The organism is Corynebacterium jeikeium (assembly GCF_028609885.1).
Classification (GTDB): domain Bacteria; phylum Actinomycetota; class Actinomycetes; order Mycobacteriales; family Mycobacteriaceae; genus Corynebacterium; species Corynebacterium jeikeium.
Genome location: NZ_CP063195.1, coordinates 1206875 through 1322217 on the forward strand (window position 1 = coordinate 1206875; position 115343 = coordinate 1322217).

Annotated in this window: 104 protein-coding genes and 7 tRNA genes (2 of these 111 running past the window's edge); 33 read left to right on the top strand and 78 right to left on the bottom strand. The window is 60.7% G+C overall.

The genetic code is table 11. From position 1 onward, the window contains the following. The 17 genes from CJEIK_RS05315 to aspS all read right to left on the bottom strand — a co-directional run. Positions 1-171, bottom strand: the beginning of a protein-coding gene (locus tag CJEIK_RS05315) for an aspartate carbamoyltransferase catalytic subunit (protein WP_005294884.1). The gene continues 765 nt to the left of window position 1, outside the view; the window shows 171 of its 936 coding nt (coding positions 1-171); its start codon is at positions 169-171; the stop codon falls past the left edge of the window. A 4-nt stretch (positions 172-175) separates the two neighbouring features. After that, positions 176-763, bottom strand: a complete 588-nt coding sequence (pyrR, locus tag CJEIK_RS05320) for a bifunctional pyr operon transcriptional regulator/uracil phosphoribosyltransferase PyrR (RefSeq protein WP_005294887.1) — start codon at positions 761-763, stop codon at positions 176-178. Between the two features lie 70 nt (positions 764-833). Further along, positions 834-1451 carry a transcription antitermination factor NusB gene (nusB, locus tag CJEIK_RS05325; protein ID WP_005294889.1) on the bottom strand — a complete coding sequence of 206 codons (618 nt, stop codon included), beginning with the start codon at positions 1449-1451 and terminating at the stop codon, positions 834-836. Between the two features lie 21 nt (positions 1452-1472). Beyond that, the gene (efp, locus tag CJEIK_RS05330) at positions 1473-2036 is read right to left on the bottom strand and encodes an elongation factor P (protein WP_005294892.1); all 564 of its coding nucleotides are present in this window, start codon (positions 2034-2036) and stop codon (positions 1473-1475) included. Between the two features lie 88 nt (positions 2037-2124). Next, the gene (locus CJEIK_RS05335; RefSeq protein ID WP_005294894.1) at positions 2125-3201 is read right to left on the bottom strand and encodes a M24 family metallopeptidase; all 1077 of its coding nucleotides are present in this window, start codon (positions 3199-3201) and stop codon (positions 2125-2127) included. Positions 3202-3222: 21 nt separating this feature from the next. Then, positions 3223-3675 (bottom strand): type II 3-dehydroquinate dehydratase, encoded by a 453-nt coding sequence (gene aroQ / locus CJEIK_RS05340; RefSeq protein ID WP_005294895.1) that lies wholly within the window; start codon positions 3673-3675, stop codon positions 3223-3225. Between the two features lie 59 nt (positions 3676-3734). After that, positions 3735-4841, bottom strand: a complete 1107-nt coding sequence (gene aroB, locus CJEIK_RS05345; protein WP_005294897.1) for a 3-dehydroquinate synthase — start codon at positions 4839-4841, stop codon at positions 3735-3737. A 42-nt stretch (positions 4842-4883) separates the two neighbouring features. Beyond that, positions 4884-5441 carry a shikimate kinase gene (locus tag CJEIK_RS05350; RefSeq protein WP_005294899.1) on the bottom strand — a complete coding sequence of 186 codons (558 nt, stop codon included), beginning with the start codon at positions 5439-5441 and terminating at the stop codon, positions 4884-4886. Then, positions 5438-6697, bottom strand: a complete 1260-nt coding sequence (gene aroC / locus CJEIK_RS05355) for a chorismate synthase (protein WP_034965062.1) — start codon at positions 6695-6697, stop codon at positions 5438-5440. The genes CJEIK_RS05350 and aroC overlap by 4 nt, the downstream gene beginning before the upstream one ends. A 54-nt stretch (positions 6698-6751) precedes the next feature. Next, positions 6752-7207: a prepilin peptidase gene (locus CJEIK_RS05360; protein ID WP_005294903.1), complete on the bottom strand. Its 456-nt coding sequence runs from the start codon at positions 7205-7207 to the stop codon at positions 6752-6754. A gap of 101 nt (positions 7208-7308) precedes the next feature. Next, entirely contained in the window at positions 7309-8193 is an 885-nt protein-coding gene (locus CJEIK_RS05365; protein ID WP_005294906.1) for a shikimate dehydrogenase, read from the bottom strand. A gap of 57 nt (positions 8194-8250) precedes the next feature. Continuing rightward, on the bottom strand, positions 8251-9387 hold the full coding sequence (mltG, locus tag CJEIK_RS05370) for an endolytic transglycosylase MltG (RefSeq protein WP_005294909.1): 1137 nt from the start codon (positions 9385-9387) through the stop codon (positions 8251-8253). Positions 9388-9523: 136 nt separating this feature from the next. After that, a complete protein-coding gene (ruvX, locus tag CJEIK_RS05375) occupies positions 9524-9991 on the bottom strand; it encodes a Holliday junction resolvase RuvX (protein WP_005294912.1) in 468 nt (155 codons plus the stop codon). A 21-nt stretch (positions 9992-10012) separates the two neighbouring features. Continuing rightward, entirely contained in the window at positions 10013-12676 is a 2664-nt protein-coding gene (gene alaS, locus CJEIK_RS05380; RefSeq protein WP_005294914.1) for an alanine--tRNA ligase, read from the bottom strand. Positions 12677-12729: 53 nt separating this feature from the next. Next, complete coding sequence (locus tag CJEIK_RS05385; RefSeq protein WP_005294916.1) at positions 12730-14124, bottom strand: replication-associated recombination protein A; 1395 nt, start codon at positions 14122-14124, stop codon at positions 12730-12732. 18 nt (positions 14125-14142) lie between these two features. Continuing rightward, positions 14143-15426, bottom strand: coding sequence for a phosphotransferase (locus CJEIK_RS05390; protein WP_005294919.1), 1284 nt, complete (start codon positions 15424-15426; stop codon positions 14143-14145). 10 nt (positions 15427-15436) lie between these two features. After that, entirely contained in the window at positions 15437-17239 is a 1803-nt protein-coding gene (gene aspS, locus CJEIK_RS05395; RefSeq protein ID WP_005294922.1) for an aspartate--tRNA ligase, read from the bottom strand. 100 nt (positions 17240-17339) lie between these two features. Here aspS and ypfJ point away from each other — a divergent pair, with 100 nt between their 5' ends. After that, on the top strand, positions 17340-18299 hold the full coding sequence (gene ypfJ, locus CJEIK_RS05400; protein ID WP_080545267.1) for a KPN_02809 family neutral zinc metallopeptidase: 960 nt from the start codon (positions 17340-17342) through the stop codon (positions 18297-18299). Between the two features lie 42 nt (positions 18300-18341). On the opposite strand, the gene CJEIK_RS05405 is transcribed toward ypfJ, so the two are convergent. The 4 genes from CJEIK_RS05405 to CJEIK_RS05420 form a co-directional block, all read right to left on the bottom strand. After that, on the bottom strand, positions 18342-21128 hold the full coding sequence (locus CJEIK_RS05405; RefSeq protein ID WP_005294925.1) for an ExeM/NucH family extracellular endonuclease: 2787 nt from the start codon (positions 21126-21128) through the stop codon (positions 18342-18344). An 84-nt stretch (positions 21129-21212) separates the two neighbouring features. Beyond that, positions 21213-23351: a bifunctional metallophosphatase/5'-nucleotidase gene (locus CJEIK_RS05410; RefSeq protein WP_050760831.1), complete on the bottom strand. Its 2139-nt coding sequence runs from the start codon at positions 23349-23351 to the stop codon at positions 21213-21215. Between the two features lie 250 nt (positions 23352-23601). Then, positions 23602-24933 (bottom strand): histidine--tRNA ligase, encoded by a 1332-nt coding sequence (hisS, locus tag CJEIK_RS05415; protein WP_005294929.1) that lies wholly within the window; start codon positions 24931-24933, stop codon positions 23602-23604. Between the two features lie 22 nt (positions 24934-24955). After that, entirely contained in the window at positions 24956-25630 is a 675-nt protein-coding gene (locus CJEIK_RS05420) for an MBL fold metallo-hydrolase (RefSeq protein ID WP_005294931.1), read from the bottom strand. Positions 25631-25742: 112 nt separating this feature from the next. Here CJEIK_RS05420 and CJEIK_RS05425 point away from each other — a divergent pair, with 112 nt between their 5' ends. After that, positions 25743-26606: a peptidylprolyl isomerase gene (locus tag CJEIK_RS05425; RefSeq protein ID WP_005294933.1), complete on the top strand. Its 864-nt coding sequence runs from the start codon at positions 25743-25745 to the stop codon at positions 26604-26606. Between the two features lie 22 nt (positions 26607-26628). Here CJEIK_RS05425 and CJEIK_RS05430 read toward each other — a convergent pair whose 3' ends face one another. From CJEIK_RS05430 to CJEIK_RS05540, 23 genes are all read right to left on the bottom strand, one after another. Next, positions 26629-28896, bottom strand: coding sequence for a RelA/SpoT family protein (locus tag CJEIK_RS05430; RefSeq protein WP_005294935.1), 2268 nt, complete (start codon positions 28894-28896; stop codon positions 26629-26631). Between the two features lie 74 nt (positions 28897-28970). Beyond that, on the bottom strand, positions 28971-29543 hold the full coding sequence (locus tag CJEIK_RS05435) for an adenine phosphoribosyltransferase (protein WP_005294937.1): 573 nt from the start codon (positions 29541-29543) through the stop codon (positions 28971-28973). A gap of 23 nt (positions 29544-29566) precedes the next feature. Continuing rightward, positions 29567-31249: an ABC transporter substrate-binding protein gene (locus tag CJEIK_RS05440; protein ID WP_034964942.1), complete on the bottom strand. Its 1683-nt coding sequence runs from the start codon at positions 31247-31249 to the stop codon at positions 29567-29569. Between the two features lie 57 nt (positions 31250-31306). After that, positions 31307-32638, bottom strand: a complete 1332-nt coding sequence (gene secF / locus CJEIK_RS05445; RefSeq protein WP_005294941.1) for a protein translocase subunit SecF — start codon at positions 32636-32638, stop codon at positions 31307-31309. After that, positions 32639-34522 carry a protein translocase subunit SecD gene (secD, locus tag CJEIK_RS05450; RefSeq protein ID WP_005294943.1) on the bottom strand — a complete coding sequence of 628 codons (1884 nt, stop codon included), beginning with the start codon at positions 34520-34522 and terminating at the stop codon, positions 32639-32641. A 114-nt stretch (positions 34523-34636) separates the two neighbouring features. Then, positions 34637-34951 (bottom strand): preprotein translocase subunit YajC, encoded by a 315-nt coding sequence (gene yajC / locus CJEIK_RS05455; protein ID WP_005294947.1) that lies wholly within the window; start codon positions 34949-34951, stop codon positions 34637-34639. A gap of 45 nt (positions 34952-34996) precedes the next feature. Beyond that, the gene (ruvB, locus tag CJEIK_RS05460) at positions 34997-36061 is read right to left on the bottom strand and encodes a Holliday junction branch migration DNA helicase RuvB (RefSeq protein ID WP_005294952.1); all 1065 of its coding nucleotides are present in this window, start codon (positions 36059-36061) and stop codon (positions 34997-34999) included. A 40-nt stretch (positions 36062-36101) separates the two neighbouring features. Beyond that, on the bottom strand, positions 36102-36737 hold the full coding sequence (ruvA, locus tag CJEIK_RS05465; protein WP_005294954.1) for a Holliday junction branch migration protein RuvA: 636 nt from the start codon (positions 36735-36737) through the stop codon (positions 36102-36104). Beyond that, positions 36734-37297, bottom strand: a complete 564-nt coding sequence (ruvC, locus tag CJEIK_RS05470; protein ID WP_011273619.1) for a crossover junction endodeoxyribonuclease RuvC — start codon at positions 37295-37297, stop codon at positions 36734-36736. Before ruvC ends, ruvA begins: the two co-directional genes overlap by 4 nt. A gap of 31 nt (positions 37298-37328) precedes the next feature. Further along, on the bottom strand, positions 37329-38084 hold the full coding sequence (locus tag CJEIK_RS05475) for a YebC/PmpR family DNA-binding transcriptional regulator (RefSeq protein ID WP_005294958.1): 756 nt from the start codon (positions 38082-38084) through the stop codon (positions 37329-37331). A 129-nt stretch (positions 38085-38213) separates the two neighbouring features. Next, complete coding sequence (gene pdxT / locus CJEIK_RS05480) at positions 38214-38801, bottom strand: pyridoxal 5'-phosphate synthase glutaminase subunit PdxT (protein ID WP_005294960.1); 588 nt, start codon at positions 38799-38801, stop codon at positions 38214-38216. A 4-nt stretch (positions 38802-38805) separates the two neighbouring features. Then, positions 38806-39678, bottom strand: coding sequence for an acyl-CoA thioesterase (locus tag CJEIK_RS05485; RefSeq protein WP_005294961.1), 873 nt, complete (start codon positions 39676-39678; stop codon positions 38806-38808). Next, the gene (gene pdxS, locus CJEIK_RS05490; protein ID WP_011273622.1) at positions 39678-40580 is read right to left on the bottom strand and encodes a pyridoxal 5'-phosphate synthase lyase subunit PdxS; all 903 of its coding nucleotides are present in this window, start codon (positions 40578-40580) and stop codon (positions 39678-39680) included. The genes CJEIK_RS05485 and pdxS overlap by 1 nt, the downstream gene beginning before the upstream one ends. A gap of 90 nt (positions 40581-40670) precedes the next feature. Further along, complete coding sequence (locus CJEIK_RS05495) at positions 40671-41189, bottom strand: LemA family protein (protein WP_005294964.1); 519 nt, start codon at positions 41187-41189, stop codon at positions 40671-40673. Beyond that, the gene (locus CJEIK_RS05500) at positions 41186-42361 is read right to left on the bottom strand and encodes a glycosyltransferase family 4 protein (protein ID WP_005294965.1); all 1176 of its coding nucleotides are present in this window, start codon (positions 42359-42361) and stop codon (positions 41186-41188) included. The genes CJEIK_RS05495 and CJEIK_RS05500 overlap by 4 nt, the downstream gene beginning before the upstream one ends. Further along, positions 42361-43326 carry a phosphatidylinositol mannoside acyltransferase gene (locus CJEIK_RS05505; RefSeq protein ID WP_005294966.1) on the bottom strand — a complete coding sequence of 322 codons (966 nt, stop codon included), beginning with the start codon at positions 43324-43326 and terminating at the stop codon, positions 42361-42363. The genes CJEIK_RS05500 and CJEIK_RS05505 overlap by 1 nt, the downstream gene beginning before the upstream one ends. Next, positions 43326-43991, bottom strand: a complete 666-nt coding sequence (gene pgsA / locus CJEIK_RS05510; protein WP_005294977.1) for a phosphatidylinositol phosphate synthase — start codon at positions 43989-43991, stop codon at positions 43326-43328. Before pgsA (CJEIK_RS05510) ends, CJEIK_RS05505 begins: the two co-directional genes overlap by 1 nt. 33 nt (positions 43992-44024) lie before the next feature. Then, complete coding sequence (locus CJEIK_RS05515; RefSeq protein ID WP_005294980.1) at positions 44025-44597, bottom strand: HIT family protein; 573 nt, start codon at positions 44595-44597, stop codon at positions 44025-44027. Positions 44598-44604: 7 nt separating this feature from the next. After that, entirely contained in the window at positions 44605-46608 is a 2004-nt protein-coding gene (gene thrS, locus CJEIK_RS05520; protein WP_005294983.1) for a threonine--tRNA ligase, read from the bottom strand. 145 nt (positions 46609-46753) lie between these two features. Next, the gene (locus CJEIK_RS05525; RefSeq protein WP_172544879.1) at positions 46754-48007 is read right to left on the bottom strand and encodes a Dyp-type peroxidase; all 1254 of its coding nucleotides are present in this window, start codon (positions 48005-48007) and stop codon (positions 46754-46756) included. Positions 48008-48012: 5 nt separating this feature from the next. Beyond that, positions 48013-48678, bottom strand: coding sequence for a copper chaperone PCu(A)C (locus tag CJEIK_RS05530; protein WP_011273628.1), 666 nt, complete (start codon positions 48676-48678; stop codon positions 48013-48015). Between the two features lie 100 nt (positions 48679-48778). After that, positions 48779-49099 carry a hypothetical protein gene (locus tag CJEIK_RS05535; protein WP_005294995.1) on the bottom strand — a complete coding sequence of 107 codons (321 nt, stop codon included), beginning with the start codon at positions 49097-49099 and terminating at the stop codon, positions 48779-48781. 69 nt (positions 49100-49168) lie between these two features. Continuing rightward, the gene (locus tag CJEIK_RS05540) at positions 49169-49753 is read right to left on the bottom strand and encodes a copper resistance CopC family protein (protein WP_011273629.1); all 585 of its coding nucleotides are present in this window, start codon (positions 49751-49753) and stop codon (positions 49169-49171) included. 330 nt (positions 49754-50083) lie between these two features. Here CJEIK_RS05540 and CJEIK_RS05545 point away from each other — a divergent pair, with 330 nt between their 5' ends. Beyond that, positions 50084-51268 (top strand): IS256-like element IS3509 family transposase, encoded by a 1185-nt coding sequence (locus CJEIK_RS05545; protein ID WP_011273851.1) that lies wholly within the window; start codon positions 50084-50086, stop codon positions 51266-51268. 82 nt (positions 51269-51350) lie between these two features. Here the strand turns inward: CJEIK_RS05545 and CJEIK_RS05550 are convergent. Further along, positions 51351-51425 (bottom strand) — tRNA-Val (locus CJEIK_RS05550). 233 nt (positions 51426-51658) lie between these two features. On the opposite strand from CJEIK_RS05550, the gene CJEIK_RS05555 reads away from it, so the two are divergent. The 8 genes from CJEIK_RS05555 (at position 51659) to msrB (ending at position 54097) form a co-directional block, all read left to right on the top strand. Beyond that, positions 51659-51734: transfer RNA gene (locus tag CJEIK_RS05555), tRNA-Gly, on the top strand. Between the two features lie 48 nt (positions 51735-51782). Next, a tRNA-Val gene (locus tag CJEIK_RS05560) sits at positions 51783-51854 on the top strand. A 47-nt stretch (positions 51855-51901) separates the two neighbouring features. Beyond that, positions 51902-51977 (top strand) — tRNA-Gly (locus CJEIK_RS05565). Between the two features lie 41 nt (positions 51978-52018). Continuing rightward, positions 52019-52093, top strand: a tRNA-Cys gene (locus CJEIK_RS05570). Between the two features lie 27 nt (positions 52094-52120). Continuing rightward, positions 52121-52192 (top strand) — tRNA-Val (locus tag CJEIK_RS05575). Between the two features lie 47 nt (positions 52193-52239). Then, positions 52240-52315 (top strand) — tRNA-Gly (locus CJEIK_RS05580). Positions 52316-52407: 92 nt separating this feature from the next. Continuing rightward, the gene (locus CJEIK_RS05585; RefSeq protein WP_005294998.1) at positions 52408-53673 is read left to right on the top strand and encodes a glycosyltransferase family 87 protein; all 1266 of its coding nucleotides are present in this window, start codon (positions 52408-52410) and stop codon (positions 53671-53673) included. Beyond that, complete coding sequence (gene msrB / locus CJEIK_RS05590) at positions 53666-54097, top strand: peptide-methionine (R)-S-oxide reductase MsrB (protein ID WP_005294999.1); 432 nt, start codon at positions 53666-53668, stop codon at positions 54095-54097. The genes CJEIK_RS05585 and msrB overlap by 8 nt, the downstream gene beginning before the upstream one ends. Here msrB and hemQ read toward each other — a convergent pair. From hemQ to hemE, 3 genes are all read right to left on the bottom strand, one after another. Beyond that, the gene (gene hemQ / locus CJEIK_RS05595) at positions 54072-54788 is read right to left on the bottom strand and encodes a hydrogen peroxide-dependent heme synthase (protein WP_005295011.1); all 717 of its coding nucleotides are present in this window, start codon (positions 54786-54788) and stop codon (positions 54072-54074) included. The genes msrB and hemQ overlap by 26 nt on opposite strands. 121 nt (positions 54789-54909) lie before the next feature. Beyond that, positions 54910-56355 (bottom strand): protoporphyrinogen oxidase, encoded by a 1446-nt coding sequence (gene hemG, locus CJEIK_RS05600; protein WP_005295013.1) that lies wholly within the window; start codon positions 56353-56355, stop codon positions 54910-54912. Continuing rightward, positions 56352-57509, bottom strand: coding sequence for a uroporphyrinogen decarboxylase (hemE, locus tag CJEIK_RS05605; protein WP_034964949.1), 1158 nt, complete (start codon positions 57507-57509; stop codon positions 56352-56354). The genes hemG and hemE overlap by 4 nt, the downstream gene beginning before the upstream one ends. A 63-nt stretch (positions 57510-57572) precedes the next feature. Between hemE and CJEIK_RS05610 the strand changes: the two genes are divergently transcribed. Continuing rightward, positions 57573-58196, top strand: a complete 624-nt coding sequence (locus tag CJEIK_RS05610) for a DUF3000 domain-containing protein (RefSeq protein ID WP_005295018.1) — start codon at positions 57573-57575, stop codon at positions 58194-58196. A gap of 87 nt (positions 58197-58283) precedes the next feature. Beyond that, entirely contained in the window at positions 58284-59555 is a 1272-nt protein-coding gene (locus CJEIK_RS05615; protein WP_005295021.1) for a ribonuclease D, read from the top strand. Here the strand turns inward: CJEIK_RS05615 and dxs are convergent. From dxs to dut, 5 genes are all read right to left on the bottom strand, one after another. After that, entirely contained in the window at positions 59552-61444 is a 1893-nt protein-coding gene (gene dxs / locus CJEIK_RS05620; RefSeq protein WP_005295023.1) for a 1-deoxy-D-xylulose-5-phosphate synthase, read from the bottom strand. The genes CJEIK_RS05615 and dxs overlap by 4 nt on opposite strands. A 98-nt stretch (positions 61445-61542) precedes the next feature. Next, positions 61543-62997, bottom strand: a complete 1455-nt coding sequence (locus CJEIK_RS05625; protein WP_232501643.1) for a class I SAM-dependent RNA methyltransferase — start codon at positions 62995-62997, stop codon at positions 61543-61545. Beyond that, entirely contained in the window at positions 62897-63661 is a 765-nt protein-coding gene (locus CJEIK_RS05630) for a DUF3159 domain-containing protein (RefSeq protein WP_005295028.1), read from the bottom strand. Before CJEIK_RS05630 ends, CJEIK_RS05625 begins: the two co-directional genes overlap by 101 nt. Continuing rightward, on the bottom strand, positions 63661-64362 hold the full coding sequence (locus tag CJEIK_RS05635) for a DUF3710 domain-containing protein (protein WP_005295030.1): 702 nt from the start codon (positions 64360-64362) through the stop codon (positions 63661-63663). The genes CJEIK_RS05630 and CJEIK_RS05635 overlap by 1 nt, the downstream gene beginning before the upstream one ends. Before the next feature lie 61 nt (positions 64363-64423). Continuing rightward, positions 64424-64891: a dUTP diphosphatase gene (gene dut / locus CJEIK_RS05640; RefSeq protein WP_034965068.1), complete on the bottom strand. Its 468-nt coding sequence runs from the start codon at positions 64889-64891 to the stop codon at positions 64424-64426. A gap of 107 nt (positions 64892-64998) precedes the next feature. Between dut and CJEIK_RS05645 the strand changes: the two genes are divergently transcribed. After that, positions 64999-65484 (top strand): DUF3093 domain-containing protein, encoded by a 486-nt coding sequence (locus CJEIK_RS05645; protein ID WP_005295033.1) that lies wholly within the window; start codon positions 64999-65001, stop codon positions 65482-65484. A gap of 10 nt (positions 65485-65494) precedes the next feature. Here the strand turns inward: CJEIK_RS05645 and CJEIK_RS05650 are convergent, their stop codons facing one another. Next, the gene (locus CJEIK_RS05650; protein ID WP_005295036.1) at positions 65495-65794 is read right to left on the bottom strand and encodes a DUF4193 domain-containing protein; all 300 of its coding nucleotides are present in this window, start codon (positions 65792-65794) and stop codon (positions 65495-65497) included. A 179-nt stretch (positions 65795-65973) separates the two neighbouring features. Next, positions 65974-67050, bottom strand: a complete 1077-nt coding sequence (locus CJEIK_RS05655) for an inositol monophosphatase family protein (RefSeq protein WP_005295037.1) — start codon at positions 67048-67050, stop codon at positions 65974-65976. A 72-nt stretch (positions 67051-67122) separates the two neighbouring features. Here CJEIK_RS05655 and ppgK point away from each other — a divergent pair, with 72 nt between their 5' ends. Then, positions 67123-67902, top strand: coding sequence for a polyphosphate--glucose phosphotransferase (gene ppgK, locus CJEIK_RS05660; RefSeq protein ID WP_005295038.1), 780 nt, complete (start codon positions 67123-67125; stop codon positions 67900-67902). 245 nt (positions 67903-68147) lie between these two features. Continuing rightward, positions 68148-69806, top strand: coding sequence for an RNA polymerase sigma factor (locus CJEIK_RS05665; RefSeq protein ID WP_005295039.1), 1659 nt, complete (start codon positions 68148-68150; stop codon positions 69804-69806). An 18-nt stretch (positions 69807-69824) separates the two neighbouring features. Here the strand turns inward: CJEIK_RS05665 and CJEIK_RS05670 are convergent, their stop codons facing one another. The 3 genes from CJEIK_RS05670 to CJEIK_RS05680 form a co-directional block, all read right to left on the bottom strand. Further along, positions 69825-70199, bottom strand: coding sequence for a DUF308 domain-containing protein (locus CJEIK_RS05670; protein ID WP_005295040.1), 375 nt, complete (start codon positions 70197-70199; stop codon positions 69825-69827). 114 nt (positions 70200-70313) lie between these two features. Next, complete coding sequence (locus CJEIK_RS05675) at positions 70314-72032, bottom strand: DEAD/DEAH box helicase (RefSeq protein WP_005295043.1); 1719 nt, start codon at positions 72030-72032, stop codon at positions 70314-70316. Then, entirely contained in the window at positions 72029-72271 is a 243-nt protein-coding gene (locus CJEIK_RS05680; protein WP_005295046.1) for a DUF3039 domain-containing protein, read from the bottom strand. The genes CJEIK_RS05675 and CJEIK_RS05680 overlap by 4 nt, the downstream gene beginning before the upstream one ends. Before the next feature lie 119 nt (positions 72272-72390). On the opposite strand from CJEIK_RS05680, the gene CJEIK_RS05685 reads away from it, so the two are divergent. The 6 genes from CJEIK_RS05685 (at position 72391) to galE (ending at position 78194) form a co-directional block, all read left to right on the top strand. After that, positions 72391-72789: a DUF3099 domain-containing protein gene (locus tag CJEIK_RS05685; protein ID WP_248623857.1), complete on the top strand. Its 399-nt coding sequence runs from the start codon at positions 72391-72393 to the stop codon at positions 72787-72789. Positions 72790-72836: 47 nt separating this feature from the next. Continuing rightward, entirely contained in the window at positions 72837-74516 is a 1680-nt protein-coding gene (locus CJEIK_RS05690; protein WP_077536313.1) for a DUF7782 domain-containing protein, read from the top strand. Positions 74517-74587: 71 nt separating this feature from the next. Next, positions 74588-75058: a D-aminoacyl-tRNA deacylase gene (gene dtd, locus CJEIK_RS05695; protein ID WP_005295058.1), complete on the top strand. Its 471-nt coding sequence runs from the start codon at positions 74588-74590 to the stop codon at positions 75056-75058. Positions 75059-75289: 231 nt separating this feature from the next. Beyond that, the gene (locus tag CJEIK_RS05700) at positions 75290-76321 is read left to right on the top strand and encodes a sigma-70 family RNA polymerase sigma factor (RefSeq protein ID WP_005295062.1); all 1032 of its coding nucleotides are present in this window, start codon (positions 75290-75292) and stop codon (positions 76319-76321) included. 102 nt (positions 76322-76423) lie between these two features. Beyond that, complete coding sequence (locus tag CJEIK_RS05705) at positions 76424-77146, top strand: metal-dependent transcriptional regulator (protein WP_005295065.1); 723 nt, start codon at positions 76424-76426, stop codon at positions 77144-77146. Between the two features lie 13 nt (positions 77147-77159). After that, a complete protein-coding gene (gene galE, locus CJEIK_RS05710) occupies positions 77160-78194 on the top strand; it encodes a UDP-glucose 4-epimerase GalE (RefSeq protein ID WP_172544878.1) in 1035 nt (344 codons plus the stop codon). Here the strand turns inward: galE and CJEIK_RS05715 are convergent. Next, the gene (locus CJEIK_RS05715) at positions 78151-79653 is read right to left on the bottom strand and encodes a DUF4192 family protein (protein ID WP_248623859.1); all 1503 of its coding nucleotides are present in this window, start codon (positions 79651-79653) and stop codon (positions 78151-78153) included. The genes galE and CJEIK_RS05715 overlap by 44 nt on opposite strands. 217 nt (positions 79654-79870) lie before the next feature. Here CJEIK_RS05715 and CJEIK_RS05720 point away from each other — a divergent pair, with 217 nt between their 5' ends. Next, entirely contained in the window at positions 79871-80950 is a 1080-nt protein-coding gene (locus CJEIK_RS05720; protein WP_005295073.1) for a PAC2 family protein, read from the top strand. Between the two features lie 6 nt (positions 80951-80956). Next, entirely contained in the window at positions 80957-83515 is a 2559-nt protein-coding gene (locus CJEIK_RS05725; protein ID WP_005295075.1) for a DEAD/DEAH box helicase, read from the top strand. 18 nt (positions 83516-83533) lie between these two features. On the opposite strand, the gene CJEIK_RS05730 is transcribed toward CJEIK_RS05725, so the two are convergent. Together CJEIK_RS05730 and CJEIK_RS05735 are read right to left on the bottom strand one after the other, a co-directional pair. Beyond that, on the bottom strand, positions 83534-84496 hold the full coding sequence (locus CJEIK_RS05730; RefSeq protein WP_011273652.1) for a hydrogen peroxide-inducible genes activator: 963 nt from the start codon (positions 84494-84496) through the stop codon (positions 83534-83536). A gap of 71 nt (positions 84497-84567) precedes the next feature. Next, a complete protein-coding gene (locus tag CJEIK_RS05735; RefSeq protein WP_034964955.1) occupies positions 84568-86646 on the bottom strand; it encodes a neutral/alkaline non-lysosomal ceramidase N-terminal domain-containing protein in 2079 nt (692 codons plus the stop codon). 248 nt (positions 86647-86894) lie between these two features. Here CJEIK_RS05735 and hrpA point away from each other — a divergent pair, with 248 nt between their 5' ends. Next, positions 86895-90872 (top strand): ATP-dependent RNA helicase HrpA, encoded by a 3978-nt coding sequence (hrpA, locus tag CJEIK_RS05740; protein WP_005295083.1) that lies wholly within the window; start codon positions 86895-86897, stop codon positions 90870-90872. A gap of 12 nt (positions 90873-90884) precedes the next feature. On the opposite strand, the gene nrdR is transcribed toward hrpA, so the two are convergent. After that, positions 90885-91376 (bottom strand): transcriptional regulator NrdR, encoded by a 492-nt coding sequence (nrdR, locus tag CJEIK_RS05745; protein ID WP_011273655.1) that lies wholly within the window; start codon positions 91374-91376, stop codon positions 90885-90887. 727 nt (positions 91377-92103) lie between these two features. On the opposite strand from nrdR, the gene lexA reads away from it, so the two are divergent. The 3 genes from lexA (at position 92104) to CJEIK_RS05760 (ending at position 95460) form a co-directional block, all read left to right on the top strand. Continuing rightward, entirely contained in the window at positions 92104-92907 is an 804-nt protein-coding gene (gene lexA, locus CJEIK_RS05750) for a transcriptional repressor LexA (RefSeq protein WP_005295088.1), read from the top strand. Between the two features lie 333 nt (positions 92908-93240). Beyond that, on the top strand, positions 93241-94449 hold the full coding sequence (locus tag CJEIK_RS05755; RefSeq protein WP_005297392.1) for an IS110 family RNA-guided transposase: 1209 nt from the start codon (positions 93241-93243) through the stop codon (positions 94447-94449). 198 nt (positions 94450-94647) lie between these two features. Then, a complete protein-coding gene (locus CJEIK_RS05760; protein WP_034965074.1) occupies positions 94648-95460 on the top strand; it encodes a DeoR/GlpR family DNA-binding transcription regulator in 813 nt (270 codons plus the stop codon). Here CJEIK_RS05760 and hflX read toward each other — a convergent pair whose 3' ends face one another. Then, positions 95461-96915 carry a GTPase HflX gene (gene hflX / locus CJEIK_RS05765; RefSeq protein ID WP_005295093.1) on the bottom strand — a complete coding sequence of 485 codons (1455 nt, stop codon included), beginning with the start codon at positions 96913-96915 and terminating at the stop codon, positions 95461-95463. A gap of 68 nt (positions 96916-96983) precedes the next feature. Here hflX and CJEIK_RS05770 point away from each other — a divergent pair, with 68 nt between their 5' ends. Beyond that, positions 96984-97763: a hypothetical protein gene (locus tag CJEIK_RS05770; RefSeq protein WP_005295095.1), complete on the top strand. Its 780-nt coding sequence runs from the start codon at positions 96984-96986 to the stop codon at positions 97761-97763. Here CJEIK_RS05770 and dapF read toward each other — a convergent pair. Together dapF and miaA are read right to left on the bottom strand one after the other, a co-directional pair. Beyond that, entirely contained in the window at positions 97760-98626 is an 867-nt protein-coding gene (gene dapF, locus CJEIK_RS05775; protein WP_005295098.1) for a diaminopimelate epimerase, read from the bottom strand. The two genes, CJEIK_RS05770 and dapF, sit on opposite strands and share 4 nt — an antisense overlap. 33 nt (positions 98627-98659) lie before the next feature. Further along, a complete protein-coding gene (gene miaA, locus CJEIK_RS05780) occupies positions 98660-99592 on the bottom strand; it encodes a tRNA (adenosine(37)-N6)-dimethylallyltransferase MiaA (protein ID WP_005295100.1) in 933 nt (310 codons plus the stop codon). A gap of 105 nt (positions 99593-99697) precedes the next feature. Between miaA and CJEIK_RS05785 the strand changes: the two genes are divergently transcribed. Beyond that, positions 99698-101029, top strand: a complete 1332-nt coding sequence (locus tag CJEIK_RS05785; RefSeq protein ID WP_034964958.1) for a DUF349 domain-containing protein — start codon at positions 99698-99700, stop codon at positions 101027-101029. Positions 101030-101036: 7 nt separating this feature from the next. Here CJEIK_RS05785 and CJEIK_RS05790 read toward each other — a convergent pair whose 3' ends face one another. From CJEIK_RS05790 to CJEIK_RS05810, 5 genes are all read right to left on the bottom strand, one after another. Then, positions 101037-101768 (bottom strand): Rv2732c family membrane protein, encoded by a 732-nt coding sequence (locus CJEIK_RS05790; RefSeq protein WP_005295104.1) that lies wholly within the window; start codon positions 101766-101768, stop codon positions 101037-101039. Further along, the gene (gene miaB, locus CJEIK_RS05795) at positions 101761-103299 is read right to left on the bottom strand and encodes a tRNA (N6-isopentenyl adenosine(37)-C2)-methylthiotransferase MiaB (RefSeq protein WP_005295107.1); all 1539 of its coding nucleotides are present in this window, start codon (positions 103297-103299) and stop codon (positions 101761-101763) included. The genes CJEIK_RS05790 and miaB overlap by 8 nt, the downstream gene beginning before the upstream one ends. An 85-nt stretch (positions 103300-103384) precedes the next feature. Further along, positions 103385-103981: a recombination regulator RecX gene (recX, locus tag CJEIK_RS05800; RefSeq protein ID WP_005295110.1), complete on the bottom strand. Its 597-nt coding sequence runs from the start codon at positions 103979-103981 to the stop codon at positions 103385-103387. Positions 103982-103983: 2 nt separating this feature from the next. Beyond that, positions 103984-105111: a recombinase RecA gene (gene recA / locus CJEIK_RS05805; protein ID WP_005295112.1), complete on the bottom strand. Its 1128-nt coding sequence runs from the start codon at positions 105109-105111 to the stop codon at positions 103984-103986. A gap of 229 nt (positions 105112-105340) precedes the next feature. Continuing rightward, positions 105341-105547 (bottom strand): DUF3046 domain-containing protein, encoded by a 207-nt coding sequence (locus CJEIK_RS05810; protein ID WP_005295114.1) that lies wholly within the window; start codon positions 105545-105547, stop codon positions 105341-105343. 76 nt (positions 105548-105623) lie between these two features. Here CJEIK_RS05810 and CJEIK_RS05815 point away from each other — a divergent pair, with 76 nt between their 5' ends. The 3 genes from CJEIK_RS05815 to CJEIK_RS05825 are packed head-to-tail and all read left to right on the top strand — an operon-like array spanning position 105624 to position 107547. Continuing rightward, complete coding sequence (locus CJEIK_RS05815) at positions 105624-106214, top strand: biotin transporter BioY (protein WP_005295117.1); 591 nt, start codon at positions 105624-105626, stop codon at positions 106212-106214. Positions 106215-106217: 3 nt separating this feature from the next. After that, positions 106218-106913, top strand: coding sequence for an energy-coupling factor ABC transporter ATP-binding protein (locus tag CJEIK_RS05820; protein ID WP_005295121.1), 696 nt, complete (start codon positions 106218-106220; stop codon positions 106911-106913). A 7-nt stretch (positions 106914-106920) separates the two neighbouring features. Beyond that, entirely contained in the window at positions 106921-107547 is a 627-nt protein-coding gene (locus tag CJEIK_RS05825) for a CbiQ family ECF transporter T component (RefSeq protein WP_005295123.1), read from the top strand. Between the two features lie 9 nt (positions 107548-107556). On the opposite strand, the gene CJEIK_RS05830 is transcribed toward CJEIK_RS05825, so the two are convergent. The 8 genes from CJEIK_RS05830 to CJEIK_RS05865 form a co-directional block, all read right to left on the bottom strand. Continuing rightward, the gene (locus CJEIK_RS05830) at positions 107557-108399 is read right to left on the bottom strand and encodes a PspA/IM30 family protein (RefSeq protein WP_005295125.1); all 843 of its coding nucleotides are present in this window, start codon (positions 108397-108399) and stop codon (positions 107557-107559) included. Positions 108400-108510: 111 nt separating this feature from the next. Next, on the bottom strand, positions 108511-108867 hold the full coding sequence (locus CJEIK_RS05835; protein WP_011273665.1) for a helix-turn-helix domain-containing protein: 357 nt from the start codon (positions 108865-108867) through the stop codon (positions 108511-108513). A 43-nt stretch (positions 108868-108910) separates the two neighbouring features. Continuing rightward, on the bottom strand, positions 108911-109426 hold the full coding sequence (locus CJEIK_RS05840; protein WP_005295132.1) for a CinA family protein: 516 nt from the start codon (positions 109424-109426) through the stop codon (positions 108911-108913). Then, complete coding sequence (gene pgsA / locus CJEIK_RS05845) at positions 109427-110029, bottom strand: CDP-diacylglycerol--glycerol-3-phosphate 3-phosphatidyltransferase (protein WP_034964962.1); 603 nt, start codon at positions 110027-110029, stop codon at positions 109427-109429. A gap of 6 nt (positions 110030-110035) precedes the next feature. Beyond that, positions 110036-111055 carry a TerC family protein gene (locus CJEIK_RS05850; protein ID WP_034964964.1) on the bottom strand — a complete coding sequence of 340 codons (1020 nt, stop codon included), beginning with the start codon at positions 111053-111055 and terminating at the stop codon, positions 110036-110038. A 224-nt stretch (positions 111056-111279) separates the two neighbouring features. Continuing rightward, positions 111280-114441 (bottom strand): FtsK/SpoIIIE family DNA translocase, encoded by a 3162-nt coding sequence (locus tag CJEIK_RS05855; RefSeq protein ID WP_035012302.1) that lies wholly within the window; start codon positions 114439-114441, stop codon positions 111280-111282. A 92-nt stretch (positions 114442-114533) separates the two neighbouring features. Continuing rightward, the gene (locus tag CJEIK_RS05860; protein WP_005295142.1) at positions 114534-115178 is read right to left on the bottom strand and encodes a TIGR03085 family metal-binding protein; all 645 of its coding nucleotides are present in this window, start codon (positions 115176-115178) and stop codon (positions 114534-114536) included. 27 nt (positions 115179-115205) lie between these two features. Continuing rightward, a protein-coding gene (locus CJEIK_RS05865) for a ribonuclease J (protein WP_034964967.1) crosses the window boundary here: on the bottom strand, positions 115206-115343 show its final stretch. It continues 1959 nt past the right edge of the window; only the last 138 of its 2097 coding nucleotides appear in the window; the start codon falls outside the window, past its right edge; its stop codon occupies positions 115206-115208.

The following is a 115343-nucleotide window of genomic DNA, read 5'->3' on the forward strand; positions in this document are numbered from 1 at the left end:
GCGCGTGCGGGTGGAGTTCTCATAGAAAAGGGTGAAGATCGTGCGGCCTCGCAGTGTAGGCAGCTTCTTCATCTCGCGGCCATCGAGGGCTTCGGCGAAGCGATCGGCCTCATCCATCAGGCCTAAGATCTCGGACTTGTTCAGATCGGAAATGCTAATCAGGTGCTTCATGGCTTTAGTTGCTCCCTTCCCCAGCTGCTGGCCTGCGGGTCAGCACCACGTTGTCTACGCCGTCCAGCTCCGCGAGGTTCACGGCTACATCCTCGTCCGCAGCGGTCGGAATATTCTTACCCACGTAGTCCGCACGGATTGGCAGTTTGCGGTGTCCGCGGTCGATCAGCACCGCGACCTGCACGGCGTACGGACGGCCGATATCCGTAAGTGCGTCGAGTGCTGCGCGGATTGAACGGCCGCTGTAGAGCACGTCGTCGACCAAAACCACGACGGCGCCATCGATCCCCTCCGCGGGTACCTTGGTGGGCTTGAGCGCTCGGTGGGCGGTGTTTCGCAAATCGTCGCGATACAGGGTGATGTCCAGGGAACCCTGGAATACTTCAACCCCCGTGAAATGCTGAATTTTTTCGGCCAGGCGGGCCGCAAGCGGCACTCCCCCCGATGGAATGCCGAGTAAAACTACGCGCCGGGAGTCTTCACCATCCAGCGCCGTTTTTTCAATAATCTGGTGCGCGATGCGCGCGACAGTACGGGAAACTTGATCTGCGTCGAGTAGGGTGACGTCAGCTTCTCCAGCCGTCGAGTTCATCGTGACCTCCTTTCCCGCCTCTCTGTGCGGTCCGTTAAAGGATGTCTACTTTTTGACGACTAGAAGTCTATCACGCTTCGTCGGACTCTTGAACGACTCCGTCGAGCAGTCCGTCCAACTCGTCGGACTCAGCTTGCCCGGGCTGCTCAGCTTGCTCGGCTTGCTCAGCCCGCTTAGCGGCAGACGCGTCGGCGATCTTCAAATCTGCCTGCAGCTGCAGGTCCTTATTGATGCCATCCAGCACCGCGTGGATATAGCTAGGTGCCTTGTCGTGGGAGTATTCGCTGGCCAGCTCTACCCCCTCGACCACGGCCACTTGCGGCGGCACGTCATCGTTGAACTTCAGCTCCCACGCCGCCACGCGCAGCACCGCGCGGTCGACTGCGGGTAGACGATCCAGCTGCCAATCGCTGGACAGGTGCAGCGCAATGGCCTCGTCGAGCGCATCCAGGTTGGTAGCCACGCCGGGCACGATCTGTTGGGTGTACTCCGGCACGGGCTTGACCTGGTTTGCCGAGTCCTTAGCCAGGGAAATGCGCTCCTCGACGATCTCCACCGGGTCGATATCGCGGAACTCTGCCTCGAACAAGATGTCCACGGCGCGACGACGCGCCTTGTAGCGCGAGCCGTGGCGCTTGAAGGAAGCGGCCTTAGCTGCTTTGTTATCAGCTGTGCGTTCTTCAGTCATGGGTGAAAAACAGTCGCTGCCTTAGTTGTTTACACGGGACAGGTATTCGCCGGTGCGGGTGTCCACCTTAACGACGTTGCCGGTCTCGAGGAACAGCGGCACCTGAATCTCCGCGCCGGTCTCCAGGGTGGCCGGCTTGGAGCCGCCGGTGGAACGGTCGCCCTGCAGGCCCGGGTCGGTGTGCTCGATCTTCAGCTCCACGGATACCGGCAGCTCGGCGAACAGTGGCTCGCCCTCGTGGAAGGAAACCTGGACGCTGGTGTTCTCCAGCAGGAACTTAGCACCGTCGCCCATCAGGTGCGGGGCCAGCTCGATCTGGTCGTAGGTCTTCTCATCCATCAGAACGAAGCTGGTGCCATCGTTGTACAGGTAGGTCATGTCGCGACGGTCAACGGTAGCGGTCTCCACCTTGACGCCTGCGTTCCAGGTCTTGTCGATGGTCTTGCCGGAGACGACATCCTTGAGCTTCGTGCGCACGAATGCGGGGCCCTTGCCCGGCTTGACGTGCTGGAATTCGACGATCTGCTGCAGCTTGCCATCAACCTTGAGCACAAGGCCGTTCTTGAAGTCAGCGGTGGTTGCCACGAATGGTCTCCTTATTGAGATTGCGATTGAGATTGCAATTGCGAGTATAAAAAATTTTTGGCTGCTACAGTCTAGCAGCCGGCCAAATCTAAACGACGATCAGTTCCGTCGGCGAGGCGTTGAAGCTACGCGCTCCGTCGGCGGTAATGACGTAGGTGTTTTCGATGCGCAGACCCGTCTTACCAGGGATGTAGATGCCCGGCTCGACCGTCACGGTCATGCCTTCTACTAGCTCTTTTTCAGGATTGACGCCCGCCGCTGCCCGCGGGGCCTCATGCACGTCGAGGCCTACGCCATGCCCCGTGGAGTGCACGAAAAACTCACCATAGCCAGCCTCGGTGATCACGTCGCGGCAGGCGGCATCCACGTTGCAGAGCGCCACTCCCGGGGCCAAGATCGCCTCGCCGGCTTTCTGAGCGCGGTAGACCACGTCATAGAGTTCGCGGGAAAGCTCGTCGGGCTCCCCCACGCACACAGTGCGGGTCTGGTCGGACGCGTATCCGTCCAGGTATACGCCGAAGTCCACGGTCACGAGTCCGGGGACAATCGTTTCGCGGGAAACACCCGCGTGCGGTTTGGTGGCATTTAAACCGCTGGCCAGAATCGTCTCGAAGCTCAGCCCATCGGCTCCCGCGGTGCGCAGCTGGAACTCCAGCTCCGCTGCCGCCTGGATCTCTGTAATACCCTCGCGGATACCGTTGTCCTCGATGAATGAGCGCCACACGCTATCGGCTAGTTCACCTGCGGCGGCCAAGGCCTCGATCTCCAGCTCGTCTTTAACCAAGCGTAGATCCTCCACCACCGAGTCCAGTACTGGCGGGTTGCCCAGCGTTCGGGCCTGGCCATATTCCAAGCCGGGTTCCACGGCGAAGTCCTTCCCCGCAAACTCGGCTGCGCGGTCGAACAGCTTTCCGCCGATCTCGATTGTGATGTCTTCCGGCTCGCCGGTCTCCAGGCGGATCTGGGTATCGTAGCGACCGTCGGTCAGCAGGAGGTGCTGGCCGTCTTCGCGAACCACCATAAGCGCGTTGGAACCAGAGAAACCGGTCAGATAGCGGACGTTCTTCAGGTCACTGATCAACAAGGCTGCGTGTGCCGAGGCCTGGATCTTTGCTGTCGCCTTGTTACGGCGGGTGCGGTAGGCGTCAAAAAACTTTTCAGACATGTACTCTCCTTACGGCAGTTTCTACTGTGCGAAGAACCGCAGGGCGGCGACGTAACCGTAGATCCCCAGTCCGGCAATCACGCCGCTGGCCAGAGGGCTTAGGAAACTGTGATGGCGGAATTCCTCGCGGGCGTGCACGTTCGAGATATGTACCTCTACAAAACCCGCACCGTCGGCAATCTCGGCCAACGCGTCGCGCAGTGCGACGGATGTGTGGGTAAAACCACCCGGGTTGATGATTACTGCAGCCCCGTCGTCGGCGGCACGGTGCACACGCTCCAGCAACTCCCCTTCGTGATTGGACTGGAAGAAGTCGATTTCGATGCCCAAGGAGGCCGCCTCGCGGGCCAGGAGATCCTCCACGTCGGCCAGCGTCGTGGTGCCGTAGACCTCCGGCTGGCGCTTACCCAGGCGGTTGAGGTTCGGGCCGTTAATCACGCACACCTTCGGCGCCTCGTGCTGTGCTGCATTCATCGCTGTCTCCTCCTAGTTAGGTATCGCAGGTTAGATATCGCAGGTTAGGCGTCGCCCCGTTAAGCTTCCACGCTAGCGGCGTACGCCGCGCGCAGCAGCTCCTCGCTAGGCCCTTCCAGACGGGTGGGCTTGCCGATCTGCTCAAGCACCACGAAGCGGATCTTCCCGCCCTTGTTTTTCTTGTCGCGGCCCATCGCCGCCAGCAGCTCGTCCAACTCAGCGCCGTCGTAGCTGGTCGCCAAGCCTACAGAATTAAGGATATCGCGGTGACGCCGAACGTCCGCCTCGCTCAAAAGCCCAGCTGCCTTGGCCAGTTCCGCCTCGAAAATCATGCCCACAGCCACCGCCTGGCCATGGCGCCAGCGGTAGTTCTCGTAATGCTCAACCGCGTGGCCGTAAGTGTGACCGTAGTTAAGGATCTCGCGCAGGCTGGATTCCTTCAGATCTACCGCCACCACATCAGCCTTCACCTGAATTGCGCGGGCGATCAATTCCGGCAGGCTGCCGTGCGGGTCCAGTGCCGCCTGAGGATCTGCTTCGTAGATGTCCAAGATCTCGGTATCGGCAATGAAGCCGGCTTTAACAATCTCCGCCGAACCGGCGATCATCTCGGCTTCCGGCAGCGTCTCCAAAACCTCCAGGTCAACAATGACCGCGCTAGGCTCGTGGAAAGACCCGACCAGGTTCTTGCCAGCGGGCGTGTTGATGCCGGTCTTGCCACCGACCGCAGCGTCCACCATGGCCAGCAAGGTGGTGGGATAATGTACTACCTTAATGCCGCGCATCCAGGTGGCAGCGATGAAGCCAGCGAGGTCGGTAGCGGCGCCGCCGCCCAAACCGATGATCGTATCGGCGCGGGTCAGGCCAACTTGTGCACAGACATCCCAGCACTCGGCGGCGGACTGGGCAGTTTTCGCCGATTCGGCGTCATCGATCTGGTGGGTGTGTGCGGCATAGCCGGCCGCGGAAAGGCGCTTGGACAGCTCGGCAGCACGGTCTGCTAGGGCGGGCTGGTGAATGATCAGGTAGTTGGCGGTAGCACCTGCGGCCTTCAGGATCTCTTCAGTAGCAAAGTCAATGCCCCGGTCAATGACCACCTCGTAGGGCGACTGGGAGGCAACCCTAATGCGTTGCTGCTTGAAGTCTGCGGAATGTGAGTTGGTCATGGTGAGAGAATCCTTAGTTGAGTTCTGACTGTTAGCGCGGGACTACTGGGGCCGGATCTGGTGGGATGCGTCGCGCTCGGTGAGGCGTTCCAGGCGCACCTCTTCGATGAAAGACAGTATGTCGGTAACCACACGGCGGGGCTCCTTGCCGTCGCAGCGCACCATGAAGTTGGAAACTTCCTCGTAGAACGCAGAGCGCTGCGCGAAAAGCTGCGCGTACTTGCCACGCGGGTCAGCTACGTTCAGCAGCGGGCGGGTGTTCGATCCGGACGTGCGCCGTACGCCCTCATCGATGGAAACGTTGAGGTACACCACCGTGTGCTCAGCGAGTAATTCCCGAGTGCTTTCGGTCACCACTGCCCCGCCGCCGAGGGAGACGATCCCGTCAGTCTGCAGTGCTTCTGCCACTACGATGGCCTCCTGCTCGCGGAAAGCTGGCTCCCCGAGCTCGCCCATGATTTGGTTGCAGGTTTTACCGAGCTTTTTCTCGAGCATGTGGTCGGTATCCACGAGCTGCAGGTTCAGCGCATTGGCCAAACGCTTACCGATGGTTGTCTTCCCGGAGCCAGGGAGCCCCACCAGCACGGCGCGAGGGCTCATCGGATTTCTCCGTCCGCCACTTCCCCGTCGGCCACGTCGTTGGCCTCAGCGGACCAGTCGAGGCGGGTATCTACGTACTCCAGGTAGGACTGCACGTTGCGCTTGGTTTCCTCCACGGAGTCGCCACCGAACTTCTTCAACACGGCACGGGCCAGTACCAGGGCGACCATGGTTTCGGCCACCACGCCGGCAGCCGGCACGGCGCACACGTCGGAACGTTGGTGAATGCCCGTAGCGGCCTCACCGGTAGCCATGTCCACGGTCTTCAGTGCGCGCGGGACTGTGCTGATCGGCTTCATGGCGGCGCGGACGCGCAGCTCCTCGCCGTTGGTCATGCCGCCTTCCAGTCCACCTGCGCGGTTGCTCAGGCGGTGTACGCCACCGTCGGCAGCCGCCTCCATCTCGTCATGAGCCTCGGAGCCGCGGCGGCGAGCTTCCTCGAAGCCATCGCCGATCTCCACGCCCTTGATCGCCTGAATGCCCATGAGGGCGGCGGCCAGTTGGGCATCCAGGCGCTCGTCGCCGGAGACGTGGGAGCCCAGGCCGATCGGCAGGCCCTTAACTACGACCTCGACGATGCCGCCGAGGGTATCGCCGGACTTCTTCGCGGCCTTGATTTCGTCGATCATGGACTCTTCCGCTGCGGAATCGAAGGCGCGCACCGGCGAGGCGTCGATGCCTTCCAGATCGCTAAATTCCGGGCTCGGTCCCTCATAGGGCTCCGAGCGGCCGATACTGATGACGTGCGAGAGCACCTCCACACCCAGCACCTCGCGCAGCAGGGCGCGAGCAAAAGTTCCGGCGGCCACGCGGGCGGCGGTCTCGCGGGCAGAGGAACGCTCCAGAATCGGGCGTGCCTCATCGTGGTCGTACTTCACCATGCCAGAGAAATCGGCGTGGCCGGGTCGCGGACGGGTCAGCTTCGCACCGCGGCCGCTGGCCATCTCTTTGGCAACCTCCGGATCCGACTCGTCGATCGGGTCGGCGGACATGATCGTGGTCCACTTCGGCCACTCGGTGTTGCCGATCATCACAGCCACCGGGCTGCCGAGGGTCTTGCCGTGGCGCACGCCGCCGACGAAGGTCACTTCGTCGGCCTCGAACTTCATACGCGCCCCGCGACCATAGCCCAGACGGCGGCGAGCCAGCTGATAAGAAACGTCTTCCCGAGTTACCGACAAACCGGCCGGGAGGTTCTCGATCATCGAAATGAGGGCCTGGCCGTGCGATTCACCTGCAGTAGTCCAACGAAGCATAAAGAGCATGATACAGGCCAAATGCAGCCTGAGCTTCAATGACGTCCCGGATTATTAACGGAAGATTAATGACGCCGCCACCACTGCCCCCGTCGCCACCAACATCGCCGGGCCGTGGGGGCTGGCCCTGTCGGCGTCTGCTCTTTGCCCTCCGCGAAGGAAACAGTGCATCACACCGCTCAAACCCAGCGCAGCAACGGTGCCGAACGGAGCGACAATTGCGGCCAGTGTTCCCGTCGTGAGCGCGAGCTTCGCATCCCCGCCACCCGCTATCAGCCGGGGGTGCAGCAGCGGAAGCCCAAAGGCCACCGCCCACCAGGCCACCCCGCCGAGCAGAGCCCAGTGGTTTGCGCCCGGCATAGCTAAGGGCACGAGCCCAGCAGCGGGTATGGCGGGAAGGGTCAGATAGTTCGGCAAGCGGGAGGTGCGGGCGTCAATAAGAAAAAGGGCGATAGCCCACGGCAGGAAAGGTAACAGCGGCCACCAGGAAAGAAACGGGGTTGCATTCACGCTTCGGAAGGTTAGCCAGGCGCGCGGACAGACCCCCGTGCACGAGGCTTCGAGAAAGTCCGGACTGTGGAGAGCGGAAAGTTATCCACAGGGGCGAGGATCTAGGCTTGCCCCTTGGCACGCAGCACGGTATCGAGCATCAGACCCTTTGGGGCTGAATGGCCGGTGAACAGGCGGAACTGTTCCTCAGCCTGGCCTGCCAACATGCGCAGGCCGTCAGCGTGCGGAATCGATTTCGCTGTGGCTGAGGAAAGCAGGGGCGTTGGATATGGATCGTAGATAACGTCCACGATGCCTGATGCGGAACACAGTCCCTCAGCCAGTTCCTCGGCGGCATGGGCTGGAATTGTAGAAATCACGGCGGCTGCGCCGGTGCACGTCCCGGCAATGTCGGCTTCTTCAAAACGAGCCCAGGAGAACTCCATGCCCATCGTCTCCACCACGGCTTGTAGGTTCAGGGCGCGCTCCGATCGAGCAAGTACAGTCACTTCGGTGACCCCGGCGGCAGCCAGCGCCGCCACTGCCGGGCGAGCAGTTCCACCGTTACCAACGATTACCGCGCGGGCGCCTTCGAGCGCAGACGTGTCCCCGCCGTATAGGTGCTCCAAGCAACGAGCCACACCATCCACGTCGGTATTGTCGGCCAACCACTTGCCGTCGCCCTGCGGCACCAGAGTGTTCGCGGAGCCGATCTCCTGAGCCCGGTTGGTCGCCAAATCTGCCAATTCCAAGGCAGCCTGCTTGCCGGGCATAGTCACGGAGAAGCCGCGGACCTGATCGCCAGACTCGCTTAGCAGTCGGCGGATGTCACGAGACTCTCCCGCTTCCACACGGTAGTAATCCATGTCTAGCCCCAGCGCTCGATAACCAGCGCTGTGCAGCTGTGGGGACAGTGAGTGCTCGATCGGGTTGCCCAGCACCGCGCAGCGCATGCCGGGCATCTCCAAGAACTCATCTACCGACAGCACGTGGCCTGCGGCGGACATACAAATTCACCCTTTGCTTATGAAGATTGCTCTTGAGTCTCGGCTAGTTCTGGCTAGCTAGCGGTTCGAATCCAACACACCGTTGCGGCGGGATTCCTCAATAGCCCGTTCGTGGGCATCGAAATCGCGGTTGAAGACCGTTCGACCGTCCTTGTCCACCGTAACGAAGTACAGCCAGTCGCCCTCGGCCGGGTTCTCGATTGCGTGCAGAGCCTGTAGGCCAGGCGAGGAAATCGGAGTTTCCGGCAGGCCCTCCTTGGCGTAGGTATTCCACGGGGTCGACCGCCTACGATCCTCGTCGGTGGTGGCGACCTCAACTTCGCTCAGGTCGTAGTTGACCGTCGAGTCGAACTCCAACTTCTGGTTCTCGTGCAGGCGGTTCAGGATCACGCGGGCGACCTTGTCGAAGTCGCCTTCCGGAGCCTCGCGCTCCACCAGAGATGCCGCCACCAGCATGTCGTAGGGGCTTAAGCCAACCTTTTCTGCGGAAGACAACAAGCCGGTGTTTTCGTACTGCTCCTTGGAGGTCTTCAGCAGAGTCTTGAGAATTTCTTCCGGGCTGCTGGTCGGGTCGAAGAGGTGCACGCCGGGGGAAATCAAGCCCTCGATGCGCTTCGGATCATCGCCGCGCGCGTTCACCTTATCCAAAGCCCAGTCAGCGATCTCTAGCTGCTCCGGCGGGGTCTGCGCCGCCGCTTTCTGCAGGTCCTCGACGGACACACAGTTTTGTTCGTCCTGGCAGGTCTGCTCGGAGACCAACGTGAAGATACCCTTGCGGTTATCTCCATCTACCACCTGGACGTCATGGAGAGTCAGGCCATTCGGAATGTCAACCACGCCCCGGCGGCGTTCATCGCTAGACAGCCACTCCAGGGCCTTGTCGGCGGACATCTGCTCTTGCAGTGGGTAGTAGCCTGCCTGCAGCTCCGGTTCCTTGCGCTCCGCAGCGGACATCAGCGCTCGGCGGGAACCCACGACGTCCTTTTCCACCAGCTGCTCCGACAAGCTATCCACAGAGTCACCGGGGCTTACGCGAACCATGACGACGTTGCCATTGCCCTCACCCTCATAGTCACGCACAGCCACAACGTCGCGCTGGTACCAGACGTAGGCACATGTACCGATCAGGAGGACGACCAGAGCGAGAGCCAGCGCGGCGGCAAGCTGACGGCGCCGTCTAAACTTCGGCTGCATATTGCGGGTCGGTCCCATAGGTCAGTGTGGCCTTTCGTACAGGGTTAAACTCTTGGGTTTGCTCTTTAACGTCAAATACAAGCTGAGCCCAACAACGTTAAGCGTCGCCCGTCATTTTCTCACGAATTGGTAAATTTTAGGAAAGCGCGCGCCGCCGCGTGTCTAACCACCCCTGCAGAATATGTACTGCTGCGGCCTGGTCGATCTTCTTTCTGCCTTTTTTACTATTGACGCCGGAGGCGTGAAAAGCCTGCGTAGCGGCCATCGTAGACATTCTTTCGTCCACCATGCGCAGTGGAATATCCGGCAATTCCTCTTTAACCAGCCGCGCAAATTCCTCTGCATTCAGGGTGCTTTGTGTATGGTTTCCGCGCAGTGCAACCGGTAGGCCCACCACAATCTCCACCACGAAATTCTCCCGGCAGATCTCCGCCACACGCTGTACATCCGCGTCGTCCGCGGTGGCCTGAACGGTCTCCACGGGTGTGGCGAGGATGCAGTCCGGGTCCGAGATCGCCACTCCAATGCGCACGGTGCCTACGTCGAGGCCGAGCCTCCGCCCGCGGCCGGGGTCGGTGGCTGGATCTGGCTTCTCGGTCTGCATCAGCGAAAACTCCCCGCGCGACTATCCGCGCAGTGCGCTCTTGACGGCTTCGATGCCGGCGGGGATGCCGGCGGCGTCCGAACCAGAGCCCTGCGCCATGGCCGGCTTACCGCCACCGCGACCAGAAACCTTCTCCCCGAAGGCCTTGACGAGCTCGCCGGCCTTAATGCCCTTGTCCACAGCAGCGTCGTTTGCAGCGGCGACGAAAGGTACCTTCTCGCCGTCTACGGAAGCAAAGACCACGACGGCGGGTTCGGAGCCCAGGCGGTTCTTCGCATCCATGGCCAGGGTGCGCAGGTCACCGGCGGCCACACCTTCGGGCAGCCGCTCGGCCAGAACCTTGACCTCGCCGATAGTTTCGGCCTTCTCCACCAGCTGGCCGACCTGCCCCTGCAGCTGCTGCGCACGCAGCTGCTGGATCTGCTTCTCGGCGGCCTTCAGTTTGGCGGTGAGCGCGTCGATGCGCTCCGGTAGTTCCTCGCTCGGGGTCTTCAGGCTGGTTGCCAGGCCAGCCACCAGAGACTTCTCGGTACTCAGGAAGCGGAAGGAATCCATGCCCGTGTAGGCCTCGATGCGGCGCACGCCGGAGCCGACGGAGGACTCGCCGAGCACTGAGATCGGGCCGACCTGGGAAGAGTGCTCCACGTGGATACCGCCGCACAGCTCCATGGAGAACGGGCCGCCGATCTCCACGACGCGCACCTCGGAACCGTAATTCTCGCCGAACAGGGCCATAGCGCCCATCGCCTTGGCCTCCTCCAGGGAGGTCTCGATGGTATTCACCTGGTAGTCGCTATCCACCGCGCCGTTGGCGATCTCCTCGATCTGGTTCAGCTGGTTTTCGGTCAGCTGCTCGCCGTAGTTGAAGTCGAAGCGCAGGTAGCCCGGCTTGTTCATGGAGCCGGCCTGCACGGCTGTTGGCCCCAGCACCTCGCGCAGGGCGGCGTGAATCAGGTGCGTGCCGGAGTGCGCCTGGCGAGCCTGGTGGCGCCACGCCTTGTCCACCGTTGCCTGTACCTTTTGGCCCACGGCCAGCTCGCCGCCGCTCACGGTCACGTGGTGTACCCAGACCTTCTTGCCGACCTTCTGCACGTCCTCCACACGGGCGGAGCCCGAGGTGGTGGTCATCTCGCCGCGATCGGCCATCTGGCCACCGGCCTCTGCATAGAACGGGGTGCGGTCCAGAATCACCTGGACGGCCGCGCCCTCGCTAGCAGTTTCCACCAGCGCACCGTCGCGGATGATGCCCAGCACGGAGCCCTCGTCGGCCAGGTTCTCGTAGCCGGTGAACACGGTCGGCTGGTTGTCCACGAACGGGCGGTAGATCGTCTGATCCACGTGGCCCAGCTTCTTGGCGTTGTTATCGGCCTTGGCGCGGGCCTTCTGCTCCGCCATCAGGTCGTGGAAGCCGTCGATTTCCACCTTCAGGCCGGCCTCGGCGGCCATCTCCTGGGTCAAATCGATCGGGAAGCCATGGGTGTCGTGCAGGGAGAAAGCAACGTCGCCCGGGACGGTATCCTCGCCGCGCTCCTTGGCACCGTGGGCCCAGTTGTCGAACATCTGGGATCCGGATTCCAGGGTCTTCAGGAAGGACTTCTCCTCTGCCAGAGCTACGGCGCGAATGCGCTCGTAGTTCTCGGCGATTTCCGGGTAGGAGGGCGTCATGGTCTCGCGCACGGTGTCCATGAACTTCTCCAGGGTCTCCCCCGTTGCACCCAGCAGGCGGGCGGAGCGGATGATACGGCGCAGCAGGCGGCGCAGGATGTAGCCGCGCCCCTCGTTGCCGGGGGTCACGCCGTCCAGCATCAGCATCAGACCGGTGCGGGAGTGGTCGGCGATCACGCGGAAGCGTACGTCGTTTGCCTGGTCGGCGCCGTACTTGGCGCCGGTGACCTCCTGGGCCACGTCGATGACGGGGCGCAGCAGGTCGGTCTCGTACACGTTGTCCACGTCTTGCAGGATGCAGGCGACGCGCTCGATGCCCAGGCCGGTATCGATGTTCTTCTTCGGCAGCTTGCCGACGATCTCGAAGTTGCCTTTGCCCAGCCCCTCGCCGCGCTCGTTCTCCATGAAAACGAGGTTCCAGATCTCGATGTAGCGGGTGTCATCGACGATCGGGCCGCCCTCCTGGCCGTGCTCCGGGCCGCGGTCGTAGTAGATCTCCGAGCAGGGACCACACGGGCCGGGAATGCCCATGGACCAGTAGTTATCCTCCATGCCGAGGCGTTGGATCTTGTGCTCGGGCACGCCGATCTTCTTGTTCCAGATCTCCGCCGCTTCGTCGTCGTCGGTAAAAACTGTAACCCACAGGCGCTCCGGGTCCAGGCCCAGTCCGCCTTCTTCCACCGGATCGGTCAGCAGCGTCCAGGCGTGCGTGATCGCACCTTCCTTGAAGTAAGCGCCGAAGGAGAAGTTTCCCGCCATCTGAAAGAAAGTGTTGTGGCGGGTGGTGATGCCGACCTCGTCAATGTCCAGGGTGCGCACGCACTTCTGGATGGAGGTCGCCGTGCCGTTTTCAAACGGTGGGTTCTGCTGGCCCAGGAAGTAGGGCTTGAACGGAACCATGCCGGCGTTCACGAACAGAAGGTTCGGGTCGTCCAGGATCAGCGATGCGCTGGGTACCTCGGTGTGCCCGGCCTTGGTGAAGTGCTCGATGAAGCGCTGGCGGATCTCATGCGTTTGCACGGTGGCTTTACCTCGTAGAGTTCTATGTCGACTGTAAATGGAATGCGTACATTCTACCCCCGGGTTAAGAAGGAGCGAACGATAGCCCTAAGGCTACTCAAGCGCGCAGCAATGGTCTTTTCGTGGCCGTGGGTTGTCGGCTGGTAGTACACCGCGTCCTTCAGATCGTCCGGCAGGTACTGCTGCGGCACCACGCCCTTGGGGTCGTCGTGCGGATAGACGTATCCCACCGCGTTGCCGAGTGCCTTCGCCCCCTGGTAGTGGCCGTCGCGCAAGTGAGCCGGTACTGTCCCGCCCTTGCCTGCCTGCACGTCCCCGATGGCAGAGTTGATGGCTGCGATCACCCCGTTGGACTTCGGCGCGGTCGCCAGGTGGATCGTGGCCTGCGCCAGGTTGAGCCGTGCCTCCGGCATGCCGATGAAGCTCACCGCGTGATATGCCGCCACCGCCACCTGCAGCGCCTGCGGGTCGGCCATGCCGATGTCCTCGCTGGCATGGATAACCAGTCTGCGGGCGATGAAGCGCGGATCTTCGCCGCCTTCCAGCATGCGGGCTAGGTAGTGCAGCGCGGCGTCCGGATCCGAACCACGGATGGATTTAATGAAGGCACTGGTGATGTCGTAGTGCTGGTCGCCGTCGCGGTCGTACCGCGCCACTGCCTTGTTGAGGGACTTTTTTACTTGTGACGCCACCAGCTCCGCCACGCCGTTCTCCCCATCCGGCTCGACTCCCTCGGCCGCGGCCTCCAGATACGTCAGACTACGGCGGGCATCCCCGGCCGCCATGGCGACGAGCTGATCCATCGCCTCGGAGGTCACCCGCAGACGGCCAGCGTAGCCGCGCTCGTCGTCGAGGGCGCGCTGCAGTACGGTGCGGATGTCGGCGTCACTAAGAGAGGACAGTTGGACAAGCAACGACCGCGACAATAGTGGCGACACCACAGAGAACGAAGGATTCTCGGTGGTGGCGGCGACCAATAGGACGGTGCGGTTTTCGACTGCGGAGAGGAGTGCGTCCTGCTGGGTCTTTGAAAAACGGTGCACCTCGTCGATGAATAAGACGGTGTGTTCGCCCAAGACCAGGCGCTTGCGGGCTTGTTCGATGATCGCACGGACTTCTTTTACGCCAGAGTTCAGGGCGCTTAAGGCCTCGAAACGGCGACCGGAAGCCTGGGAGATCAGGCTCGCGATGGTGGTCTTGCCGGTGCCAGGTGGACCGTAGAGGATGACGGAGGTATCTCCGTGGCCATCGATCAGACGGCGCAGTGGCGAGCCGGGGCCGAGAACCTTGTCCTGGCCCACTACCTCATCGAGGCTGCGGGGGCGCATACGGACGGCCAGCGGCGCGTGGGAGCCGGGGTGAAAGTACGCCTCAGCGGCGTCTCCGTCGGTTCCATTTGCCGCAGCGGCGCCACTGCCCTGCTGACCTTGGGAAAACAGATCGTCCATAGGCTTAATCAGCAGGCGCTACTCTACGCGCTCGTGCGGAAAGGCTCCCAGCTGCGACAACACCTTCAACAAAACCCGGGCGAAACCACCGATGGCCGCGAAGTCCTGGGAGTCGCGACGGCGGGAGTAGCGCTCGATGGCTTCCACCGTCGTAGCCAAATCTTCAAGCTGCTCCTCCGACATGTGGCGGATCGAGCGGGTTACCTCCTGGTTATCCGACACTTCGCCGAAGACGAACGAAGAGTGCTTGGTTACGGAAAGCCGACCGTAGTACATCATGATCAGCGACAAGAAAGCCCAGCCGATCAGGGCGGACATGACCCAATCGTGGAAGACTTCGTCGTCGGCGATCGCCGGCCAGATTTGCTGTGCCTCCGCCCGCCATGCGGCAAGGAACTCCGTGGTCTCCGGCTCATCCAAACCCGGGGTGGAATTATCCTGCGGGAAGCCCGCCACAACGCAAGCGACGTCAAAAGCAGCGTCGCGGAAGCCCGCCCACTCGTAGTCCAGCAGCACGACGCTATCGGTGAGCATTACGTTGTCGGGCGCTAGGTCGAAGGGAGTGAAGACCAGATACTCGGACTTGCTCTGGCGCTCCGCGGCGTTGGTAGCGTAGCGCTGAACCACCGGGTCGATGGTCAGCCCGTTGGAAATCATGAGGTCCACGCCGGATTGGATGAGCTCACCGACGTTGATGTCTGATTCTTCAATAGCGCCGGGGCTGATCTGGTGGCGCTGGCACTGACGGCGCATCAAGGTGGAGTATGACTGCGCACCCCCGAACGTAGCGGCGTGCATCTTACCCAGCGAACGGCCTAGCTTGCGCAGGGCTCCGATCCGAGACTTGGAGTCCTGCAGGGTCAGCACGTCGGTAAAGCTCGTGCCATCACCCGCATCCGACAGGATCAGCAGACGCTGGTCGATGTCATAAGCCAGCAGTACCGGGCCGGGTCGCACGGTCTCCGCCAGTGTGTTGGTGTACTGGTAAGCCACAACCTCGCGGAGCATGCCCAAAGCATCGGGACCGAACTCCGTAGGGGCGGTGGAGCCCTCGGTGGAGCCATCGCCGGATCCGCCGTTGCCGGAGTTGGCGGCGGCCGCATTCCCTTCGCTTTCCGGCGGCAATTGCTTGATTACCACCGTGCGTTCCTGCAGGAACGGGTCGGCGGAAATCCGACAGCGGAGTACGGTCGAGGAGCCACTCCCACCCAGGTCCTGGGGATCGCTGAGTTCGGGTGAGCCTCCGAAGCGGGCCGCCAAAACTTGGGTTGCCGCCTCGACGGTGGACTCGACTGATTGCACTACTACTCGCCTACTTTTCCTTCTGACCCTGTGGGCCCTTCTTCGGCTTAAAATCGATGCCAGATTCCTTACGCTGCGCTGCCGAGATCTCGCCCGGAGCGTCGGTCAGCGGATCCACGCCGCCGCCGGACTTCGGGAAGGCGATGACGTCGCGGATGGAGTCGAAGCCACCCAGCAGGGAGACGATGCGGTCCCAGCCGAAGGCGATGCCGCCGTGCGGCGGGGCGCCGAAGGCAAACGCATCCAGCAGGAATCCAAACTTCTCACGGGCTTCCTCCTCGGTAATGCCCATGACCTTGAACACGCGCTCCTGCACGTCTGGCTGGTGGATACGAATGGAACCGCCGCCGATTTCGTTGCCGTTACAAACGATGTCATAGGCGTAGGCCAGTGCCTCGCCCGGGTTCTCGTCGAAGTTATCGAGGTACTCCGGCTTCGGGGAGGTGAAGGCGTGGTGCACAGCGGTCCAGGCGGAGTGGCCCAGGGCCACGTCGCCCGATGCGGTGGCATCCGCAGCCGGCTCGAACAGCGGGGCGTCTACGACCCAGGTGAAAGCCCAATCGCCTTCCTTGATCAGACCCAGCTTGTTAGCGATCTCGCCGCGGGCTGCACCCAGCAGAGCGCGGGAAGGCTTGGTCTCGCCAGCGGCAAAGAAGATGCAGTCGCCCGGCTTGGCACCGACGTGCTCGGCAATGCCCGCACGCTCTTCGTCAGTAATGTTCTTGGCAACCGGTCCGGACAGCTCGCCGTCCTCGCCCACCAGAATGTAGGCCAGGCCCTTCGCGCCGCGCTGCTTGGCCCACTCCTGCCAGGCATCCAGCTGGCGGCGGGGCTGGTCTGCGCCGCCTTCCATGACCACTGCGCCGACGTATTCGTTCTGGAACACGCGGAAGGTGGTGTTCTTGAAGAAGTCGGTGCACTCAGTGATCTGAATGTCGAAGCGCAGGTCCGGCTTGTCGGAGCCGTAGTACTTCATAGCATCGGCGTAGGTCATGCGCGGGATCGGGGTGGAGATCTCGTAGCCGATCTCCTTCCAGATGGCTACCAGGATCTCCTCTGCCAGAGAGATCACGTCTTCCTGGTCCACGAAGGACATCTCGACGTCCAGCTGGGTGAACTCCGGCTGGCGGTCGGCGCGGAAGTCCTCATCGCGGTAGCAACGCGCGATCTGGTAGTAGCGTTCCATGCCAGCCACCATCAGCAGCTGCTTAAACAGTTGCGGAGACTGCGGCAGGGCGTAAAACGTGCCGGGGCGCAGGCGTGCAGGCACCAGGAAGTCACGGGCGCCCTCTGGGGTAGAGCGGGTAAGCGTCGGGGTTTCAATCTCCGTGAAGTCGTGCTCGGCCAGAACCCCGCGGGCAGCCTGGTTAACACGGGAGCGGAGGCGCAGCGCATCGCCCTGGGTCTTGCGGCGCAGATCCAGGTAGCGGTACTTCAGGCGGGTTTCCTCGCCCACCTCGCCGGAGGAGGACGGATCGTCGATCTGGAACGGCAGCGCGGCCGCCTCGTTCAGAACCTCCAGGGCGGACACGTTGACCTCGATGCCGCCAGAGGCCAGGTTCGGGTTCTCGGATCCCTCCGGGCGAGCCTCGACCACGCCGGTTACCTTCAGGCAGTACTCGCTGCGCAGGTCGTGCGCACGCTCCGCCACCTCGGACTCGCGGAAGACGACTTGTGCCACGCCGCTGCGGTCGCGCAGGTCGATGAAAATGACGCCACCGTGGTCGCGTCGACGACCAACCCAGCCGGTCAGAGTCACTTCATCACCGATATTGTCTGGGCGTAGTTCGCCCGCAAGGTGTGTGCGCAGCACGTTCCTATAGTCCTTCCTCGATTTTTAGTCTTTTCGGCCTTACAGCTTACCTTGTCCGCAATGGGGTGTATACGTCGCCCGGGTATGGCACGATTCACTTGTGACTTTTAACAACAATCTGAACAACTATTCCGATCGTGGGCAGCGCGGAGGCACGGGATCCGGCGGGGGCGGATTCGGCTTCGGCGGTGGGGGTGGCAATCAGGGTGGAGGCGGCGGCTTGTTCACCGGCCTGCTTTTTGGCGCCCTCGCCCGCCGCTTCGGCATTCCCGGAATCATCGTTGCCGCTGTTCTCGTGTTCCTCTTCAACGGTGGATTGGGAATGCTGAGCGGGAACAACAGCGCGGATCAACGTGCGGGCGTCAGCAACAGTCGCACGGGCGAAGGCTTCGAGCACTGCAAGACTGCCGAGGACGCCAACAACAATGACGATTGCCGTGTATTGGCCACGGCGAAGTCGGTCGACCAGTTCTGGAGCTCGGCTCTGCCCGAGGAGGCTGGCAAGAAGTACAGCGAGCCGGGCCTGGTGCTCGCCGAGGGGCAGACCAGCACCCGCTGTGGCTCTGCGAACCTCGCTAGCACCGGCCCGTTCTATTGCCCCGGCGACGAGACGGTCTACATGTCCGTCCCATTCTTCGACGAGCTGAAGCAAATGGGTGGATCCAACGGCCCATTCGCGCAGATGTATGTCACCGCCCACGAGTTCGGCCACCACATTCAGAACCTGGAGGGCACCCTGGGTTTGAGCGATTACGATAGCCCTGGCGAGGATTCCAACGCGGTGAAAATGGAGGTCCAGGCCGACTGCTACGCCGGAGTGTGGGCCCAAAACGCCGACAAGGGCGAGGACGCTCTGTTGGAGCCCCTCACCCAGGAGCAGGTCGAGCAGGCCATCACTACTGCTCGTTCTATTGGCGATGACGCCATCCAGTCCAGCGCCGGACAAGAAGTAAATCCTGACAAGTGGACCCACGGGTCTTCCGAAATGCGCGTGGACTGGTTCATGCGCGGCTACCAAGGCGGCACCATGAAGTCCTGCCACCAGGACTTCCAGCGCTAAGCCCCGCGCACGTAGCCCCGCGGCGCCCCGCCTGCAGCGCTCTTAACGCTGCGGTGGCAGGTACGGGCGCAGCCAGTTCGGCACTGCGCCGGCCGGGATCAGGTGGTTCACCCATCCCCACAGGCCCGCACCGGCGGCGCCCAGGCCGATGATGCCCAGAATGATCGTGGTGATGATGCCTGCCTTAGCGGAGCCGCTGAGCTCCGTCTTGGAACCACCCAAGGACCCGGTGGAACCAGTGGAACCTGAGGAGCCGCCCGGCTTGTCCGGGTTGGTCGAGTCGTCAGGGTCCGGCCCCGGCTGCGGACCCGCGCCCGGGGCGTTGAAGCCCACCTTGATCGGGTCGTGGTCCGAGGCACGGAACACGTTCGGCTCGTAGAAGTCCACCACGTTGTAGTTGCGGCGAGAGTACTCGAAGGCAACTGACTCGTCGGCGTTGATGTCCCACACGTCCGCGCCGGTGGCCATCTCAGTGGCCTTCTCGTTGGCTAGGACGTGGTCCAGGGAGCCCACTCGGCCACCGAATTGGTAGGAATGACCGGCGTCGAACTTGGTCTCGAGGTTGGTGTAGCCGGCCTCCTCAATGATGCGGATGGCATCTTCCTTCGCATAGGCGTTGAAGTCGCCCAGGATGAACTGCGGCTTGTCCTTGAAGTCCGCGTCTTCGCTCAGCCACTTCACGAGCTGGCTGGACATTTCTGCGCGCAGCTTTGCGTTGTTGCCCTGGCCGTCGCCCGTATCCGCGTCGCCGCGAGCCACGCTGCCCTTGGACTTGTAGTGGTTCACGACGGCGACGAAAGCCTGCTCGTCCTTCGCACCCTTGTTCTTGAACTGCTGCGCCAGCGGCTGGCGAGCGATCTGGTCGAAAGCCTCTACGTCGAGGATCTTGGACTCCCCGACCGGCTCGACCTTGTCCGGCTGGTAGATGAAGGCCGTGCGGATGACATCCTCGTTCTTGGCGACTGTGGCCGGGCTCTTAACGTACTCCCACTTGCCACCGGCCGCGTTGAGCTCGTCGACCAGGTGCTTCAGCGCTGCGTCGCGGTCCTTGCCGAACTTGGCTGAGTTCTGGATCTCCTCCAGGCCCAGGACCGAAACATCCAGGGTGTTGATCGCCTTGACGATCTTGGCCTGCTGATCCTTGAACGCCTGCTCGGAGTAGGCACCGCGAACGTCGCACTTGTCGGCGGTAACAGGGTTCCCCTCGCGATCCTTGTAGGAGCCGCAGTTGCCTTGATCCTGACCCAGATCGGTGAAGTAGTTCAGAACGTTGAAGCTGGCGATGGAGTGGCTGCCGCCGACCTCTTCGGGGCCGTTCTCCTCGGCCGGACGGGAGTCCTCCCAGCTGATCGGCAGATCCGCCTGCGCGGTATCGCCCGTGATCTGGGAGGTGGGCTGCAGGGACCACTTGTTGAAGCCATAGGACAGCACCGTGGGCTGGGAGAAGCTCACCTGGTCGCCGGTGCGCAGAGACTTGATGCCCTCGGCGGTCTTCAGGTAGGGCTGCGGGGTGTTCTGCGCATCCTTGTTGCGGAAGAAGTTCAACGTAGCGCCATCGTCGAGGGTGACGACGCGCTTGGCGTTCCCGGCCTCATAGTCCTGGGCTTCCTTCCCCGGTGCCACCTTGGAGGTCGCCTGGTACAGCGGCTCGTTTCCCTCCACGAGATCTACGGAACCGTACTGGTTCAGCTCGTAGTTGTTGGTGACGGTGTAGGTAGCGGAAGGCTGGAACATCATGTGCTCGTTAGCCTCACGGGTCTCCTCATCCAAAGGAACGGCTTCCGTGATCGGCTCCGGCTTTTCCCCGCAGTCCGCTGACGGGTTGCCGGACTCGGTGTACTTGGCAGATCCGAGCTGGGTGGACCCGTAGTGCTCCCCCACCGTGCCGGTGACTACGACGCACTTGCCGAGGTCCGCCGGGGTGCCGCCCTTGCCGGTGTAGACGAACACTGCCTGGGATGCTTCGCCGGCCTTACGCAACTGTGTCGCGCCGCCCTCCTGGATCACGAAGCCATTCAGACCACCGGAGGGGTAGCTTGCGGTGACCCAGCCAGCGGTTTTGACCTGCTTGTCCACCAGCGGGGACTTCTCCCCCGTTCCCTGAATATCGGAGATCTTGTGTTCCTCGGCGTCTCCCGGCTGCTCCGGTTCGCCAGGTTGCTTCGGATTCTCCGGCTGCTCTGGGTTTTCTGGGGTCTCCGTGTTCGGATCCAGCGCGTCGCCGCCGCTGTAGCGCGGCTTCGGATCGCCGACGGTGAAGTCAGCGCTGTTGTCGTCGGTGTCCTTCCCCTCATCATTACGGGCGGCAGCCGTGGTGTTAGAAAGAGCCGCGGTACCAGCGGTCTCGTTCACCTGGGCATTGCCATAGCCCACGATGTCGATCGCGGGGTTTCCGGCGGCCCACTCCTCGGACGAGTCACTCAGGACGACGGTGCCGTTCGTCCCGCCCATGGTCAAATCGTCCCCGTTGGCGTCAGCAACAAAATCCTGGGTACCGCCCTTACCCTCAGCGCCCTTGATCAGATAAAAGCCCTTCGGCTGGATGGTGCCGGATAGCGCGATCGGCTTGCCAATGTTATTACCGCTGGCGGAGAGATACTGGACGGTCCAGCCATCGAGGTTAATCGGCTTGTCGGTGGGGTTGAACAGCTCAACGTAGTCGTTCTTCAGCGTGGCGCCCTTGTTTCCGCCGCCACCATAGACGGCGCTGATGACGACGTTATCGCCGAGCGGGCTAGCTAGGGCAGTCGGGACGGTGAGGACATTGGTACCCAGGGCCAGCGCGCTGAAGGTGGCCACGGAGGTGATGGTCTTGAAACGAGCCTTCATGGATCTAGATCCTGCTTTCTGGTGAAGATAGCTCCCGCTGGTGAGGCGGGAGCTAGAGGTGATTGGGGTATTGATTACGGCGAATTAGATCTTCAGCAGGTCGCGGGCCCACTTCGGCAGGATATGGGTCGGAACACCACCGTTGTTCTGTACCCATGCGATGGCCGTAGCACCACCGATGATCAAGGCTAGGATGCCCAGGATGGCGCCGATGATGCCGCCGGTGGAGGAACCAGATAGGGAGCCTTCTGCACCCGTGTTCTCGTCCGACGTTGCACCGCAGCCACGATCGACGTCAAGCTTGCCTTCGACGGAGATTGGGTAGTTCAGCTCGGAGCCAGCGTCGGTGGTGATCTGCAGGAACGCGGCTTCTTCCGGAACAGTCAGATTGACGGTGGCCTTACCGGTTTCGTCAAGACCATCGGTGACCGTATTGTCCATCTCCGCGGAAGCTTCGCCGACGGTGACGGCCTTCTTGCCCTCGCAGCGCAGGAACTTCGCAGTCGCCGTGGTCGGCTTTTCTTCCTTGCCGGTGTAGCTCAGGGAGCTGAGGTTGACGGTGACGTCCTTCTTCGGAGCCAGCACGCTGCTGTTCAGAGCCTTGTCGGTCGCCTTTGCCTCCTCCACGGCCGCGCCGGACAGCTTTACGCCGACGGAGGTCTGGTTCGGGCGAACGGCGATGTCCTTATTGTCCTTCAGGTAGCGGTTGAACACATCGATGTCCATCTGGCCCGCGTCCTGGAACTTGCCGCCCTTGAATGCATCAAAACTGTCACCACCGTTCAGCAGGAAGCTGGACCCGGCCACGCGGTACTTTTTGCTCGGGTCAAGAGGCTTGCCATTGACGGAAACGTAGGTGATGCGCTTGCCCTGCTCGGCATCCGGGTCGTATGCGTACTGCACGTTCTTGGACAAGCCCAACGCCAGCATTGCGCGCTCCCCGCCCGGCTTCCACTGCTGTTCGAGGGCCTGCTTCAGCTGCTCACCGGTGATCTCCACAACACCAAGGGAATTGCCAAAAGGCTGAACTGCGAAAGCCTCTGCGTAGGTCACGTCACCCGAGGCCAGGTCAGCGCGGACGCCACCAGCGTTCATCACGCCCAGGTCGGCCTTCAAGTCGGTCAGCTTGTTAACGCCGTACAGGGTGGCGTCCGCAATCATGGAGTTCAGGGAGGACTCGGTACCGCGGTTACCGCCGGATTCGCCGTCGGAGTTTGCGCCGCGGTAAAAGTCGTTCTTCAGGGTGGTAACGACCTTTTCGCCCTCGGTTTTCGCCGATTCCTTTGCCGCGGAAACGATCTTCGCCACGTCCTCATCCGGGGTGTCGCCACAAACGTCCCTCATGTCCTTTGCCGTACGGTTCTCGGCGGTGACGGACACAACCTTCTTGGCCGCCTTGTCGTAAACGATGTCGATGTCGGCCAGATCCATGCCGTAGTTGGCCGGCTGCACCAGCACTGGCTTACCGTCGAGCTTGCGTAGCACATGGGTGTGGCCGGCAATAACTGCGTCCACGTCCTGGGAGAATTTAGTGTTGTCCATCCCCTCATGCACCAGGCCGATGACTACGTCCGCCTCACCAGATTCCTTCAGTCGCTTGGCTTCTGCGTTAGTCGCAGCCACCGGTTCGGAGAAGCTGAGGCCTTGGATGCCGTCCGGAGAAACCAGGTTCGGGGTGTCCGCAGTAATGGTGCCGACGTATCCGATCTTCACACCGCCTTTTTCGATAACCGTGGACGGCGCCATGTCGCTTCCCTTGACGTTGGCACCCAGGTAGGGGAACTTCGCATCCTTGTCGCCGTTAACACCTACGCGATCCTTCAGGTCTGACCACCCCTTATCGAACTCGTGGTTACCCACGGCGGAAGCCTCTAGTCCCATGGCGTTCAACGCATCGAGGGTCGGCTTGTCCTTCAGAATGGAGGACTCGAAGGGAGAACCACCGATGTTGTCACCTGCGGATACGAAGCTGGTGTTCGGGTTGCCTTCGCGTTCCTTGTTCACGTAGCAGGCCATCACGGCCGCGCCGGGCTCGATGATTTCTCCCTTGCGATCCTTAGCCTGGGATAGGTGGCCGTGGAAGTCGGTGACGCCGATGATGTTAAGACTAACCTGGTCAGCCTCGGCGGCGTACGCGGGAACATTCAGCCCCGCGAGGGCCAGGGTCGGCGCCATGGCCAGGGTCATGACGGCACGGGAACTGCGGCGAGACAGCTTGAACACTTTGGGTTTCTCCTCGTTGAAACGAATCACTAAAGGTTGCGCAGCAAAGGCGTGCTGCAACGAAGGAGAGCTAACCACCGTTACTTGTTCTTGTCCGCGCAATCCATTGCGCAAATCACGCTGCGACCAGGAACTTCATGCAAAGTAATGGAAGTATTAAACTTTAATTCACCAAAAATACCCCCGCGTAGTGTTACGCGAGGGTACAGATGTGACCGGTGTTACTTCGGTCTTAAGCTCAGCCGTTCTACTAGGCGTGGGCAGCCCTATCTGCCGTCTTCTCCGCCAGCAGCTCTACGACGGCAGCCAGGTCCACCTCGTGCTGCTCGTGTGCGCCGAGGTCCTTCACCGTCACCGTCCCCTCAGCCAGCTCCTTATCGCCCAGTACCAGGGCATACAGCGCACCCGCACGGTCGGCCCCCTTCATGGCTCCCTTCAGCCCGCGGTCACCGTAGGACATATCGGCGGACACGCCGCGCTCACGCAGGTCATCCACGATGCCCACCATGCGCCGCTTGGCCTCTGCGCCCAGTGCCACGCCGTAGACATCAACCCTTCTTCCTGTTGACGCCCTCTTCTCCTCCGCCTCGAGAGCCAGCAGCGCCCTATCGACTCCCAGCCCGAAGCCGATGCCAGACAGGTCCTGCCCGCCCAGTTGAGCCATCAGGCCGTCATAACGTCCACCGCCACCAATGCCAGACTGCGCACCCAGGCCATCGTGGACAAATTCGAAACAGGTCTTCGTGTAGTAATCCAAGCCGCGCACCATCCGCGGGTTGATGGTGTAGCCCACGCCCAAGTCATCCAGCAGCCCGGTCACGGTTTCGAAGTGCTCGCGGGACGAATCACTGAGGTGGTCCAGCATCAAGGGAGCCTCGGCCAGCATCTCCTGCATCTCAGGGCGCTTATCATCCAGTACACGCAGCGGGTTCAGCTGCGCACGGCGCTGCGTCTCCTCATCCAACGGCAGCGTGGCCAAGAAGTCCTGCAGCTTCTGCCGGTAGGCGGGGCGGTCGTCCCAGTCACCGAGGCTGGTCAGCTCGAGGCGGAAGCCGTTCAGACCAATGGAGCTAAAGCAGCGGTGCGCCAACGCGATAACCTCGGCGTCCAGCGCCGGATCGTCCACGCCGATGGCCTCCACGCCCACCTGCTGCAGTTGGCGGTAGCGGCCGGCCTGCGGACGCTCGTAGCGGAAGAAGGGGCCATTGTAGACCAACTTGACGGGTAGCTGCCCGCGATCCAGGTTGTGCTCGATGACGGCACGCATGACGCCCGCCGTGCCCTCCGGCCGCAGGGTCACCGAACGGCCGCCCCGGTCGGCGAAGGTGTACATTTCCTTCGACACAACGTCGGTAGATTCGCCAACGCCACGGGCAAACAGAGAGGTCTCCTCGAAGATCGGCAGCTCCACGTGCTCGTAGCCTGCGGCGTGCGCGGCGGAGGTGAACGCATCCTTGACCGCCTTAAACTCCGCCGATGTCGGCGGCACGTAGTCCGGCACGCCCTTCGGCGCGCTGAGCGCCTTAAACTTCTCGGCCTTGGCCTTTTGGGGCTTCTGTTGCTTCTTCTCGCTCTCAGTCACAAGTAGACAGTCTACTAAACGGCTATTGCACTGCCGCCAGGAAGCTATTGGTGCGCTTTTCTTCCCCGATGGTCGTGTGCGGGCCGTGCCCCGGCAGCACAATGTCCTCGTCATCGAAGTCGGTGGTTAGCTTCTTGAGGCTCAGCATCATGTCCTCGGGCGAGCAACCCGGAAGATCGGTGCGCCCCACTCCTCCACGGAACAGCACATCGCCGCCGAAGATGAGCCCATTCACGCGGAACATGACATGCCCCGGTGAGTGGCCTGGCATGTGGTGGATCTCGAACTCCGCACCGCCAATGCTGATGGAATCCTCCAGGTGACGAATGTTCTCAATCGCCGGCATGTTCGCAACGTCGAAGGGCTGCGCCAGCGGGCTGGCCGCCTGATCCATTTCCAACATGAAGCGGTCCAGCTCGTGGACGTACACCGGCACCCCAAATGCTCCCGCGTCGCGAATGTGGTCGATATGTCCGTGGGTCAGCACGACCTTTTCCACGAAAAACTTGTGCTCCTCGGCGAGCCTTTGGATGTTCTCGAACGCACCCAATCCCGGGTCTATAACGACCGCCGGGGAGCTCTCCCCGCTATTGGCGTCAGAACCATCAATCACCACATAGCAATTGGTTTCGAAAGGGCCAGCAGGAAAAGAAAGGACCTGCGTCGTATCCGGCAAGGGGGTTGCGTCTGTGCTCATGCCACAAACCCTAGCGAAAACACCAACGAGCCCGTGCCCCTTCACCCGAATCGGCCAGTATATAGGGCATAATGGATCACCGTATCTAGCACAAGAAAGGTCCTAGAAAAACGTGTCAGACAACAACTACCCGAACGAGGCCCAGCGCGACCAGGCACTGTCGGAGCTAGAGAAAGCTCTGAAGTCCCGCGAGCGCAAGGCCAAGATCGCACCGCTGGGCGTGGTAGCCGCAACACTCGCCGTGCTGGTGCTCATCGTGGGCGGCATCTGGTTCGCCGCCACCTACACCTCCAACGAGGATGAAGATCAAGTCGCTGAGAGCGAGCAGCAGACTGAAGAGCCGGACGTAAAGCCCGCGGCGCTACCGGCAGGCCCTAAGGAGCCTTACGGCGAGACCGTGAAGTGCGAGTACAAGAAGGACCCGCAGGGCAAGCTCAGCGAGGCCGGGCTGCCTGACGGCAACAACGTAACCGCCAAGGGAACCGAAAAGGTCACCTTGACCATGAACGGCCAAAAGGTTGGCTTGGAGCTGGCCAACGACAAGTCCCCGTGCTCCACCAATTCCTTCAAGCACCTGGTGGAGAAGAAGTTCTACGACTCCACCAAGTGCCACCGCTCTGTGAAGTCCGATTCCATGACCATCCTGCAGTGCGGCGACCCTGAGGGTACTGGCGCAGGCGGCCCGGGCTACTCCTTCGCAGATGAGTACCCGTCCAACGGCGTGGACAAGGACAAGGCCGACTCCCCGGTCACTTACAAGCGCGGCACACTAGCCATGGCCAACAGCGGACCGGATACCAACGGCAGCCAGTTCTTCCTGGTCACCGGTGATACCACCCTGCCGCCGAGCTACAACATCTTCGGCACCATCGACGAGGCCGGCCTGAAGGCACTGGACAAGCTGATGGAAAAGGCACCTGAAGGTGATGCGGCCCCGAATGAGGACATCAACATCGAATCCGCAGTACTGGGTTAGACAACTCGGCTAGCCTTCAGGGCTAGCCGCCCGTCGTGACACGGTAGACGTCGTAGACACCTTCGACGTTACGCAGCTGGTTCATCATGTAGCCCAGCTGCTTTGTGTCCGACACCTCGAAGGTAAAGCGGATCGTCGCCACCCGGTCGCCCGCGGTGTGCGAATTAGTGGCGATGATCGGCACCTTCTGATCCGAGATCACGCGCGTGACCTCAGAGAGCAAACCGTTGCGATCCAGACCCTCGATCTGGATCGTGACCATAAACACTGCATTGTGGAAGCTGCTGGCCCACGAGACTTCAATAATCCGCTGCGGCTCTTGGTGCAGCTTCTCGGCGTTGGTGCAGTCCGTACGGTGCACGCTTACGCCCCCGCCCTTGGTGATAAACCCAAAGATCTTATCGCCCGGCACCGGGGTACAGCACTTTGCCAACTTCGCGGAGAAATCGGCCTCGCCCTGCACCAGAATGCCGGAACCATCGCCACGGCCTTCCTGCGGAGTATTCGCGATCTTAGAAGTCGCAGAACCAGACTGTAGAACGTCATCGGCCTCCGACTCTGGCTCCAGCCCCTCTACAAAGCGATTGCAGACGTGCCCGGCCGTAACCTCTCCCCGGCCAATAGCAGTGTAAAGCGCCTCGACATCCTGGTAGTTCATGTCGCTGGCCAGCAGGCGCAGGGATTCGTGGGTAAAGAGACGATGCACCGCCAGGCCACCCCGCTGTGCTTCCGCGGCCAGCAGATCGCGGCCCTTCTCCGCTGCTTCCTCGCGCCGCTCCTTGGCGAACCACTGCCGGATCTTCGCCTTCGCTCGCGGCGAGACGACAATACTCATCCAGTCCTTCGATGGCCCGGAGTTTTGATCCTTGGAGGTAAAGACCTCCACCTTATCGCCGGTGTTCAGCTTGGATTCGAGCGCCACCAGCTTGCCGTTGACCTTCGCGCCAATACAGCGATGGCCGATTTCCGTGTGCACAGCGTAGGCAAAATCAATCGGCGTGGATCCGTTCGGCAGGGTGATGGCATCGCCCTTTGGCGTGAACACGAAGATCTGGTTGGTGGACAGGTCGTAACGCAGTGAGTCCAGGAACTCGTTTGGATCCGCTGCCTCCTTCTGCCAGTCCAGCAGCTGGCGCATCCACGCCATTTGGTCCACTTCTGCAGACTCGCTGTTGTTGTTGCCGCGGGTTTCCTTGTACCGCCAGTGCGCCGCAATGCCGTATTCGGCGTTGTGGTGCATCTCGTGGGTGCGAATCTGCACTTCCAGGGGCTTGGTGTCCGGGCCTATCACGGTGGTGTGCAGCGACTGGTACACGCCGAAGCGTGGGGAAGAAATATAGTCCTTAAAACGCCCCGGCATCGGCTGATAGAGGGTGTGAATGGCACCGACTGCCGCGTAGCAATCCTGCACACTATCCACCAGAATGCGCACACCCACCAGATCGAAAATCTCGTCAAAGTCGCGTCCGCGCACGATCATCTTCTGGTAAATCGACCAATAGTGCTTCGGGCGGCCCTCCACCGTGGCGTGCAGCGAACTGCGCGACATTGCCAGCTCGATCTCCTGCTTCACCTTCGCCAGGTACTGGTCGCGCTTCGGGGCACGGTCGGCAACCAGGCGCACGATCTCGTCGTACTTCTTCGGGTAGAGGATGGCGAAGGCAAGGTCCTCCAGCTCCCACTTGACGGTCGCCATGCCCAGGCGGTGGGCCAGCGGGGCAATCACCTCAAGAGTTTCGCGTGCCTTCTTCGCCTGCTTTTCCGGTGGCAGGAAACGCATAGTGCGCATGTTGTGAAGGCGGTCGGAGACCTTGATCACCAGCACGCGCGGATCCTCGGCCATAGCGACGATCATCTTACGGATGGTTTCTGCCTCCGCCGCAGACCCCAACACAACTTTGTCTAGCTTCGTCACGCCGTCCACGAGGCGGGCGACCTCACTGCCAAAGTCGCGGGAAAGATCCTCCAGGGAGTAATCCGTATCTTCCACCGTGTCGTGTAGCAGCGCTGCCACCACGGTGGTTGTGTCCATGCCAATCTCCGCGGCGATGGTCGCCACCGCCAGCGGGTGCGTAATGTACGGCTCGCCGGACTTGCGCTTCACGCCCTCGTGCAGCTTCTCGGCGGTAGCGTAGGCGCGGTTCAACAGGGCGAGGTCAGCGCGTGGATGAAAGCGCCGGTGCACGGAAATGAGCGGCCCCAGTACAGGGTTGATCTTTGGCTTTCCGGTGCCGGTGAGGCTTCGCGCAATGCGAGCCGCCATCCACAGCGAACCCTTCTCGTTGCTCATAGCCGCTTAAAGTCCTGCCTGTTTCTTCTCTTCTTTTTATTGACGCCACCTGCGCCTATAACCCGTTGGGGCTATCAGCCGGCCTGATCGACCACGTAGAGCGGAAGATCCTTCAGGCGGTCGCGACCGTCCAACGCAGATACCTCTAACACCACGCCGAGTCCGCACACATTAGCCCCGGCGTTTTCCAGCAATTCGCGCGAAGCGCTCAGCGTGCCGCCGGTAGCCAAAACATCATCGATGAGGAAGACGTTCTTGCCCTGCAGCGGGATTGCGTTGTCAGCCGGAATCTCAAGTGAGGCCGTGCCGTACTCCAAAGAGTAGTCCACGTGGTGGACGGGAGGAGGCAGTTTGCCGCCTTTTCGAACTGCGAGGATGCCCACGCCCAGTTCGTAGGCGACTGCACTTCCGAGTAGGAAGCCACGAGCATCCAATCCGCCGATCAGGTCGATGTCGAAGTTGCGGCAGTGGTTGGCCAGGTCTTGCACCAAAAGCTTGAAAGAGTGGGGATCTGCCAGAACGGGGGTTAGGTCTTCGAAGACAATGCCGCGCGAGGGGAAGTCCGGAACAACCCGGATGCGTTGGCGCAGCGCGCTGGCCGCTGTTTCTGCGCGCTGGGGGCTGTTGTCATGGTCGGCGGAAGTCAAAACTCTTAGGTCTCTTTCTCTCTTTAGGGCTGGGAGGGATCTGTGGGAGCTACGGGCGACTCACTAGCCTCTGTTCCCTCTGCCCCATCGTTACCTTCGTCAGAGGCACGGCCTGTCGCCACGGGTTCGTCGGACTCCACCCAGCGATCCATGTTCCAGCTCACCCCGGTGTCCGAGGAGCTATCCAATACATTAGCTGCGTGAACCTCAGCCAGGATGGTACGCGCTTCCGTGACCAGAGGCAGGGTCATAGCGTCGTCTGCCAAAGCTGTCTCGGCCGCCCGAATCTCCTTAAGGTCGGAGCTCGGGGTGGAATTCACCGCGGAGTTCCGCCCATTGGCCGACCGGGTGTCGAGGGCCACGTCGTAGTCAACGCCCAACATCCCGTAGTTATCGGCCTTGCGGGGCACGGGTTCGATGTTTACCCCGGCCTTCGCGCACTGAGACTTCAGGGTGTCCACAATCTTCTTATAGCGAGGCATGGACTCCAAGAAACCAATGCGGATAGTCATCCCGTTGAGCTGCGAACGGGTGTCTTCGACATTGACCCTGGTATTGCGCCCATTGATGTCGTCCAGGTAGCTACGCAGCGGATGCTCGGAGCCGACCACCCGCAGTCCGACTGGCTGCACTGCGGCGCCAGTTTCCTCCTCGACGGCTTTCGCGAGACCCTGGCGATCGATGCAGGCGTTTAGAGCCTTGCGAGACACAGGATCCTGCAGCGGGCCTAGGTCGGAAATCCGCAAGGTATCCACACGTTCCGAGTTGCTCTCCACCACGCGGAAGTCGTCTGCGTTCAAGCCGAGTTCCTTGGCTACCTTGCCCGGAGACTCCCCGGCGCCGCGGTTGGTATCCACCACGGAAAGCTGGTTGTGCTCCCCCAGCTTCTTGACGTCCGCCCCTTGCGGCCAGAGGTATATCGGAGATTGGGCGGGCTCTACGCCGTTCCATTCCGGGTTCTTCTCCAGCTTCAGTGAGCCGTCATCCTGTCGTTCAGCGATCTTGTACGGCCCTGAAGTCGGTACTTGGGAAGGATCCGTCTTCGCAAAGGTGAACACGTCTTGCCAGGCCTTGCCCAGATCCGTCAGAGCTTGTTCGTCCATGCCATCAATGGCCGAGACGACGTCGTCGACCCCAGCCTTCTCAGCCACGGTGTGAGAGGGCAACACGGTGCCGGGGCCGAAAAGCTCGCGGTAGCGTTCACCACGCTTATCAGCGAAGTGCACGGTAAACGTCTTGGAACCAGCCGCACAATCGATCTTTTCCACCTGACCGAACAGGGGCAGGTCAGAGCCGAAAAGATCCGGTCGGGAGCTCGCCTGGAAACTCAACAGAAAGTCGTCGCACACTACCGGCTTTGAATCCGAGTAGGTTGCATCTTCGTTAATGGTGTAATCCACCTGTCGGGGATTTGCGGGAGCCGGCTTAGCCGTCACCAGGTCGCCGTTCGGCAGGTTCTGGCCGCGCGGGCCAGCGATGAAGGCTCCTGGGTAGAGGCGGGCGGAAATCTTTGCAGCATCCGTCGCCACTCCCACCGCAGTGCCGGCGTTGGAAGTCACCAGGTCGCTGGTGAGTACGTATCCGAACTGCTCTGGCGTGCTGCTCAGTGGGGAGTCCTCCGAACAACCGGCCAAGCCCACTGCTGCCAGAACTGTGGATAGCGTCAAGGCTGCTGTAGACCGTACTGCATGGCGCTTGCGGTTCACGGGTCGCCGTCCTTCCTCCAACACATGTACACGAATCAATCCTGCAGGTAACACCAGCTACATGCCAGGGCGCCAGGACCTTCCAGCGTCTTCGTTGTGAGTTTCACGCTTGAAGTCCTCAGTGGAATCCGCGGCCACATGAGCATTCGGACTGGAGACATTACGCTTGGCGCGGCCGGTGTTCTCTTCCTCATCACCATTGTCAGCGGGAACGGTCACCTTTTCGCTGTCTCCATCAGAGGTTTCCACTGCGGCGTCATTGCTAGAAGTACCCTCCTGCGACGCCGCGAGGGAACGGGCGCGCTCCACGCGAGCCTCGTGCTGCTTGTACTTTTGCTGTCGCATCTTGAACGTCACCAACAGTGGCGCGGCGAAGAAAATGGAGCTAAACGTGCCGGCGATAACACCGATGAACTGCACTAGAGCCAGATCCTTCAGCGTGCCCACGCCCATGATGCCCACTGCCACGACCAGCAGCGACGCGATCGGAACCAGGGAGAAGATGGAGGTGTTGATCGAGCGCATGATCGTCTGGTTGATGGCGAGGTTCGTTTCCTCGGCGTAGGTGGCGCGCGTCGAGCCAAACAGACCAGCCGTGTTCTCGTGCACCTTGTCGAACACCACAACCGTGTCATAGAGCGAGTAGGCAAGAATAGTCAGCAGGCCGATCACCGTAGCCGGGGAAACCTCGAAGCCGACCAGCGCGTAGATGCCGGAGACGACGGTGAGGTCAATCAGCAGACAGATGATGGCTGCAGCAGCCATGTCGCGCTCCATACGGAAGGCGATGTACAAGAATACCGTCAGCAGGAATACGCCCAGGGCGATAAGCATCTTCTTGGTGATGCTACTTCCCCACGACTCGGAGACGGTGGAATCACTAATCGCGTCCTGAGTAACCTCGCCGACATTGTTCTTAGGGTGGTACTCGTTGAACAGAGCCGAACGGGCCTCGCGGATTTGTTCCTCACTCAGGCGCTCGGAGGTGATCTCGATGGACTCGGCATCGCCGCTGCCGACAGTCTGGGTGGACTGCGGCGCGATGCCAGTGGCGTTCTCGAAGATCTCCGAGACGCTAGATTCCGTGGCTCCGCCTGCCGGCGGCATGGTCATGCGCGTGCCGCCCTCGAAGTCGATGCCAAGGGTAAAGCCACGCACCAGGATCGAAAGCAGGCAGGCCACGACGACCGCTACGAGGATGCCATAAAGGCGACCGCGGTTCTGCACGATGCGGAAACCGCCGTTGCCGTTGTAGAGCTTCTCGAAGAAGCCTTGCGCCTCACTATCTGGAGCGTCGACCGGATTGGCCTCGGCCGCCGAAAGCTCCGTGGATTCCACAGCCTCCACAGCCTCGGTCTCCTTCGCGCTAAGAGTTTCGGGGTTACTCATTTACTTCCCCTCCTTGTTTTCAGTGGCCGAGGTATCTGCCTTTTCAGCCTCATCGGCCTCTTCAGTATTATCAGGCTTCTCGGCTTTGCCCGCCTTCTTAGCTGACTTCGCGCGCACTGCGTGCTCGTGGGGTTTGCGCCCGTACTTGCGTTCGGCAACGCGGTAGGCAGCACCCAGGCCGTTGAGCTTCGGCGAGGCGAAGCTCGGTCGACGAGACATCAGGATCATCAGCGGTGCAGTCAGCAGGAACGCAACCACTAGGTCGAATACCGTGGTCAGCCCCAGGGTGAAGGCAAAGCCCTTGACGTCGCCAACAGCCAGGAAGTAAAGGATCACAGCAGCAATCAGGGAAACGATGTTACCGGTGACGATAGTGCTGCGGGCACGCTGCCAAGCGCGTGGCACCGCGGAGCGGAACGTGGAGCCGTTCTTGATATCGTCCTTGATCCTCTCGAAGTAAATCACGAAGGAGTCTGCTGTGGTGCCAAGGCCGATGATCAGGCCAGCGATACCCGACAGGTCCAGGCTGTAACCGATCCAGCGTCCCAGCAGAACGATAAAGCCATAAACCAACGAGAACGCCGCGATGAGCGAGATGATCGCCACAACACCCAGGCCGCGGTAGTAAGCCAGGGCGTACAGACCAACCAGGACCAAGCCCACCAGACCGGCGATGACGCCGGCCTTCAGGGAAGCTGCACCCAACGATGGGGAGATCGTGGTGGTGGTACCACCCGGCTCGCCGTTTTCACCGACGAAGCTCAGCGGCAGCGCACCATAGCGCAGGTTGTTGGCCAGATCCTGGGCCTCCTTCTCGGAGAAGCTACCGGTGATCTGGGAAACTTCGCCTGGAGGAGTCGGCGACTGGATTTCCGGCGCGGAGATGACCTTGGAGTCCAGGGTGATGGCAACGCGCTTGCCCATCATCTGCTGGCCGAGTGCGTACCAGGTTTCGCCACCCGGGGTCTGTTCGCCGGTCTTGAACTTGAAGGTAATGGCCATCTGAGCCGAGTTCGGCTGCAGGCCACCGGTGATCTGCGAGTTCGTGTCGATCATCTCGCCGGTCAGGCGCTCGCCGTTCTTCTCGTCGGTCTCGCCCTTCAGCAGCGGGGCAGGCCCCAGAACCATCGGCCCCTGGTCGCTACAAGTCACCAATGGCTTGTCCGCATCATCGGAGCCTGCCATCGGGTCGTTCTTCTCACAATCCAGCAACGCACCGGCTGCCTGCTGCTTGTTTCCGTCCGTGCTCTGGCGATCTGCCTTCAATACCTCGACCTGCTTGTCGCGGCGCTCCTGCTCCTCGACCGAATCCTTTGGTTCCGCCGGTGGCTTGGCGGTTACCTTCAATTCCTTCGGCGCATCCTTCAGGCCCAGTTGCGGGAAGGCTTTAACCATTCGGCTCAGGCGTTCATTAGCAAACTCTGGGGTGATAATGCCGTTCTCAACCCAGCGGTTAGCCATCTTCTTCACGGCTTCCGGGAAGTCCTTGGTGGGCTGCCCGGGTTGTGCTTCGGGGCGGAACAGCAGCTGCGAGGTCTTACCCAACGAGCGTGCCTCACCAGCGTCCGAACCTGGCACGGTAATGACCAGGTTGTTGCCATCCGTCACCACGGAAGCGCCAGAAACGCCCATACCGTTCACGCGGTTTTCCAGAATCGTACGCGCCTGGCTTAGCTGATCCGGCGTAGGTGTGTCTCCCTGTGGAACCAACGTCACTCGGGTACCGCCCTGTAGGTCGATGCCAAGCTTTGGCCCGAAGGACTTGTTTCCCGTAAACATGATCAAGCCCAGCACGATGAGGACGACCACCACGAATGCGGCGAGCGCCCGCTTCGGCCACGCGAAGCCACCCTGCGCAGCAGTTCTTTTCTTTTTCTTTGCCACCGCTTTAAGTCTCCTGCAATCCAGCCACGAACATGCGTGGCCGGTGTTCTAAAAAAATCTAACCCCGTGATACTAACGCCTGGGTTCGGACAAACGGAATACCGAACCAGCTAGTTAGTCTTCTTTTTCTTCCGTCAGCTGCGTTTCTTGCTGCGAACCCGGTTCCACAGCGTCGACGGTCTCTAGGATGGAAGCCTTCTCCCACGTGGTCACAACACCCTGCGCGATTTCCAGGTCGATGGTCGTATCCCCCACGTGGACCACGCGACCGTGGATGCCGGAGGTCGTCTTCACGACCATGCCTGGACCCAGCTGATCCTGAAATTGCCGGATCTCCTGAACCCGCTTGTTTTGCTTGCGGATCTGGATCAGCGGTAAGCCGACGAACACAAGTAGGACAAGGACGATGAGAATAATGTCAATTGGCATAGTGACAATCTTGCCATATGGCCTTCCCACATCCCCTTTGCCCCGTTAAAGCCCGATTGTTCCCTCCGGCGGTTCCAAGCCGATGTGTCGCCAGGCAGCCGCAGTCGCCACGCGACCACGCGGGGTACGGCTCACCATTCCTGCCCGGACGAGGTAAGGCTCGCAGACTTCCTCGACCGTGGAAGGTTCTTCGCCTACCGCCAGCGCAAGGGTGTTGACGCCCACTGGTCCACCGCCATGGCCCTTTACCAGGGCTTCGATGACTGCCCGGTCGAGCCTATCTAAACCAGATTCGTCCACGTCGAAAACAAGCAGTGCGGCACGAGCCACCTCGACGGTGATCTTTCCGTCGGCATTCACATCCGCGAAGTCGCGCACCCGGCGCAGCAATCGGTTGGCGATACGCGGGGTTCCGCGGGAACGGGAAGCGATCTCCGCTGCGGCGTCACCAGTAATATCGACGCCCAAGATTCCCGCAGCGCGCGTGACCACCCGGGTCAAGTCGGCTGTGTCGTAGAACTCCATCTGAGCCGTGAAGCCGAAGCGGTCTCGCAGCGGCCCGGTGAGCATTCCCGCGCGCGTAGTGGCGCCTACCAGTGTGAACGGGGCGATCTCGATGGGGATGGAGGTGGCGCCCGGCCCCTTGCCTACGATGACGTCAATGCGGAAGTCCTCCATGGCCATATACAGCATCTCTTCGGCAGGACGGGCCATGCGGTGGATCTCGTCAATAAACAGCACATCGCCCTCCATCAGGTTGGAAAGCATGGCGGCCAGATCGCCCGCGCGCTCCAGGGCCGGACCAGAGGTCATGCGCAGGGAGCTGCCGAGCTCTTGAGCGATGATCATGGCCATCGTGGTCTTACCCAAACCGGGCGGGCCGGCTAGCAGAACATGGTCGGGGGCTACTCCGCGAGATCGCGCACCGCCCAGCACGAGGTCCAGCTGCGTGCGTACCTTCGGCTGGCCGATGAACTCATCTAGCGATTTCGGACGCAGCGAAGTGTCGATGTCCGAATCCCCGGCGGTTTGTTGCGGATTCAAATCCTCATTCTGGGAATGGCCCACTCCGGGTGGAAGTTCAAACTCTGTGCGCTCGAAGTCGCTCATGGTCTCCAGTCTCCCCTACTTTCCTGCCGCTTGCTTGTGCCTATTTAATAGCCGCCAACGATGCGCGCAGCAGCCCGGAAGCGTCCGGGGCTTGCGGGGCAGACCATTGAGACAGGACTGCTTCGATGGTGGTGCCGGCCTTAGACTCCGTAAAGCCGAGCCCGACGAGCGCCTCGAGAACTTGCTCGCGCACATCCGGAGCCACGGCCTGACCATCGCCGCCATCGCCGACTGCACCGGCCGCTCCCACAGCGCCGGTATCAGCGATCTCCCCCAGATCCGCCACCTTGCCCTTTAGATCTACGGCCATGCGTTCGGCCAGGCGCTTGCCCACGCCTGGTGCTTTCTGCAGGGTCTTATGGTCGCCGTTAGATACTGCTCGGGCAAGTTCCTGAGGGGTGATCACCGACAGAATCGCTAATGCCAGCCGGGCGCCCACTCCGCTGACAGATTGCAGGGTAGCGAAAGCGCGCTTCTCGTCTGCGTCCTTGAAAACGTACAGAGTCTGTGAGTCCTCACGCACAACCAACGCGGTTGTCACGAAGACTTCCTCGCCTCGCGGCAGTTCCGCGATGGTGGTGGCCGTACCGGAGCACTGGTAGCCCACTCCCGCGCATTCAATGGTCACGTAGTCCAGGCCTTTATCAATTACGGTTCCACGCAACGATGCGATCATAGTTTCCCCTTTACGAGATGGTTCAGCGGTGCCCGCCAGCAATGGCACACGGCCAGCGCCAGCGCGTCGGCAGCATCCGGCGGCTTGGGCGCTTCACTCAGCCCCAAGATGCGGGTAATCATGCGGGTCATCTGGGCTTTGTCCGCCCGACCATTGCCGCTGATGGATTTCTTCACCTCACTGGGCGTGTACATGTGCACATCCACCCCGCGCCTGGCCGCAGCCAACATCAACACGCCTGAGGCATGAGCGGTGTTCATCACGGTAGAGACGTTCGAGCGCTCGAAGACGCGCTCCAGAGCTACGACGTGCGGCTGGTAGTCGTCAAACCACTGCTCCACCGCGTCGAAGAGCTTATTTAGCCGCTGCTCTACTGGCATGTCTGACGGTGTACGCACTACCCCCACGGCTACGGGGTACACGGCCCGCCCCTTCCCCGCTTGCACCACGGACAAGCCGCAGCGCGTCAGCCCGGGGTCAATCCCCATCACGCGCAGCCCGGCCAGCGAGGTCGGACCGCCGGTGGGGCTGCCCCAAGCGGAATGTTGTGGAGTGTTCATCGTGTAGCCAAGAATAGCACACGTGTTTTAATTATTCGCTGTCGAGCTCTGCCAACACGTCTTCCGACACATTCATGTTGGTAAACACGTTCTGCACGTCGTCGGAGTCTTCCAGCGCATCGATCAGGTTAAACACCTTCTTCGCGGTGGTGGCGTCCGCCGGAACCTCCATGGACGCGCGGAAGTCCAGCTCGATGGAGTCGTAGTCGATCTCGGCTTCCTTCAGCGCGTCTCGGACCGCGTTGATGTCAGAAGACTCGCACACGACCTCGAACTTCTCGCCGAGGTCGTTGACCTCTTCCGCGCCGGCATCCAACACGGCCAGCAGGATGTCGTCCTCGGCGTTCTCGCCCTTGTCCAGCACTGCCACGCCCTTGCGGGTGAACAGGTAGGAGACGGAGCCTGCGTCCGCCATATTGCCGCCGTTCTTGTTCATCGCGGTGCGCACGTCGGTCGTAGCACGGTTACGGTTATCGGTCAGGCACTCGATGAGCATAGCCACACCGTTCGGACCGTAGCCTTCGTACATGATCGTTTCCCAGTTTGCGCCGCCGGCCTCTTCGCCAGAGCCGCGCTTGCGGGCGCGCTCGATATTGTCGTTGGGCACCGAGGACTTCTTGGCTTTGGTGATCGCATCCTGCAGCGTCGGGTTCGCGCTGGGGTCACCGCCACCGGTACGGGCTGCCACTTCGATGTTCTTGATCAGCTTGGCGAATTCCTTGCCACGCTTCGCGTCGTTGGCAGCCTTCTTGTGCTTGGTAGTTGCCCATTTGGAGTGGCCGGCCATGATCCTCTTTCGGTAGTCGGGTTCGTTCGTATCGTTTCCATACTAGACCCCTACCGTGCAGCTGCCGTCACGCACGTCACCTTTTTTATTGACGCCCCCTCGTCGCCAATCGCCAAAGCTATGCGGCAGCTATTCCACGCCGCGCTGCTTAACCATCCGCAGAAAGTACTCGTGCACGCGGTCATCCTCGGAAAGCTCCGGGTGAAAGCTACATCCCAGTACGTTTCCCTGCCTCACTCCGACGACGGTGCCGTCCGGCAAGGTCGATACAACCTCGACACCATCGCCCACTTCTTCCACCTTCGGAGCGCGAATAAACACGGCCTCGACGGGCGTGTCGATATCCCCGAACGGCAGCTGGGTCTCGAAGGAATCCACCTGCCGACCGAAAGCGTTTCGCCGAACCGTAATGTCCATGGCGTGCAAACTATGGGCGTCACTACGAGTATCCAGAACCCGATCGGCCAATAGGATCAACCCAGCGCACGTTCCGAACACCGGCAGACCGTCGGCCACCAACTGACGCAAGGGTTCCAGCATTCCGCCCAGTTCCAGCAGCTTCGACATAGTGGTGGACTCGCCGCCGGGCATGATCAGCCCGTCGAGACCTTCAAGGTGCTCGGCGCGGCGAACGGCGCGGGCCTCGTGCCCCAGCCGCTCGATGCTGCGCATGTGCTCTACAAATCCGCCTTGCACACTCAAAACGCCAATGATCATCGGCCTACTGCTCCTCTTGCTCCTTCAGCGGCACCGACTGAGCGCCGTCGCGCAGGGTGCGGGTCAGTCCCTCTTGGGTGACCACAGCCACCAGGTCACCCTGCTGGTTAAAGATCCGCCCGTGGGTCAGTGCCCGACCGCCGTGGGCAGACGGGGAAACCTGGTCGTAAAGCAGCCACTCGTCGGCGCGGAAGGGTCGCAGGAACCACATGGCGTGGTCCAGCGAGGCCTCCTGGAACTCCGCCGGGCGGTGCGGCACCAGCGCGGACGACAGCAGAGTCATGTCCGACATGTAGGCCAGGGTGCAGACATGCAAGGTGTCGATGTCCGGCAGCCTAGACTTCGTGCGAAACCACACCACCTGCTGGGAGGCCGTGTACTTATTGTGCTCGTAGTCCTCCGGAGGAACGATGCGCACGTCCCAGTCTGCCCACTCGTCGCGGAACAGGCGCTGGACGCTAGTTAGCGACTCGGTATCCACCGCGATCGACTCAGGGGCCGGCACCGCGCGCATCTCATCGGAATGCTGCGGTCCGTGGTCGTCGCGGATGTGAAAGCTGGCCTGCATGCTGAAAATCGCCTTGCCGTCTTGCACCACTTTCACAGAACGGGAGACGAAGGATCGACCGTCGCGCACGCGGTCGACCAAAAACACCGTCGAAGCATCGGGATTGCCCGGACCGACGAAGTAACCGTGCAGGGAATGCACGGAAAAATCCTCACTAACGGTACGGGTGGCCGCTACTAGCGCCTGCGCCGCGACCTGACCTCCGTATGTACGCGCCAGCTTCGACGGCAGCGGGCTGCCGCGGAAGATGTCGCGGTCAATGCGCTCTAGATCCAGAACATCCAGGATCTTCGGACGGTGCGGAGCCATTACCAGCCGCGCTCTGCCAGTCGGTGCGGCTGCGGAATCTCGTCGACGTTGATGCCGACCATGGCCTCGCCCAGGCCGCGGGAAACCTTGGCGATGGTCGCCGGGTCATCGTAGTTTTGGGTAGCCTGCACGATGGCGCGGGCGCGCTGCTCCGGGTTGCCAGACTTGAAGATGCCGGAACCAACGAAGACACCCTCAGCGCCGAGCTGCATCATCATTGCAGCGTCGGCCGGGGTGGCAATACCGCCCGCGGTGAACAGCACGACAGGCAGCTTGCCGTTGGCAGCAACCTCGCGCACCAACTCGTACGGAGCCTGCAGCTCCTTGGCAGCAACGTAGAGCTCGTCCTCAGCCATGGAGGTCAGGCGGTTGATCTCCGCACGAATGGTTCGCATGTGAGTGACAGCGTTAGAGACGTCGCCGGTGCCAGCCTCGCCCTTGGAACGGATCATCGCCGCACCCTCGTTAATGCGACGCAGTGCCTCGCCCAGATTGGTTGCACCGCAGACGAATGGAACCTCGAAGTCGAACTTGTCGATGTGGTTCTTGTAATCGGCCGGGGTGAGAACCTCGGACTCGTCGATGAAGTCCACGCCCAGGGACTGCAGAACCTGTGCCTCGACGAAGTGGCCGATGCGGGCCTTGGCCATAACCGGGATCGAGACAGCATTGATGATGCCCTCAATCATGTCCGGGTCGGACATGCGGGAAACGCCGCCTTCGGCGCGAATGTCGGCGGGCACGCGCTCCAGAGCCATAACTGCGGTAGCGCCGGCATCCTCAGCGATCTTTGCCTGCTCCGGGGTGACGACGTCCATGATCACGCCGCCCTTGAGCATGTCGGCCAGGCCGCGCTTCACGCGAGCGGTACCGGTGTTCGCAACAGAAGAGTTATTAGTCACGATGCTTAATTTCCCATCTATGAAGAGTTTTAGATCTGCTCTAGTCTAACCTGTCTACTTCCCGATCCCGCTATCGGGAGGGAATTAAAACTAGCTCTCCGTGAAGCCGCTACCGTCGGAAGACTGTTCGCTAGGCGCGGGACTAGACAAAAGAGCCTCATAGTACTCCGGCAAAGGCGCCCGCCCGGCCAGGCGCAGGGCACGCACCAGAGGGCGGGAGCGCACGCTCAAGGTGTCGGAGACTGCGTCGTTGTAGAAACGCGCCGCCAGGTCTACCTTCGCCGAAGCCTCTAAGAAGCTGGAATTGCTCCACACCTGCGCATTCAGTTCACTCAGCAGCTCATTTTCCGCCTCGCTTCGTGCGCCCATGTCGGTGGCTCGCAACGCCACACGGTTCACATGCGCTACGTCTTGCCCTAGCTCGGGTTGCAGCGCAGCAATAACACTGGAGCGAGCACGCAACGCTCCTTCCAGGCTTACACGCGCCGAGTCAGTACGAATGTGCAGACGGTTCAGGCGGCCGGCCATGCCGGAGGCCCACACACCCGCAACGATCGCGAGGATCAAAACCACCGCGACAATGAAGACCCACACGGGAATCGTGATCATGCCAGTGTCACCTTTCGACCTTTGACCGTCACCGTGTCATACACCTGCTCCACCTGGTCTGTAACCGTCTGCCAGTCGAAGTCCACGGCACGCCGTGCCCCAGCTTCGATGAGCTTGGCACGAGCAACGTCGTCATGCAGCAGACCAATCGCCTTGTCTGCAAGGTCTACCGCCGACCCATTGCAGAATAGGCGGGCCGACCTGCCGTGTTGACCAACCGCTTCAAAGGCCGGAATGTCGCTGGCCAGCACCGCTGCCCCTGCCGCCATACCCTCCACCAGGACGATGCCGAAGCTCTCGCCGCCGGTATTCGGCGCCACGTACACATCGCTTGCGCTCAGCGCGCCGGCCTTGTCCGCGTCGCTGACGCGCCCGAGTACGCGTACGTGGGCGTCACTAGGCTTCGCGCTGGGCCCCAGCCCCACACAGACGGACAGACCGAGCTTCCGCACGCGCTCGACCAGGGCGTCGATGTCGCCGCCACCGGCAATAATCAGTTCCACGTCCGGCACCTCCGCGACGATCCGCGGCATCGCCTCAAGGAGGATCTGCAGGCCCTTGCGAGGTTCTTCGAATCGTCCCAGGAACATCAGGCGCGGACGTGTCTGCTCAGGCATACCCAGCCCTGCCAGGGGTTCAGCGTTGCGGTAGGTCGAGGTCTCCACACCGTTAGGAATCAGCACCGGGTCGCCCGCGAGGTTTTCCACCTGCCAACGGCGAGCCTCCTCAGAGACTGCGATACCACCGTGGATGCGCTCCAGGTAGGGGCGCAGGAAGGGCAGTGCCACCTTCAGGATCTTCGATTCGCTCGCCGAGGCATGATAGGTCGCCACAATGGGTCCCTCTGCCACTGCCATGGCCATCATTGAATAAGACGGGGAGTTCGGCTCGTGGATGTGCAAAAGGTCGAACTGGTTGTCGCGGATCCACTGCTTAAGGTGCTTTTTGGTTCGCGGACCGAAGCTCAACCGCGCGACCGAACCGTTGTATCGGATCGGAATGCTGGAGCCACCCAGCTCTACGAAATCCGGCAGCCCCTCGGTGGATTTACCGGGGCCGATCAAGCTGACTTCGTGGCCGCGCTTGCGCAGCTCTGTGCACAGGTCGATGGCGTGGATCTGCACGCCGCCCGGCTCGTCGAAGGAGTACGGGCAGACCATTCCAATCCGCATTAGTCCTGCCCTTCCATCTGGTCTTCTTCACTCAACCCCAGTCGCTTGCGGCGCGCCTCCGAAAGATCCGCGAACCACAGCGGCTGCAGCATGTGCCAGTCCTGCGGGTCCATAGCGATGCCGCGGGCGAAGTTGTCCGCCATCTGCTGGACGATCTGCTGCAGGCTCCGCCCTTCCACCTCTACGGGCGTGACTTCGTGCTCCCAGGTCTCCGGCGTACCCCGCCGTTCGGGCCGGGGGTCCGTCGCCCCGCCGCGGAACGCCACCCGCGCAGTGAACAGGTTCGCCCCGGAGCGCTGCGCCAGCAGCGCCGCACCCGCGGGCATGGAGGTCTTCTCCCCGAAGAACTCCACCTCGACCCCATGGCCGGTCAGGTCTCGCTCCCCCATCAGGCACACGGTTCCACCTTCACGCAGCACCTCTTCCATCCGCTCCAAGGGAGGCACATCCGCGCCCGTCAAAGCGATGATCTCAAAGCCCAGCGACTCGCGGTACTCGACGAATGCCTCGAACAGGCTCTCCGGCTTCAGGCGCTCGGCGACGGTGGTGAAAGTTCCGTAGTGGTGCACCAGCCACACCCCGGCCATGTCCCAGTTTCCCGCATGCGGCAAAGCGATGATGGTGCCACGGCCGGATTCGGCGCTCGCGTGCAGCAGTTCCAGCGACCCAGGCACGAAGTTGCGGTTGAGCTCCTCCGCCAGCTCGCGCCCGGCCATCGCAGGCAGCTGAAAGGCCTCGCGCCAATAACGCATGTAGCTGCGCATGGAGCGGCGAACCAGGTCGCGCGTGACGTTTTCCGGCCCGACAACGCGGGCAAGGTTGCGGCGCAGCTGTTCTGGGCCTTTGCCCTTTTTGGACGCCACGTCCGCGCCCCATTCAAACAATGCCTTCGCCACTGGTTTCGGCAGCCTGGAGGTCACCTTCCAGCCGGCAATATAAGCCGCGGCGGATAGCCGCTCGCCCATCAGCCTTCACTCCCCTCAACGGGAAACTCGCGGGCTCCTTCGGGGGCGGCGATAGTCTGAGACGCGGCGTCCGAACGAGCAACAATTAGTAGGCGCTCAACAACCGTGTACAGCGATCCGGCAGCGAGGATCCACAGTCCCCACGCCAGAATGTGTGGCACGCCAAGCCCGCCGATACCAACTGCCACCAAGGAGATGATGAGGCGTTCCGGGCGCTCGATGAGCCCTCCCACGACCTTGATTCCCGAGGCCTCTGCGCGGGCTTTGACGTAGCTGGTGACCTGGCTGGCAACGAGAATCACCAAGCAGACGCTCATCATCACGACGTTGGCGGGTTCCTGCAGGCCAAACCAGAGGACCAGGGCGCCGAAGATGGCGCCGTCGCTGAGGCGGTCGCAGGTGGCATCTAGCGTGGCGCCGAACCGAGTGCCGCCGCCGCGCATGCGAGCCATGGTGCCGTCCACCATGTCAGTAGCGACCGTAAGACCGATGAGTACGGCAGCGGCAAAGTGGTGACCGGAGGGAATCAGCCAGAGCGCGAAACCTATCGCCATCAGGGTGCCGAAAACGGTCACTGCGTTGGGAGTAATTCCCATCTTGTGCAGCACCCTGGCGATCGGTTCAATGATGACCGCGGCGGGGCCACGGCCGTGCACGCTAAGCATCGCTGAAGTTTTTCTCCCTAATGATCTGAACCGCTAGTCGGTAGAACGGGTGACGGTTTCCCAGGCATCTGCCAACAGCGCACGGGTCTCCCGCAGCGTCTGCGGCAACACCTTAGTGCCCGTCATGACTGTCATGAAGTTAGCATCACCGACCCACCTAGGCACTATATGTTGGTGCAGGTGTGTCGGAATGGAACCACCGGAAGCCTTGCCCAAATTGAGGCCGACGTTCACCGCATCGGGTTTGGAAACCGCTCGCAGCGTCTTCAGCGCAATCTTCGTAAACTCCGCTAACTCTGCGGTTTCTGCATCGTCGAGCTCCGTGTAGTCGGCCACCTGACGATAAGGAACAACCAGCATGTGGCCGGGGTTGTACGGATACAGGTTCAGCACGCAGTAAACCGACTTACCCCGGGCGACGATCAGCGCCTCTTCGTCCGAAAGCTCCGGCAGTGTGGCAAAGGGGTCGGCGGATTGCTTGGATTTGGCGATGTACTGGGAGCGGTAAGGCGCCCACAGTCGCTCCAGCCCGCCTTGCAGGTCGGGCTGGGATCCCACGCCGGAATCCACATAGGGTTCGGTCTGCTGGTCCGGTTGCTGCTCCACCGCGACGCTAAACCTCCACCAGCGGCTGGATCAGCTCCGAGCTCGGCTGGTCGTTGCGGCGCTCAGCGATCCAGTTGGAGATAATGCGCAGCGCATCCTCGCGCGGCACGCCGTTGACCTGGGTGCCGTCCAGGAAGCGGAAGCTCACGGCGTTGGCTTCCACATCGCGGCCACCGACCAGCAGCATGAAAGGCACCTTGCCGGTGGTGTGGTTGCGGATCTTCTTCTGCATGCGATCGTCAGAGGTATCCACCTCCGCGCGAATACCCTGAGCACGCAGGTCTGCGGCGAAGTTCTCCAGGTACTCGTTGAACTCATCGGCAACGGGGATACCGACGACCTGGTGCGGGGCCAGCCACGCGGGGAACGCGCCTGCGTAGTGTTCCAGCAGCACGCCGAAGAAGCGCTCGATGGAACCGAAGAGCGCGCGGTGGATCATGATCGGGCGCTGCTTGGAGCCGTCCGGTGCCGTGTACTCGAGGTTGAAACGCTCGGGCAGGTTGAAGTCCAGCTGCACGGTGGACATCTGCCAGGTGCGCCCGATCGCGTCCCGGGCCTGAACGGAGATCTTCGGACCGTAGAAAGCTGCGCCCGCCGGGTCCGGCACGAGCTCCAGGCCGGACTTGGTAGCCACGCGTTCCAGGATTTCAGTGGAGCGCTCCCAGATCTCGTCGGAGCCCACGAACTTGTTCGGATCCTTGGTGGATAGCTCCAGGTAGAAGTCATCTAGGCCGTAGTCGCGCAGCAGGGAGATGATGAACTCCAGCACCGTGGTCAGCTCCTGCTCCAGCTGGTCCTCGGTGCAGTAGATGTGCGCGTCATCCTGGGTGAAGCCACGCGCACGGGTCAGGCCGTGAATTACGCCGGACTTTTCGTAGCGGTACACGGTGCCGAACTCGAACAAGCGCAACGGTAGCTCGCGGTATGAGCGTCCACGAGAGGCGAAGATCAAGTTGTGCATCGGGCAGTTCATGGGCTTGGCGTAGTAGTCCTGCGCAGGCTTTGTGACGTTGCCCTCGTCGTCGGTCTCTCCGTCCAGCTGCATGGGCGGGAACATGCCGTCGGCGTAGAAATCCAGGTGCCCGGACTTCTGGAACAGGTCGCCCTTAGTGACGTGCGGGGTGTTGACGAAGCTGTACCCGGAGGCAATGTGGCGCTTGCGGGAGTGCTCCTCCATCTCCAGGCGTACGATGCCGCCGTCCGGGTGGAATACCGGGAAGCCGGAGCCAATCTCATCGGGGAAGCTGAACAAATCGAGCTCCTGGCCCAAGCGACGGTGGTCGCGCTTCTCAGCTTCCGCCATCATCGTCTGGTACTCCGCCAGAGCTTCCTTCGACTCCCAGGCAGTGCCGTAGATACGCTGTAGGCCAGCCTTGGACTGATCACCGCGCCAGTAGGCAGCGGAGGAACGGGTTAGGGCGAAAGCCGGAATGCAGCGGGTCGTCGGCACGTGCGGGCCGCGGCAGAGGTCATACCACTCGACTTCGCCAGTGCGCGGGTTCACGTTGCTGTAGGCGGTCAGTTCACCGGCGCCGACCTCCGTGGCTTCGTCAGAGTCCGGATCAACGTTGCCCTTGTCGGCAATCAGCTCGGTCTTGAAGGGCTCGTCTGCGTACTCCGCGCGCGCCTGCTCTACGTCGTCATAAGCTTTACGCTCGAACTTCTGGCCAGACTTGATGATTTTCTTCATCGTCTTTTCCAGCTTGTTCAAGTCCTCCGGAGTGAAGGGCTCCGCAACCTGGAAGTCGTAGTAGAAACCATTGTCGATGGCAGGGCCAATACCCAGCTTGGTACCGGGAAATTCCTTCTGTACTGCCTGCGCGAGCACGTGCGCACACGAGTGGCGGATCACACCTCGGCCTTCGTCGGTGTTAGCCGGAACGGCGGCTACCTCCACGTCCTGCTGGGGTGCCCAGGAAAGGTCGCGCAGCTGACCGGCGCTCTCCCCCTCGGTCTCCTTCACACAAACGATGGCTTCCGGACCCTTATTTGGAAGGCCCAGCTCTCGCATGGCGGCGCCGGCCGGGGTTCCGGCCGGAACCCGGAAAGTAACGGCAGCTGGGGTGATTTCGGGGGTACTCACTGGTGGATCGTGCTCCTTCTCGGGCTCTAGTGACGGTCACATACCTGGTGACAGTCCTCAACGCCCGTAGATTCTACCCCTCCAGGATCTCTTGCCCCCAGTACGCCCCGGTTTTTGTGCCAGGCAGCACCCAGAAGACCGCTGAACCGACGTGGGTGATCCACGTATTCAATCGGTCCTTCTCCGCTAGTCGCTTCTGTAGAGGCGTGAACGCCTCGTCAGGATCAGCCTGGAAGCAGATGAAAATCAGCCCACTATTGCCCAGTGGGGTGACCTCGTTATCCCAGTTGTAAGCGCGGCGCCGCATCCGGGTGCCTTCACCCGCAGTAATTCCAACGTGGCTACGCTCGTCGATCAGCGGCAGGCCGTCATCGCCGGTCTTATTCAGATCGACTGGGTCGAACTCGTCCTTCGCGCCAAGCGGCGCTCCAGTGTCCGCGTGTCTGCCGAACACAACCTCGCGCGACTTCCGGTCCAGCTTCTCCCAACCCGGCATGTCGAAGACGACCCGGCGGACCACCATGGCGCTACCGCCCTGATCATCCCAGATTGCCTCGTCGTACTCCTTGTCGGCGCGGGGAATGGCCGTGCCGTCCTTGAAGCCCAGCAGGTTGCGTGGAGTCTCGCCTGTCGGCGAGTCCACGAATCCGCGTTGGGTCCACTTCGGCGTCGCATAGTCACGCCCGCCGCGGGTCAACACCCGTGCGGCATGGCTCACGGCAGTGAGGTCGTCACCGCAGATCTGCAGGACTACATCAGCGCCACCGAAATCCGGATCGAGCTTGTCTCCCTTGAACTTGGGCAGCCCATTGAGATTCTTCTTAACCCACGAAGGAACCTTTTCAATCAAGTCCATATCCTTGATTAGCTTGGGTCCCCACCCCGCAGTAACCGTTAGATTCTGCGGAGCCATAGCTAGCTCGTGCTCCAGGTCCGCCAGGGCAGTCTGCCCTTGAGTCATAGAGCGCGCATCGCCGGTCCAGATGCGCATCAGGCGCTCCAGATTCTTCTTCAATCCGCCGCGCGGCACCCCGTCCCTCTTCAAATCAAAGGCAACGATCAGCGCGTGGCTCTGCGAATCTTCCCGGATACCGGCCTGGTGTGGGCCGTCAAAATTTATCTTTCTTATTGACGCCCCATCACCAGCACCCCCATCGCCAGCTGTGTCGGCAGAGTCTTCTGCCGTAGCACAAGCTGCTATGACGGATGCAGCGCCAGTCATTCCCAGTCCGGCGAAGAATCCACGGCGAGTGAATTTCACACCTTGGGCGGGCTCGGAGGTGGAGGCGTCAGAAATAGAAGAACGAAAACGTGCGGGGTCAGACATTGGTCTTAGTGCTCGTGTCCGTGTTCTCCGCCGTGCTGCATGTGATCCCCACCATGCTGCATGCCATCCATGTTGCCCATCTCGCCGTCCTTGGCGTCACCGTAGTGCTCGTGGGTGGACTGCTGAACACGCACCGGAACGTTATCCAGCTTGTATTCCTTACCGTCCTTATCGACCAGAGTGAAGGCCAGAGAATCACCGGCGGCAATCTCGTCGGAGACTTCCATAATCATGATGTGGTTGCCGCCCGGTTCCAGGACGCTATCCTCGCCCGCGGGGATAGTAAGGCTAGAGATTTGCTGCATCTCGCCGTCTCTGTTGACTTCGTGCAGCTCATACTTCGCGCCGTCAATGTCACCCTTCACCTCGGTGATGGTGATGTCCTTGTCGGTGGTGTTGTGCAGAGTGCCAAACACGGACGTCATGTTCTTGTCCGCTGGCTTTGCGGTGACGTACGAGTCCTTAAACTCAAGTGCCTTGTCGTCTGCAGCTTCAGTGGAGCCATCGGCCCCATCGGACCCAGCGGACTGAGTGGCCTCAGCCGAGGTGGAAGCGCCATTCTTGTCTTCCCCATCGTCCGAGCATGCGGAGAGGAACAATGCACTACTCAACGCGACAGCAGCCACGGCTGCGGCACGCTTCTTGGAGTTGTTCAGGGAGGTCAGGGACATAACGAACCTTTCAATCAAAAGGCGTGCGGGCTTCCCAACCATTCCCGTGCCCGGGGCTATACCCCAGACACGACATACGCGATCTCTACCAGTTCGCGTACTAGTTGGTGGCACCCGACGCGGATGCTGCGCCGGTGGCGGTTGCCGCGGCGTTATCGGTGGCCATTTCAGTGCCGCCCATCTCAGTCTCTGCAGAAGTGCCGGTCTCTTCAGCTTCGGTAGCGTCAGTAGCCTCAGCTTGAGACTCGGATGCTTCCGTAGCTGCTTCCTCGGTGGACTGGATGCTCGGAGTGGCCGGGCCGGTAGTAGCGGTGTCCTCGCGTTCAGCACCGTCCTTCTCATGCGGAGGGGTGCAAGCGGACAGTGCAAGGGCAGTGGTCAGAGCCAGGGCGGCAGCAGTTGCAGAGCGGAACTTCTTCACGGGAATTCTCCTGATCAGGTAATCGTCAACTAATCGGACATGACGGACGCTCTATCCAACTGCTGTCAGCTAGTCGTCCTTCACATCGCGAAAGCGTGCGATGGCGATCGCCAAAGCACCCACAACTACGACGATACCGCCCAATGGCAATAACCAAGAAGGAACACTCGGGGACTGCTCCCCCTGTGCCCCCTGTTCGGAGTCACCTGCAGACTGGTTTTCGCCATTCCCGTTACTTTCGCTGCCATCCTCGGAAGCCAAATTGAACTTCAGGCTTCCTCGGGTGGAGTGACCGTCGGAGCTAGTGATCTGGTAGCCGACGATGTACTCGCCACCATCCTTCTTCCCCTGCACGTCTACCGGAACATCCACTGTCAGTTCGCGGCCATCTGCCTTTGGCTCGCCGCGGAAAAGTACCTCACCATCGTGCGAAAGCGCGATGGTATTAAAACCTTCCTGCGGCTCGCCCGAAAAGTTCAGAACGATCTTTTCCGGCAGATGATCAACTGTGGAGTTGGCCTCCGGGGTGGACTTCACCACGACGTCATGGGCAGAAGCTGGAGCGCCAAGACCCACGGAAACGGCGGCAACCATTCCAGATGCCGCCAGGAAGCGGGCTAGGGGGCGTCCAAAAGAAGAAAAACGGCGAGGCATGTAAACGGTGAACCTTTCTGTCACGACACTGCTAACACCATAGCGCCGAAAAGATCGGATTCGATCCTGCGAAGCTTTCCAGCGCTATTACAGAAGTCGGAAGCCAAGCCAAAAGAGTTCCCAAGCACCTATTTTCCGGGGGTACACCCAAGGGGTGCGAGTTCCAATGGGATAAGAAGGGTTAATAGACAAAAAGTGTGTCCGCATCCCAGCATAACCGCAGAACACACCCCACAAATCACCGCATAATAGCTCCCCGAAAGCTATTCCCCACACCATCCCACACCTCCGGCCACATCTGTGCTAAACGCACACCGGTTGGATTAAAGGATGACCACCAACCGACCCAGCTGCCCACTATGCAGCAACAACACAAAGAAAAACGGCACCACCAGCAAAGGAACAACCCGCTGGCGCTGCACCAAATGCGGACACTCCTTTACCCGCAGCACCCAAACACACAACAAAAACGCCGCTACCATGACCTGGTTCATCCAATGGATCACCGGCACCCAACCACTGACACAGATTGCAGTTACACAAAACGTCTCAGCAAAAACACTGCAACGCCGCTTCCACTGGTGCTGGTGGATCATCCCCACACCCACCATCGATACTTTCCGTATCTACGACCAGATCTTCCTGGACGCGACCTACCTAAGGTCCGGCTGCCTCCTTATCGCTGCCAGTAAAACCCACGTCATCAACTGGACCTGGGCCAGACAAGAAACCACCGCCGCCTACACCGAACTACTACGCCCCATTGCCGCACCACTTGTCGCAGTGACAGACGGCGGACAAGGCGCCCAATCAGCCATCCACCACTGCTGGCCGACAACACGCATCCAACGCTGCCTCGTCCACGCCCAACGAACAGTCCGCCGCCATACCACCAGCAATCCCCGCACCGACGCAGGCAAAACCATCTACCGCCTAGCCCTGAAACTCACTCGCATCACAGACCTTGACCACGCAGCCGAATGGGTCACCCACCTGCACGAATTCAACCACACCTACCAGGTGTGGATGAACGAGAAAACCACCATCCGCGACCCTGCCACCGGTGCCTACAGCAGGGTCTACACCCACCAACGCGTCCGAGCGGCCTATCAGTCATTACTATCCCTACACCGCAGGGACCTGTTGTTTACCTACCTGCAACCACCACCAACAACCATCAATCCTGACGGACTAGCAGCGACAACAAACAGTCTCGAAGGCGGCATCAACGCCCCAATAAAAGAACTGGCCCGCAGACACCGCGGATTATCACTACCGCATCAACGCACAGTGATGGATTGGTGGCTGTACCTACATACAGAAGTCCCTGACGATCCGGTCAAGATCGCCAGGGACCAGCGATGGGGTCAAGACGCACTTTCCACAGCAACAAACTTGATCACCCACGACACCACAGCCACTACCAATGACATCGGTGCACCAGCAGAATACGACACCGCCATCGACACCAGCTACCAACACAACCTCGGCATCCAAAAAGGCTGGGTCAAATAACCACGACACACCCGGGAAAGACACACATTTTGTCCTTTAACCCGATAAGAAAAACCGCCAGGCGAGAATGCCAGGCGGTATGTGGTGGTTCCAACTGGGTTCGAACCAGCGACCTTTCCGGTGTGAGCGGAACGCTCTTCCACTGAGCTATGGAACCTTCAAGAGGGAACGTACCACTAGCCGCTAACCAAAACCAAAACCCGTAGGCTGGCACCGCATCGGTGCCAAATGACCGAATTGCACGACTGTAGTTCAGAGATCTTCAACCGGCGCAGAAACAGCCTTTAGAAGCACGTATCTACCTGGGGATTTGTGAACTAGGCGACTAACAGGCTAGTGTTTGTTGTCGCAGCGACGAAGAATTGCTTTCTAGCAATCAACGTTGTGTATGCGGATGTAGCGCAGTTGGTAGCGCATCACCTTGCCAAGGTGAGGGTCGCGAGTTCGAGTCTCGTCATCCGCTCCAAGCTCAAGCAAGATTCCGAGTTCGTTTCGGGGCTTGGGTTTTGTTTTAGCGCGTTTAGCTCAGCGGGAGAGCGCTTCCCTGACACGGAAGAGGTCACTGGTTCGATCCCAGTATCGCGCACTGGATCCCATTCGGATCCTCTAGCGAAGGATTATTATTTTTCGCATGCGGATGTAGCGCAGTTGGTAGCGCATCACCTTGCCAAGGTGAGGGTCGCGAGTTCGAGTCTCGTCATCCGCTCCACGGTTCACTAAAGTGGGCCACGAGCAAGATTTTCTTGCCGCGGTGGAATGGCTGAGTGGCTTAGGCAACGGTCTGCAAAACCGTGTACACGGGTTCGATTCCCGTTTCCACCTCCACATTCTTTTACACAAAGTGAACTTAAGGCGCGTTTAGCTCAGCGGGAGAGCGCTTCCCTGACACGGAAGAGGTCACTGGTTCGATCCCAGTATCGCGCACTGGATCCCATTCGGATCCTCTAGCGAAGGATTATTATTTTTCGCATGCGGATGTAGCGCAGTTGGTAGCGCATCACCTTGCCAAGGTGAGGGTCGCGAGTTCGAGTCTCGTCATCCGCTCCAGTTTTCGGGGACTTTCGGGTCCCCTTTTTTCATGCCCTACCAGCGGCGTGGCAGCGCTTGCAAGGAAATTCGGGGGCTAAAATTAGTCGGCGATGAACGTCGAGAAAATTTCCTCTACACGTGCAGATGGCCGCGTGGACACTTCCCAGATCCTCTGTTGGGTGTTCTGGCCGCTGGCTGTAATGACCTTTATCCAGCGCGTATTCGTCCACCCCTGGAACTCGCGCCTCACCGACGACTTCGGCACGGTCATCTCAGCGCTATACAAGTTCCGCGCCCAGGAGGCTATCTACGATCAGGACTACTCCTCCACGGATCCGCACTACCTCTACTCCCCCGGCGCCACGCTGCTACTGAGCCCTCTATCACTGCTGTCGAACATCGAACTGGCGCGCGCCGTGTACGTGGTCGGCAACGGAGTGGCGGCAGTGTTGGCGGTCGTGGTGCTCACGAAGCTCTTTGGTTTTTCCCTGCGGTCCTGGGTTTTTCCGGTCGGTATCTTCTTCCTCTTTAGTTCCGAATCGATCGCCAACACCCTCGGGTTCGGCAACATCAACGGAGTGCTGCTGCTGGCTGAGTCGCTGTTCCTGTGGCTGCTCATCAACAATCGGGGGCTGCTGGCCGGCATCGTCATCGGCCTGGCCATCACAATCAAGCCGCAGTTCCTACCACTGCTTTTCATTCCCTTGATGCGCCGCCAGCTGTCCACCATCATCACTGGCCTGGCGATCCCGGTCGCAATGAACATCATCGCGTGGCCGCTCACCACAAACGCGAACGATTACTTCGACAAGCTGCTTCCTTACCTCGGCGAGGTACGGGATTTTGCTAACTCGTCGATCCCCGGCGTAGGCGTGTATTTCGGCTTCCCGGACTGGACAATCTGGCTGTGGCGCATCCTCGCCGCCATCTGCGTACTTGTGGCGCTGGCGATGCTGCTGCGCTTCCGCGACCGCGATCCGGTGATGTGGTCTGCCAGCACCGCCGGCGTGCTTCTAACGGGCGTGTTCCTGATTAGCAGTTTGGGCCAGATGTACTACTCGATGCTGTTGCTGCCGATCATCTTCACGGTTCTTTCCTCGCGCTCCGTGATGCATAGCCCCGTGGCGTGGCTCGGCGTGTACTTCTTCTTCAGCTACGACTCCTGGTTCTCCGACCGGTGGGTCGACTACGGCCGCGTGGCGGAATATACGCGCGGCACTATCGGTTGGTCATTGTTGATCGTTGCTGCCGCGGTGGTCTCTACGACGTGGTTCTTTAGGGATCGACGCCACAACGTCCACCCCCTCGGCGATCTGCACACCAACGGACTTTTCTACCGCAAGAACACGAAGACAGGAGAGGCCACTGATGGCTGAGTTGAATCCCACGGCTGACTTCCGGAAGCTCACTGACGAGCAGTGGCGCGAACGCCTCACCCCCGAGGAGTTCGCCGTTCTTCGCCAGGCTGGAACCGAAGCCCCATTTAAGGGCGAGTACACGGATACGGAGACCGAGGGCGTCTACGCCTGCAAGGGTTGCGGCGCGGAGCTTTTCCGCTCGACCGAGAAGTTTCACTCGCACTGCGGCTGGCCAAGTTTCTTTGATCCGAAGGATTCGGATGCGGTTATTACCCGTGTTGATGATTCCCTCGGTATGCGCCGCATCGAGGTTCTGTGTGCCCGGTGCGAGAGCCACCTGGGCCATGTTTTCGAGGGCGAGGGTTACGCCACGCCCACCGATCTGCGCTACTGCATCAACAGCATCGCTTTAACGCTTAAGCCAGCGACTCCACGAAGCTAGCCAGCTTCTCCTTATCGCCGTTGACGCGGCGGCCGGTGAAGAACGGGATTTCCTCGCGCACGTGGTGGCGCGCCTCCGTGTAGCGCATCTTGTGCATCAGTTCGACGATGCGCTCCAAGGTCGGAGATTCAAAGGCCAGAATCCACTCGTAGTCGCCCAGTGCGAAGGCGGGAACGGTGTTCGCACGAACCTCGTCGAAGCCCAAAGCGGCCTTGCCGTGCTCGCGCAGCAGGCGGGAGCGCTCCGCACGTTCCATGGTGTACCAGTCGTAGCTGCGGACGAACGGATATACGCAGATCCAATCTCCTGGCTCCTCGCCCATGATGAAGGACGGCAGGTGGGCCTTGTTGAACTCGCTCGGACGGTGCAGGCAGGTGTTGGACCATACCGGCTCGCAAGCCTGTCCTAGCTTGGTTTCCTTGAGGAAGCGACGGTAGGCAACCTGCAGATCCTCCATCTTCTCCGCGTGCCACCAAATCATTACGTCAGCCTCGGCGCGCAGCGCGGACAGGTCGTAGACGCCGCGGATCACCAGGTCCTCGTCCTCGAAGGAATCAATGAATGCCTGAAAATCAGCGGCTGCCTCCGCACGATCCCCCAGCACGCCCGGCTCGATCTTGAAGACCGAGTAGGTGGCGAAGCGAACGACGGCGTTGAGACGCTTGATTTCCTGCGCGTTCAGTTCAGTCATGGTGTTTAGCCTCTTTAGCCTTTCTGAGTTCCATTCATAGGTTCTATAGCCGCCGTTAACGGCCTATACGAAATCCAATCTACGCGAGATCACCCTCCTGAGGAGCAATGCGTGGGGAGGGTCACGCCATCTCGCGGATAATCTCCCGTGCGGCCTCCACGCCCGACGCGGCGGTTGCGGGAACGCCCACACCGTTGAGCATCGAACCGGCCAATGCTAGTCCGCGGATTTCCAACACCTCGTTGTATGCCTGAGACATTGCATCCATGTAGCCCACGCCATAGCGCGGCAGGCCACCCCACCAGCGCTGCACGAAATACTCCTCCGGGGTCTTCCGCTCGCCGGTGATGCGCTCGAGGTCCTCGACAGCAAAGCTCAGCAGGGCACGATTATCTACATCCAGGTGCCACGGGTTGCCAAAGCTGCCGAAGCTAGCCCGCACAAAGGCTCCCCCGCGTTCGGCCAGGTGCGGCCACTTACGAGAAGAGAATGTGAAGGCCTTCGCCTCCGTGGGGGCGTCACTACCCAAGAGAACACCCGAACGCTCGGGGATGCCATGGGCGGAAGCCATTCGCATGCCGACAACTACGCTGCTGGCAAGATCAATGTCCCCCAATACATCCGCGGCGGTGGGAGCCATGTACTGCAGGATGGCCGAGGCAGTGGGTGCCGGGGTGGCGACGATGACGGCATCAAACTCACCGATAGGATCGATGTAGTAGCCGCCCCGGGTGCGACCGATGGACTCCACTGCGGTGTTGCGCAGCAGTTCCGGATCTGCGTGGCGGACCAGTGCATCTACCAGGCTGGCGTACCCTCCGCGCAGGCTGCGGAAGACGGGCTTCGGCTTCTCCTCCTCCTTCGGTGTGGACCGCTGAGACAGAAGGTGCTCGACAGCATCCACCAGGAAGAACGGCTGGCCCTCCGCGCCGCGGCGGTCCAGCTCTGCCGCCAGTTGCGGAAGCGTGGCGCGCACGCCCAGATCAAAAGCGTTGCAGGAATACACGCCTCCCAGCAGTGGCGATACCAAACGGTCGACCACGATACGCCCCAGTCGTGCTTCCACCAGCTGCCCGACAGAAGTGTCCTGGCCCGGCGTCCACGTCATCGGCTGCCCGTTGCGCTCTGCGTCGATCCGCGCCGCACCGTCTTGCCCCACGACCTCGACAACGTCCGAACCACGGGAAGGAATACCCATCAACGTGCGCCGCGGTATATCGACCAGCGCGCCGTCCACATAGAAGCCGCTTGGAAGGCCAGAGGGCACACACAATTGGTCCCCCAGCCCAACGGACTCAACCAGTTCAGTGAAGTCCTGGCGGAAACCCATGTATGCCTCCGCTCCCATATCCACCGGACCGTTGGCATAATTCACCGTCTTTAGCTTTCCGCCCAGCCGGTCATAGGCCTCAGTCAGCAAGATGCGGGCGCCCGGCCCCAACTGGCGACGCAGCTCCCACGCCGCAGCCAGACCGGCAATACCACCGCCGATAATGGCGACACGCAGACCTTCCAGCCCGGTGGTATCTAGCTTCTCGAAATGGCAAGAAAACTGGTTAGCCTTCATCGCTTGTGGACCTCCTCGAAGGCGCGGGTGATGGCATCGGGATCAGTGTTCGGCAAAACCCCGTGACCAAGGTTGAAGATGTGTCCGCGGGCCTGGCCACGCTCGATGGCACGGTCGGCCTCGGCACAGATGCGGGCGATCTGAGTCTCTACAACCTCCGGGCCAGCGAACAGCACAGCCGGATCCAGATTGCCCTGCAGTGCCTTGGCGCGAGCGGTCGGCTCCGCCGCTGGGTCGGCCTCTTGCAGTGCAGCGGATACGCGCGTGGCGGCGGAATCCAGCGGTACTCGCCAGTCCACACCCACCACGTCGGGGCCTGCCAGAGCCATGTCACCCAGCAGTTCGCCGGTGCCAACGCCGAAGTGGATCATCGGAATCCCGTAAGCGCGCATCGCATCAAAAATCTGGGTCGAGTACGGGCGGACGAACTCACGGTAGTCCCGCGCTGTCAGGTAGCCGGCCCAGGAGTCAAATAGCTGGAGGGCATCCACGCCAGCTTCCACCTGAACCTGCAGAAAGCGGATAATTGTGGGCGTCAATCGGCGCATAAGGGCGTGCCACACATCGGGCTGGGAGTACATCAGAGCCTTCGTAACCTCATGGTTCTTAGAGGGGCCACCCTCGACGAGGTAAGAGGCAAGCGTAAAGGGGGCGCCGGCGAAACCGATAAGTACCTGGTCGTCACGCAGTCCCTGTAGCACACCGCCGATACCTTCGACGATGCTGTCGAGCTGACTGCTCTCTACGATCGGCAGGGCAGCTGCCTCCTCTGCCGTGCGCACCGGATGCTCCACAACAGGGCCGCGGCCGGCAACGATATCCAAGTCCACGCCTGCCGCCTTTAGCGGTACCACGATGTCGGAGAACAGAATCGCAGCGTCAGCGTCGTGCCGGCGAACCGGCTGCAAGGTAATCTCCGCAAGCAGCTCCGGATTAAAGCACGATTCCAACATGCCGTAATCCTTACGGATCTCGCGGTACTCCGGCAGGGAGCGGCCGGCCTGGCGCATCATCCACACCGGGCGGCGACTTGGGGTTTCTCCGCGCGCTGCGGCGAGGAACGGCGCGTCCTTGTGTGCGCGACGCCGCGCCTCGGCGGCAGCAGTATCAGCTTGGATGGGGCAATCAATAGGCTCACTGGTCATAGTTGCCATTATGCCAGCGCCCTCGGCGCGCCTCACAAACACGACAAACCTTAAAGGCTAGGTTTAGACCTTGTGAGCCAAGAGACTGAGATCCCAGAGTACTTCCACGAAGCGGTGCGCTCCATGTCGGAAGCACAGGTGCGTCGCGGCATCAGCATCGGAAACATCCGACCGCCCCGTAACCTCGCACCCCTCAGCCACGCCATCGGCCTCGAGGTGCTACCCGCCGACGAGGACAGCGACGACACCACCGGTACTCCCGCCGGCGATGCCTTCGGTCGCCTGATTCTGCTGCACGACCCACAGGGGGAAGAGCAATGGAAAGGCAAGCGCATGCGTATGGTCGCCTATATCCAGGCGGACATGGACGCTGCCGTGGCCTCCGACCCGCTGCTACCGGATGTGGCCTGGGATTGGCTCAAGGAGCAGCTGGACTCTCCCAACTGTGAATACACCGACCTCGGTGGCACGGTCACTTCTACGGCTTCCGTCCGCTACGGAGAGATCGGTGGACCGCCGCGCGCCTTCCAGCTGGAGATGCGCGCCTCCTGGACCGCCACAGGTTCCGACCTCACCGGCCACGTCCAAGCTTTCGCGGAAGTGCTGGCTAACGTCGCCGGCCTGCCGCCCGAGGGTGTGACCAGCCTTGCCTTCGGCTCCCGCCCAGCGGGCACCGCAGTGGCAAACGACTCCTAATAAAACGACTCCTAGCAAAACGACTACTAGCACAGGCGGGAGGCTGACGAAGCGAGGCAAGCGGCGACCTGACGTATCGTTATAGCCGTGAGTTTTATCTCTGTTCCCGCCGCCGGCACGCCGTTGCTACGGGATACCCCGCAGCAAATCGATGCAGTATCCCGCGTACTCGCCGCAGGCACCGGCCCTATCGCCATAGATACGGAGCGCGCCTCTGCCTACCGCTATGACGATCGCGCATTCCTCATTCAGCTGCGACGCCACGGCTCCGGTACATTCCTGATAGATCCCGAAGCCGAACCCCAAGCCACCCGCCGCATGGCCGAGGTCGTGAACGAAGCCGAATGGGTGCTCCACGCGGCGCACACCGACCTGCCCTGCCTGATGGCCCTAGGTTGGCGCCCGCAAGTACTGCATGACACGCAGATTGCCGGACAGCTCCTAGGTGCCGAACGCATCGGGCTATCCGGCATGCTAGATGCCTACTTCGATATTCAGGTCCCCAAAGATAAAGGCAACGCGGATTGGTCGCGCAGACCATTGACCCAAGCGATGCTGAACTACGCCGCCTTAGATGTCGAATGGCTCCTCGAACTATTGGACTGTTGTCTAGAAGAGCTCGCCAAAACCGGCCGCACAGAATGGTATATCCAGGAGTGTCAACACGTGCTTGCCTCTGCCTCTCCCCTGTCCGCAAACGACTGGACAGACTTGAAGGGGTTAAGCTCCCTGCGCCGCGCTCTGCCTCGCCGGATCGCCCACGACCTCTGGGAATCCCGCGACGCGATGGCCCGCCGTGGCGACATCTCCCCGGAGTCCATCTTGCGCAGCCGCGACCTGGTGGACATCGCTGGCCGCGCCGAACGAGACCGCGTCGGCGCGCTACAGCAGTTGAACTCCTGCCTGCACCGCTCGCGGGCGCGCATGAAACCTCGGGCTCGCAGGCACATGGCCGAGCAACTTTCGGACGCCCTCATGTCCGATACCCAAGATATTGAGACCCAACAGTTCCACCCGCCGCACGCTCCCTCGAAGGGCATCCCGGACTACAGGACCTGGCCTGACGAATACCCCGTTGCGGCGGCGTATTCCGACGCAATTCTCACCGCAGCCGATAACGCAGCGAACATTCTGCAAATCCGCTTGGACACAATCGTGACCAGGCGGAATCTACGCCAAGCCGCCTGGTCCTGTTGGCTGGCCAAAGACACTAACGCTCTGGATATAGCCGAGGACCCGATCGCAGAATGGGAGCAGCTACTAGGTGAAACGTGGACTGATTTGGGGCTACGCCCCTGGCAGGTAGAGCTGCTGCTCAATGCAGTAGCTCCCGCCGTAGTGGAGGTTTCCGCGACCTAGAGTTTTTCCGCGTACCCCACGACGGTCCTGGCGACGGTCTCCGCGTCCAAGCCCAAATCCTCCAGCACCTCGCCACGCGAGCCATGGGCGAGGAATTCCTGCGGAACGCCCAGGTTGCGGACAGGCACGTCGATGCCCGCCTGAGACAGATCGTAGTGCAGGCGGCTACCCGCTCCACCGTGTACGCCGTTGTCCTCGATCGTGACGATCAAATCAAAGCCACGGGCGAACTGCAGCAAGCTATCCGCAGTGGGAACCACCCAGTGGGGATCCACGACGGTGGCGGAGAAGTTGGCGTCACAAAGAGCTTGCGCAGCGCCTAGTGCTTGCTTCGAGAGCGCACCGAAGGAGACGATGAGGACGCGCCCCTCGCTCTTGTCGCCGCTCTGCTCGAACAAGACGTCATAGTCGTCCTCCTCACGCACTGCAGGGATGCCAGCAGGTGCATCGCCCTTCGGGAAGCGCACGACGGTCGGTGCATCGTCGATGGCAACCGCCCGGTCGAGGGCCAGCTCCAGGGTGTGGGCGTCGCGTGGAGCGGCCACGTGAATACCGGGAACAATGCCGGTGATCGACAGATCCCACATGCCGTTGTGGCTCGCTCCGTCAGAGCCGGTAATGCCCGCACGGTCGAGGACGAGGGTGACGCCGAGCTTCAGCAGGGCGACGTCCATCAAAAGCTGGTCGAATGCGCGGTTGAGGAACGTCGAGTAAACAGCCACTACCGGGTGCAAACCGCCGAGAGCCAGACCGGCGGCGGAAGTCACCGCATGCTGCTCGGCGATGCCGACATCGTAGGTGCGGCTGGGATGCACCTTCGCAAAGTCTGCCAAGCCAGTCGGGCCGGCCATCGCGGCTGTAATGGCGACGATGTCCTCGCGATTGTTGGCAATGTCAATCAGGTGATTGGAGAACACCTTGGTCCAGCTGATCGCGCCTTCGGTCTTCTTAGCCATGGACTCACCGGTGATCGGGTCGATCACACCGGTGGAGTGCATCTGGTCGGCTTCGTCTTGCTCGGCGGGGTCGAACCCTTTGCCCTTCTGGGTGACGGTGTGGACGATCACGGGTCCGCCGTAGTCCTTGGCGTAGCGCAGGGCGTTCTCGACCTGCTTGAGGTCGTGGCCATCGACGGGGCCGATGTACTTCAGCCCCAGCTCCGGGAACATCTCATGTGGAATGACGGTGTGCTTCACACCCTCCTTCAGACCGTGAATCACTTGGAAGGCACGGTCTCCCACCCAACCCATCCGGCCCAGAGCGTTTTTACCTGTATCCATCACCCGGTCGTACATCGGCTGCAGGCGCAGCGCAGCCAGGTTCTCGGCGAGACCACCGATAGTGGGCGAATAGGAGCGGCCGTTATCGTTGACAACCACCACCAGGCTCCGATTCTTCGCGGCGGCGATGTTGTTCAGCGCCTCCCACGTCATACCACCGGTAAGTGCGCCATCGCCGACCAGTGCGACAACGTGGCGGTGAACCTGGCCCGTCAGTTCAAAGGCCTTGGCCAGCCCATCTGCGTAGGATAGCGAGGCCGAAGCGTGGGAGGACTCGGTCCAGTCGTGAGGAGACTCCGCTCGATCCGGGTAGCCGGAGAGCCCGTCCTTTTGCCGCAGCGTGTCGAACAAATCCCTGCGCCCCGTCAAGATCTTGTGGACGTAGGACTGGTGGCCAGTGTCGAAAATCAACGGGTCGGAAGGCGAATCGAATACCCGGTGCATGGCGATAGTCAGCTCGACAACGCCCAGGTTTGGCCCCAGGTGGCCACCGGTTGCGGAGACCTTCTGGATAAGAAACTCGCGGATCTCTGCGGCCAGCTGTTCTAGCTGGTCTGCGTCCAGCCCCTTAAGGTCAGCGGGCGAAGACACCTTGTCGAGAATTCCCATGTGAAACTACTCTTCTCCGTCCTCATGACTAGCGCCGAATGTTTTGTCCATCCATTCTAACTGCGCTCAATTGTTTTGAAAGAATTCCCTACCGAGTCTCAAGAACCCGCGCGACCGCCGCGGTTCGGAACTAGATATGCCAGCAGCTCTACGTGGTGGTTCAAACCGAAGGCATCCACCACACAGAGTTCCTTAATCGCGTAGCCATTATCGATCCAGGCGGCAAGGTCGCGGGCGGCGGTTGCCGGGTCGCAACCCACGTGCACGACGTGCCGCGGGCGAGCTTTGGCGATGTCCGCGACAGTCTGCGTGCCCGCGCCAGTGCGCGGCGGATCCAGCACCACAGCGTGTAGGGAGCCACCGCGTGGCAGCTGGGGAACCTGGCCCGCCACATCGCCATCGACGAACTCGACATTGTCGATACCAGCAGCCGCCATGGCTTTCACACCCGACTTGCTGGCGCTTCCGGCTACATCCACACATACCACGCGTTCGGCCTTGCGGGACAACACCGCGCTAAAAACCCCGGCGCCGCCATACAGATCCCACGCGACCGACTGCTTATGGTTTACCCCTTGGGTCTTCTCTCCCTGTGCTACCGGAGGGATATGGCGGGCGATCCAAGAAGCGTAGAACTCCGGAGCGGCGCGGTGCGCCTGCCAGAAGTCCTGCACCTGACTATGCCACTGCACGTCGAACTCCCGGTCGAGGCCGGCCCCGAAATGTACGGTACGGGAAACTGTGGGAATCTCGCCTGCACTGCCATTTGAACCGGCACCTGATGGGGCGAATGCCGTAACGCGCAGGTTCGAGGGCTGTCCTTGCAGCTGCACCATCCTGCGCGTGCCGTCATCTGACACGGCAACGGCGATCTCGGAGTTAGGTACCAGCTTGCCCACGGTCCGCAGCTGCTCGATCTCTTCCGCTAGCCCCTCTTGCAGGCTCTTACTCCACTGCGCACACGGGCTATCCACCGGCACTACCCGGTGGGAACCGCGTACGCGCTGGCCGACATTGCCCTCTCCATCCACAGCGAGTCGCACGCGCGTGCGCGAGCCAATGAAGGGCTCGAGGCTCTCGGTGCTCACGGTGATCTTCTGCAGGGTTTCGGCATCCATTTTGCCCACCCGAACCAATTGGTCCAGCACCACCTGCTTCTTATAATCCAGAGCCCCGACGGCATCCACAAAATCCAGGTCGCAGCACCCCGCCCCGGCTTGCGCTGCTGGGCATACCGGAGCCACACGGTGCGCACTCGGCTGCCCGATGGCTATAGCCTCGCCATTGCGGAACCCCTTTTTAGACTTCGAGTTTCGCGCTGGATCCAGCACCACCGTCACGTCCTTCTCGCCCGGCAGCCCACCGCGCACGAACACGATTTGTCCATCCAACCGACCGATCACGGTTCCGCCATTCGCGGGCCCCGCCAGGTCGATCACTACTTCTTCGCTCTTATTGACGCCCATCGGTGCCCACCTCGTCGTTGTTTCCTTCTGCACTGCCAGCTTCGAGCACTTCTGGGCCTTCTGGATCTCCCGGGGCTTGGGTGTCATTTGGCTCCTGCGCGTCCTCCTCGGACTTGTCCAAGTGGCGTCCCTCTGCGTGGTTTGCTGCCTTCACAGCCCATACGGTGACTGCCACCGCCACCAGCGTCAAGGGCCATCCCATTGCAATGCGGGTGTAGCCCAGAGCGTCGGTCTTATCCGCAGCGTAGAGCCACTGCTGAACGGCAAAGCGGGCAAAGAAAACCATTGCCCACGCGAGGGTGGCGATGTTGAAAGCCCGCACTGCCCGACGGCTAGTGCGCCAGCGGTGATCGTCGCCGTTGATTCCGCGCCACACGGCGCCGACCAGTGGCCAACGCACAAAGATCGAAATGATGGACGCGATACCCGCCGCAAGCGAGTACCAGATCCCATAGGCGAAGTAGCCCTTCGCATCCCCCATGATCCACGCAATGGCAGCACACAGAGCGACCGCGAGGAAGCCGGAGATCGCCGGCTGCAGATTCTCCTTGCGTCCCAAGCGCCACACCAAGATCAACACCGCCACCGCTAGTGCGGAAATCAGTGCGGGGCCCAGACCCCATTGGCTGTTTACCGGTACCAGCACCAATACCGGAAGTGTGGAAGAAACCAGCCCAGACAGGCCGCCCATCTGCTCCAGCAGGGTCTCCTTGGATTCAGCGTCAGTGCTGTTCGCCGCGGTGTCTGCCATTAATCCAGATCCTCGCCCGGTTCCCGAGTGACTACCTCGGAACCGGCATTTTGGCGGTGCGCCAACTGCTTCAGCTGTTCCTGCACCTCATCCGCCATCGCCTGCGGCATCTGCACCGGCAACGGTTGGCCGGCCGGAAGTGGGTCGCTACCGCGGCGTATAAAGGTACGCGCGATGATCTCCCTGCCGATTTTGGCTAGCTCGTCTGCCTTGGACTTCTCGCCCGCCAAAGTCGCCCGGAACATCCAGCGCGGGCCGTTCACGCCGATCAAGCGCATTTGCCCCTCACCTGCTACCGCGCAGATCTCCTGCCCCCATGGGCCATCCTCCACGTGTACGTCCAGGCCGTCCTTAGTCATGCCTGCAACCGTCTCGTCAACGGACTCGCCCCAAAGGTCACCGTTGCGCGGTGCAGCGAACGCAACCGGGGTGATGCGTCCGCCGTCGATCTCCAGATGGATCATCTGCGGGCCTTCCGGTCCCATTTCCACACTGACCCTGCCGCCGTGCGGCACCGGAATGATCATGGAGCCCAGGTCCAACGCACCACTGGCGAAATCCGAAAAGTCGAAGTCCTGGAAGTTCACCGTGTCTCCGTCGAACGGTCCAAAGTCGTTCTGAGGTCGTTCCTGCTGAGGTGGAGTGACTTCTTCTACCTTTTCTACCGTTTTCTTGTCGCCTTTATTCTTACGACCAAACATCCCAAAACTCCGCTTTCTTTTGGTTAATGAAGTTAATTCAAATGCTGCGAGTGCTGTGGGTCTACACCCCGGTGGAGCCGTAACCGGACTCGCCTCGCACAGTCACGCCCAATTCCTCCACGCTATTCACTTCTTCTACGTCACACAGGCTGACTTCCTGCACAAGCAGCTGTGCAATCCGCTCACCACGTGCTAATTCAATGGGTTGCTCAGGATCCAGGTTGATCAAGCAAACCTTGATCTCCCCGCGGTAGTCCGCATCGATCGTCCCCGGGGCGTTGACGATGGAAAGCCCCTTCTTCAGTGCAAGCCCACTACGCGGGTGCACCAGCCCCACGGTTCCCACTGGCAAAGCGATGGCAATGCCTGTACCTACCAGTTCCCTGCACCCAGGGGCGATAGTCACGTCCTGGGCCGTGTACAGGTCGATGCCAGCGTCCGTCGGGTGGGCACGGCGCGGCAAGGGCAGCTCCTTGTCCAGGCGAACGATACGCAGCGGGGCGTCATTTCCATTTTGTTTAAGCGTCACGGTCACCAAGACTACAAGTACCCAACCGAAGTTACGATGTCCGCTCCCCCACGGGCTAGAATTGCTAGACGGCACTCAAAGCGAACAGATCTACAGGAGTTATTGAAGTGGCATCGGACACTCGGCAGGAAAAGCTGCTGTACTCGGAGCATCAGCGCGTACCCCTAGTGTGGTGGCTGTTCGCCGCGGGCGTGGTGGCCATCATTTCGTGGCAGGCGCAAATGGGCCGTCCGATGTGGGCTTTTTACGTTGGCCTGGTTGTTTCCGGTGCACTGGCCGTCTGGGCGCTGATCTATTTCTCCCGCACGAAGGTGGAGGTCACGGAGGATAACTCCGGCGAGCGTTGGCTGTACGTCGGCCCAGCTAAGTTACCCGCCAGCGTGGTCAGCCGCAGCCTAGTGATTCCCCCTACCGCCAAGCGCGCTGCCATGGGCCGCCAGCTGGATCCGGCCGCCTATGTCGTTCACAAGAACTGGATTCCGACGATGGCGATGCTCGTCCTCGACGATCCGGACGACCCAACCCCTTATTGGCTGATTTCCACCAAGGAGCCGCAAGAGGTTCTGGAAAAACTCGGTCGCCCGATCTACTAAAGCGGACAGCTTAGGCACAGTCCTTGCAGATGTACTCGCCGTCGGCGACGGTCTCCGCGATACAGCTGCGGTGCTGGACCAGGAAACAAACGCTGCAGGTAAATTCATCACTCTGGCGCGGGATCACTGAACCCGACAGCTCTTCACCGGAAAGATCCGCCATCGGCACGTCGAACGGCTCGACGATCTCTCCGTCATCCGTATCGGAAACAGAAGGCTCGGCCTTCTCTGCAGCCTTCAGCCCCTCCAGAGAGTCGGTCTCGATGTCATCTTCGGAACGTCGGCGGGGTGCGTCGTAGTCAGTGGCCATGTGGGGTCCTTACTTACGTCGGTTGTGTCGTTGTAATGGCAGGCAAAACAACCAGCGGAACTGGCTAAAAAATGCCTCAATTCGTCTCACTGTTCGCGGATCGTAGAGCACATGCCCGCCACTTGTCACCTTCACGCGCGCACTAGGGTCCGATTGGGGTAGGAAGCTTCCCCCCGCTGCTAGTCCACCAGGAGCTCAGCCAGCTCCCTAGCCACCCCCGGTCTAACTGCCAGTACAAGCGCCTTGGCTTCCTTCGTCACGTCGTAATCGGGGGCTACGCTGATGGCTCCGGCCCGCGCTGCAATCAGGCACCCGGCGGCGTGATCCCACGGCCCCAAACCATGTTCGAAATAGGCATCTACTTCCCCGCTGGCTACGCGGCACAAATCCAACGCCGCCGAACCAATCCTTCGAATGTCTCGAACCTTCGGCAACAATCGGGTCAACAGCTCCGCTTGGCGGCGGCGATCCTTCGCCAGATATGAAAACCCCGTCGCAATGAGAGCCTTGCCAAGCGCCTTGTCAGATTCATTGCCGGGTGCTTTACCGGCCTCTGTCTCCTCTTCCGCCGGTTCCACACGCAGGAGATCGGCTCCGGCACCATCGGACTTCAAACGGCGCGCCGGCCCGCCTGCGTGTGCCACATAGGCTTCCCGAGCTGTCACGTCGACCACCACACCCGCTACCGGCTGCCCATCTACCACTGCGGCGATACTCACGGCATAGGCCGGAATTCCGTACAGGAAGTTCACCGTGCCATCAATCGGGTCGACAATCCATAAGACCTCCCCCGGAGCACTGTGTTCACTGCTCAATCCGCCTTCCTCGCCAAGCACTCGAGAGCCCGGCACTCGCTGTAACAGCTGCTCCACAATGAGTTTCTCGCTGGCCTGGTCCACCTCCGTCACCGGATCCACCTCGGAGGTTTTCGTCCCCACCACGCCTACGTGCCCGTGCTCGTCGGCCAGTTCGCCACGGCGGCGTCGTATTAGGGCGGCCGCCCCAAGCGCTACCTCTAGGGCTATTTCCTCTAGAACGGCAGGGCTAGAGCTTTCTATTGTTGGGGACGCCCCATCCTCCCTCTCCGTCGACGCTTCGTCGAACACCCGCAGTAGCGCCTGCTCGGACCGTGCTCTCTGGAGAATCTTTGATACCTCACGCGCCTGCGTGGTCAATTCTGCTGAACCCTTGGTTTCCATGGCTTCCACCTTGCCATTCTTCAGGCCAATCTTCTGGCTACCCTGCGCACCTATCATCGACTCCCTTCTCCCCGCCAATAACAGCTAAGCCTGGCGTCGAGCGCAGCTCGATATCTTCAAGGTAGGGTTATGAGCATGACTGAGGACAAGGCAGAACAGAACCTGAGTTTCGGCGTAGACATCGGTGGATCCGGTGTGAAAGGCGCCGTTGTAGACCTCAACACCGGCGAGCTGGTCACCGAGCGTTTTAAGATCCTCACCCCGAAGCCCTCCACCCCCGACGCAGTGGCGGACGTCGTGCGCAAGCTGATGGACATGGCCGAATGGGATGGCCCGGTGGGTGTAACGGTGCCCGCCGTAGTCAAGGACCAGAAGGCTCGCTCCGCGGCGAACATCGACAAGTCGTGGATCGATACCGATATGCAGGAGCTGTTCAAGCGCCACCTCGGCGAGCGGGAGATCGCTGTTCTTAATGACGCTGACGCAGCCGGACTGGCCGAGGTCAAGTACGGCGAGGAAAGCGCGAAGGAGGGCGCGGTGCTGATGCTCACTTTCGGAACCGGCATCGGCTCGGCCATGCTGTGTGATGGAAACCTATTCCCCAACTCCGAGCTGGGCCATCTGCCCCACGATAAGAATGGTGACGTCGAATGGTATGCCAGCTCCGCGGCGAAGGATCGCGAGGAGTTGTCCTATAAGAAGTGGGCCGCGCGCGTGGACGAGGTTCTGCACGCCTACAGCGCTCTGTTCAGCCCGAAGACGTTTATCGTCGGCGGCGGTATTTCTCGCAAGGCCGACAAGTGGGTTCCGCTGCTGACTGTCGAAGAGGAAGTTATCCCGGCGAAGCTGCGCAATCAGGCGGGCATTATCGGCGCTGCAATGGCCGTACAAGATGGCATCAAGCCCTAGTACAAGCTCTAGCGTCCGCTAGTGTCCGATAGAAGGTGGCCGCTTCATACTCGGGATGGTTTCAACGCCATGCTAATTTTTGAGTTATAATGGGCGGTCGATTAGCACAGCAGGGGTTTCGACGAACCTCCTAGACCAACGGTTGTGGGTAAACCGCAACCCGGTGCGCCCTAATTCCCCCAAGGAATGTGGCCCGATAAGGCGGCCATCCTAGTGCACCATGTAATACGAGTGAAAGGGCTTCCGTGGCAGCAAACGACTCGACCACCAGCAGCGAAGACAGCACCGAGGGTGTTGTACGCAAGGTTGCAAAGAAGACGGCAGCGAAGAAGACTGCCCGAAAGGTGGCGAAGAAGTCGACGGTTGCCAAGAAGACCACCGTCCGAAGCACTGCAGCGAAGGCTGCTGAAACTGCTGCCGAGCCGGAAGAGCAGGCGTCCACCCCTGTGAAGAAGGCGGCGAAGAAGACCGCAAAGAAGGCAGCCAAGAAGACCGCGCGCAAGGCGGCGAAGAAGACTGCCAAAAAGGCAGCTAAGAAAACTGCGAAGAAGACCACACGCAAGGTCGCCAAGAAGACGGCAAAGAAGACCACTGCGAAGCGTGGCACCAAGGCAGCAAAGGCAGCCGAGGACGTCCTCGAGGAGGACGCAGCTGCAACCAGCACCGATGCACTATCGGCTAAGCAGGATGCGCCGGATAATCCGACTGAGCGCGACGAGTTCGACGATGATGCGGACGCTCCGGATGACCTCGATGCACTCGAGGATATGGACGAGGATGACGATCTCGATGGTTTGGATGACCTCGATGACCTCGAAGACGATGACGACGACATTGAAGACGATGACCTCGAGGACGATGAGGACGAGGACGACGACGCAGAGGACGAGGACGAGGAGACCGATAAAAACGACGGCAGCTTTGTCTGGGACGAAGATGAATCCGCTGCACTGCGCCAGGCGCGTAAGGATGCAGAGCTCACCGCATCCGCAGACTCCGTACGCGCCTATCTAAAGCAGATCGGTAAGGTCGCCCTGCTGAATGCTGAGCAGGAGGTCTCGCTGGCCAAGCGCATCGAGGCCGGCTTGTACGCCGCTTATCGCCTGCAGGAGATCAAGGAATCTGGCGAGAAGCTCTCCCCGATGCACCGCCGCGACCTCCGCGAAATTGACCGCGACGGGCGCCGTGCGAAGAACCACCTGTTGGAGGCCAACCTCCGCCTCGTTGTGTCGCTAGCCAAGCGCTACACCGGTCGCGGCATGGCGTTCCTGGATCTGATCCAGGAAGGTAACCTCGGCCTGATCCGCGCAGTCGAAAAGTTCGACTATGTGAAGGGCTACAAGTTCTCCACCTACGCCACCTGGTGGATCCGCCAGGCTATCACCCGCGCCATGGCGGACCAGGCCCGCACCATCCGCATCCCGGTGCACATGGTCGAGGTCATCAACAAGCTGGGCCGCATTCAGCGCGAGCTGCTGCAGGATCTGGGCCGCGAGCCCACTCCGGAGGAGCTGGCGCGCGAGATGGACATCACCGTGGACAAGGTGCTGGAGATCCAGCAGTACGCCCGCGAGCCGATTTCTTTGGATCAGACCATCGGCGACGAGGGCGACTCCCAGCTGGGCGACTTCATCGAGGACTCGGAGGCCGTCGTGGCCGTCGACGCGGTCTCGTTCACCCTGCTGCAGGATCAGCTGCAGGATGTGCTGCACACCCTGTCCGAGCGAGAGGCCGGTGTGGTGAAGCTGCGCTTCGGCCTCACCGACGGAATGCCGCGCACTTTAGACGAGATCGGCCAGGTGTACGGGGTTACCCGCGAGCGCATTCGCCAGATCGAGTCGAAGACGATGTCCAAGCTGCGCCACCCGTCGCGCTCTCAGGTGCTGCGCGACTACCTCGACTAGCCCAGAATCAGTTCCGGCCTAGTTCTGGTTGTTCTTCACACAGTCGGAGAACTCCGTGCCACGTAGGTCTTCGCAACCTTCCATGCTCTTCATAGCCACCTGGGTGAAGAAGATTGCAATGGCCATCGCCAATACGCCCAGCACCAGGCCGATAATCGCGTAGCTACGCTGCGTCCCCCTACGGTTCGCTATCACCACCGTTGCAATTCCAACCAGGATCGCCACCGCGGCCACCACGATGCCGATAAGGGGGAACATCGCCGCCGGGATGGACAGGATGCCGACGATCAAGGCGGCCAGACTCAGCCCGCTGACCTTACGCGGCGCGATTTTCTGGAGTTCGTCCTCCTGAGCGTTGGACTTATCCAGATCGATGTAATCTTCTCGAGCCACCGTGCCGTTTCCTTCCCTTTGGTGTCGCTTGCTAAAAACGGATCCGACGATACGCCGCCGTTGCTTGACGCGGTGTATCTTACCCCACTTCTCCGGCGTCCCCGGTATCCGTTTTCACCAATCTCTTAGGTAAGCAATGCGGTCGCGCAGCTGCTGTGCGGTGCACAGTGCTGTGGACGGCCCACCGCAGTTTCTCCGTGCATCGTTGTGAATCTGCCCGTGCGGCTTACCGGTACGAGCGGACTTCATAGATACCAGCGCATTCAATTCCTTGCGCAAAGCCGGGAGTTCCTCGCTAGCCACGCGCTTATTGCGCAAGTCCGCTCCGCTGCCTTCGGGAGCCGGCTTCTGCTGTTCTTGTTTCCGACGCTGCTCCTCTTCCTTCGCCCGCGCGTCTAACTGCTCGGCTTGGCGCTGGCGCAGCAGCGTACGCATCTGTTCGGCGTCCAAAAGACCGGGGAGACCGAGATATGCCTGCTCCTCCTCCGATCCGCTTAAGGTCGCCGTGCCGTAGGTCGACCCATCGTAAATAAGACTGTCGAGCTCAGCTTCGGCGCCGACGGACTCGTAGCCCTTGTCCTCTTCGGCTTCGTTCTGCTCTTTGTTAGCCTGCTGCAGGAGTTCATCGTCCCACCCCTCGTTTGGGCGGTGGGGCTTGCCGAGCACGTGGTTGCGCTGCTGTTCCATCTTGGAGGCAAGCTCGAGGAGGACGGATACGCTGGGCAGGAAAATTGACGCCGACTCCCTCGGTCGCCTAGATCGCACGAAACGGCCAATCGCCTGCGCGAAGAACAGGGGCGTGGAAGAGGATGTGGCGTACACGCCCACGGCCAGGCGGGGCACATCCACGCCCTCGGAAACCATACGCACGGCCACCATCCACTCGTCGGTGCTGGCGGAAAACTCCTTAATGCGTTCGGAAGCGCCCGCCTCGTCAGAGAGAACCACCGTCACTGGAGTGCTGCTGATCCGCTCCAAGATGCGCGCGTAGGCACGCGCCGTCGTCTTGTCGGTGGCAATCACCAACCCTCCCGCGTCGGGAATACTCTCGCGCAGTTGCTGAAGGCGCGTCTGCGCTGCGTTGAGCACGGCCGGAATCCAATCGCCCTTCGGGTCCAGGGCGGTGCGCCATGCCCGCGCAGTCTGCTCTGCGTTCAACGGCTCGCCCAGGCGTGCCTCGAACTCCTCGCCGGCGGAGTTGCGCCAGCGAGCCTGGCCGGAATACGCCAAGAAAACGACAGGGCGGACTACACCGTCCTTCAAAGCATCCGCGTAGCCATAGGTGTAGTCAGCCGAGGAAACGAGAGCGCCATCGGCCCCTTCCACAGCTTCATAGCGAACGAAGGGGATCTGGGAATCGTCGGACCGGAAGGGCGTGCCCGTCAGCGCTAGGCGACGTTCCACGTGCTGGTAGGCCATGCGCACGCCGTCGCCCCAACTCTTTGCATCGCCGGCGTGGTGGATCTCGTCCAGGATCACCAATGCCTTCTTAGCGGTGGCTACCTGGTAGTGCTTCGTGGGCTTCATGCCCACCTGGGCGTAGGTCACACACACGCCGTCGTAGGCGTTGTTGAACGGCGAGGAGTTCGTGAACTCTGCGTCGAGAGCGATCCCCCGCTCCGCGGCGGATTGCGCCCACTGCACCTTCAGGTGTTCGGTGGGCACCACAATGACCAATCGATCCACCGCGCGAGTATCCAGGAGCAACCGCGCGATCGTTAGGGCGAAAGTCGTTTTACCCGCGCCCGGGGTCGCCACGGCCAGAAAGTCCTTCGGGCTTGCCTCGACGTACTTGTTCAGAGCCTCCTGCTGCCATAGGCGGAGGTGCTTCACTTCTTGCGCAGCCCCTTGTAGATCTGCTCACAATCCGGGCAGACAGGCGACCCCGGTTTGGCCTGCTTGCGCACCGGGAAGGTCTCGCCGCACAGAGCCACGACCAGCTTGCCCATCACGGCAGATTCGACGATTTGATCCTTCTTCACGTAGTGGAAGAACTTCGGAACATCGTCATCCGTCGTCGTATCCGTGTTGACTTCGGGGCGCTCAATCGTTGTCGTACTTGGGTTACTCACAGTTCACCATCATGCCCCTGAATCTGCTTGTTTTCCAGCTGCGTACTAGCGTTAGTCATATGGCTGATGCACGAAAAAGGAAAACGGGAGGTGAGTCCCGGGCTAAGCGAGCATCAAAGGTGGAAATTATCACTGATGCCAGAAGTTCGCGTTTGCAGGGCTGGCACCACCGCCGCAAGCTTTACGCCGTGCTGCAGCTTCTGCGCATCCCCATCCTTGCCCTTGCTGCGCTGGTGATGCTGCTCACCCACAATGCGGCCCTTGCGGTGTGCGTGGCCGCGGTGAGCCTGCCTCTACCCTGGATCGCCGTGCTACTGGCCAACGAGTCTGGCCAGGTGGACGAGACCACCAACAAGGTCTACAAACCCGCTCTCGTGCGTGAGCAGCGCCGGGCACAGCGCGCCGCCCTTGCCGGAGAGACTGCCCGCCCCATGTTGGAATCGGTGTCTTCCCATCCGAAGATTATCGAGCACAACCCCGATCAGCCCTCTTCGCAGCACGGAACAGGCAACAAATAGCCGACTAGCCCACTTAGCCCACTTAGCCCAATTAGCAAGGAAAAAGAATGCCCGACCTTCCTCTATGCAAACCCGGAACCGCCACTGAGCAGCTGGTCCGCGCTCTTGTAGCTCAGGGCTACGGTTCCAAGTTGATCTTGGACGTGCTTGGCGTTCAGGGCGTGGCCGCCGCCCAGGCGGGTTCGCCCGCTGCCGCTGCGTGGCACCTATCGCGGCGCGAGTCTGCGGCCGCTCAGTTAGTCGCTGCTGTTTATTTACGACGCCCCCAGCCCGCGTCTTTCTTCCGGAATCTCGTCGGGACCGAAGCCACATCTGGCTTGGTGGCAGAACATGCACTGATCCCCGTGGCACAACAACCCGAGCACGGCGGAGGCGACGGTACAGAGTTGCTGCGCCTTAACCTGGATATCCGACCTGCCCATCACCCGGCCCACGGTGAGGCGGAGGTGTTGGTGCTGTCGGATCCAGATGCCTCCCTAGAGGAACGCGTCCCCGGCCCGGGCCACGTTCCGGGTGTGGGCAATGCTCCCTTGTCCCTGCTCAACGCTATTCCCCAGCTACCTGCTAATGCCCGGGTGCTGGACCTCGGCACTGGCTCCGGCGTACTCGCATTGGTGCTGGCCGCAAACGCCGAGGTCGAGCCACCAAAAATTTTTGGCAGCGACATCCACGCCCGCGCCCTCAATTACGCCCGTGTGGCAGCCGCGGCACAGGGTTTGGATTCACCACTGGTGAACTGGGTGCAGGGGTCTTGGTTCGAGCCTTTTAGCGCTGAATCCGCTGATACTGAATCTACTGAAGCTCAGCGCTTCGACGTTATCGTCGCCAACCCTCCCTTCGTCATCGGGCCTTCCGTGGACCTAGAAGCAGAAGAAGGGCACGTATACCGTGACTCCGGATTGCCGCTCGATGCGGCTAGCCAACTGGTTGTCGAACAGTCCGTCCAGCATCTGGCGCCGGGAGGTCACGCGCACCTTCTGATCGGCTGGGCTCTCGGCGAAGAAGACACCGGTGCAGCCAGCTCCGCCGCCGAACGGATTCTCGGCTGGCTACCCGACGAGGGCGCCCGTGCCTGGGTTCTGCAGCGCGACGAGGTGGACATTGCCACGTACGTCAACACCTGGCTGCGCGATGAAAGCATCGATCCTCGGAGCGACGCAGGCCAGCAACGCACCACGGAATGGCTGGACTTCTTCGCCCGCCACCAGATCACCCGCATTGGCCTGGGCTGGATCCACATTGAAAAATTCGAGGGCACCAGCGAGCTGACCGTCGAGTCTCTCGATCATGCACTACCAGCCGGGGCTTATCTCGGCAAAGAGGCTGCCCAATGGTTCGCCCGCTGTCAATGGATCGACCAGCTGGAGGTGCCCGGGCGTTCCGCTGCCACAGCGGTGGCGGAAGGCCGTTACCGGCTGGGACGTGGCGTCATTTTAGAGAAAACGGCAAGCGCCACCAACCAGGGGTTCGGCGAGGAGAGTACGAGGCTGACCCGTACTGACGGCCCGGGATGGACGCACGAGATCGATCACGAGCTGGCGACGATCCTGGCCGGCCTCAGTTGGGAGGGGCTGAGCCTGGGCGACGTCGCGGAGTTCTACCACGCGGTACACGGCGAGAAGTTGGGAATCAGCGCCGAGGAGCTAATTGACCAGCTCGTGCCGATCGCGATCGACCTGGTGCGGCACGGGATGATCGTTCCGGAAGACTTGCGAGAGCTGTACTAAAGCTCCAGAACTAGAGCCCCAGAAAACCCTATTGTTAGAAATCCCGAGATTTTGAGGAAGGCGGATCGGCAATGAAAGCGGTTGTGAGCACTGTCAGTAGTGCGGAGGTAACCGTAGACGGTGAGGTCGTCGGGTCAGTACAAGGCCCTGCATTATTGGCGCTCGTCGGCATTGGCACAGGTGACATAGAAGACGCGAGTGTGACGGACGCGGCTGTGGAGAAGATGGCTCGGAAGCTCGCCGAATTGCGTCTGCTACCGGCAGTCGGCGAGCCATGGGATAGCCCGCGCAATCATTCAGTCGAGGAGGTCGGCGGACAAGTCCTGTTGGTCAGCCAGTTCACGCTCATGGGGGAAACGAAGAAAGGGCGGAGGCCCTCCTGGGCGAATGCGGCGCCGGGTGAGGCTGCACAACCCGTCTTCGACCGTATCGGCGAGCTACTGCGACAGCGCGGAATAGTTGTAGAAACAGGCCGATTCGGTGCGATGATGAAAGTCTCCAGTGTGAACGAGGGACCATTCACCGTACTGATAGAGACCTAGGTATACCTGCCGTCTTTTGAATAGTTCCAGGTCAAATGCTTGCTTCGCTTTCGCATCCCTAACCGCTGAAACCGGCGACCCTATTGCGGGGGTAGAGGAAATTCCTTCCTAAGGAGGAGTCGGGAACAATTCAACGAAGATGTCCGTTAACCCCTTAGAGCTTCGGCACATAACGAGAAAAATCTTGAACGAGCTTGAGCGCTATCGAGCCACGGGAGGCACACCAGTACCATGAAAAACTCCATGATTGATGACGAATACAACGGCATCAACAACGGTCAGGGCAACGGCGATTCGACCGACGATAGCGACAAAAAGGAAGACAAGGGGCGGCGCCGAGGCAACAACGAGAACCCGTCGGCAGATTTGGTACGCGTATACCTCAACGGCATCGGCAAGACAGCCTTGCTGACGGCCGAGGACGAGGTCGAACTATCCAAGCGCATCGAGGTTGGCCTGTACTCGGAGTACCTGCTGTCCAACGCTGAGAAGCTGACCCGCGCAAAGAAGCGTGACCTGAAGGTTTTAGCTCGCGAAGGCAAGGCAGCCCGCAGCCACCTGCTGGAAGCGAACCTGCGACTGGTGGTATCCCTGGCTAAGCGCTACACCGGTCGCGGAATGCCACTGCTGGACCTGATCCAGGAGGGCAACCTGGGCCTTATCCGTGCCATGGAGAAATTCGACTACACCAAGGGTTTTAAATTCTCCACCTACGCAACGTGGTGGATCCGCCAGGCCATCACCCGTGGCATGGCCGACCAGTCCCGAACCATCCGCCTTCCCGTTCACCTCGTTGAGCAAGTCAACAAGCTGTCTCGGATCAAGCGCGAAATGTATCAGCAGCTGGGCCGTGAAGCCACCAATGAGGAGCTATCGGAGGAGTCCGGCATCGAAGAATCCAAGATCGAGATGCTGCTGAAGCAGTCTCGCGATCCGGTGAGCCTGGACATGCCCGTGGGCAGCGATGAGGAAGCCCCGCTGGGCGATTTTATTGAAGATTCCGATGCCACAGACGCGGAGACTGCCGTTGTAGCTTCCCTGCGTCACTCCGATGTACGCGCGGTGCTCGGCACACTGGAAGAGCGCGAGCAAGACGTCATCAAGCTGCGCTACGGCCTCGACGATGGCATGCCCCGTACTCTCGATCAGATCGGCCGCCGCTTCGGGCTTTCCCGTGAGCGTGTGCGACAGATTGAGCGCGAGGTTATGGCAAAGCTGCGCGAAGGCGATCGAGCAGACAAGCTGCGCGAATACGCAGTCTAACCACCCCGCCGGAAAACAAGTACCTATATTTATGCCCCGTTTCCTAAGTGAACGGGGCTATAATCGTGTGAAGTCAATAAGCAAAGAAAGGGCGTAGCGCACGTGAGGGATCTCGTCGATACTACTGAGATGTATCTCCGAACGATTTACGAGTTGGAAGAAGAAGGCATCCCACCGCTGCGCGCTCGCATCGCCGAGAGACTGGACCAGTCCGGCCCCACGGTGAGCCAGACTGTAGCCCGCATGGAACGCGATGAGCTTCTGACCGTTGAGAAGGATCGTTCCTTGAAGCTCAGCGCACAGGGGCGCGCCCTGGCCACTGCCGTAATGCGTAAACACCGCCTGGCGGAGCGCCTGCTTACCGACGTAATCGGCCTTCCTTGGGAAAAGGTGCACGATGAAGCCTGCCGCTGGGAACACGTCATGGGCGACGAAGTTGAGGTTCAGCTGGTAAAGGTGCTCAGTGAGTACGCCACCTCTCCCTTTGGAAACCCAATCCCGGGTCTGGACGAGCTGATGGAGGGCATCCCGGATTCCGAGCGAGCTGAGCTGCGGCAAAAGATTGACAACCTGCAGGTGGTTACCTCGCAACGCGCATCCGACATCGAACCACCGGAGCCGATCCAGGTGAAGATCCTGAGTATCAACGAAATCATCCAGGTCGAGCACAAGCTAATGGCTAAATTCCACGCGCTCGGAATGCGTCCGGGAAGTGTTGTAGATCTCGTGGCCACCGAGGACGGCCTGGAGTTCAGTAACGACAACGGCGCCATGGTGGTTCCGGAAGAACTCGGCCACGCCGTGCGGGTAGAGAAAGTCAACTAATTGGTGCGGTAGCGTGGGGAATGTGAGTAGCATCGATCTTTCCTCTTCCTCCCTGTCCCCCTCATCCCACATTGTCGTCACCGGTGGTGCCGGGTACGTAGGCAGTGTGTGCGCCAGCGTGCTGCTGGAGCACGGCTTCCGCGTAACGGTTGTTGATGACCTTTCCACTGGCAACGGATACGCCGTGCCGGACGGAGCGACCTTCGTTGAAGGCGACATCCGTGACGTAATCTCCGATGTCTTCGCGACCGGTGACGTAGCTGCCGTGATGCATTTTGCCGCCCGCTCTCTGGTCGGCGAGTCCGTAGAAAAACCGGACATTTACTGGCACCACAATGTGGGCACCAGCCTGTATCTGCTGGATCAGATGCGTGAGCACGGCGTGCAGAACCTCGTGTTCTCCTCCACCGCAGCCACCTATGGGGAACCCGAGCAGGTACCCATTACCGAAGATATGCCCACTGCTCCCACCAACCCCTATGGTGCATCCAAGCTGGCGATCGACCACATGATCACCTCCTACGCTAACGCCTATGGGCTGGCCGCAACTTCACTGCGCTACTTCAACGTCGCCGGTGCATACGGCGACATTGGTGAGAACCACAAGGTAGAGACACACCTGATCCCGTTGGTGCTGCAGGTTGCCCTCGGCCACCGGGAACACATATCCATCTTCGGCACCGACTACCCCACCACTGACGGCACCGCAGTGCGCGATTACATTCACATTCGGGATCTGGCGGACGCCCACTTGCTTGCTGCGGCTTCCAACACCGCTGGACAACACCGTATCTTCAACCTGGGCTCCGGCGATGGCTTCAGCGTGCGCCAGGTTATCGATACATGCCGCGAGGTGACCGGCCACCCGATTCCTGCCGTTGAATCGCCGCGCCGCGCGGGCGATCCCGCCACACTCATCGCCTCCTCCGCAAAGGCGAAGGCTGAACTCGGCTGGAACCCGACCCGCTCCGATCTGCACACGATCATTTCAGATGCATGGTCGTTTAGCGGACAACTGGGTGATAGGTTGCATTCCGCACAGCGTTAATCGCGTCCCAGTCGACCGTTTGTAGCAGGCGCTCGTATTCCCAGGCGAGGTCTAATCCGGCATACTCTCGGACTGTGACGTAGGAGCGCTCCGGAACCCAACCAGGACCTTCCGAAGAGCCTTCCGACTCGCCGGGATCGCCCTGCTCTCGCAGATCATCCGGGTCCTCCCCCGCATCCAGATCCATCTGCACATTCGCCATTACCGTACAAGCAGCGCGCACTGCTTTGGATAGCAACAGTTTGATCTTGCCTCTCTGATGCGCATCCAACGCTGCAATCGCGAGATCCGCGGTGAATTCGTCGAGGGTGCTAAGCCGGGGATTCCTGTTAGAGCCATCAGCTTCCTCCACGCCTCGCAACAGGTCTTCCAACGCTACTTCAGGGTCGACAGCTGCCTCGTCCAGCCTGTCCAGACTGTCCAGCTGGTCCAGCTTCGCACACGCATCCTCGGTGTAGAGATCCGCCTCGAGCTCCTCCAGTAGTCGCGTAAGCGTGTGGTAGGCGAGCACTCCTTCGTCGTTAGCCGACGCCACCAGCGCCAGAATCAGCATGACCCGTCGACGCACCGAGCCTGTCGTCCGCCGCGCGGTACTTGCAAGCATTTCCCGCAAAATGGCGCTATTTACGCCGAGCGACCACGCGATGACAACAGTGTGCAAAAACTCATCACAACAGATCGCGGCGAGGCTATCAATTAGGTATTCGTCTTCGCATTCCTCTTCCAACACTCGCTGCCCTTCCGCCACTGCAGCCACCCCGACTAGCACTTGGATTAGATCGACCGTCGTGGCCTCTCCACGATCCTGCAGCATCCAATCCGGTGCTGCGATGTTCGCCGGGTCCAACCAACGTTCCATCTCTTCTCTGTTTCCCATTCGGCGGGCTCCGCTGAGTGCACTTATATCCGCAAGTTCGTTGGTTTCGACGTTCGCCACGGTGCCCGTCTCTCCATCCAGCACGTCAGTCCAGACCTCCCCCGTGGAGATTCGGGACACCTCCAGCGCAGACTGTATTTCCACACACCCCTCCTGTAGCTGTTCGATGGCGGAGGCCACACAGGCACGCAGGCCGTCGTCCATGTCACCGACGGTGAGGATGATGGCCTCTGCCGCTGGGGCGTCACAAAGAATCTTTGTGAGACCACGAACCGCTTCGGTCACTGCGGCAGGATTTAGGTCGCAGCGTAGGACTGGGCCGATACGAAAGCGGCGGTGGTTCTCCGGCAGCGGGGCGGGACCGGTGGGTTCCGTATTGGTCGGCTCCGCCGGCTCGGAGGAAGCGATAAGGCCGATGATGACCATCGAGTCGATCGGCGGGAAGCCCAGCAAGGACGGGATGGCGGCGATCAGTTTTCCTTTGTCGGCCCCGAGATGGACCGAGGGAGCTGGCATCGCGGAAGCACCGGCAGTGGGAATAGATTGTGGGTTTTGTTCGTTGTGTTCGGGTGAGTTGCTCATGCACCAGATACTCGCGGAGAAAGATTATTTCCGTGGCTACAAATGCTGCGGGCGAAGGCATTGCCCCAGGGGGCTGTGAATAACTCAAAACTGTGGATACAGCCAGTTGGCTATTCGACTTAAGCGCCGTCTCGGCCTAGGCTGTCCGAACTGCCTGATAGGCTAGGCAGACGGTGTTTGGTTCAAAAAAGGTTCCGCCGGAAGGGAGAGCGAAACTATGCATCAGCACTTCGAAAACAATGGTGACGAGCACAATGGCCGCCACGAGCGGAAGGCTGCGGGCCGGATGTACGAGATGGAATACCCGGCTCCGATCCAGTTTGATCGCCCGTCCATTGCAGACGAAGCTACGGGGCTGGGCAGCGCCGTCGAAGGCTCCGAGGAGCTGCCGATGCTAGTCGCACTGCAGGGCTATGCCGACGCGGGCCAGGCTGTGTCCAGTGCCAGCTCCCATTTGCTCGCTGCCCTGGAGCACAGCCCTGTGGCCTCGTTCAAAGTGGATGAACTGATCGATTACCGCTCCCGTCGCCCCGGTGTGACGATCGATAACTCCAAGGTGATGGACAGCGACGATGTGCGCCTGGATTTACACCTGTTAAAGGACACTCAAGGTCGCCCGTTCCTTCTGCTCAGTGGCCTGGAGCCGGATCTAAAATGGGGAGCTTTTAGCGATGCCGTGGTGGATCTGGCGCGTCGTGGCCAGGTGGGGATGGTTGCCTCCCTGTACTCCGCCCCTATGACGGTGCCGCACACCCGACCACTGGTGATCTCCGCGCACTCATCGGATTCTTCGCTGATCCAGGACTTCCACACCTGGGATTCGAGGATGATCGTCCCGGGAGCTGCGGCGCTGGAAACGGAGAAGAAGCTAAACCGCCACGGGTTCGAGACAGTCGGTCTGACCGCACATGTGCCGCACTACATTGCGGCCTCCGACTACCCAGAAGCACCCCTGCGCCTATTGCAGGCCTTCGGGAAGGTTGCTAACCGTGAGCTGCCGCTGAAGGCCCTGGAGAAGGAGCTAGAAAGGGTGCAGCACCAGCTGCAAGACCAGGTCGAGGACTCCCAAGAGATTGCCACGGTCGTCAGCGCGCTCGAGCACCAATACGATGCCGAGATGGAACGCATGCGCCGAAAGCGGGAGAATAACCTGCTGAAGCCGGGGCAAGACATCCCGACCGGAGAGGAACTGGGCGCTGAGTTCGAGGCGTTCCTGCAGAATATGTCCGATGGGGATCTGTCCGACGAGAATGGCGCAGACAACAGCGCCGATTCAGACGAGCAAGAGGAAAACTAGAAAACATTGGGTATTGCCGCCGAACTAGCCGAACTGCTTCCGGACCTCGACGAAGTTCCAGAATCTCTAATTGATGATGCAATTCTGGAATCCTTCCTCGGCTGGACGCGCGACCGCGGCATTACCCTCTACCCCGCCCAAGAAGAGGCGGCCACGGCGCTAGTCGCCCAGGACAACGTCATCCTGGCCACCCCCACCGGGTCCGGCAAATCCATGGTTGCCATCGCAGCGCACTTCATCGCCATGGCGCGTAAGCAACGCAGCTTCTACACCGCACCGATCAAGGCCCTGGTGAGCGAGAAGTTTTTCGACCTGTGCCAAACCTTCGGGCCGGAGAACGTCGGGATGATGACTGGTGACGCCACCGTCAACGGTGGGGCACCCATCATCTGCGCCACTGCCGAAATCGTTGCGAACATTGCTCTACGCGATGGCGCGAAAGCGAAGATCGACCAGGTAGTGATGGACGAGTTCCACTACTACTCGGAGCCCGACCGCGGCTGGGCTTGGCAGGTTCCGCTGCTGGAGCTCCCTAAAGCTCAGTTCCTCTTAATGAGTGCCACCCTGGGCGATACAAAATGGCTGGAGGATGACCTCACCGAACGCACGGGGCGCCAGACAACCCTGGTGACGGGTACCACCCGCCCAGTTCCTCTGGATTTCCACTACGTCTACACCCCCGTCCACGAGACAGTGGAAGAGCTGATCAGTGACGGCAAGTCGCCGATCTACATCGTCCACTTCACCCAACGCGAGGCCATCGAGCGTGCCCAAGCTTTGACAAGCATGAAGCTGGTGAACGACGAAGCGAAGGCAGCCATCGCCGAGGAAATCGGCGACTTCCGTTTTACCTCCGCCTTCGGTAAAACCCTTTCCCGTCTGCTGCGCAAGGGCATTGGCGTGCACCATGCGGGCCTGCTGCCGAAATACCGGCGCCTGGTTGAGCGTCTATCGCAGAAGGGACTGCTGAAGATCATCTGCGGCACCGACACCCTGGGCGTAGGCATCAACGTGCCGATCCGCACCGTGCTGATGACGGGGCTGACAAAGTACGACGGAGTGAAGCACCGAGTGCTGAAGTCCCGTGAATTCCACCAGATCGCTGGGCGCGCAGGCCGTGCGGGCTACGACACGGAAGGCACCGTTGTGGTCCAGGCACCGGAGCACGAGATCGAGAACTTCCGCCTCCGCCAACGTGCTGGAAGCGACCCGAAGAAGATCAAGAAGCTGCGTAAGCGCTCGGCCCCGGAAGGCCAGGCTACCTGGAGCGAGTCGACTTACGAGCGGCTTACACAAGCGGAACCAGAAGAGCTAACCAGCCAATTCCGCATGAGCAACTCAATGTTGTTGAACGTGGTCGCCCGCGACCAGTGGACCTTTGAAGCTCTCGAACACCTACTGCGCACCAACCACGACACACGCTCAAAGCAAAACAAGGCCATCCTGCGAACAATTGAGCTCTACCGTGGACTTATCAACGCCGACGTGGTCGAGGAGTATGCGACGGACACTCCCAGTGGCAAGGATGCACGCCTGACCGCGGAACTAAGCCGCGACTTCGCGCTAAACCAGCCACTTTCCCCCTTCGCACTGGCTGCGCTGGAGCTGCTGGACCCAGAATCCGAAACCTTCGCCTTGGACGTTATCTCGACATTTGAGGCCGTGCTGGAGGATCCTCGACAAGTGCTTATAGCGCAGCAGAAAGCGGAGCGGGGTGAGGAGATCGCGGCGCTAAAGGCAGAGGGCGTCGATTACACCGAACGCATGGCCATCGTCGAAGACATCACCTGGCCCATGCCGCTGGCCGACGAATTAGACCAGGCTTACGACACTTTCTGCGAGGGCAACCCCTGGGCTCGGGACTTTCAAATCAGTCCAAAATCTATCGTCCGCGACATGGTGGAAAAAGCCATGACTTTTTCCGACTTCGTATCCACATACGGACTGGGGCGCTCCGAGGGCGTGGTGCTGCGCTACCTGACAGATGCCTACCGCACGCTAGAGCACTCTGTGCCGGAAAGCTACCGCTCCGAGGAACTCGATGACATCCTCGTATGGTTGGGCGAGCTTATCCGTCAGGTAGATTCCTCCCTCATCGACGAGTGGGTGCAGATGGCCGACCCGGATGCCCCGCTGACCGAGGATCAGGTCGCCGAGCACGCCTATGGGGTGGAGGATACGAACCTGCTGTCTGCCAACCCGCAGGCTCTGACCCGCATGGTGCGCAACTACTTCTTCCGCCACGTGGAGCTCTTCGCCTTCGAGAAGGAGCGCGAACTAGCGGAAATGGACGATTACCTGGACTCGCCGCCGGACTGGCCCGCCGCGATGGACGACTACTTCGACGAGTATGCGGATGTTGGTGTGGACGCCGCCGCGCGGTCGAATAAGAACATCCTCATCAAGCGCGGCACCGGCTCCGAGGCCGGAAGTTGGTTTGTCCGTCAGATCATCGACGATCCGGAAGGCGACCACGGCTGGGCGCTTGAAGGTGTGGTGGACCTCGCCGCGACGGACGAGGCCGGTGAGATCCGCCTGTCGGAACTCACGATCGTGCAGGGATAGCCCTAGCCATAAAGGCGCTTAAAGGAACGTCTCCAACACGCGGCGGCTTTCCTTCGCCACATGGTTGAAGGACTGCGCCACGATCTCCCCCAGCGCTGCGTAGTCATCGATTCGCGTAGAGCTCGAGCGGTAAGCCATCCCGATCGTACGGCCGGCGCGCACCGCACCGCCAGCGAACGTTGCCAGGGCGATACCCGGACGCTGGCATTCCACGGCCACTGCAGACAGCGGCACTAGGGTCGCGCCCAAACCGGCGGCTACCAGTTGGATCACCGTGGACAAGCTTGCAGCACGGGTCACGGAATGGCGCGGGTCGTTGGCCATGTCCACGGTGCGGCAAAGCTCGAGGATTTGGTCGCGCAGGCAGTGGCCGTCGTCCAGCAGCAGCAGTTCGATGTTCTTCAGTTCGTCTACAGTCAGATCCTTCCGACCGGCAAGAGAGTGTCCTTCCGGCAGAACCAGCACGAACTCTTCGGTGTATAGATCAACTGTGTTTAGCCCACCGCCTTCGCCCGGCATGCCAAGCACAGCAACGTCGATCTTGCCCTGGCGAAGTGCGTCCACCAACAGCGGGGACTTCTCCTCCACAATGCGCGGCTCCAGCTTGGGTGCGACATCGTTAACCGTGTGCAGCACGTCGGGCAAGATGTAGGGCGCGACGGTGGGGATCATTCCAATGGCTAGAGAACCGACCAGGCCACCATGGGCGCCCCGAGCGTGGGTGACGAAGGTCTCCAAGCTCTCCAGCGTTGCTTGCGCGAAAGGAAGAAGCCCTCGCCCTACTGGGGTGACGATCACCTTGCGAGTAGATCGTTCGATCAGTTGCACACCTAGCCCCGCTTCCAGCGCGGCCAGCGCTTGGGACAGCGACGGCTGGGAGATCCCCAGGTGTGCGGCGGCGGTACCGAAGTGACCGTGTTCGGCGATGGTCACGAAGGTACGCAGTTGGGCGACTGTTGGTCGATACTCTCTTTGAACCACGTCCTCAACTCTACAGCAATTATTAGAAAAGTATAATTACAACCGGAAAAATAAGTACCTTTGCCCTATATCTAGCTCACCTGTAGTTCAGCGGTCCCCTCGAAGGGAGACAGCTTGCCCAAGAAGGCCTTCCAATCGCCCTTGAGGCGCACGGTGTACTTGCCGGGCTGCACATCGCGTGTGCCCCACTCGACGGTGGTGCGTGTCTGCCCGAAAGAATTCTCGAAGGTGATTAGAGTGTTCTCGCTAGAGTCGTCCGCGACCACCTTCCCGCTGGCGTCCTCGATCGTCACGTAGCCCTCGCCGTGGCGCATGTCGTTGTTCGGGTTCGCGCCTACAAATACCACCCGCGCCTGCGAGCCGGCCTTTACTTCCCTGGGTGCTTCCAGCACTTCTCCGAACTTCTTTCCCGGCGGCGGCGCATCCATCCAGTTGTCGCTTCCCGGCACATTCGGGATCAGTCCGGTGAGGTCGCCCGCGGGTTGTCCAACCTCCACCGGCTTTCCCTCCTTGAGAGCGTGCGCCATCTCGTCGAGCACGTCCTGAAAAGCGGACAGCTGATACTGGCCGAAAATCGTCGCGCCGCCCTCGTAGTTCTGCGCCTCGTACTCTTCGGGCGTGGTGATGTAGTGGCCATAGGCGTTGGTGTATCCCTGCACCACGACGGTGTTTTCAGGCACACCTAGCGCCGCCGCGACGGTGCGCTTCATGCGCAAGCCGCTGGTAATCGTCGGCTCGAAACCAAGGCTCACCAGAACAAACGAGCCCAGGCGGTGGATCGTGAAGGGATGGACCTGCTGAATCATGCCGTCGATGTACCCCATTGGCAGCAGGCATTCCTTCGGGCCGTGGATGTCCTTGATCTCTTGGGGAGCCAGGAAATTGTTGAGGTCGCGGACCCACGGGTTACCTCCGCGCTCCCCCTCGTTGAAGCCCAGGATAGGAACACCGCCGCCGTCTTCCTGCGAGGATCCTGCAAATGCCGCTCCCAGTACCGCCGGCCCCAGCTTGTGCTCCTTCTTGTCCGGCGTAAAGCGGGGACTGGCCACCAGCTGTGGGCAGTTCACCCATCGCATGCGCCCATCGATGCCGCCTGCCGACCAGTCCTTGCCCAGGTCGTTGGTCGCTGCCATCATCCTCTCACCAAGAATCTGCGCGGACTCGCGCTCGTCTGCTCCCGGCCCAGAGTTGGGCGTCAACCCCATATTCGGAGTGATATCACCCGGGGTCATGTTCGCAAAGGCCGCGACAAATGGCGCGTCCTCAGGGTATCGGTGCACCACACCGTGTGCTTCCTCCGTCGCCCAGGCTGCGTAGCCCTTGTTGTCGCCTGCGATGTGCTTATACTCCGCACCGAAGCTCGTCGGGTGCAGTGAGTACCAATTGATCAGCCCGACCTGCTTGCCGCCGCGCGAAACGTGGAGGGTCACACTGCGTGTGTCCACACCGTTGGGTAGCGCCTTCTTGTCCTCTTCGGGGTTCCTGTCCCACGAGGTCTTTGACCTATTGACGCCGGCATCAGCGACCGTTGTTTCAGCCACGGTTACTTCCGAAGGCTGGATATCCGCGTGCGCGCGCTCAATCGCCGTTACGATCCCCGCCACCGTGGCCTCAAAAGTCTTCGGGCGGAAGCCGCCGTGGGTGATGTCAACCATCAGGTGCTGGGATGTACCACCAGGAGCCACGTGAGTGTGAGTTGCCGCTAGAAGGACATTGGATTGGTTGTAGAGGTCTCCGAACTTCTCCTTGAGGCGGCGGAGCACCTCCAGGTGGATGGACTGGAACATCAATCCGACGTCGCAGGTGACGTGAACGAGACGGGAATTGTCGCGGTTGGCGTCAACAAAAATAAATGCCCGAGCGTATTGACGGCGCTGTATACCGACGGTCTTTTGCTCGTCCACGGCATAGCCGAACATACCGGCACCCCAAGGCTCACCGGTCATATCTGCCAATCCGCGGCCGACCTGGAAGCCTCCCCCACTGCCGTTAGCAGCGTCTTGTGCGCTTGCTCCAGGCGCACCAGCCGAAGCCCAGAGGACGGTTCCGGATACTGCAGCCATCCCGCGGAAGAAGCTGCGACGGCTGAGCTGGGAGCTCAGCGGGTTCTGCAAGTTGTTTCGGGTGGCGTTATGGCCGTGTTCACACATGAGGTCTCTCGTTTCTCAAAACTACTTAAAAAATTAGATTGTTTTGACTGACGAAAGACTAGACCAGATCCATTGACCCGCGGGATCGTTTCCGTATATTAAGTAAATATTTATGCTGGTCTAATCTTTTTTGGGGGTAGAAAGCGCGGAGGGGCGTAGGTTCCTCCCATAACAGCACGTTGCTAGAATCGGCCTGTTCAGCCCTGAAAATCTGGGAAGTTTTGGCTAGCGAGACGGGTGATTCACACATGACGGACGCGGACGGGTCGACATCCCCCACCAACGAGAGCCGTACCCAGGGCAAGCCACAGGGGCGCAGGCGCTCCCGGCGACGCTCAAACAAGCGCCGCCGTCCGCAATTCGTCCGCAGCATCCCTCCGATTTCCTACCCCGATCTTCCCGTCTCTGAGCGGCGGGAAGACATCAAACAAGCCATCGAAGACAATCAGGTCGTCATCATCGCGGGCGAAACCGGCTCGGGTAAGACCACCCAGATCCCCAAGATGTGCCTGGAACTCGGCCGCGGTCGCACAAAGGTGATCGGCCACACCCAGCCGCGCCGTATCGCAGCTCGCAGCGTGGCCGAGCGTATCGCAGAGGAACTCGATCAGGAGATCGGCGACGATACCTCCCTGGTCGGCTACAAGATCCGCTTCGACGATACGATCTCGAAGCACACCGCCGTGAAGCTCATGACAGACGGTGTGCTGCTCAACGAGATCCAGCGCGACCGCCTACTGCGGGACTACGACACGATCATTGTCGACGAGGCTCACGAGCGCAGCCTCAACATTGACTTCCTCCTCGGCTATCTCAAGCAGTTGCTGCCGAAGCGACCCGACTTGAAGGTCATCATCACCTCCGCCACCATCGACCCCGAAAGTTTCGCCAAGCATTTTGCGGACGCCAACGGCTCCCCCGCCCCGATCATCGAAGTCTCGGGCCGCACTTACCCGGTGGAGATTCGCTATCGGCCGCTTGTGACGGAACGGGAGAACCCGAAGACCGGCGAGGTCATCGAGGTGGAGACCGACCCTCTGGACGGCCTCGTCGGGGCGTGTAGGGAGCTGATGCGCGCCGGCGACGGCGACATCCTGTGTTTCTTCTCCGGTGAACGCGAAATCCGTGACGCAGCCGAGGCATTGGAAGGCGAATTCGCTGGCGCCGGCGGAGCACGAAAAGTAGACGTTCTGCCACTGTTCGGGCGCCTTTCAAACGCCGAGCAGCACCGTGTGTTCCACACAGGCCCGCGCCGACGCATTGTACTGGCCACCAACATTGCAGAAACCTCGCTGACGGTCCCCGGCATCCACTACGTCGTGGACACTGGCTATGCCCGCATTTCTCGCTACTCCAACCGCACCAAAGTCCAACGCCTGCCGGTGGAGCCCATTAGCCAGGCCAGCGCCAAACAGCGCTCCGGCCGCTCCGGCCGTATCGCCGACGGCATTGCCATTCGCCTGTACTCGGAGGAGGACTTCGAGGCACGCCCGGAGTTCACCGACCCCGAGATTCTGCGGACCCACCTGTCCAGCGTAATCCTGTCCATGGCCGCCCTCGGCTTGGGCGATATTGAACGCTTCCCATTCCTCCAGGCACCCGACAGCAAGTCCATTCGCGACGGTGTAGCTCTGCTGCAGGAGCTCGGGGCGTTGGCGTCCACAAAAGAAGCAGCGCTTACCCCCATCGGCCGCGACATGGCGCGTATCCCCACCGACCCGCGGCTCGCGCGCATGCTGGTGGCCGGGCACGCGAACAATATCATCGAACCCATTGCGGTGATCGTGTCGGCCCTATCCATCCAGGACGTGCGCGAACGTCCCCTAGAAAAGCAGCAGCAAGCAGACGAAATGCACGCGCGTTTCAAGGCGAACTCAGACTTCGTGAGCCTGCTTAAGCTCTGGAACTACCTGCAGGAACAGCGCCAGGAATTGTCGGCGAATAAGTTCCGCAGGCTGTGCCAGCGGGAGTTTATCCACTATGTACGCGTCCGCGAATGGATGGATTTGGTACGCCAAATGCTCTCCGTTGTACAGGACCTTAGCTGGAAGATTCCGAATATTCGCCACGTGAGGGAGCTCGTTTTCGAGCCGGAGGCGATCGACGAGGATCTGGTTCACCAGTCCATACTCACTGGCCTTTTGACCCACGTGGGAATGCGCGAGGGGAACTCCAAGCAATTCACTGGCACCCGCGGATCGCATTTCGTGGTGCACCCGTCCTCTCACGTGTCGAAGAAGCCCCCGCAGTGGCTCATGGCTGCTGAGCTGGTGGAAACCTCTCAGGTCTTCGCCCGCACGGTGGGGCCCATCGACCCTAGCTGGATCGAAACGATCGCCCCGCACATGGTGAAGTACAACTACTCCGAGCCGGTTTGGTCGTCTTCCCGCGGGGCGGCAATGGTGCACGAAAAGGTGTTGCTTCTGGGCTTGCCGATCGTCGCCGACAGAATGGTTAATGCGTCGAAGGTGGACCGTGCATTGGCGCGTGAATTGTTTATCCGGCACGCACTCGTGGAGGGCGATTGGAAAACCCGCCACCACTTCTTCGCCCACAACCAAAAGCTTCTCTCCGAGGCGACCGAATTGGAGGATAAGGCTCGCCGCCGCGATATCGTTGTCGACGATCAAACGCTCTTTGATTTTTATGACGCCCGCTTGCCAGAAAAGATCGTGTCCTCCCGACACTTCGATTCTTGGTGGAAGAAGGCTCGCCATAAAGACCCGCACCAGCTGGACTTCACACTAGACGCACTGATTGATTCGGAGGAGGCTGCGAAAGCCGCTGACGAATTCCCAGACGTCTGGCGACAGGGCAGCCTGGAGTTCGAACTCAGCTATGTCTTCTTGCCGGGTGACCCGGACGACGGTATGACGATGCGTGTGCCGATCCCCCTGTTGGCTAACGTCTCCGAGCCGGAAACGCGCTGGTTGGTTGCCGGTATGCGGGAGGAGCTGGCGATCGCCCTGATCCGTTCCCTGCCCAAGCCGTTGCGCACGAGTGTGGTTCCTGCCAGCAATTTCGCCAGCGCAGCCTTAAAGCGGATGGTTCCCTTTGACGGAGAGTTTGGGTTCGCTCTAGCCGAGGCTCTGCGGGAGCTTGGCGGCCAGGGAATCTCCGCACAAGATTTTGACTGGTCGCGGGTTCCCGGCCACCTGCGCATGCAATTCGCAGCTATCGATCGCCGCGGCAATGTGATCGAAAAATCGCGGGACCTGAAGTACCTGCAGAACAAGCTGGCCGGACAGGTCACGTCGGCCATTGCGCAGGCCGCAGCTCGTTCCAAGGGTGCAGCCCCGAGCGATGCGGCGCAGCATACACCGTCGCGCCGGAAGGCCTCTAAGAAGCAGGCTGGAACTTCGACCGGCGTGCTAGCCACCGCTGATGCGTGGACCGCTGACGGCATCGGCGTGCTGCCTGAAACGGTGGAAACAGTAGTAGACGGCCAGACTCTAAACACCTACCCTGCGATCGTCGCTACTCAAGACAGGGTGACCTTGAAGGCCTTCCCCACCAAACAGGCTGCGGACGGCCAGCAGTTCACCACGGTCTTGAACATGATGGTCGCAGCCTGCACTGTCTCCCCGAAGCAGATGATAAAGGGGCTTCCTCTGCGCCAGCGAGTGGCTATGGAGAACACTCCAGGGGGTGTGGATGGCCTAGTCAACGACGTTGTGGCGCTAGCTTGCCGCGACATGCTGATGAAGTTGGGGCCCGTGATCCGCGATCCGGACAAATGCGACGAAGTCGTGGCGGTAGCCCACTCCCAAGGGCCCGGGCGGGTGCGCCAATACGTGGTTGCCTTGGCTCCTGCGGTGCTCGCAGTCGCAGATATGTCGGCGGAACTCAAGGGATGGTCCGGTGAGGCGATCGACGACATGCACGCGCAGTTGAACTTCTTCCTGGGTAAGCATGCGATCGCCCGTAATGGGATCGAGCACATGCGCCACGTACCACGCTATGTGGAGGCGATGCGTGCCCGTCTTGAGCTGATGAAGGCTGACCCTTACAAGGAAGAGGACCTGGACCAGGAGGTTCAGGAAGCCTTTGAACTGTTAGAAAAGACCAAAAAGCGTTTGCCAACTGCGCGGGCCGCGTCGCCGCAGATTAAGGAGGTGCGCTGGATGATCGAGGAGTTGCGCGTTAGCCTATTCGCCCAGAACCTCGGTACGGCGCATTCCGTTTCCCTGCAGCGAATCCGCAAGAAACTGGAAAAGATTCGCTAGCGCTTTTTGCCGCTAGTTATCTTCGCTGTTATCCCCCACGGGAGGGGCGGCTAGCGCTTGGCGATGAGCCCGCAGCGATTCGATCTCCTGCTCGAAGTCTTCAGCGCAATTAAAAGATTTATACACCGAGGCGAAGCGCAGATAGGCAACCTCGTCTAGAGTTCGCAGCGGATCGAGAATCGCCAAGCCGATCTGGTTCGCTGGCACTTGCGAACCATGCGCCACGCGCACAGCCTGTTCCACCTCATGAGCAAGGCGCTTCAGCGCGTCGTCCGAGACATCGCGACCCTGGCAAGCACGCCGAACACCCTTGATAACCTTCTCCCTACTGAATTCCTCAGTCACCCCGTTGCGCTTAACCACCAGCAGGACGGACCTTTCGATGGTGGTGAAACGGGTCTGGCACTCGCTGCATTCACGACGACGGCGAATAGATACGCCCATTTCGATAGAACGCGAGTCGACTACGCGGGAAGATTCAGAATTGCAAGAGGGACACAACACGCCCTCTACCTTAGTCTGAGTCCAAACCAGGACAGAAGATTTCTAAAGCTACAGTCCCCGCTCCCCGTCTTAAGGATCGCCCTAAGGAATCAACACGGGAGCAAGCCCTAACAGCACTGACATTGCACCCAAGGAAAACACAGTCGCTCCAGGAGAGTGAACTACGCGATCCACACGAGCGCGCAGAGTCGCGGTACGTGCCGATCCTACTTCGAACACCCTTTCGTTAGAACCGGAAATACGGGCAGCCTTTTCCAAAGATATCGAACGCCTTACCGGCGCCGTTGCATAACTAAAAGTGTTCGAATTAGACCTGTTAGCAACCACATCCCAGTCAGGCTTGCGAACCCTAGGTTGGCGTAGTGGAGCAACACGTTCGTGGCGCGACACACGGACGCGGGTATCGGACTGACGGGACGTTACCTGACGCACAATCGAGGTGGTCATGATGATTACTCCTTAAAACATCAGCGCTACTCTTAAAGTCTCACTGGCAGCTTCCTTCACTGTGGTTCCCAGTGAAACATCCGCCCCAGACAGGCTATTGCTAAACATTAGAACACTAGATCACGTGTTCTAATTTCCGATGCAGTAAGTAATTTAGCACGCTTGTTCGAACATGTCGAGCGAAATTCGAACATTTTCGAACACATATACTAGTAATCGTTTAGTTTTCGGGTAGAGTCAATGGCGATAGCTGAACCGAATACCGAACGAGGTACACCCCGTGAGCATCGACAAATCGAGTGACAACCCCACCCCGCGCCCGAAGCTCGGCCGCCCGCCGAAGTCGGAGGCCGATAAGCGCGCAGAGAAAGAGGCGCAGAAAGACGGCAAGAAGCCGGCATTGAGCACCCGTCAGCGCCGAATCCTCGAAGTCATTAGGGATTCGACCATCATCCGCGGCTACCCGCCGAGCATTCGCGAGATTGCAGACGCAGTTGGGCTGCACTCCACCTCTTCCGTTTCTTATCACCTGACCCAGCTTGAGAAGCGGGGTTATCTCCGCCGCGATGGCAAACGTCCGCGAGCCGTAGACGTCCGAGCATTCGACGGTGGCCAGCTCACGAACGAAAGCACCAAAAAGAACGCAGGCTCGCCCCAGCCAACTTCCGCGGCTATCCCGGAACCGACCACCGAAGGCGAGACCATGCCAGAGGCGACCTACGTTCCGGTTGTAGGCCAGATTGCGGCAGGCGCCCCAATTCTCGCTGAGCAGAATGTTGAGGCTCACTTTCCCCTCCCGCAAGAACTCGTGGGCAATGGCGAGCTTTTTCTGCTTCAGGTTGTCGGCGAATCCATGCACGACGCCGGCATTTTCAACGGTGACTGGGTAGTCGTGCGTTCGCAGTCCGTCGCCGAATTTGGAGACTTCGTTGCGGCCATGATCGATGGCGAGGCGACAGTCAAGGAATTCCAAAAGGATGCCGACGGCCTATGGCTTATTCCCCACAATCCGCTGTTCGAGCCCATCCCCGCTGAGGAGGCAACAATTCTGGGCAAGGTTGCCGCGGTCCTGCGCAAGATCTAAGTCCCATTACGTTGTTGGCAGTTCCGCTTGAAGGAACTCAGGATTCGTACTCCTAGCCCCATGCTGGGGCAGGTTATGTTTGTCTGCGTTCCTTCTGCCTTGGGGCAGTGGAACTAGTCGCTGGCTTCGGTATGGCTTGTTTTCGTCCCTGTCTGAAAATGATCCGGGGGGTGATGCCGCCGAAGGCAGTGGCATACTCCAGACTGCTAATAGGAACCTGACCCGCACAGAATGTGCGAGGTCTCAAAGTAATGTGGATGCCAGCGTGAAGTATGTCCGACCACCAGCGATGAAATAAGTCCCATACTCATTCAATTCGCTAGGAGGTCTGGCATGACCTACGACTATGTCATCGGCATGGACGTCGGTAAATACTTTCACCACGCTTGCGTCTTAGATATCGACGGCACCCAGGTGCTATCTAAGCGCATCAACCAAAACGAAAAATCCCTGCGCGCACTGTTTTCAGCGTTCAGCGCACACGACCACAAGGTCCTTGTCGTCGTGGACCAGCCCAATAACATTGGTCGACTAACTGTCGCGGTTGCTCAAGAACTCGGGATCGACGTGCGCTACCTTCCCGGTTTGGCTATGCGTCAACTCTCGCGCATCCACGCTGGCAATGCCAAAACTGATATCCGGGACGCCTATATCATCGCCCACGCTGCAAAGAACCTTCCGGAATCCCTCCGCAGCGTCGACCGCGTCGAAGAAGCCTTCCTCCAGTTGAAGGTCCTCAACGGTATCGACGAAGATTTAGCGCGCTCCTACACCAGGCTCATCAATCAGATTCGAAGTGCACTAGTAGGCTGCTACCCGCAATTCGAACAGGCCCTTCGCGGTCAGATAATTCACCGCAAGTGGGTTCTGCACCTACTTGCACGCTACGGCGGACCGACCAAGATAAAACGCCTCGGAAAGGCCAAGGCAACTGCCTTCGCTCGACGCTATAAGGCACGCAATCCTGAACCTGTCCTCGATGCCATTTTCGCTGCCATCTCTGAGCAAACAGTTGCCATTGCTGGTGCACACTATGCCGAAATGGGCGTAGCAATGTCGGCGAAGGACGCGCTTTTAAAGCTCGAGCACCGCACACAAATCGAGCAGGAAGTCATCGAGCTCATCAACGACATCCCCCACACTCAAATCCTGCTATCCATGCCAGGAATCGGACCAAAGACGGCAGCACAAATTCTCATGACCGCGGGCGACATGACCGACTTCCCGACAGCTGGGCACCTAGCCTCTTACGCTGGCTTATCACCTCGGACAAACCAGTCCGGGACCTCGATCATGTCGAACTCACTGAACCGAGCCGGCAATAAAAAATTAAAGAACGCCCTATGGCAATCATCTTTTGCATCCATCAGATTCCACGAGCGTTCCCGGCAATTCTATGAACGAAAGCGCCGTGAAGGCAAAAGACACAACGCCGCAGTAGTAGCACTAGCCCGCAGACGACTCAACGTCCTCTACGCCATGATGCGCAACCACAAGCACTACCACGATCCCGCACCATCACAGGAAGACCTAGCAGCCTAGACACTAAGAGTAAAGATAGCCGACCGGGTAAAATCCCAGTCGGCTAGCAGCCATGCCCGAAAACAACACGACCAAACAACCCCGCAGAGAGAATCCGCCCCCAATTTCTCCACCCGCTAGGTTGACAACCTATATAGGAACACCCCCATTGGCTCTGACGCCGCCTTTTCCGGCCCGCTAGCAACTAAAATGACCTTCATGGAATCAGCAGAGCGGCGCCGCCAGATACTTTCCCTCACAGCCATTCATGGCAGGGTGACTGTGAATGAGCTGGCGGAGAAGTTCGGCGTCACCGCAGAAACAATTCGTCGTGACCTGGCGATCCTCGACGACGGCGGTGAGCTCTTCCGCGTCCACGGGGGCGCCGTCCCCGTGCAGAACTTTCGCACTGACTTCACCACGCTCGCAACCAGGTCCAAAGCCGCACTCGGGGCCAAGCGCGCCATTGCCCAAGCGGCCGTACAGCTATTGCCCTTCTCGGGCACCGTCTTCATCGACGCAGGCACTACCACTGGGGTGTTCGCCGAAGCAATCGCGGCGGCCAACGCCGCAAACGATCCGAAACTCATGGCTCCAAAGCTGAACATCGTAACAAACTCGTTGTTCATCGCGACTACCTTGGCGGAATCACCACGCTTTGACGTACAGCTGATCGGCGGACACGTTCGTTCAGCCTCCCAGGCCGTTGTCGGCGACCTTGCCACCCGCGCTCTTGGCGTGCTGCACGCAGACGTAGCCTTTATCGGCACCAACGCGCTCACCATCGAGCACGGTCTCTCCACCCCCGACGCTCAAGAGGGGGCGATCAAGCGCGCTATGGTCGCCAACTCCGATTCCGTGGTCGCTCTGTGTGATTCCACCAAGTTTGGTCTCGATTACCTCGTCAGCTTCGCCAGCATCGAGGACATCGCTGCCATCGTCACCGACCGCAACGCACCGGAGCCCTACGTAAACGAACTGCGACACCTCGGCATCAAAGTCACGTTCGCCGAAGACGCGCCAAAGGACTAGCTACTCGGCGACGACAAACTGCTCCAGCTCGGCCGCAACAACCTTCGGTAGGCGAACGTTCAGACGCGTCCCGTCTGCATCGTAGTCCTCTTCAAGCACCGTCCCCAGCTCATGGACCTTTGCTACCACGTCGCCGCGATCAAATGGCACATGCAGGGTCACGTGGGTATCCAGCGAGTTGAGGAATAGCTCCAGCTGGGCCTCCAACTCGGGTATGCCCTCCCCCGTCTTCGCGGACACGTACACGGCATCCGGGATACGGTGACGAAGCTCGGCCAGCACCAGTGGGTCGGCGGCGTCGATCTTGTTGATGACCAAGATCTCCGGTGGCGCCTCCTGTCCTGATTCCTCCACGATTCCGCCGATCACGGTATTCACGGCCTTGATCTGCTCCAGCGGGAACGGGTCGGATCCGTCCACAACGTGCAGTACCACGTCGGCGGCCAGAACTTCCTCCAGAGTAGAACGGAAGGCCTCCACCAGCTGCGTGGGCAGGTGTCGAACGAAACCCACCGTGTCGCTGAACACCACCGCGCGGCCATCCGCCAGGTTAGCGCGCCGCGTCGTCGGATCCAGTGTGGCGAACAGTGCATCCTCGACCAAAACTCCCGCACCTGTCAGAGCATTGATCAGCGAAGACTTACCCGCGTTCGTGTAACCGGCAATTGCGATCTGAGGAATCGCCGACGCGTCACGCCGCTCTCGCTTGACCTCACGAGAGGTCTTCATCGCCGCAATCTCCTTGCGTAGCTTCGCCATATCGGAGCGAAGGCGACGGCGATCCGCCTCGATCTTCGTCTCACCCGGACCGCGCAGGCCCACGCCGCCGTTGGATCCCGCACGACCGCCGGCCTGCCGGGACAGCGCGCCACCCCAGCCGCGCACGCGTGTGATGAGGTACTCCATCTGCGCCAACGAAACCTGCGCCTTGCCTTCCTTGGACTTCGCATGCTGGGCGAAGATATCCAGAATTAGCATGGTTCGGTCGATCACTTTGACGTCCAGCGCTTTTTCCAGTGCAATCATCTGGCCCGGGCTCAGCTCACCGTCGCACACCACTGTATCTGCGCCGGTTTCCAGCACCACGGACTTCAGCTCCTCGACCTTGCCACGGCCGATGTAGGTGCCTGAATCCGGCTTGTCGCGACGCTGATAAAGCATCTCCGCCACCTCGGAGCCTGCGGTTTCGGCCAAAGCCCGCAGTTCTTCCAGGCTCGCCTCCACCTGCGCGATCGTCCCGGTTGTCCACACGCCAACCAGCACGACCTTTTCCAGCCTCAGTTTTCGATACTCAACGTCATAGCCGTCGGACTGCTCGTCTGTGTAGGTATTTACGCCACGGGACAACCGCCGGAGGCTAGAGCGCGCCTCCAAATCGAGCTCGCCGACCGTGGGCGCCGCAGGCGAATCATAAAGGTGCGTAGTGTGTTCGGTTTTATCCGTCTTTTCCGTCATTACGCTCTATTTTTACCTGTCAGGGGAGGTAAATAGGAAATTTGGTGTAGAGGACTAGAGTGGTGGGCATGATTCCTGAACTCCGCAGCATTGGTATGGATTTCCCCAAGTGGCAGCAAGCCCTAGAGGCCGCCTACGGTTCCGGCAATTTGGGCGTGTCGGGTGAGGTGCGCGGCGGCCAGGTTCTGCAGTTCGACGACCCCTCGGGCGCCCGCATGGTCGTGCTTGCCGTCGAGCCCTTCGGCTCCTTCGCCAGCTACACCGGCGGAGTGCCTGCCACGGCGCACCTGTCGATGCTGAACGACATCATCGGCGTGCTCGACGTTGTGGACGATAGCCCCATGCTGCAGGTCTCCGGTCAGCAGGCCCCGACGATCGCTTCCCTCACCGCCACCATCGCTCAAGGGCCTTTGCTTGTGGACGCCCCTTCGTTGGAGTACCACCAGTTCCACATTGGGGCTCTGGCCAATTCCGTGCGCGTGTACGGGGACTCGACTGAGTTCGCCAAGGACGGCGGACTGAAGGTCGGCGTGGTGGATTCGAGCGGTTTGCGGGACATTAACTCCCCCGCCACTGCCCCGCATGCCACGGCGGAGATAGCGGTGGAGGCCACCGACTGGTCTCACAAGGTCAACGCTCTGACGGGGCAGAAGTTCTGGACCGCGGGCGTGACCTCTCCCTTCGAGTTCACGGTAGTTCTACCCGAGGATGCGGTCGACGAGGAACTCGCACAGTCCGATGCTCCGTTGATCGTGGCCGGCACCGTGCAGTTCACCGCTAGTACCGTGGATTCCGCTGGCTGCGGCGGCGCCTGCGGCTCCGGTAGCTGCGGCTGCGGGGGCCACTAGAGCACGGTCCGGCCCCAGGCCACGATCGCCGAGGGGCCGCGGAGCACCGAACCATCCTCGGAGATCTCCACCTGCACGGTGCCCCCTGGAACGTGCACGGTGACGGTACCTGTGGCCAGTTCGGCGTCGGCAAGGGCAGAAACAGCGGCGGCGACGGTACCGGTGCCACACGAGCGAGTTTCCCCCACACCGCGCTCGTGGACGCGCATGTGCACCGCACCCGCATTGTCCAATGGCGTGAGAACCTCCAGGTTCACCCCCGCCGGGAAGAATTCAGTATCGAACTGCACTTGCTGGTCGATCGGCAGCTTCTGCAACTCCAGCGCCGTCAGGTTGGGCACCACCGCGGCTAGGTGCGGGTTACCCATATCCACGCCGAGGCCAGCGACCTTCAAGTCGCCCACCTGTGCGGTGGAAACGCCCAGCACCTCCGGAGCACCCATCTCCACGCTCACAATCGCGTGCTCCTGGTTTTCTCCACTCAGCTCGTGGACCTCCACCATCTTGCGGCCCGCCCGGGTGCCGATGCCGAACTGTTCGCCAACGGTGACCTTCCCCTGCCGGCACAACACATGGGCGAAGGCACGCACGCCGTTGCCGCACATTTCCGCCAGGGAGCCGTCGGCGTTGCGGTAGTCCATGAACCATTCGTCACCGTGCACGCCCGCGGGAAGTCCGGCCAACACGCCGGCACCTACCAATGCATCACCGGTGGCAACGCGAATCACCCCGTCGCCACCGATCCCGGCCCGCCGGTCGGCAAGGTGTCTCACGCGATCTTCGGTGAGGTTCACCTGTGTCGCCTCGTCCATCAGGACAACGAAGTCGTTCTCCGTGCCGTGAGCCTTAATGAATTCGATCATGCAGAACACTCCCTTGCTTACTAATGGCCTTGCCTACTGCTGGCTGACAATCCCTAATGCTTCCGTTGCCGCGCGGACCGGGTCGGGTGAGTTGGCGTCAATCCAAATAATGCGCTTATCCCTGCGAAACCAGGAACGCTGCCGTCGAGCATAGCGACGGGTGCCGGTGATGGTGCGATCTACGGCTTCTTCAAATGTTAACTCTCCCGCGAAATAGTCCAGCACCTGCGCGTACCCGATGGCCTGGCCAGCAGTGGATGTCCGGGCGAGCCCATCGGCAACCAGGGAGCGCACTTCCTCCACCAAACCTTGATCAAACATCTGGCGGACGCGCTGCTCAATGCGAGGGTTCAACCACTCTGCGGGCGCGCTAAGTCCCAGCAAACGCATGTTCCAGCGAGGTGTAGAGTTCTTCGGCGGCTGCGACGCTGCGAAGGGTTTGCCGGTCAGTTCAATGACTTCGAGGGCACGGACAGTGCGTCGCGGATCGTTGTCCTCGATAATGCGCGCTGCTTCGGGGTCGATCGTCGCCAAGTACTGATGCATGGCGGCTACGCCACGTACGTCGAGCTCGCGCTGCCATTTCTCGCGGACTATCGGATCCGTTGGCGGGAAGTCCCACTCGTCGACCAGTGCCTGGATGTACATCATGGAGCCGCCGACGATGATGGGCATCTTACCCCTGGAAAGAATCTCTTCCACCGTCGCAATGGCCCCCGAGCGGTATTCGGCAACGCTAGCGGGTTTAGTCACCGGCCAAATATCCAGCTGGTGGTGTGGGATCCCCTGCCTCTCTTCTGGCGGAACTTTGGCCGTTCCAATATCCATGCCACGGTACAACTGCATGGAATCGATGTTCACCACCTCTCCGTCCAGCAGCTTGGCAAGCTCCAGGGAGATCGCCGTCTTACCAGAGGCGGTAGGGCCAACGACTGCGATCGGGCGGATCTGAGTGGAAGAACTCATGGAAACCCAGTCTAGCGGTGCGGCTGGTGTAATAATTACTTCATTGCCCTATACAAGGCGTATAAGGCAATTGGCATGTTTTGGTTTTAAGTAGGAGTACCCGCAATGACTGATCCCACGAATCCTCGTCCGGTCCCGAAGCCCGGCCCCAAGCCAGGCCCCAAGCCCGGGCTAAAGGGAGTGCAGCCTGGGGGCGTCAGCATCCCCAACAACGATCCCGCGAAGTTCGGCCGCGTGGACGCAGACGGCGTGGCATGGCTAAAGACTGCCGACGGCGAGCGCCAAATCGGTGAATTCAAGGCTGGTACTCCGGAAGAGGGACTGAGGCACTTCGGCGCCCGCTACGACGACCTCAGCACCGAGGTGCAGATGCTCGAAGCTCGTCTAAAGAGCCACCCAGAGCAGGCCCAAACGATCCGTCACGACGCGAAGATCCTCCAGGATTCCCTCCCGACCGCAGCGGTCATCGGCGATATCGCCGCGCTAGAAACCCGGCTGGAAAAAATTTCGAAGCACACCGAGACGGCCGAGAAGCAGGTCGCGGAAGCTAAGCAGGAGCGCCGCGATTCCGCACTGGCGCAGAAGGAAGAGCTGCTGGGAGAGGTTGAGGGCATCGCCGCAGCCGACCCGTCCACGCTGAACTGGAAGCGCTCCGGCGAGCGCATCCGCGCGATCGTCGAACAGTGGCGCGGCATCAAGGGAGTCGAGCGATCCACCGACGACGAGCTGTGGAAGCGCTTCTCCAAGGCCCGCTCCGAATTCAACCGCAAGCGCCAGGCGCACTTCGACGAGCTGGACCGCAACCGCGAACGGGCACGGCTGAAGAAGGAAGAGCTGATCGAGCAGGCTGAGGCGCTGCAGGATTCCACCGAGTGGGGGCCAACCAGCGCCAAGTACCGCGACCTGATGAGCCAGTGGAAGGCTGCAGGCCGAGCGCCACGCAATGTGGATGACCAGCTGTGGGAGCGATTCCGCAAGGCACAAGACGTGTTCTTCGCCGCCCGCAAGGCGGATTCCGCCGAGCGCGACAAGGAGTTCGAGAGCAACGCCGCGGCCAAGCAGGCGCTTATCGACGAGTACTCCCCGAAGGTCGATCCGCAGGCACACGGTGTAGACAAGGCTCGCAAGGTTCTGCACGAGCTGCAGGAAAAGTGGGAGCAGATCGGCTTTGTCCCTCGCGGACGCGTACGTGAGTTCGAGGACAAGATTAAGGCCATTGAGGCCCGCGTGGAAGAGGCCGCGGATGCCGAGTGGCGCCGCACCGACCCAGAAGCGCAGGCGCGCGTAGCGCAGTTCCAGGCGAAGGTAGATCAGTTCAACCGGGAGGCTGAGGCCGCGGAAAAGGCCGGCAAGTCCGCGAAAGCTGAGAAGCTACGTAGCCAGGCTGCGCAGTGGCAGGAATGGGCGTCCGCCGCCGCTGCCGCTTTGGAGGGCTAGCTCTCCTCTAGCTCTCCTCGGTTTCCTGCTGAGGTTCGCCCTCCTGCTTCTCAAGCTCGGCCTTGCGCTCGCGGCGGGCCTTAGCGCGGGCGCGACGGTCATCGACGATCTCCGCCTCCTCGCGGTCCTCGATTCCGGTGCGCAGGCGCTGCTGAGCCATGCGGGATTCCTCATCGCGGTGTGCCTCTTCACGGCGCGCTGCAGCCAGCGCCCGCTGTAGGGGATTCTTTTGGAACACCACCGCCGATAGCGCATAGAAAAGCACCGTTAGGCCGACCAGGCTGAACAACAGTGGGATGGACGGGCCGTCGCCTGTCTCCGTCGGCGGTTGGGTCTGGCGCACCCAAATGGCAAAAACGTTGTACCACCAGGCCACACCTGCAAAGGCCCAGTTCACCCAGGCAACTATCCAAGACTTCGAAACTAGAGTTCCGATGGTCAAAAGGATCGCAACGAGGCGCAGCCAAGAGAAGATGACTTCGGGCTTGGCCGTCGCGCCGTCCTGCGCCGCCGGGGTGTTAAACAGCACGTCGTAGCCGCGCACGTCGCCCGCGTGTGGCAGGAAAATCATAACTAAAGGAACCAAGAAACCGAAGACGATCAACGGCACGTAGCGGCCCAGAACCACTCGTCCGGCGATCCTGCGCTCAGCGCCTTTGAGATCGCCCCGGTACTCGGCCAGTGCGTCCTGCGCTGTGTGTTCTTTGGAGTTCTTCGCGCTCTTATTGTTGCTACTCACAGCCGCATCCTCCCGTGCTGCATCCGCCCGCAGTCGTAGGCTCGGGCTTCTTTATGCTGGGCATTCCTAGTCCGACGCCCACAGGCGCAGTTGTCGGGGTCTCCCCCAACTCTGTCATGTCGCCCGCCCTGGTGCGCCTGTGGCTCGCTACTCCGCCGTCAGCGATGAGGAAGTGCGGCGCGGCGTCAGTAATAACTACCTCCACGACGTCACCTGCCCGAACGTCGCCTTCGGGCGTGAAGTGCACGAGGCGACCATCGCGGGAGCGACCGGAGCGGCGCTGAGTTCGGTCGTTTTTGCGCCCGTCGGCCTGCACCAACAACTCCTGTGTTGTACCAATGAGCTTGCGGTTTTCTTCTTCGCTGATACGTTCCTGCAAAGCTAGGAGGCGCTCGTAGCGGTCTTGCACGACAGCCTTGGGCACCTGGTTCTCCATTTCCGCGGCCGGCGTTCCGGGGCGGGGCGAATATTGGAACGTGAAGGCGCTGGAGAAGCGGGCTTTCTCCACTACGTCCAATGTCGCCTGGAAGTCCTCCTCGGTCTCTCCAGGAAAGCCGACGATAATGTCAGTGGTGATCGCCGCGTGCGGGATACGTTCGCGCACCTTGTCGAGGATCGCCAGGAACTTCTTAGAGCGGTAGGAGCGCTTCATGTCCTTCAGCACTTTGCCCGAACCGGACTGCAGCGGCATGTGCAGCTGGGGGCACACTGCGGGGGTCTCGGCCATTGCGTCGATCACATCATCGGTGAACTCGGCTGGGTGCGGGCTGGTGAAGCGCAGGCGCTCCAGGCCTTCGATTTCCCCGCAGGCGCGCAGCAGCTTGGAGAAAGCGGTGCGGTCCCGTTCGAGGGTTTCATCGGCGAAATTCACTCCATAGGCGTTGACGTTCTGGCCCAGTAGCGTCACTTCGCTCACGCCTTGTTCCACCAGAGCCTTGACCTCGGCCAGAATCTCTCCGGGGCGGCGATCCTGCTCCTTGCCTCGCAGTGAGGGCACGATACAGAAAGTGCATGTGTTGTTGCAGCCGACGGATACGGAGACCCAGCCGGCGTAGGCAGATTCGCGCTTGGCGGGTAGCACGGAGGGGAACTCCTCGAGCGCGTCGAAGATCTCAACCTCTGCCTTGTGGTTATGCGCCGAACGCTCCAGCAGCGTGGGCAGCGAGCCCAGGTTGTGAGTGCCGAAGACCACGTCCACCCATGGGGCTTTGTCCACCACGGTCTGCTTGTCCTTCTGCGCCATGCATCCGCCTACGGCAATCTGCATCCCGGGGTGCTCGTCCTTGATGGCCTTCATCTGGCCCAAGGTCCCGTAGAGGCGTTTGTCTGCGTTCTCGCGGACCGCGCAGGTGTTGAACACCACGACGTCCGGCGTAACGCCCTCGCTTGCAGGCACATACCCGGAGTCCTCCAGCAGGCCGGAGAGTCGCTCGGAATCGTGGACGTTCATCTGGCAGCCGAAGGTACGCACTTCGTAGGTGCGACCGGCCCCAGAGTTCTTGCCCGTTTGCGTCTGAATCGTCTGTGTCACGTCGATTACCCTACCCCTTTGCCCACTGCGTTTACGAAAGCGAGGTCCTAGCTAACAGCACCTAGTGGCAACCTAGTGACGCCCGCTACAATTCCTCTATCCGCGCGTCCAGCGCGCGGCGAGCGTAGGCCAGAGCCACGCCTTGCGGAAAACCACGGCGTGCAGCCACACCCACTACGCGGCGCAGTGCCTTGTCATATTCTTTGCGGTCGGCGGGGCGAGTCTTTACGCTAGCTGCCTTCTTGGTCACGAGTTCTTCCAGGATTTGCTCCTGGGATTCCGCATCCACCTGTTCCAGAGCATCCTCGATCACAGCGGCGGCGATGCCCTTGCGTTGCAGCTCTCGGCGCAGCACGGAGACTGATTTCTTCTGGTTCTTCTCCCGCTGTCGTACCCACTCACTGGCAAACTCGGCATCATTTAGCATTCCGTTTTCCGTGCAGCGGGCGATGACTTCCTCCACGCCCTCGGGCTCAAAGTCTGCGTCGAGCAACCTTTGGCGCAGTTCCGCCGTGGAGCGTGCTCGATGGTTGATCAGCCGCAACGCCTTGGCCTTAATTGGCGCAAGCCTTTCTTCCTCGGCCACATCCACGAACCTCTCGCCCTCGCCGGGCGAGTAGTTTGCGATTGCCTGTCGAAGTGCCTCTATCTTTTGGTCGCGCTCGTTATGCCTAGTCGGCATTGTTAGTTGGCATCGTCATCGTCGAAGTTCGGGCTGAGGTCGATGGGCTTGTCCTCATCCATCTGGTCCCCAGCGGCTTCCTCGGTCTGCTCGTCCTTCATCTTGGCGTACGGACCGATCTTTAGCTCGCGGGCAATGCGATCCTCCAGCTCTGCGGAAAGGTCCCGGTTGTTCTTGAGGAACTCACGGGCCTTCTCCTTGCCCTGGCCTAGCTGGTCGCCGTCGTAGGTGAACCAGGATCCGGACTTCTTAATCAGGCCGGTCTCCACGCCCAAGTCAATGATGGAACCTTCCCGCGAAATACCTTCGCCGTACAGGATGTCGAATTCCGCGATCTTAAACGGCGGCGAGACCTTATTCTTCACAACCTTGAGGCGAGTACGGTTACCCACCACGTCCTGGCCATCCTTCAGCGCTTGAATACGGCGAATGTCGCAGCGCACGGAAGCGTAGAACTTCAGTGCCTTACCGCCTGTCGTGGTCTCCGGGGAACCGAACATCACGCCGATCTTCTCGCGCAGCTGGTTAATGAAGATCGCGGTCGTACCCGTCTGATACAGCGCGCCGGTCATCTTGCGCAACGCCTGGCTCATCAGGCGGGCCTGCAGACCGACATGCGAGTCGCCCATGTCGCCGTCGATCTCTGCCTTGGGCGTCAACGCCGCCACAGAGTCCACCACAATAATGTCGATGGCACCTGAGCGGATCAGCATATCCGCAATTTCCAGCGCTTGCTCGCCCGTATCTGGCTGAGAAACCAGCAGTGCGTCTGTATCCACGCCGAGCGCACGTGCGTACTCCGGGTCCAGAGCGTGCTCCGCATCCACGAACGCCGCAATGCCACCGGCTCGCTGCGCCTCTGCGATTGCATGTAATGCCACGGTGGTCTTACCAGAAGACTCTGGCCCATAGATCTCCACTACGCGACCGCGCGGGAAACCGCCGATGCCCAGCGCTGCATTGATCGCAATACTTCCGGAGGAAATCGCCTGGATCGGCGGACGGGTATCGTCGCCCAGGCGCATGATTGCACCCTTGCCAAAGTCCTTCTCGATCTGCGCCATCGCAAGCTCCAGCGCCTTCGACCGGTCCTTCCCCGCCGCGGCGGTCTGCTTCTTCTTCGGTGGCATAGAGTTGCCGCCCCTTCCATCTGCTGTGACGTCTGGTGTATTCAAAATCGTCATCTTCTTCGCACCCCCGTTTTGCTTAGACCGGGAACGCTCCGAAAAGGTTCATTGATAGTTGTACTCGACCGCGCGGACAACCATCGTTTCCGACACACACCATACACGAACCTTTGTTCGATTGTTTAACCGAGGCGCCCGCCCCACCACACTAAGGGCGTCAATAAATAAAAGGTTAGATATCCTCACCCAAACGGCGCTCTTCGGGCACATCGAAGTCATCACACAGCGCCAACCACACGTCACGAAGGTCATACCCTTGTTCGATTAGCGCAGAAGGCGTATCCCCCAGTGAGCTCAGCACGTGAGTATCTGAAATAAAAGCTCGGAAGCCATCTCCAAACTCGCCCAAAGTAAGCCGATCAAACTCTGTTCTGCGCATGGTCTACCAATCTACACCCCCACACAAAAGCCCCCTTATTGAACAGTGTTCAAGTTCGCGGGTCTGCTGAGTTATCATGATACTTATGTCATCCTCAGAAACTAGAAACTTTAAAGCGGTAGACCTCGCGTACATCGCCGTCTTCGCAGCACTCATTATCGTCCTCGGCGGCGTGCAGTTGCCTGTCGGCGTGGCCGGCGTGCCTATCGTTCTGCAAAACATGGGCATCGTCCTTGCCTCCCTCATCCTCGGCTTCTGGCGCGGAGGCCTAGCCACCACCCTATTTATCGCCGTAGGCTTCGTCGGCGTTCCCAACATGGCCGGCTGGAAACCCGCTGCCGCAGCCGTCGCGGGTCCCACCGTCGGTTACATCGTCGGCTATGTCATCGCCGCCTTCGTCATCGGCCTGATCGCCCAGTACGCTCCACGCAACGCGAGGGCACGTACCGCCGTCTTCTTCCTCGCGGGCATCGTTGGCGTTATTATCCAATACTTCTGCGGATCGATCGGCCTGATGGTGCGCCTCGGCTACGACTTCTCTACTGCCCTGGCAGCCAACACCCCCTTCATCCCCGGAGACCTCATCAAGGTCACAATCGCCGTCGCCATCGCGCTGACCGTCACCAAGGCAGTGCCAGACCTGCTGCCAACGAAGCGCAAGGCCTAGAACATGCCCCATATCGAGTTCGAAAACGTTGGCGTCACCTTCGATACCTCTACAGGCCAGCGGACCGTCCTCCGAGACATCAACCTTTCCCTCAACGAACGCCGAATCGGCATTATCGGCGCTAACGGCTCCGGCAAGTCCACACTGGTGCGTCTCATCAACGGACTCGCCGAACCCACCACCGGGCAGGTGCGCGTCGCGGGGCTCGATGTAGCGAAACGCGGTCGCGAGGTGCGGCGCAAGGTGGGGTTTGTTTTTAGTGACGCCGACAACCAAATCATCATGCCCACGGTTGCCGAAGACGTCGCGTTTTCCCTGCGTACAACCACCAAGAGTGGCTGCGTAAGGGAGGAAAAGGCAGCTGCAATGCTGCGCACCATGGGGCTGGAGCACCTAGCGGGCGCCTCCCCCCACTTCCTTTCCGGTGGCGAGAAGCAACTGCTGGCACTGGCCTCAGTGCTGGTGGTGGAACCAGAGCTAGTGATTGCCGACGAGCCCACTACCCTGCTGGATCTCGGCAATCGCCGGATGATCGCTCACCGGCTGGCGGAACTGCCTCAGCAATTGATCGTCGTTTCGCATGACCTAGAGCTATTAGAAGGCATGGAGCGAGTACTGTGGATCGCCGACGGCGAGGTACGGGAGGACGGCCCGGCCGATCGGGTAATCGCCGACTATGTAGCAAGCTTCGACGGGTAGGTAACCAATGGCAAAGCCCCTCCACATCAACGTCCCGCTGTCTGTGTACTACCCGGGAAACTCCCTCCTGCACCGCGCACGACCGGGTCTAAAAATTTTTCTACTCTTCTTTTTCCTGGTCAGTAGCGCCATCTGGGCGACCGTGCTGTGGCAGGCAGGGGCTGTCGCCGCTTTCACCGCCGCGTGCTACGCGGTGGCGCGCATCCCTGTGAGTTTGGCACTGCGCCAGATGCTGGCGCCCGCCGTGCTACTGCTGGCCTTCGCCGCGCTGCTGTGGTGGCAGCGGGACTTCCCCACCGCTCTGACTTACTTTGTGGTGATCCTCTCCGCGGTGGCCATGGCGACCCTACTAACCCTGACGACCACCATCGGACAGCTCATGGACGCTGTCGAGTCGGGTCTACGCCCACTGGGAAAAATCGGCCTGCCGGTTGAGACGATCAGCCTACTTGTTGCACTGACCATCCGCCTGATTCCCCTTACCGCGCTGACGGTTAACGAAGTGCTAGACGCAAGAAAAGCACGGGGCGCATCGCGCTCCGTGCTTGCCTTCGGCGTGCCGGTGATTGTTCGCAGCCTATTGCGGGCCCGCCGCCTCGGCGAGGCGCTGAAGTCCCGCGGGGTCGGCAACTAGCTGGAAAGCCTAGCTTTCGCCTCGCAGCTGGCGCATATGCTCGGCCACTGCGTCCTGGCTAACGTTGCCCGCCTGCGGCTGGGCCTGCTCGATGGCCTCTGGCTGCTGTGCCCCACCCAGCTGGTTGTTCGCGCCCCCCTGCATCTCCGCACGGATCTGCTCCAGGCGGGAGTGCCCGACCATCTGGATGCCTGCCTGCTGAACCTCAGCCATGCGACCCTGCACAGAGTTCTGCGCCAGTTCGGCCTGGCCCAGGGCATTAGCGTAACGGCGCTCGATCTTCTCGCGCACCTGATCCAGGTTCGGGGATCCGTTAGAGGCAACGGAGTTCATGGACTGCAGGGATTCCGCAACCTTCTCCTGCATCTTCGCCTGCTCCAGCTGGCTCAGCAGCTTGGTGCGCTCGGCGGCCTTCTGCTGCAGCTGCATGGAGTTGCGCTCCACGGCCTGCTTGGCCTGCGCAGCCTGCTGCAAAGCCTGGTCGTGAAGGCTCTTCATGTCCTCCACCGACTGTTCTGCAGTAACAAGCTGTGCGGCAAAAGCTTCAGCGGCGTTCTCGTACTCCATGGCCTTCTGCTGATCGCCCTGGGCACGGGCCTTGTCAGCGAGATTTAGCGCCTGCTTGGTGTTGGCCTGTAGCTTCTCCACTTCCTCGAGCTGGCGGTTCAGCTTCATCTCCAGCTGACGCTGGTTGCCGATCACTGCTGCTGCCTGCTGGGAGAGGGCCTGGTGCTGCTTCTGCGCTTCTGCAATGGCCTGTTCGATCTGAATCTTCGGATCGGCGTTCTCTTCGATCTTGTTGTCGAAGAGCGCCATCAGGTACTTCCATGCCTTCACGAACGGATTGGCCATGAGCTATAGCTCCTTCAAATGAGAGTAAAACGGGCTAAAAATATTTCTTTTGCGCGGATAATACTACCAAGAATCCACCGCACGTCTGCACCCTTAGGACCCTTAGAGCCCTTAGGCCCGTTCCACTGCACTCGCCGCCATGTTCGCTGCCAACTCCGCAGCCGCCGCGTCCAGAGCCATCATCGAGGCAGCCTCCAAGATTACCGAAGCCACCGAGACCGCCATTGCGTGGCACACACTGGCCAGCAGCTCTGAGGAAACTTCCTTGCGGCCACGCTCCAGTTCAGAAAGGTAGCCCGGGCTGACGTTTGCCAGCGAAGCCAACTGGCGCAGCGTGAACCCGTTATTGGTGCGATATTCCTTCAGGGTCGCCCCCAACGCCTCCCTCAGCAGCGGTTCATCCACGGGCATCCGCTCGGCGGGACGCTCCACCGCAACCGTATCCATGACCATAGTATTGTGACTCATCAATCATCCCAACGTTTCGGGCGGCGCATTTGTTCCCGCTAGTTTACGCGCTGGCCATTTCCAGCGCGCGCGTTAAGCTGAACTGCCGAATTTCTGCCCGCAATTGCTCTTTATCCAGCCCTGCGAACTCTCCTTCGCTCTGCCGCCGCACGAACTCTGCGTACAGGTTCTCCACCCGCGCCCCCCGCGCATAATCGTAGATCCCAATGAAGACCTCTCCCACCGGGTGCCCATCCTGCGGGTCGGGCCCGGCCACGCCCGTCAGCGCCACGCCAACATCTGCTCCGCAACGCCGCGCCGCCCCCTTTGCCAACTCCGCCGCGGTCTCCGCTGCCACCGGTCCATGCGCGCGCAGGGTTTCCTCGCTCACTCCCGCCAGGTCGTGCTTGAGCTCTGTTGCATAGACAATGACGCCACCGCGTAAAACCGCCGAAGCCCCAGGCACCTCTGCAATCGTGGCCGCGCACAGCCCTGCGGTCAGGGATTCCGCCGTCGCGATTGTCAGCCCTCGCCGGGTGAACTCCCGGACCAGGTGTTCGGCGGCAGGGTTCACCGTCATTTAAGCGTTTTCCTTGCGCGAGTCAAGGATGTACTGCACGCCGGTGACAACGGTCTGCACCACGGCCACACCCATCACGATCACAGCGATGGTCTGCACGACCCCGCCGAACGGCAGGATGTAGAGGAACACCGCCAGGGTCTGCAGAACCGTCTTCAGTTTTCCGCCCTTGGAGGCCGGAACGACATTGCCCTTGCGCGCCAACACCATGCGCCAAACGGTAATGCCCAGCTCGCGTACCACGACGATCGCGGTGACCCACCACGGCAGCTCGCCCAAAATGTTCAGACTGACGAAAGCGGAGATCATCAGTGCCTTATCCGCGATCGGGTCGGCCAGCTTGCCGAAGTCGGTGATGACCTCGTAGCGCCGAGCCAGGTAACCGTCCAGCTGGTCGGTGAACATCAGCAGGCTAAAGGCGAGCAGTGCCCACCAACGGTGGGCGCGGTCAGGCTCGGCTCCCGCTACGTCCCAATCCCCCGAGGTCAGGATCAGCCAGAGGAACACCGGGATCAGGGCGATGCGAATGCACGTGAGTACATTCGGCAAGCTCACGCTGTGGACGAACGTGCCAAACGAAGATCGCGGTGCTGAAGTATTCACAAGTACCTATCCTACCGTGGAGCTCTCTTCGTTTTCGGCCAGCTTCTTCTTGCCGACCGTCATGCTCAGGACCGTGGTAACCACCAGCACGCCGACGATGACGATAAGCGACAGCTCCACGGAAACCTCAGGAACGGCAACTCCCTCGCCGCCGTTGATAAACGGCAGGTTGTTCTCGTGCAGCGCATGCAGGATCAGCTTGGTACCGATGAAAGCCAGGATAATGAAAAGGCCGTAGCCGAGGTACACCAGGCGTTCCAGCAGGCCGTCCAGCAGGAAGTACAGCTGTCGCAGCCCCATCAGGGCCAGGGCGTTGGTCGTGAACACGATATAAGGCTCGCTGGTAATGCCGTAGATGGCAGGGATGGAGTCGAGGGCGAACAACACGTCCACGAAGCCGATGGCCACCAGGGCGATGAAAAGTGGCGTCAAAACCCTCTTGCCGTTTTCCTTAAACCACAGACGGTCCGACTCGTAGTGATCCGAGACATGGATAAACTTCCGGGTCATCTTGATGACCATCATGTCCTGCGGGTCCTTCTCTTCCTCGCCAGAGACCTCGTCCCACAGCAGCTTCGCCGCGGTCCACAGCAGGAACAGGCCGAACAGGTAGAAGACGTCAGACCACGCCTCGATGATCGCCGCACCCAGGGCGATGAAGATACCGCGCAGGATCAGTGCCAGCGCAATGCCGATGAGCAGGACCTTCTGCTGGTACTTGCGGGGGATCTTAAAGGAGCTCAGGATAAGCGCGAAGATAAAGAGGTTATCCATGCTCAAGGCCTTCTCGGTGATGTAACCGGCGAAGAACTCCAGGCCGTGCTGGTGCGGGTTACCCGGCTCACCCCAGGTCAGCCAGAGGAAACCGCCGAAGAGGCAGGCGAGAGCCACGTAGAACAGGCTCCACAGCGCCGACTCCTTGATGCTCGGCTCGTGGGGTGTTTTGACGTGGCTGTAGAAATCGAAGACAAAGAATCCGGCGACCACCAGGATGGTGATGGTCCACGTTAAGGCATTTACTTCCATGGAAAACCTCCGGTCGATAAAACACATCACTAAATAGACCGGAGGTCTCCCCTGCCCGTTCCATGAAAGTTACGAGCCGACATGACCGGGAGGTTCGCAGTTTCACCGCAACCTTTCCGTGTTGACGATCAATGTCGAGGGCGCCAAGCGGACTCGGCGTTAGGGTACTCCCCTCCAACTGCCGACTACTCTACACGCAGCGGTGGCCGGCCGCGTTGTAGGGGTTACACAGCTCCGCTCGGGGGGTTAGCGGCGACCACGCGAGTCCCGCCGTCGGTAGGATCCCCACCGTCAACGCCACCGTCGCTGCCATTTTCAGCACCTGGGGAGTCTGCCTCCATGACTTCCTTGGGCGCGTCCTCGGGATTTGCGCCCTTGATCATCCAGAGCATCGTGTCGAGTTCCTCGGGCTTCACCAGCACCTCGCGCGCCTTAGAGCCCTCGGACGGTCCAACCACTCCGCGGGTTTCCATCAGATCCATCAAGCGTCCGGCCTTTGCAAAGCCGATGCGCAGCTTACGCTGCAGCATGGACGTCGAGCCGAACTGGCTGGTAACCACCAGCTCCACGGCCTGCAGCAGGTCCTCCAGGTCGTTGCCAATGTCCGGGTCGATGTCCTTCTTCGCCTCGGCCGCCTTGTCTTCTGTGACCCCCTCTGTGTAGTCGGGCTCGGCCTGATCCTTGGCAGCCTCTACGACGGCGCTGATCTCCTCGTCCGTCACAAAGGCACCCTGAATACGCTGCGGCTTGCCCGCGCCCTGCGGGATGAACAGGCCGTCGCCCATACCGATAAGCTTCTCCGCACCGCCCTGGTCCAGGATCACTCGAGAGTCAGTGGAGGAACTGGTAGCGAAGGCTAGTCGGGAGGGAACGTTCGTCTTAATCAGGCCAGTTACCACATCCACCGACGGACGCTGCGTCGCCAACACCAGGTGGATACCCGCGGCGCGTGCCTTCTGGGTGATTCGCACAATCGAGTCCTCGATCTCGCGCGGGGCGGTCATCATCAGGTCGGCGAGCTCGTCAACCACGCACACGATGTACGGGTATGGGCGGTACTCGCGTTCCGAGCCCAGCGGAGTGGTGATCTCACCGGATTTAACCTTGCGGTTGAAATCCTTGATGTGCCGCACGCGGCTGGCCTTCATGTCCATGTAGCGCTGCTCCATCTCCTCCACCAGCCAGGTCAGAGCGGCGGCCGCCTTCTTCGGCTGGGTGATGATAGGAGTGATCAAGTGCGGGATGCCCTCGTAGGGGGTCAGTTCCACCATCTTCGGATCCACCAGGATCAGGCGTACCTCATCCGGTGTGGCGCGGGTCAGCAGGGAAACCAGCATGGAGTTCACGAAGGCCGACTTACCGGAACCCGTGGATCCGGCCACCAGGAGGTGCGGCATCTTCTGAATCGAGTGGGCAACGAAGTCACCCTCGATGTCCTTACCCAGACCAATTACCATCGGGTCGGCATCACTGCGTACCTTCGGTGCCTCCAGCACGTCGCCTAGGCGCACCATCTCGCGATCGGTGTTGGGCACCTCGATACCAACGGCAGACTTGCCCGGGATCGGCGTCAGCAGGCGCACGTTGTCCGTGGCCACGGCGTATGCCAGGTTGGACTGCAGGTTCGTGATCTTGGAAACCTTCACGCCCGGCCCGAGTTCAACCTCATAGCGGGTCACTGTCGGTCCACGGCTAAAGCCCGTCACCTGCGCGTCGACTTTGAACTCCTCGAACACATCCGTGATCGCCTCGATCATCCGGTCGTTCGTTTCACTGCGAGTCTTCGGCGCATCGCCGTTGATGAGTAGCTCCGTCGACGGCAGCGCGTAGTCGCTTTCTTCCTTCTGTGCTGTGGTTTTCTCTACGCCCTTATCTGTGACGCCCTCAGCCACATCCGCTTCCAGCTCGGACTTCGGCGTAGAGGCGGGGATCGCTGCGGCGTCTATTCCCGAGCGAGCGATGATTGCCTGCCGCACCGAGTCACGAGAGTCGGCCACTGGGTCCCGCTTAGTCTCACGCTTGAGTTCAGCCTTGGACTCAGGCTCAGATTCGGGCCTAGAATCCGCCACCGTCTGCGGGACGTCCTCGTCGTCATCCAGCAGCTCCGCGACGTCCTCCACAGGAGGTGCAGGCTTCGTCTGGGGGCGCTTTGCTTCCGCGCGCTTTGGTTGCGTGCGCTTACGCCGCTTCGGGGTGCGAGAAGCCGCAGTGTCCAGCACTAAAGTCTCGTTGGAGTCAGCTGAGCCGTCGGCGGCGTAGCTCTCCTGCTCCTCCACTGGATAGTTGTCCATCGGCGTACGGCGAGCAGCACGGGTGATTTGACGATCGACGTGACCGTACTGGTCAGCATCATCTTCATCGTCTTCGTAGTCAGCGTAATCATCGCTGTCGCGGCCCTCGCGCCAGCTTCCCACGCCCAGAAAGTCTGCTGCGAGGGCATAAATCTGCTTAACCGTCAGCCCTGTTAGCTGCAGCGCACCGTAGACGATGGCCAGCAGCAGTAGAGGAACGGCAAGGTAAACGCTAAAACCGACAGCCATTGGGGTGCCGATGGCCTGCCCGACAAGTCCGCCAGCACCTGCCTTCCCGGCACTGTCGGTTGGCTGGCCGGCGAAGATATGAATGAGCCCCAGCATGGGCAGGATCACTAGCGCAGAACCGAGCCACAGGCGAACCGTGGAACGCTGAGTGCGCTCGATACCGACCATAAGCACCCAGGCGGCAAACGCCATGGCAATTGGTACCACGTATCCGCCCGCACCGATGATCCAGGTGAGAATCCCAGCGATCGCGTTGCCCACTGCCCCGCCAACTCCAAACCATAGGGTTCCAGCGAGAATCAAAGCCACCGCGAAAACGCCGATGGCAGCACCGTCATAGGAACCGCCAATGCGCATCGGCCCGCTGCTTTCGCTGGCACCCTGAGCTCTGAAGTCGGCGTCAAAACCGTCGTCCTCAGTGTCCGGAGTCCAGTTGTCGTTAGAACGAGCAACGCGACCAGAGTCAAGTTTGTTAGCTTGACTCTTGCGCGAATTTCGCTGCTTCCCCCGCTTGGAGATCACCTGGGTTTCAGCCTCCTCTAGAAATTCCGCATCGTCATAAGAATCAAAGTCACCCGCTTCGCCACGAGACGCCAGGCGGCGCGTGAGCCCACCGAGCCCCCGTGCCGCGCCACTGAAAGCAGACCCTAACGAGTGGCCGACCACGCCAAAGGCGCTGCCGGTCCTTTCGAAGTCCTCGCCCCCGGCATAGCCAGAGTAACCGGCACCGACTGGGGCGGTGGATCGAGTATCTTCGAATCCACCTCGACGGCCGGAGCTTGGTCGGTTGGCGCGTGCGCCCCTTCCTCGGGGTGCAGAACTGCGAGAACGACTAGTGACAGACATGGCCATCACTTTAGTCGCACCGATCACAGTAGTCACATGAGCAACACGCGCTTTGTTCTAAAAAGATGCTCAGATTTGGCGGAAGAAGATCTCTAAAACACGTGACGCTTAATGCGCGCGGTCGTGTCCTCATCCGCAGGAGTCATAACAACGTCCACAGCGCTATCACGGCCATAAAGCCACAGCAGCATCTCCCCGGCCTCACCGCTTACCCGTACCTCGTCGATACTATCGGCACCCGCACGAACCACCGTCGGCGCGGAGGCGTCGGTCCGCTCCAACACCACGTGAATGGTCGAGGAACGCAGGAAGAATTTTGCCATCTTCCCTACTGCCTTCCACAGATCATCCCGCGCAGATTGCGGAAGGTCGCGGGGAGCATAGTCCCCTCCCCCACGGCGCAGATCCTCGTGGTGGACGAAGTTTTCGGCTAGGTTGGCGTACTTGTCCGCCAGGCGCAGCGGGTTCCACGTCGGCGGGCCATTGCGGTACATCTCCACCAGCTCTGTGTACGGCTTGGACTCGTAGTCGTGGCTGACGGAATCCAGACGATTGGCCAAACCCTTGAAGAACATGCCCGCGGCGGCATCCGGACGGTATTCGCGGATAACAAGGTGGACCGCCAAATCGCGAGCAGTCCAGCCCGCGCACAACGTGGGTGCGGTGGGACTGGACTGCTCCAGTAGGTTCGCCAGGGCTTCGCGTTCTGCTTGGGAGGTGTTCATGTTGTGTTCCATGCCACCCCAGCGTAGCGAAACCTTAGGCTATACGGATTCGCGCGATTCGTCTTCCTCGAGTTCCTCGACAATCTCAGAGCTCATCGGTACGACAGTCGGCACGATCATCGGCTTGCGGTTCCACTTGTCGGAGATCAGCTTGCCCACCTTGCGACGGATAGCCTG

What these genes read in the sequence shown, in the direction of transcription:
- CJEIK_RS05835 (WP_011273665.1), bottom strand. Translation starts at nt 108,867, where the DNA reads ATGAGTCACAATACTATGGTCATGGATACGGTTGCGGTGGAGCGTCCC.
- aroC (WP_034965062.1), bottom strand. Translation starts at nt 6,697, where the DNA reads ATGCTTCGTTGGACTACTGCAGGTGAATCGCACGGCCAGGCCCTCATT.
- pyrR (WP_005294887.1), bottom strand. Translation starts at nt 763, where the DNA reads ATGAACTCGACGGCTGGAGAAGCTGACGTCACCCTACTCGACGCAGAT.
- CJEIK_RS05585 (WP_005294998.1), top strand. Translation starts at nt 52,408, where the DNA reads ATGAACGTCGAGAAAATTTCCTCTACACGTGCAGATGGCCGCGTGGAC.
- CJEIK_RS05810 (WP_005295114.1), bottom strand. Translation starts at nt 105,547, where the DNA reads ATGCGCAGAACAGAGTTTGATCGGCTTACTTTGGGCGAGTTTGGAGAT.
- CJEIK_RS05540 (WP_011273629.1), bottom strand. Translation starts at nt 49,753, where the DNA reads ATGCCTCGCCGTTTTTCTTCTTTTGGACGCCCCCTAGCCCGCTTCCTG.
- ruvX (WP_005294912.1), bottom strand. Translation starts at nt 9,991, where the DNA reads ATGCAGACCGAGAAGCCAGATCCAGCCACCGACCCCGGCCGCGGGCGG.
- hflX (WP_005295093.1), bottom strand. Translation starts at nt 96,915, where the DNA reads ATGACGGAAAAGACGGATAAAACCGAACACACTACGCACCTTTATGAT.
- CJEIK_RS05655 (WP_005295037.1), bottom strand. Translation starts at nt 67,050, where the DNA reads ATGATAGGTGCGCAGGGTAGCCAGAAGATTGGCCTGAAGAATGGCAAG.
- CJEIK_RS05485 (WP_005294961.1), bottom strand. Translation starts at nt 39,678, where the DNA reads ATGGCTCCGCACCGTCCGAAGATCCTGGATGTTCTGGATCTAGAGCGC.
- CJEIK_RS05385 (WP_005294916.1), bottom strand. Translation starts at nt 14,124, where the DNA reads ATGGACGATCTGTTTTCCCAAGGTCAGCAGGGCAGTGGCGCCGCTGCG.
- msrB (WP_005294999.1), top strand. Translation starts at nt 53,666, where the DNA reads ATGGCTGAGTTGAATCCCACGGCTGACTTCCGGAAGCTCACTGACGAG.
- CJEIK_RS05715 (WP_248623859.1), bottom strand. Translation starts at nt 79,653, where the DNA reads ATGAGCAACTCACCCGAACACAACGAACAAAACCCACAATCTATTCCC.
- miaA (WP_005295100.1), bottom strand. Translation starts at nt 99,592, where the DNA reads ATGAGTTCTTCCACTCAGATCCGCCCGATCGCAGTCGTTGGCCCTACC.
- CJEIK_RS05840 (WP_005295132.1), bottom strand. Translation starts at nt 109,426, where the DNA reads ATGACGGTGAACCCTGCCGCCGAACACCTGGTCCGGGAGTTCACCCGG.
- CJEIK_RS05850 (WP_034964964.1), bottom strand. Translation starts at nt 111,055, where the DNA reads ATGGAAGTAAATGCCTTAACGTGGACCATCACCATCCTGGTGGTCGCC.
- hemQ (WP_005295011.1), bottom strand. Translation starts at nt 54,788, where the DNA reads ATGACTGAACTGAACGCGCAGGAAATCAAGCGTCTCAACGCCGTCGTT.
- dapF (WP_005295098.1), bottom strand. Translation starts at nt 98,626, where the DNA reads ATGATCGAATTCATTAAGGCTCACGGCACGGAGAACGACTTCGTTGTC.
- ppgK (WP_005295038.1), top strand. Translation starts at nt 67,123, where the DNA reads ATGAGCATGACTGAGGACAAGGCAGAACAGAACCTGAGTTTCGGCGTA.
- CJEIK_RS05635 (WP_005295030.1), bottom strand. Translation starts at nt 64,362, where the DNA reads ATGTTTGGTCGTAAGAATAAAGGCGACAAGAAAACGGTAGAAAAGGTA.
- CJEIK_RS05475 (WP_005294958.1), bottom strand. Translation starts at nt 38,084, where the DNA reads ATGGCCGGCCACTCCAAATGGGCAACTACCAAGCACAAGAAGGCTGCC.
- CJEIK_RS05545 (WP_011273851.1), top strand. Translation starts at nt 50,084, where the DNA reads ATGACCACCAACCGACCCAGCTGCCCACTATGCAGCAACAACACAAAG.
- CJEIK_RS05755 (WP_005297392.1), top strand. Translation starts at nt 93,241, where the DNA reads ATGACCTACGACTATGTCATCGGCATGGACGTCGGTAAATACTTTCAC.
- ruvC (WP_011273619.1), bottom strand. Translation starts at nt 37,297, where the DNA reads ATGAACACTCCACAACATTCCGCTTGGGGCAGCCCCACCGGCGGTCCG.
- ruvB (WP_005294952.1), bottom strand. Translation starts at nt 36,061, where the DNA reads ATGAGCGACTTCGAGCGCACAGAGTTTGAACTTCCACCCGGAGTGGGC.
- CJEIK_RS05365 (WP_005294906.1), bottom strand. Translation starts at nt 8,193, where the DNA reads ATGTCCGCCGCAGGCCACGTGCTGTCGGTAGATGAGTTCTTGGAGATG.
- dtd (WP_005295058.1), top strand. Translation starts at nt 74,588, where the DNA reads ATGAAAGCGGTTGTGAGCACTGTCAGTAGTGCGGAGGTAACCGTAGAC.
- CJEIK_RS05625 (WP_232501643.1), bottom strand. Translation starts at nt 62,997, where the DNA reads ATGACACCCAAGCCCCGGGAGATCCAGAAGGCCCAGAAGTGCTCGAAG.
- recA (WP_005295112.1), bottom strand. Translation starts at nt 105,111, where the DNA reads ATGCCACCGAAGAAGAAGCAGACCGCCGCGGCGGGGAAGGACCGGTCG.
- CJEIK_RS05700 (WP_005295062.1), top strand. Translation starts at nt 75,290, where the DNA reads ATGAAAAACTCCATGATTGATGACGAATACAACGGCATCAACAACGGT.
- CJEIK_RS05530 (WP_011273628.1), bottom strand. Translation starts at nt 48,678, where the DNA reads ATGTCCCTGACCTCCCTGAACAACTCCAAGAAGCGTGCCGCAGCCGTG.
- hrpA (WP_005295083.1), top strand. Translation starts at nt 86,895, where the DNA reads ATGACGGACGCGGACGGGTCGACATCCCCCACCAACGAGAGCCGTACC.
- secF (WP_005294941.1), bottom strand. Translation starts at nt 32,638, where the DNA reads ATGAGTAACCCCGAAACTCTTAGCGCGAAGGAGACCGAGGCTGTGGAG.
- CJEIK_RS05350 (WP_005294899.1), bottom strand. Translation starts at nt 5,441, where the DNA reads ATGAGCCCTCGCGCCGTGCTGGTGGGGCTCCCTGGCTCCGGGAAGACA.
- CJEIK_RS05405 (WP_005294925.1), bottom strand. Translation starts at nt 21,128, where the DNA reads ATGAAGGCTCGTTTCAAGACCATCACCTCCGTGGCCACCTTCAGCGCG.
- aroB (WP_005294897.1), bottom strand. Translation starts at nt 4,841, where the DNA reads ATGACCAACTCACATTCCGCAGACTTCAAGCAGCAACGCATTAGGGTT.
- CJEIK_RS05735 (WP_034964955.1), bottom strand. Translation starts at nt 86,646, where the DNA reads ATGTGTGAACACGGCCATAACGCCACCCGAAACAACTTGCAGAACCCG.
- hemG (WP_005295013.1), bottom strand. Translation starts at nt 56,355, where the DNA reads ATGAAGGCTAACCAGTTTTCTTGCCATTTCGAGAAGCTAGATACCACC.
- aroQ (WP_005294895.1), bottom strand. Translation starts at nt 3,675, where the DNA reads ATGAATGCAGCACAGCACGAGGCGCCGAAGGTGTGCGTGATTAACGGC.
- CJEIK_RS05760 (WP_034965074.1), top strand. Translation starts at nt 94,648, where the DNA reads ATGGAATCAGCAGAGCGGCGCCGCCAGATACTTTCCCTCACAGCCATT.
- CJEIK_RS05720 (WP_005295073.1), top strand. Translation starts at nt 79,871, where the DNA reads ATGCATCAGCACTTCGAAAACAATGGTGACGAGCACAATGGCCGCCAC.
- dxs (WP_005295023.1), bottom strand. Translation starts at nt 61,444, where the DNA reads ATGGGAATTCTCGACAAGGTGTCTTCGCCCGCTGACCTTAAGGGGCTG.
- CJEIK_RS05860 (WP_005295142.1), bottom strand. Translation starts at nt 115,178, where the DNA reads ATGGAACACAACATGAACACCTCCCAAGCAGAACGCGAAGCCCTGGCG.
- yajC (WP_005294947.1), bottom strand. Translation starts at nt 34,951, where the DNA reads ATGCCAATTGACATTATTCTCATCGTCCTTGTCCTACTTGTGTTCGTC.
- CJEIK_RS05335 (WP_005294894.1), bottom strand. Translation starts at nt 3,201, where the DNA reads ATGTCTGAAAAGTTTTTTGACGCCTACCGCACCCGCCGTAACAAGGCG.
- CJEIK_RS05690 (WP_077536313.1), top strand. Translation starts at nt 72,837, where the DNA reads ATGCCCGACCTTCCTCTATGCAAACCCGGAACCGCCACTGAGCAGCTG.
- mltG (WP_005294909.1), bottom strand. Translation starts at nt 9,387, where the DNA reads ATGCAGCCGAAGTTTAGACGGCGCCGTCAGCTTGCCGCCGCGCTGGCT.
- CJEIK_RS05825 (WP_005295123.1), top strand. Translation starts at nt 106,921, where the DNA reads ATGGCAAAGCCCCTCCACATCAACGTCCCGCTGTCTGTGTACTACCCG.
- CJEIK_RS05630 (WP_005295028.1), bottom strand. Translation starts at nt 63,661, where the DNA reads ATGGCAGACACCGCGGCGAACAGCACTGACGCTGAATCCAAGGAGACC.
- CJEIK_RS05830 (WP_005295125.1), bottom strand. Translation starts at nt 108,399, where the DNA reads ATGGCCAATCCGTTCGTGAAGGCATGGAAGTACCTGATGGCGCTCTTC.
- CJEIK_RS05525 (WP_172544879.1), bottom strand. Translation starts at nt 48,007, where the DNA reads ATGTCTGACCCCGCACGTTTTCGTTCTTCTATTTCTGACGCCTCCACC.
- CJEIK_RS05650 (WP_005295036.1), bottom strand. Translation starts at nt 65,794, where the DNA reads ATGGCCACTGACTACGACGCACCCCGCCGACGTTCCGAAGATGACATC.
- CJEIK_RS05495 (WP_005294964.1), bottom strand. Translation starts at nt 41,189, where the DNA reads ATGATCACGATTCCCGTGTGGGTCTTCATTGTCGCGGTGGTTTTGATC.
- CJEIK_RS05420 (WP_005294931.1), bottom strand. Translation starts at nt 25,630, where the DNA reads ATGAGCACAGACGCAACCCCCTTGCCGGATACGACGCAGGTCCTTTCT.
- ruvA (WP_005294954.1), bottom strand. Translation starts at nt 36,737, where the DNA reads ATGATCGCATCGTTGCGTGGAACCGTAATTGATAAAGGCCTGGACTAC.
- CJEIK_RS05785 (WP_034964958.1), top strand. Translation starts at nt 99,698, where the DNA reads ATGACTGATCCCACGAATCCTCGTCCGGTCCCGAAGCCCGGCCCCAAG.
- nusB (WP_005294889.1), bottom strand. Translation starts at nt 1,451, where the DNA reads ATGACTGAAGAACGCACAGCTGATAACAAAGCAGCTAAGGCCGCTTCC.
- thrS (WP_005294983.1), bottom strand. Translation starts at nt 46,608, where the DNA reads ATGCGAGAGCTGGGCCTTCCAAATAAGGGTCCGGAAGCCATCGTTTGT.
- CJEIK_RS05815 (WP_005295117.1), top strand. Translation starts at nt 105,624, where the DNA reads ATGATACTTATGTCATCCTCAGAAACTAGAAACTTTAAAGCGGTAGAC.
- pgsA (WP_005294977.1), bottom strand. Translation starts at nt 43,991, where the DNA reads ATGCTTAGCGTGCACGGCCGTGGCCCCGCCGCGGTCATCATTGAACCG.
- pdxT (WP_005294960.1), bottom strand. Translation starts at nt 38,801, where the DNA reads ATGATCATTGGCGTTTTGAGTGTGCAAGGCGGATTTGTAGAGCACATG.
- CJEIK_RS05770 (WP_005295095.1), top strand. Translation starts at nt 96,984, where the DNA reads ATGATTCCTGAACTCCGCAGCATTGGTATGGATTTCCCCAAGTGGCAG.
- hemE (WP_034964949.1), bottom strand. Translation starts at nt 57,509, where the DNA reads ATGGCAACTATGACCAGTGAGCCTATTGATTGCCCCATCCAAGCTGAT.
- CJEIK_RS05430 (WP_005294935.1), bottom strand. Translation starts at nt 28,896, where the DNA reads ATGAGCAACGAGAAGGGTTCGCTGTGGATGGCGGCTCGCATTGCGCGA.
- CJEIK_RS05505 (WP_005294966.1), bottom strand. Translation starts at nt 43,326, where the DNA reads ATGGGCGAGCGGCTATCCGCCGCGGCTTATATTGCCGGCTGGAAGGTG.
- CJEIK_RS05500 (WP_005294965.1), bottom strand. Translation starts at nt 42,361, where the DNA reads ATGCGGATTGGAATGGTCTGCCCGTACTCCTTCGACGAGCCGGGCGGC.
- recX (WP_005295110.1), bottom strand. Translation starts at nt 103,981, where the DNA reads ATGCCGACTAGGCATAACGAGCGCGACCAAAAGATAGAGGCACTTCGA.
- CJEIK_RS05855 (WP_035012302.1), bottom strand. Translation starts at nt 114,441, where the DNA reads ATGTCTGTCACTAGTCGTTCTCGCAGTTCTGCACCCCGAGGAAGGGGC.
- CJEIK_RS05820 (WP_005295121.1), top strand. Translation starts at nt 106,218, where the DNA reads ATGCCCCATATCGAGTTCGAAAACGTTGGCGTCACCTTCGATACCTCT.